The sequence below is a fragment of the Flavobacterium algoris genome (assembly GCF_048158525.1).
GTDB classification, from domain to species: domain Bacteria; phylum Bacteroidota; class Bacteroidia; order Flavobacteriales; family Flavobacteriaceae; genus Flavobacterium; species Flavobacterium algoris.
In genome coordinates, this window is sequence record NZ_JBLNKT010000009.1 from 1 (window position 1) to 115,343 (window position 115,343).

Consider the following 115,343-nt stretch of genomic DNA (forward strand, 5'->3'; position numbering starts at 1 on the left):
TTCTCTAACAATTTGAAGCTTTAAAGACATACTGTAATCGCGTTGGGTGCGTTTTACATAATTTATGTTTTCTTCCATAACGATCTTTTTTGTGTATCGCTATTTCAGGACGGGACAAACGCTTACTGCAATAGGTGCACCTTTAAACATTATAAAAAAGGCGCCAATAACTGAAAATGACTTGAAACGTTGGAGTCATTTAGATATCGTAAAGGATACGATTCCCGGAATGAGTGTTGATAGAGCGTATTCTGAATTATTGAAAAATAAAAAAGGGGTAAAGGTTATCGTTGGGATTGTAGATTCAGGAGTTGATATTGAGCATCAAGATTTAAAATCGGTGGTTTGGACCAATACAAAAGAAATTGCTGGTAACGGAATTGATGATGATAAAAATGGATATGTTGATGATATTCACGGTTGGAATTTCCTTGGAGATATTACCAAAGAAAATTATGAATTCGAACGAATTATTAAAAACAAAAACATAGTTGATGAAGTAACGTATCAAGCTGCAAAAGCGGCAAATGATACTAAAATTGTCGATGCCGCTAAAGGGAAAGTACGGTTGGAGCAAATGTTGGTAACTCTAAACGAAGGAGATGCTAGATTGATCAAGCATTTTGGAAAGCCAGTTTATACAGTTGAAGAAGTTAAAGCAATTGTATCACAAGAACCGGAAATGCAAAAAAGTAAGGCTGCTATGGAGCAAATGCTTTCTTATGGCATGCCTTTAACGGACTTAAAAGCAGCTGTTCAAAAACAATTAGATGGCTTCAATGCGCTTTTACAAGGAGATAACCTAAAAACAGATTACAGAAAAGTTGTTGGAGATAATCCGGAAGATATCACGGATACAAAATATGGTAACAACAATGTTATGGGTCCAGACAAGAATGGAATTCTTCATGGAACTCACGTTGCCGGAATTGTTGCTCAAGTTAGAAACAATCAATTAGGTGGTGACGGAATTGCAAATAATGTTGAAATCCTAACCGTTCGTGCGGTTCCAGATGGGGATGAATACGATAAAGATATTGCTCTTGGGATTCGTTATGCAGTCGATAATGGCGCTAAAGTAATTAACGGAAGTTTTGGAAAAACCTTTTCACCACATAAACAATGGGTTTATGATGCAATCAAATATGCAGAGAAAAAAGACGTATTAATTGTTCATGCTGCCGGAAATGATGCAAAAAACCTCGATACCGAAAATAATTTTCCTAACGATTCTGATGATAAAGTAACTGAGTTTGCTGATAATGTAATCACAATTGGTGCGTTAAATTTTGAATATGGAAATAAAGTAGTGGCACGATTTTCAAATTTTGGAAAAACCAATGTTGACGTTTTTGCACCGGGTGTAAAAATTTATGCGACCACACCAAATGACTCTTATAAATATTTACAAGGGACGTCAATGGCTTCGCCAAATGTTGCCGGAGTTGCAGCAATAATCCGTTCGTATTACCCAAAATTATCTGCACAACAGGTAAAACACATTTTGATGGATTCAGGAGTAGCGATTACAACAGATGTTATTGTTGGTGGAAAACCTGCTGACACGCGATCTTTTACTACTTTATCTAAATCTGGAAAAATAGTAAATGCTTACAATGCTTTATTGATGGCTGAAAAAATGTCTAAAAAATAATAGTTTCAATTTCAAAATAAAAATGGAAGGGCAGATTGTCCTTCCATTTTTATTTTGAACAAGATAAAAATACGCTTTAATATTCATTTCTTTGCTTTCGAACAAATCTTAAGGGAGTGTTAATCCATTTAAATTCTGGGACAAAAAAACATAATTTAGGCCCCACATTTAATTTAAAAAATTTATAAATGAATCATATTAAACCAATCTACTATTCTGCCGTTGCTTTTTTTGCATTAGTGGGATGTAGTGCTCAAAAACAAGTTTCCAAAACTATTGCGCCTACAACAGTAAGTGCTCCGTTAATTATTAAGAAAGTTGCCCCTATAAGTGAAACTGATTTAAAACGTTGGAGTCATTTAGATTTGGTGAAAGATACGATTCCCGGGATGAGCGTTGATAAAGCGTATGCCGAATTATTGAAAGATAAAAAAGGAGTAAAAGTTATCGTGGGGATTGTAGACTCAGGAGTTGATATTGATCATGAAGATTTAAAATCAGTGATCTGGACCAATACCAAAGAAATTCCCGGGAATGGAATTGACGATGATAAAAATGGATTTATTGACGACATTCACGGCTGGAACTTCCTTGGAGACTCAGGTTTTGAAAATCTGGAAATGACTCGTATGCTGAAAAAAGCAGATGATGGATCAGTAACTTATAAAAATGCTAAAGCAGATTATGAAAAGAAATATAATGAAGCTTTGGAAGGGAAACAACAAGTAGATTTTCTTTTGAATACCAATAAAATGATTCAAACCTATTTAAAGAAAGACGATTATACACTGGAAGAATTGAATGCAATTGTGAGTACTGATGAAGCGTTGAATAAAAGTAAAATGATTATGACGCGCGTTATTGGGCAGTCAGGGCCGAAATTTGCCGCCGATATCGAAGAATACAAAAAGTATATTTATGACCAATTGAATTATAATTTAAACAAAGAATTTAATGGCCGAAAAGTGGTTGGCGATAATCCGGATGATATAAACGATACCAAATACGGAAATAATGTTGTTTACGGACCGGATAAAGAAGAAGCTTTGCATGGAACTCATGTTGCCGGAATTATTGCCCAAGTGAGAAATAACAATATTGGCGGTGACGGAATTGCTAATAATGTTGAAATTATGGCCGTAAGAGCCGTTCCTAATGGGGATGAATACGATAAAGATATTGCTTTAGCGATTCGTTACGCAGTTGATAATGGGGCTAAAGTAATTAACGGAAGTTTTGGAAAAAACTATTCTCCACACAAGCAATGGGTTTTTGATGCTATAAAATATGCTGAAAAGAAAGATGTTTTGTTCGTACACGCATCAGGAAATGAGGGAAATGATATTGATTTAGAAAAAAACATCAGTTTTCCAAATGATTCTGAAGACAACAAAATAGAGTTTGCTAAAAACGTACTTACTGTTGGAGCCTTGAACAATGTATATGGAGAAGCGGTAGTCGCGCCATTTTCTAATTATGGAAAAATCAATGTAGATGTATACGCTCCGGGAATGGAAATTTACGCATCAGTGCCAAACAATAAATACAAATACGAACAAGGAACTTCAATGGCTTCACCAAATGCGGCTGGTGTTGCAGCATTAGTTCGCTCGTATTATCCTAAATTATCTGCCGTTCAGGTGAAACAAATCTTGATGGATTCAGGAACACCACTTCCTGAAACGATAGAATTGGGAGAAACTCAAGAGAAAAAATTAAATGCTGAAACTTCAAAATCAGGGAAAATGATCAATGCTTATAATGCTTTTATTCTAGCTGAAAGAATGTCTAAAAATTAAATTCAAATAGGTATTAATCTAATGGGAGAGCTTTTGCTCTTCCATTTTTTATTATAAAAAATGATGCAAAAACTCCTTTTACTATCTTTTATCACACTTAATTGTAGTGCTCTATTTGCACAAAGGTCCACGTATTGGCAACAACATGTTGATTATAAAATGGATGTCACGATGGATGTGAAAAATTACCAATACAAAGGAAAGCAGGAATTGGTTTACACCAATAATTCTGCTGATACTTTAAGAAAAGTATATTACCATTTATTCAATAATGCTTTCCAACCCGGAAGTGAAATGGATGCCAGAATCCAAAGTATCAAAGATCCAGATGCCAGAATGGTCAACAAAATAAAAGTTGACGGCAAAGATGTCAAAGAAAGTCGAATCAAAACCTTGAAGCCTAACGAAATTGGGTATTTGAAAATTACTAATTTCAAGCAAGATGGAATTGTCGCTTTCGCAAAAACGGTAGGAACGATTCTCGAAGTGACTTTGGCAAAGCCAATTTTACCGAATTCAAAAACTACTTTTACGTTGGATTTTGATGGTCAGGTTCCAGTTCAAATTCGTCGTTCCGGAAGAAATAATATGGAAGGAATAGCATTGTCAATGGCGCAATGGTATCCGAAAATAGCCGAATTCGATTTTGAAGGCTGGCATCCAGATCCTTATATCGCCAGAGAATTTCAAGGTGTTTGGGGAAATTTTGATGTAAATATTACCATTGACAAGGATTATATTTTGGGAGGTTCCGGTTATTTGCAAAACCAAAACCAAATTGGACACGGATACGAAGATGCCGGAGTTACGGTGGTTTATCCAAAGAAAACAAAAACATTGACGTGGCATTTTATAGCGCCAATGGTTCATGATTTTACTTGGGCTGCTGATAAAAATTATATCCATGATGTGGTCAAAGGACCTAATAATGTTGATTTGCATTTCTTGTATAAAAATAATCCAAAGACGATGGAAAATTGGAAACAATTAGAGCCATTAATGGTCAATGTAATGGATTTTTATAACAAACACATTGGAGATTATCCATACAAACAATACTCCTTTATTCAAGGTGGCGATGGCGGAATGGAATATGCCATGTGTACGTTGATGTTAGGTGACGGAACTTTAAAAGGAATTTTAGGGACAGCAACGCATGAGTTGGGACATTCTTGGTTTCAACATGTCTTGGCTTCAAATGAATCAAAACATCCTTGGATGGATGAAGGTTTTACAACCTACGTAGAGGATTTGGCATTAAATGAAATGGCAGTCAAAAAAGACGAAAATCCATTCAAAGGAAATTATAAGGCGTATTATTCCTTAGTGGATTCTGGGAAAGAACAACCGCAAACCACTCATGGCGATCGTTATGATGAAAACCGTCCTTATAGTATTTCGTCTTATGTAAAAGGTAGTATTTTCTTGTCGCAATTGGGTTACGTGATTGGACAGGATAATTTAGCGAAAACAATAAAAAAATACTACCAAGATTTCAAGTTCAAACATCCTACGCCAAATGATATCAAGAGAACAGCTGAACGTGTTTCAGGAGCAAATCTAGATTGGTATTTGGTGGATTGGACCGAAACGACGAACACGATTGACTATGGAATTAAGGAAGTAAAAGAGAATGCCGACAAAACTGTTGTAACACTAGAAAGAATAGGCAGAATGCCGATGCCAATCGATTTGACGGCAGAATATACGGATGGAACGACTGAAAGTTTTTATATTCCGTTGCGCATGATGAGTTTCGAAAAAGAAAATCCGAATCCTTCAGTAAAAAGAACAGTTTTGAATGATTGGGCTTGGGCGAATCCAACTTTTGAGTTTACAATTGCTAAACCGAAAACAGCCATCAAGAAAATCACCATTGACCCAAGCGGATTAATGGCTGATGTGAAACAAGCGAATAATACTTATGAAATAAAGTAATTTTTCATTAAACCAAAAAGAGTCTAGCTTAAACTAGACTCTTTTTGGTTTTAAGTAATAAATTTTATTTTTCGGGGCTCAAATTTTTCAACATATCCACAGTCATGCTTTCCAAATCAAATTTGTGTTTCCAATTCCAGTCTTTTCTGGCTTCAGCATCATCAATACTTGCCGGCCAGCTATCGGCTATTTTTTGACGAAAGTCAGGTTTGTAAGTAACGGTAAATTCAGGAATGTGTTTTTTGATTTCGGCAGCAATTTCCGTAGGTGTAAAACTCATTGCGGCCAGATTATAAGAAGAATGAATTTTTATTTGTTCTACTGGCGCTTGCATAATTTGTATCGTTGCAGCAATCGCGTCGTCCATATACATCATCGGCATTTTAGTTTCGGAGGATAAAAAGCATTCGTATGTTTTGTCCGAAAGTGCTTTATGGAAAATATCCACCGCATAATCCGTAGTTCCGCCACCAGGAGGCGTAGACCAGCTAATTAAACCGGGATAACGAATGCTTCGCACATCAACACCAAAAATATTGTGGTAGTATTCACACCATCTTTCGCCCGCTTGTTTGCTGATTCCATAAACCGTAGAAGGTTCCATAATGGTATATTGCGGTGTGTTTTCTTTGGGTGTTGTTGGTCCAAAAACAGCAATACTGGAAGGCCAGAATATCTTTTTTATTTTTTTGGCTTTCGCCAAATTCAAAACGTGAAACAAGGAATTCATATTTAGGTCCCAAGCAAAAGCTGGATTTTTCTCCGCTGTTGCCGATAATAGTGCCGCCATTAAATAGATTTCATCAATTTTATGAATCTCTACAAGATGCTCAATTTGATTAAAATCCAGCGCATTTATCACTTCGAAAGGACCTGAATTGACTACGTCATTATTCAGTTTTCGAATATCAGAAGCTATTACGTTTTCTGTTCCATATATTTTTCGCAACTTATGGGTAAGTTCCGTTCCAATTTGTCCACAAGCGCCGATAATCAATATTTTAGTACTCATTTTGTTTGTTTTGAAATACAAAGATAACGTTTTCGTAAATAACACAAATTTGATTAAAAAAGTTATAAATTTACTAAAATAGTGTTTAAAATGGGTGTAAAATTCTTAATTTTTGTTTTTTTAAATATAAAAAGAGCTTCAAGAATATTAGATTGTTATTCCTATGCCGTAATTCGTAATTGTAAATTTACTTTGTAACTTTGTACTTTAATTCAAATTCAAATGATAAACAAAATAATGGTCTTCTTTTCTCTGATTTTCATCTTGTTTTCGTGTCAAGATGATAGTCAAAAACGGATTGCCGAAAATAAGAAAGAGATCAAAAAAAAAGAAGTCATATTTAAAAACATAGAAAAAGGCTGGGTTTTTTATGATACACCTATAACTGAGGCTTCTGAAAAAAGTATCGCTACCTGGAATGAATTACGAATGTTTTTGGCTGAATTAGCTCAAAAGCCTAAAAAAACCATTGGTGCTTTTCAACAAAAATCGAAAGCCCTTTCTAAAAAAGCAATGGCTTTGAACGATAATGTTCCTTATAATTTTAGTAAACCTCAGATAAAAAGTAGAATTTCGACGGTAATCACTAAGGTCCGAATGTTGGATTTATTCATTCATCTGGATAATATTCCCGATAAAAAAGTGACGCAGTTAGTTGCTGAAATTAATTTGGAATTGGTTTCCTTACAAAGACAGATGGATAAAATCGTAGAAAAAAGTAAAATTCCAGTCGAAGAAGGAGAATCCGACTTATTGAAAATGATGGATGCTTCAAGAGCAATTCCTAATACGCCAGTACCTAATACACCAATCGACCCAAATCTACCCCGCGTTGAGTAAAAAAGCCTTATATACTATTTACGAGAATGCACCAAAAACGCAGCAAATTGTTGCTCGTTTATTGGAGAATAATCAAGTAAAAATGCACTTTTCCGGATTACTCGGATCAGCGCTTTCCTTTGTAATTCGTTCGATTTTCAAGAAATCGGAACTTCCTTTTTTGGTTATTTTAAACAATAAAGAAGAAGCCGCTTATTATTTGAACGACCTCGAACAGATGGTTGGCGACGAAGATGTTTTGTTTTATCCCGGTTCATATCGTCGTCCGTACCAAATTGAAGAAACCGATAATGCGAATGTTTTGCTTCGCGCCGAAGTCCTCAACAGAATCAATTCCCGTAAAAAACCGGCAGTTATTGTCACGTATCCCGAAGCATTATTCGAGAAAGTGGTAACCCGAAAAGAATTGGATAAAAACACCTTGAAAGTTGCTGTTGGTGACAAGATTTCGATCGATTTTATCAACGAAGTTTTGTTCGAATACGAGTTCAAAAGAGTAGATTTCATTACGGAACCAGGAGAATTTTCCGTTCGTGGAGGAATTGTCGATGTATTTTCGTTTTCGAATGATAATCCGTACCGAATTGAGTTTTTTGGAGACGAAGTAGAAAGCATCCGTAGTTTTGATGTAGCGACGCAATTGTCGATTTTGCAACAAAAGAAAATTACGATAATTCCAAATGTAGAGAACAAAGTTTTTCAGGAAAACCGAGAAAGTTTCTTGGATTATATCTCGGAGAAAACGGTTATTTTCATTCAGAATACCGAGGATTTTTTATCCCAATTAGACAAACAATTTGGCAAAGCCGAAGAAGCTTTCGCAAAATTATCGCAGGAAATAAAACGATCTACACCTGAAGAATTGTTCTTGAATCAAGCGGAGTTTATAAAAAGAGCGTTGGATTTCTCGATTGTGGAATTGAGTTCGAAGGCTATTTTTAGAACAACCAAAAAATTCGAATTTCACATTCAGCCGCAACCGTCGTTCAACAAACAGTTTGATTTGTTGTTGAATAATCTGAATGAAAATCATTTTAACGGCTACAAAAATTATTTGTTTTGTTCCAATGATGCTCAAGCCAAACGATTTCATGATATTTTCGAAACCTTGGATGAGGCCAATTCTGAAAACATCAGAAAACAATACCATACCGTTGTTTTGCCTTTGTACCAAGGATTTATAGACGAGGAAAACCAAATAACTTGTTATACAGACCATCAGATTTTTGAACGCTATCATAAATTTAGCATCAAAAATGGCTATTCGAAAAAACAGAATATCACTTTAAAAGAACTCACAACATTGTCCGTTGGGGATTACGTGACGCACATTGATCACGGAATTGGACGCTTTGGAGGTTTGCAAAAAATACAAGTCGAAGGCAAAACACAAGAAGCTATCAAACTCGTTTATGCCGATAATGATATTGTGTATGTGAGTATTCATTCACTGCACAAAATTTCAAAATACAACGGAAAAGACGGAACGCCACCCAAAATTTACAAATTGGGTTCGAATGCCTGGAAGATTTTAAAACAAAAAACCAAGGCGCGCGTCAAACATATTGCATTCAATTTGATTCAATTGTATGCCAAGCGGCGACTGGAAAAAGGATTCCAGTTTGCGCCCGACAGTTATTTGCAAAATGAATTGGAAAGTTCGTTTATTTACGAAGATACACCGGATCAAACTAAATCGACGGCAGAAGTAAAAGCCGACATGGAAAGTGATCGTCCAATGGATCGATTGGTTTGTGGGGATGTGGGTTTTGGTAAAACCGAAGTTGCCATTCGTGCCGCTTTCAAAGCAGTCGATAACAGCAAACAAGTTGCGATATTAGTTCCCACCACAATTTTGGCGTACCAACATTACCGAACTTTTACCGAACGATTGAAAGATATGCCGGTTTCTGTGGGGTATTTGAACCGTTTTAGAACGGCCAAACAAAAATCGGAAACCTTAAAATTATTAGCCGAAGGAAAACTCGATATTGTGATTGGAACACACCAATTGGTCAACAAAAATGTAGTTTTTAAAGATTTAGGATTGTTGATTGTAGATGAGGAACAAAAGTTTGGTGTCAACGTAAAAGACAAACTCAAAACTATTGCTGCCAATGTCGATACACTAACTTTGACAGCAACGCCAATTCCGAGAACGTTGCAGTTTTCGCTAATGGCAGCGCGTGATTTATCGGTGATTACAACGCCTCCGCCCAATAGATATCCTATTGAAACGAACGTAGTTGGCTTTAGTGAAGAGTTGATTCGCGATGCGATTTCGTATGAAATTCAGCGGAACGGACAGGTTTTCTTTATCAATAATCGAATAGAAAACATCAAGGAAGTGGCCGGAATGATTCAGCGTTTGGTCCCAAATGCCAAAGTTGGAATTGGTCACGGCCAAATGGAAGGAAGAAAACTGGAAGAATTGATGTTGGCTTTCATGAACGGAGAATTTGATGTTTTAGTTGCCACCACAATCATCGAAAGTGGTTTGGACGTTCCTAATGCCAATACTATTTTTATCAATAATGCCAATAATTTCGGATTGTCTGATTTGCATCAAATGCGTGGTCGGGTAGGACGTAGCAATAAGAAAGCGTTTTGCTATTTTATTTGTCCGCCATATTCTGCGATGACGGATGATGCCAGAAAAAGAATTCAGGCTTTGGAACAATTCAGTGAATTGGGAAGCGGATTTAATATTGCGATGAAAGATTTGGAGATTCGTGGTGCCGGAGATTTATTGGGTGGCGAACAAAGCGGTTTCATCAACGAAATTGGTTTTGATACCTATCAAAAAATCATGAACGAAGCTATTGACGAATTGAAAGAAAATGAATTCAAGGATTTGTATCCGGAGGAAAACAATTTGGAAACCAAAGAATACGTCAAAGACCTGCAAATCGATACGGACTTTGAGTTGTTATTCTCGGATGAATACATCAATAATGTTTCGGAACGATTGAGTTTGTACAATGAATTGGGCGGTATTAAAAACGAAGAAGAACTCATTATTTTCCAGAATAAATTGATTGACCGTTTTGGTCCTTTGCCGCCACGAGCGAAAGCATTAATGAATAGTATTCGAATCAAATGGATTGCTACCCGTATTGGAATCGAGAAACTGGTGATGAAACAAGGGAAGATGATCGGGTATTTTGTGTCGGATCAACAATCGGATTATTACCAATCGAATCGTTTTCAGTATGTTTTGCAGTTTGTGCAAAAACACAGTTCTATTTGTAAAATGAAAGAAAAACAAACGCCGGCTGGTTTAAGGCTTTTGTTGACTTTTGACAATGTGAAGAATACTAGGACTGCTTTGGAATTTATGGAGTTGTTGGGAGGAGATAAATAATTTGTAACTCAAATTAAGCTTTGTGTAAATTAGTTTTATTGTTTAATGTGTTTTATATAGTAATGTCTGTAAATGTATTAGCTGTCATTTTATAACAAGCTTGTGCATAAATAAATTATTAATATATTTACATTAAAATTAAAGGATATGTCCACAGACAAAATAGAAATAAAATTAACTTATGTTGATGATGAATACGTCGACTTAAGTAATATGTCTGTGAAAGCACTTGAATCTTTTTTAAGTGTTACAAATTCATTAAAAAATATATCCGAATCTGTTTCTGACCAGTTTACATTTACTATTAAAAATGGTTCAGCTTACGCATCGGTGAACGGATTACAAAATGATATTGGTAACATTTATTCCAAAATTGATGAAGCTTTAAAAGGAGAATCCACAGATGAAATTGTAACTTCAAACCTAAGAAATATTCAAAAGGAAATTCAAAACTCTGTTTTTAAATATCAATTTTTCTATGGGGATGAAATTTTGGACACAAGAATCAGAACAGCCAAAAAAATAACTAAAAAAAGAACAAAACAATTATTTGAAAATAGAATAGAAATAATTTCAGGTTATTTTAATCAAATTGGAGGTAACGATCCTAATTATCATTTTGATTATGGTAATGGGAACAAATTGACCATTGATTGTACAATAAATGAGACTGAAGAGTTAAAAGAATATCTTTATAAAACGATTTCAAGTTTAGTTATTAAAAAGACTTTTGAAGATGAACAAATAAAACCAGTGTTTGAACATAAATCAATCATTGAAGATGAATTAGTTTATCCATTTAAAGAGTTTTTAATAAATTATTATGAGACAAAAGATTTAATCAAAAGACTTGAATCTATTTATGATTTTATTGATAGTTTAGAAAAAAAAGAAAAATATATTGAATTATTCCTTAAAGCTTTCAAAAGCAACATTTTTAATGTTAGTGAAATAAAAACTATTTTGGTAATTTCTAAATCTTTTCAAGAAAAAAATGAAAATATTAGAAAATATAGAGATGAACTTTTAAAAGTTTATGAAAGTTTGTTAATACAATTACGCTAATGTTTGAAATAATTAACACTCTAAATGAGGAAGATATAAGTGAAAATTACTTGGCAATAGGGAGTTTAATTAATGAAAATAAAGAGCCTTTTCATGCAGCTTTAATAATAAAATATAATTCCAATTTATTACAATATCATTATACTGGTTCAGATATTGAATTAAGTGATGTGAATTTTGAATATTTCCATAAAAGAACAAAGACGATTCATAAGGATGAGATTCCAGCTTTCATAGCTTATTGTAATTCAATTAAGAAAAATGCAAATCCAATATATGGTTATTTTTATAGTGGAGAATACTATGATAATAATGGCGAACATTTTTCTGAAAAAGCAATTGGTGAGAGAATGACTTGTGTTGGTTTTTGTTTGAATGTTTTAAAAGGTTTTTTGGAAAAAGACTATTTAAATTATATTGATTGGGATTCATCAACCCAAGGTAATGATTATTTATTAAAATATGCAGAAAAGCATAATTTAGACGTTGCTACAATTCAAGAATCTCATAGAAGAATTAGTCCAATTGAAATATTAACTTCTGGCTTTTTTTATAACATTCCAATTTCTAAAATTGAGATAGACAGTAAAGTTGATGAAGTAAAAGGATATTTACTTAATTATTAAGTTTTTAAAAAAGCAAATACTGTCATTTTTTAATTTTAAGTTGTCTATTTCGTCACTTCCTCAATCAAATAAAAAACAGACTTAAAATCAATTCCATTCCTGTTTTCTAATCCAATTTCGCAGGTTTTATTGGTAGATTAATCTTTTTTGTAAATATTTCTTATATTTGATTTTTACAAATTCATTCGCAATGAAATTAAAATCAATAGACGAGTTTTATCAGGAAATTTCTGGAGACTCCAGCACGGAACCGAGCACATTATTGCCCGATGGTATCCAAAACGAAATTGGACATTTCAATGTTTTCAATATCAAAGAACTTTATGAAAGACTAAAGGATAAGTCTTTTATGCCTTATGACAGAAGAGCGTATTATAAAATAAGCTTGATACGGGGTAAAAACAGAGTGGAATATGCAGACAAAGTAATTGATATTGAAAAGAATGCTCTTTTATTTGCTACGCCAAAAATCCCGTATCATTATGTTCCACAAGACACGCAACAGTCGGGACATTTCTGTGTCTTTACCAGTGCGTTTTTAACCAAGGATAAAAGTGGAATAGAACTAGATAAACTGCCTATTTTTCAAACGGATGGGTATCCTGTTTTCCAACTCACGGATGAAGAAACAATAGAGATTGATGTATTATTCAAAAAGATACACAAAGAAATCAATTCGGATTATGTGTATAAATATGATTTGATTCGGAATTATGTTGCGGAGTTGATACACTTTGGACAAAAGCTACAGCCCGTAACGGCTTTGTATTCAAAACACAATTCGGCTGCCAGAGTTTCTTCCTTATTTATGGAATTACTCGAAAGACAATTCCCAATTGAATCCCCACGCCAAAGGTTAGAATTGAAATCGGCTAAAGATTTTGCGGTTCGTTTGGCCATTCATGTCAATCATCTCAATAAAGTTTTAAAGGAGAATTCAGGCAAAACCACCACCGAGTTAATCAGTGATCGATTGATTCATGAAGCGAAGATTTTATTGAAAGAAACCGATTGGAACATTTCGGAAATTGCCTATTCATTGGGTTTTGAAGAATTGGCGCATTTTTCTAATTTTTTCAAAAAACAAACAGCATTGACGCCATTATCTTTTAGGACTTAAATAGATCAAATGATTTTTTACATATAAGGAATGTAAGTTCATTTAAGGGGGACTATTTTGTATTCATAAATGGTTTTCTACTTTATAAATAATCCCTAAAAACACCAAATAAAAAACTGCTCAATCTGCGTGAAGAAAGAATAAATTGACACGCAGATTTTGCAGATTTAAAAAGATTTTTTAAAAGGCTGTTTTTATCTAACGAACTCGATAATTTGAATTTCGCAAACTCTGGATTGATATTTACAATTGACTAGCATTACTTCTACACTAATTTTGCTGTATTAATTTAAAACAACTATTTAAGATGGAATCAAAGAAAAACAAAATAGCATTAGTAACCGGTGGAAGTCGCGGATTAGGGAAAGATATGGCTTTGAACCTTGCCAAAAAAGGACTTGACGTCGTGTTAACCTACAACAGTAAAAAAGAAGAAGCAGAAGCTGTTGTAAAAGAAATTGAAAAATTAGGCCAGAAAGCAGCAGCCATTCAATTGGATGTTGCTGAAGTGAGTGGTTTTGATTTGTTTTTTCAAAATGTAGCGAGCGCTTTAAAAAGCACTTTTGGTGTTGAAAAAATTGATTTTTTAATTAACAATGCGGGCATTGGTGTTCACGAAAGTTTATTGTCAACAACCACAGCTCAATTTGATGATTTGGTTAATATTCAATTTAAAGGACCCTTTTTTCTAACTCAAAAAGCTTTGGAAATAATGAACGATGGCGGAGGAATTGTAAATATTTCATCGGGATTGACTCGTTTTTCATTTCCGGGATATGGTGCTTATGCAAGTATGAAAGGTGCGATGGAAACATTGACCAAATACCAAGCTAAAGAATTGGGTGAAAGAAAAATCAGAGTAAATATAGTGGCTCCGGGTGCTATAGCAACCGATTTTGGCGGCGGTGCGGTTCGCGATAACGAGCAACTGAATCAATTTCTTGCTTCAGTGACTGCATTAGGGCGAGTTGGCTTGCCGGAAGATATTGGAAGCGTAGTGGCCTTTTTGTGTACAGACGATGCAAAATGGGTGAATGCACAACGCATTGAAGTTTCAGGAGGAATGAATTTGTAATTAATTATTTGAAAAAAAAAGGGCTTGGTTTTCTGTAAACCAAGCCCTTTTTTATGCAATAAATAGTTTTATAACTTACCCAAACCTTTCATGTCAGTTGCAGTTCCTTCTTTGATGCTTATTGCAACGCCACCGCCAGGAGCGATGGATTGTTTCAAAACACTTTTTGAAGTCACTATGATTTTTTGAATCGTATAATTTTGTGGTTTTTCGTTCCAACTGGCGTCTTTAGCATCCGAATAAACTGTTGCGATGTATTTTTTACCTTTTGGAAGATAATCAAAAGCAATAGTTGCCGTTCTTGCGTTTTCATCAGTTATACCACCCACGAACCATTCGTTTTTACCTTTTGCTTTACGGGCAATAGTGATGTAATCTCCCGGCTCAGCTTCCAGGATATAGCTATTGTCCCAGTCTACTGCAACATCTTTTATAAACTGAAAAGTATCTGGAAAACGATTGTAGTTCTCCGGAATATCAGCTGCCATTTGCAACGGGCTGTACATCGTCACATAATAGGCTAGTTGTTTTACCAAAGTTGTATTGACACGTTGGTTTCCACCAGTTTTGTAATAGGTAAGATCAGTTTGAAAAATACCGGGTGTATAATCCATTGGTCCGCCCATTAAGCGGGTAAATGGTAAAATAGTGGTGTGTTCGGGAGCTAATCCTCCCATGGCTTCAAACTCTGTTCCTCGGGCTGATTCTTGTGCAACCCAGTTTGGATAGGTACGGTTTAATCCCGTAGGACGTACCGCTTCGTGGCTGTCAATCATGATTTTATAATCGGCAGCGCGCTCCGCTACGTGTATGTAATGATTGACCATCCATTGTCCGTCATGGTGTTCACCACGAGGAATAATCTTACCTACATAACCCGTTTTTACAGCATCATATCCATTGGCATTCATAAACTCAAAAGCACGGTCCAAACGACGTTCGTAGTTTGTTGCAGCTCCAGAAGTTTCGTGGTGCATTATAATCTTTACGCCTTTTGCGGTAGCGTATTCATGTACTGCTTTTACATCAAAATCAGGATAAGCAGTTGTGAAATCAAATACTTCTTCTTTCCAATTGTTAATCCAATCTTCCCAACCTACATTCCAACCTTCGATAAGGATAGCGTCAAAACCATTTTTTGCTGCAAAATCAATGTATTCTTTGGCATGTTCCGTTGTCGCTCCGTGTTTTCCATTTGGCGTAAGCTTAGTAAAATCCTGACCTAGTTTTACATTATTTTCTTTTCCGTATGCCCAAGTGCTTTTTCCGGCCACGAAATATTCCCACCAAATTCCGATGTATTTTACTGGTTTTATCCAAGAAACATCTTTGTAACGTGTAGGTTCGTTGAGGTTTAAGATTAGTTTTGAAGCCAAAATATCAGTGGCCTTATCACTTACCACAATCGTTCTCCAAGGTGTTTGTGCATCGGTTTGTATGTATCCTTTATTCCCGACAGCGTCCGGAGTAAGATGACTGCTCATTTTGAAAGTCGTCGCATCCACGTTTAAAGACATGGCGGGGTAATTAATCAATGCTGCTTCGTGAATATTGATGTATAAACCATCTGAAGATTTCATCATCGATGGGGTTTGTACGGCTAAATTTTTTATTGGCCATTGTGAATTGATTTCAACGGTAGCTTTTTTCATCAAGGAAGGAATCTCCGAAATCTTGGATGTGGTATAAGCATATTCATTTGTGTCATAATCTCCCGGAATCCAGAAAATTTTATGATCTCCTGCCAATTGAAATTCGGTATGTTCTTCTTTGATTACAAAATAATTCAAATCATTTTGTTTTGGAAATTCATATCTAAAACCCAATCCATCGTTGAATAAACGAAACCGAATTCGGATGTAGCGGTTGTTGTTTTTGACTTGCGCCAAAGTAACTAGCAGTTCGTTGTAATTATTACGAATCGTTTTTTGTTCGCCCATAACGGGATCCCAATTAACATCAACAGCTGTTTGGGTTGTGTTTGTAATAGAAAATCCATCAATGAAGGATGCTACATCTTTGGTTTCTACTCCTAAAGTACTGGATTTGATAACCGGTTTTCCCTTGTAGGTCAATTGGTAAGAAGGTACTCCGTTTTCTCTTAATTCAAATTTTAGAACAAGGTTCTTGTTAGGCGAATTGATTTCTTGTGCGAGCATCCATAACGGACTTGCACAAACGAATAGAAATAACGCATGAAGACGTATTTTTTTAAGTCTAAAGTTCATGTTTTTTATTTTTTAATTAATTAATAAAGGATGCTATTCTGGTTTAATTTAGATTAGGACCGTTTTTTTAGGAATGGACGTTAGTCCATCCTTAATAAATTGACGCAAAAGCACAAAGACCCATAGGTTCGAAGTATTTTAAAAATTTAAATAAACTATCAAATTACTTAAAAGCAAGAAAGTGATATGATAAATCTTTTGTGTCTTTGTATTTTGCGGCAATAAATAGAATAGTGTTTTGGCTAACGAATGTTACCTAAAATTAATTTTCAGCATTAGTTTTTCAATACTTTATATTCAAATGGCAACAAACTTATTTGAGTAGTTGCTGTTATTGCAACACCGGTAAATCCATCTTTCCAAACCATTTTAGATAATGAAACAGGAATCGTATAATTGACTGTTGCGTTAGTTAAGTTTGATAGCACAAAGACTTTTTCAGCAGCGGTTTCCATAGTGAATGCACTTACAGCATCACTGCTATATCCTTTGTAAGTCCCTTTTTTTAGCGCATCGCTAGAATTTCTGAAAGCAATGATTTTCTTATATTCGGCTAGCATATCTAAATCGGCAGGACTCCAGTCAATAGGGGTACGATTAAAATAATCAATTCTTTTATTGTATCCTATTTCCTGTCCGTTATAAATCATAGGTACTGAATTCATGTATGCGGCAACTACAAATGCTGCAATAGAACCTTTTTTTCCACCAAATAACTCTAACGGTGTACCATCCGAAAGGTTGACATCATGATTGGTTGTATACCTAACAATTCTATTTTCAGGATTATAATTATTAGCATATTCCGTAGCATTCGAATCTTGTAAAGTGGTTGCGGATTTATTTTCTTTGAAAACTTTTTCCAAAGTACTGAAGAAGTTAAAACCAAAAGTATAATCAAAACCAGCAGTAAATTGATTTACTTTGGTTCCTTCTGCAAGCATTAAAAGGTTCTGATTTTTTTTGATTTTTCTTAACGTGGTAATGGCTTCTGTCCAAAAATTCTCAGGGACAAAATCAGCATAATCACATCTGAAACCATCTATGTTTGCGCTGTAAACCCAATAAGACATCGCATCAATCATCGCACTTCTCATTTCAGTATTAGTAAAATCTAACTGAGCGACATCATTATAATTAGTTCCGGGAGGAATAATAATTTTTCCATTAGTATCTTTTTGATACCAATCGGGGTGAGCGGAAATCCAGGCGTTATCCCATGAAGTATGGTTCGCAACCCAGTCCAATATAACTGCCATATTTTTTTTGTGGGCTTCTTCTACCAAAACACGTAGATCTTCCAAAGTTCCAAAATCTGTATTTACAGCTTTATAATCTTTAACAGAATATGGAGATCCTAATCCACCTGCTGATCGAACTACTCCAACAGGATAAATAGGCATTAAATAAATAACATTAACCCCAAGCTCTTGAATAGAAGTTAGTTTTTCCTGAACTCCTTTTAGAGTTCCTGCCTGACTAAAAGCACGAATGTTTACTTGATAAATGACTGCATCTTCTTTTTTAGGCATTTTTTCAAACCGTGTTCCATATTGTGGATAAGCCGGAACTGGGGTTGACTCATTATCGGAAGAACTGCATGAAGCCAGTACCGAAGAAAAGATAAATACAAAAACGATGTTGATATATAATTTCATTTTTTTGATTTTTTAATAATAACCGTTATGAACTTAGAAATGGTTGCATCCCCCTTCTTTTTCAAAAAAGAGGAATGCTTTTTAACTAACTAACTAACTAAACCATTTTTGAGTTAAACGAGTATTCTGTTTATTAGATTTTTGTGATTTTATATGTAGCAGTGGCAGGATAAAGACCGGTTGTCGCATCTTTTTCTTGTATAGAAAACGTTATTTCATAAATCCCGGCTTCACTTATATAATGAGCGCCCGAATCGTCCAGATATGCTTTCCCCTCGTTATTATTTTTTGGGCCATAATTTATTGTCCAAGCATTGTTAAGTCTGAATTTTACATTTCCAGGAAGTAAATTAGCTGTAATTTTCCAAACTTTATTTACATGGTCGTAGTTCATTGGAACAGAGTGATTCCATCCATAATTCGCATCATCTGATGTTGGGGCATGCGTACCATCTCCCACAATTCCCCAAGCATAAGGAATTGAACTCCATTTTGCAGTATTAAGATTTACAGTCATTTGGTAGGAACCCGCTTTTGCGATTTGAAAATCAGTATCACTGCCGTTAACGATATTTCCGTTGGCGTCAGCTCCGTAAAATTGACTCCAGCTTCTTTCATTCATGAATTTAAATCCTAAACCTTGTGTTTCTGGAAAAGTCACATATCCCTGATAAATACCGCTATCAATGGCTTTTAGTTCTGCAGCAGTTTTTTCATTCCATCCTTGGTAACTTCCCGGCATATAGATTGCTCCAAACACTACTTTTTTAGCAAAAGGGGTTACGTTTAATTCTATAGGATTTGAATGTATTTTTCTGTCCAAAGTTGATTCTACACGAACTACTATTTTTCCTGCAACATCAACTGGAAGGCCTAATTTAATAGCCATTTTATTAAGATCACTTCCTGAGAAAGCTTTGCTTAATACATCTACTCCAACTTCAACACGAACTGCTTTGGACCAAGCTGTAGCCCCAACTGCATCTGCTGGGATATCAAATTCCAAAGCATACGTTACGGGTGCATTTACAGGAAATGTTACTGCAGGCCATGATAGCGTCAATACAGATAGATTTTCGTTTTCTGTAGAAATTACGATAGTATTTGACGAAGCCTCTATTGGCCCCGAAAAATTCACTTCTTTTAGAGAGGTAAGTATGGCGTCATTTTCACAGGATACACCAAGGAAAAGTAACGTGCAAATTACGAATAACTTGTTTATATATTTTTTCATAATAGTTCTATGTTTAGTAACCTGGGTTTTGTTTTATTCCTTTGTTTGCATCCAATGCCGCTGTTGGGATTGGGAACAATTTTCTATAATTAGCAGAAACACCTCTGAAATCATTTGCTGATAAGAATTTATCAAAACGAATCATATCTTGTCTTCTGTGTCCTTCCCAGTTTAACTCAAATCCTCTCTCATTATAAACATCGTCTAATGTAGGATTTGCAGCTAATATTCCAAGTCCGGCACGTTGTCTGACAGGATCTATGAATGGTTTTGCAGCAGCGGCATTACCTAGTCTAACATTACATTCTGCTTTCATTAATAATACATCAGCATAACGATAGATAGGAAAATCATTTGATGCTCCACCACCATCCATAGGTGTAACAGGATAAAATTTAGTATTACGAACACCCGCTTGTGGTGCAGCACCAGGATTGTCTAATGACGCTACATCAATAGAATAATTTACGCCTCCGCCTTGGTCTCCATAACGGAATTGTTTTTTACGAATGTCATTGTCATCGTATTTCGAAAAGAAATCTTTAGGCACAATAGTACCATTCCATCCGCTATAGCCAAACAAGTTTTTGGCGTCTGGTCCGTTTAGACTTCGAACTGTGAAAATATTACGGGATACTACATTTGCAGTAACAAACATGGCTAATATGGTTTCATCATCTGGGAGTACATCACCAAATAATTCATAGTATTTGTTTCCCATTGGACTGGAAGCATTAGCTGCACCAGAATGAAGGGAGAATCCTCCTCCACTCACTTTATCACATGCGGTTAAACATTTTTCCCATTCAGGAGTACCAGTATATACTCCGGCATTCAAATATACTTTAGCTAATAAAGTGTAACCGGCCCATTTGTTGAATCTTCCGTAATAGTTTCCTCCTTTGGTAGCCGAAAGAGTTTCTACATTTTCAGTTAACTCTTTTACGATGAAATTATAAACCTCCTTACGGCTTGATTGTGGAATTTGATCTACAGTTATATTATTATCCGTGTAGAAAGGAACATCTCCAAAATCATCTATCAACAAATAGTAGAAAAAGGCTCTCAATACTTTAGCTTCGGCAATTTTTGAAGGTTCAGCATTTGATTTTTCTAATTGGTTAACAGCTAAATTGGCATTGAAAATAGATTTGTACAGCCATCTCCAAGTGTTGTTTATAAAAGAATCTGTTGGCAACCAATCGTGTTTGTATAAACGAGCAAAATCTAATTCCCAGTCACCGGTTGTTCTATGAGGAATAACTTGTTCATCTGAACTAAAGCAGTTTAAGTCATACCAGCCTCTGTCTGCTCCAGCATATCCTACACCATCCCAATTCCCGCCAACTTGGGCGTAAACACTTGCCAGTGCAACATCAGCCCCTTGAGCAGACCCATAAAAGTCATCTGCTGTATATTTATCATATACTTTTTCATCAACATTGGTACAACCAACAAGTAATAAGAAACTTAAGCTTCCTATTAGCAACATATTTTTGATTTTCATTTTTCTTTTACTATTTAAATTTCACATTCAAACCAAAGGCAAAACTTCGGGTACGTGGATAAATACCATTATCGCCTCCAAAGCCATTACTACCACTCATATTTAATTCGGGATCAATTCCTGAATAGGGCGTAATCAACAGTAAATTATTTCCGGTAAGAGAAAGACGAACAGATTCAATGTATTTGATCTTTTCAAAATGAAAATTGTAGCCAACAGTTACATTTTCTAATCGTAGAAAAGAACCATCTTCAAGCCATAAATCAGAACCATATTTAGAAGTGAATAGTCCTAATGGAATGGCACTTTCTAAAATATTTGCTTTACCGATATTTTCTAAATAACTCAAGCTTGATCGCAAGCCATTATATATTTTGTTTCCTCCAGATCCTCTCCATAACATAGAGACATCTAAATTTTTATATTGGAAAGTGGGGTTAAAAGCATAGGTATAAGTTGGTAAAGCAGACCCTTTTATCAGACGATCCGGGCTTGTGTTTCCTTGGTCTATGATTCCATTTTTGTCAACATCAAGTACTGTTTCAGAATTTGCATTGTCTTTTCCGGTATGATGTAAGATGTTGAAAGTCCCAACAGGTTGTCCAGCTATCAAAAATGAACTGGGTCCCCAAGACACATTATTAGTATTTAATGGCACTCCGTTGATACTACCGCTTAAGTTTAATACTTTGTTTCTCAATAAAGATACATTCCCGGCAAGTGTAAGTGTTGTGTTTTCTGTTTTTATCAAATCATAGCCTAAGGCAACTTCCAGTCCTTTATTTAATAGACTTCCTACGTTAGCTTTTATCGTATTGTATGGAAATGGAGGTTGTGGAACAGTATAATCAAATAAAAGATTATCAGTAGTTGCTGTAAAAACATCAACAGTTCCTCTGATTCTGTTATTTAAAAGAGCAAAATCTACTCCGATGTTGGTTTGTTTTTTTGTTTCCCAACGTAAATCTGCATTAGCATTTTGAGTCACATTGAAATTGGTAATTTGTTGCCCTCCAAAATAAGTTACTCCGGATCCACCCACTAATGAAATAGAATTTTGTGGATATAGCCCTTGCTGGTTACCTGTAACACCATATCCTCCACGTAATTTTAAGTCGCTGAAAATATTTTGATTAGCCATAAAAGGCTCTTTGTCTATTTGCCAAGCCACCGAAGCTGAAGGGAAATCTCCCCATTTATTATTTACTCCAAAGACTGAAGAACCATCTCTTCTAATACTGGCTGTAAATAAATAACGGTTTAAAAACGAATAATTTATACGTCCTAAATACGAAACTAAGGTTCTGTCGTTTTTATAAGAACTAATATCTCCTGGTTGTACTCTGGACAAATCACCCAATTGTAAGGCGTTATAAGTGGCAATATCATTGATAAAACCTTTGGCTTGCGCAAAATTACCTTGATAGGTTTGGTTTTGCCATTCGTATAATGCCAAAGCGTTGATGCTGTGGTCTCCAAATACTTTTTTATACGAAAGACTAATATTCATTAATCTTTCATTCTGTCTGTTGTTACTAATGTTAGCGTACCCTTTTTGGTCCATTGCATACGCATTAGTCGATTCGGCAGGGAGATAATATCCATTTGTACTATTCGTTTTTCTCCAACTTCCAAACCAACCAGCTGTTAAACCTTTGTACAAATCTAAATCAGCTTTAAGGCTTCCAAATAAATTGTCATATTGTCCTTGATTAGTTACCGTTTGTGCTGCAGCATAAGGATTTAGGTATTGAAAAATATTTGGATCTGTAAAATAACTCCCATCAGTATTGTAAACAGGATCTGTAGGGCGCATTACATAAGCATTTGTAATTAAATTAGATGTAAATGCAGCTCTTCCGATGCTTCCAATACTATTAGTTGCATTGGTAACACCACTGTTAAGATTGAAAGTTAATTTTAATTTATCATCCATCGCCGATTGAGTGGCTTGAATTCTACCGATATATTTTTGATTACTGGTGTTGATAACAACTCCATCTTGCAAAATAGCACTTATAGAAGCTCTATAACTAAATTTATCTGTTCCTCCACCAAAAGATAACGTATGCGTTTGCGTAGCGCCACTTTTAGTAAGAATGCCATACCAATCCGTATCTGAGCCATGATTAGCCGAGGCAGGAACGCCAACTAATTGCGCTTGTTGCCACCATTGATCAGCATTCAGCATGTCTAGTTTTTTAGGAATATAATCGATAGCCATTGAGCTGGAATATTCTACAGATGTTTTTCCTGCTTTGTTTTTCTTGGTACTAACAATAATTACACCAGCAGCACCTCTAGATCCATAAACGGCAGTAGCAGAAGCATCTTTTAATATGTCCATCGAGGCGATTTCACTTGGAGGAATTTGGTTTAATAAATCCATATTTCCTTGAACACCATCCACAACAACTAAAGGATCATTTCCACCAATTAAAGAAGATATTCCACGAATTCTTACACTTGGTGCCGTACCGGGCTCACTACCCGTTTGGGTAATATTTACCCCGGCCATTTTACCGGCAATTAATTGTAATGGATTCACAACTGCACCTTGATTCATGTCTTTGGCAGCGATCGAAGAAACTGCACCTGTAACATCTTTTCTGGTAGAAGATCCATAACCAATCAATACAACTTCTTGTAATGTAGTTGTTTCTGGGAAAAGTTGAATAACGCTATTGTCTTGATTTGCAGAAACTCTTCTTTGTTTATATCCTATATATGATATCAGAAGCATGGCTTCACTGTTTTCAACGGTTATTTCAAAATTTCCGTTAGCATCAGTAATAACTCCTTTTTTTGTTTTTTCTTCAATGATGGATGCACCGGGAAGGGGCATTCCATTTTCATCAGATACTTTCCCTTTGATGGTCTTTTTTAGATAAAATTTTTCATCTGTTTTTTCAATAAGAGGTTTTTTTAAAATAATTTGAGTATCCCGAACTTTAAAATCCGTACCAGTTCCTTTGAATAGTTTATCTAAAACGATATCAATTGTTTGATCCTTTACACGGATAGAAATGATCCGATTTAAATCAATATCATTCATTTTATAAATAAATCGAAAATCTGTTTTTTGCTCAATGGCTTCGATAACCGTTTCCACGGTTGTGTTGTTTAATTCTAAACTTACTTTTGTTTTTTGGGCATAAGTATTGGCTCGAATATTAAACATAGCCACCAAAAGAAGGAGTGTAGTTAATTTCAATTTTAGGTTATTTTGGAACAATGGGAATTGCATCCCACTATTCTTTGGTTTTTTTTTCATAATTTTGTAAATAGATTGTATTTAATCAGTTAGGTTCAATCACTTATTCAATCGGAAATTGTTCGTAGCTCTTTCCGATTTTTTTATGCTTCAATAGTTAACTCGTCATTTTTCATTGGTTTTTAAGGGTTATTTAATTAGTATCTCATTGTTTTTTATAGTGTAATTAATGCCGTGAACATCATTAAAGTAACTCAGTACTTTCTCTATTGGTTCATCACCAAAACTGGCATAAAATTTCTCATTAGCCAATTTCTTGTTTTGGTTTACAATAGTAACATTGTAGTGTCTTTCCAGTTTTTTGGTTATATCGTTAAAGCTCATGTTTTTAAATGTCAATCGCCCTTCCATCCATGAAGTGTAAACATCAGTAATGACAGGTTTTGTTTCAATATGATTGTCTTTTCTATTAAAACTACCTTTATATCCGGGTTTTAGAACGGTATTTTTATTGGCATCAAATTTCTCATTTGCAGTATATAAACCTACTGAACCTTCTACTAAAACTACATCGGTTAAATTATCTTCAGGATAACTGGAAACATTAAAATGAGTTCCTAAAACACGAATGTTCAAATTATCTGCATTGACTATAAAAGGGTGTTTTTTATCTTTTGTCACATCAAAAAAAGCTTCTCCGTCCAGAAAAACCTGTCTATTTTCTCCAGCAATAAATCGTACCGGATATTTAAGTGTGGTTCCTGAGTTCAGATGTACAATTGTTCCGTCAGATAATTCCAATTCAAATCGTTTTCCGTAAGGGATTTTAATGGTATTGTAAACTACTTTTTCTAGAGGGGTTTCAGTATCGTAGGTGATTTTATTTCCATTATTGTTAGCTACAACATTTCCTTCGGAGTCGGTTACTTGAGATTTCTTGCCGGCTGAAATAATTTGTACATCACCGTTTGCTAATTGCAAAGTGATTTCATTGCTATTTATAATTGCATCATTTTTTTGTTTGAAAAAACCGTGTTGATAAGACCATCCAATAGATAACAAAACAATAATCGATGCTGCAACAGAAATGTATTTGAACAATGGAAACTTTTTGGTTTCAATTGCTGTTGATTCCGTTTCTTTCGCGCTAATTAATATTTTAGAAAATATTTTATCTGCAGTCGCTTCATCCAATTCTGGCATTTCATTTACTAGTGTTTTTATTTCTTCAACTGTTGGAAAATCAGTAGTAAGTTTGTTTTGTCTGTAATAGTCAACAACTTCATTACTTTCTTCCAAATTGCATTGGTTTAAAATAAATTTATGAAGTAATTTTTGTATTTCTGAATTTTCATTCATTTCGAATTGGGTTTTTTGGTCCTGTACTATATAATACAGTTGAAGTGGAGTTGACTACTACTCAAACGTTATAATTTTTTTAATTTTAACATAAAATAATTTTAAACAAATAGTTGTAAAGCTTGTAATCCCTTGTTATTACTGATATTTGTTGATTCTTTTATAATAAATTTTTTTTTAAAAAAAAGCCAAAAAAAATCACCCATAAAGAGTGATTGAGGCCTTAATTTTTTAATTTTATTTATAAGATGCCATCATGAGCTTTAAAAAAAAGGCGTATAGATTCCAGTGCTTTGCTCATTTGGCTTTTTACGGTATTTACAGAAATACCTAATTCATGGCTTATTTCTTCGTAGGTTTTACCTTGTTTGCGCGACATTTTGAAAATTAGTTTGCGTTTGGGAGGCAGTTGTTTAATGGCTTGTTTTTTTAGTCTTTTGCAATCAGCTTCTCGAATGGAATAATCACCTTGGTCATGAGATTTTTGACTTTTGTAGAAAATCTCCTCTTTTAGAAGTACATCATTGGCGGCTTTATTCAAAAAGTTAAAGGCTTGATTTCTGGCAATGGTGAACAAATAGGATTTAAAGGATTGCTCTAAATTCAAGTTTTCTCGATGCAACCAAACTTTCAAAAACACTTCCTGAACATTTTCTTCGGCTAATTCTTTTGACTTCAGAATACTTATACTATAGCCATAAATATCTTGGCGGTAGAAATCAAAAAGGGAACGAAATGCTTTTTCGTTGTGATTTTTGAGTTCACTAACCAATAATTGTTCGTTATAGTTTTTTGTTTCTGACATTAATTTAGATACCCTTTATTTTTTTGGGATTATAATAAGACACTCTCAATTCTAGCCTCTTAATTACCTGGTTAATTAGCAAATATATAAAAATATTATTCGCATCGATTCCTTTGAGTAAAAAACGGGTTTTAATTTACTTGCAAAAATTTATAAATAAGTAGAGTGTAGTTTAAATAAAAAACAGAATTCCGTTTAATTCAAAAATAAAATTTGTAATAAAAAAAGCTTCCAGTCTAAAAAAGGCTGGAAGCTTTAAAATATAGAATAAGAACTATTAATTTTTCAAATCCTTAATTACTTTAAAAGCGACATCTACTTCATTTTCGCTTACTAAAATGGTGAATTCATTTGAAGTCGAAATTACTTCATTGATGATAATTCCTTCCCAAGCCAAACGTTGAAAAATAAAATAGTAAATACCAGGAACAACAATGTTTTCTTTAGGTAATTTTACGGTTATCGAAGCCAGATTGTCCAGTTTTTGAATCAATTTTTCGTTGGCAAAATGTTTGTCAACCAAATGGTTTATCGTATTACTCACCACGATATTAGTTTCATTTACGCCCCTTGATGAGGTATAAAAAATATCTGGGAAAGCATTTAAATCGGTGATTAATTCAGCTTGTTTGTTTAAAACAGTATCAGATGCTGCAAAAGTATAATCGGTTAATTCAGAGCGAACTGTGATCTCTCCAATGTTTTTTATTACTTTATTAATTTTATGATTTAATCTAAAATCCAACTCTTCCGTAAGCCTTTTTAAAGACATAACAACCGCTCCTTGTTTTACTTCTTTACCAAATTCAGATTCTAATTCAGTCATTATATTCCGTGATAAGGAAGTCAAATTAATGATTCCAAGAGATAAAGCATTTAATAGAAAAGGCTTTGTTTTGATGTAATTTTCTACAATGGATGAAACAGTTTTCATAATATATTAGGTGTTTGTACTTAGTTTTTACTTAGCTAGAGTGTCAAAAATCTCTGCAAATATAGATAAAAAACAATTTGTTACAAATATAACATTAAAAAGTTTTGTTAAAAATGATAAAAAGCATCTATAAGGTGTTCAATTACAAAAGATTTGCCTTCTTTATGGATGGCAATAATGTCAAAACGGACTTCAATGTCTAAATCTCTCTTACTTACGAAAGCATCTACGGCTTTTACCAAAAGCTGTATTTTTTTTGGTTTAACAAAATCTTGAGGCAAACCAAATTCTAGGGATGAGCGGGTTTTTACTTCAACAACAGCGAGTGTGTTTTCTTTTTGGGCAAGAATGTCAATTTCGGCTTTTTGGAAAGTCCAATTCGTTTCTAGTATGGTATAGCCGTTTTTTTGCAGGTATTCTACAGCCATTTCCTCTCCAAGTTTTCCCAGTTCGTTGTGTTCAGCCATAAAAAAGTGTTCAGTGTTCAGTCGCAGTTTTAAACTTCTGCAATCAAAAAAGTATTCAGTCGCAGTATTCGGTTCGTCAACATCTGCAATCAACAATCTAAAATCAAAAAAGTATTCAGTCACAGTATTCAGTTCGTCAACATCTGCAATCAAAAATCGTTAAGCAACAATCTAAAATCAAAAAAAGTATCCAGTCACAGTATTCAGTTCGTCAATATCTGCAATCAAAAATCGTTAAGCAACAATCAAAAATCAAATTTTAAATTTTTTACTCAAAAACTACGCTACTGGAATTTTTGTCTAAGTGCAGCGTGACTTTGCTCCCTAAAATCAATGCTCGGTTATCATGAATATGTCCCGCCGGGAAATTATAAATAACAGGAATGTTGTATTTTTTAGTGACATCCTCTATGATTTCTAGCGCATTTTTCCCCCAAGGAATATCATTGTCTTTCATTTTTGACATCGAACCAACAATAATTCCCTTAATACTTTCTAAACAACCGTTGCGTTTTAAGTTCATCATCATACGATCAATGTGATATAAATACTCATCCAAATCTTCTATGAACAAGATTTTATCAGTGCAATCTATCGCTGATTTTGAGCCAAATAAACTATACAAAATGGATAAATTCCCGCCAACCAATTCACCCGAAGCATCACCCAATCGGTTCATTATATTTGGTTCAATGGTATATTTTAACGATTCCCCAAACATGGCGATTCGCAACGTTTCAACCGCTTCGGGAGTTGCTTTTGGAATACTGATGGGCATAATACCATGAATAGATTTGAAACCCATTGTATTGAGATGATTGTGTAAAACGGTGACATCGCTAAAACCAATAATCCATTTTGGATGCTCTTTAAATTTGGAAAAATCTAATAAATCAATCATTCTCACCGTACCGTAACCACCCCGAACGCACCAGATTGCTTTGATGTTTGGATTGTCCAATTGTTCCTGAAAATCGGCGGCACGTTGTTCATCCGTCCCCGCCAATTGATTGTCATCTAAACCAATACTTTTCCCAATAACCACTTCCAGTCCCCAACTGTGCAATAAATCTATAGCGGGTTTCAGGTTATCGTCTATGTTTTTTCGGGCTGTTGCCAATATGGCTATCGTGTCTCCTTTTTGTAAAATTGGTGGTGTAATCATTAGTGTGTTGGCTTGAGAATTGAAAGATTGGAAAACAAAAATAAGGAATAGGAATTTATATAATACAAAATTTCTGTTGATAAAAGTAAATCGGATAGCATGCATATTTGTTGCTTTTTCTAAAACAAAGATAGACAATTCCAAAATAATTCTAAGTTGCATCTTCAAATGACTATTTTTACAATGAGCAACGATATCCATGATTGAAAAAAAAATTATACCTATGAGAATTCTCCGTTTCATTCTGCTTTTATTTTTATTTTTTTCAGGGTTACAATCGAATGGGCAGCAAAAGAATTATGTGATTCATACCGTTGCGTTCTATAATTTCGAAAATTGTTTCGATACGATAAATGATCTTAAAACGAACGATGACGAATGGACGCCAACAGGAGCGGAACGATGGACGTCAAAAAAGTACCATCATAAACTCGAAAACTTGGCAAGGGTTTTATCTGAAATTGGTTCAGCCGAAAATTCAGATTCGCCTACATTTATAGGAGGCTCCGAAATTGAGAACAGGGAAGTTTTGGAAGATTTAATCAAGCAGCCCAAATTGATTGGCAAAGATTACGGAATCATACATTTTGATTCGCCCGATAAAAGAGGAATAGACGTGGCTTTGTTGTATCAAAAAAAGCAGTTTCAGCCTACGACTTACAGCAATATTCCTTTGTATGTTTATAAAAATAATTCAAAAACGGCAGCGATTTTAAAAACAGAATCCGATGAAAAAACAGATGATGTTTTGCAAATAAGCACACAAAACAATCGGGTGTTTACAAGAGACCAACTCTTGGTAACCGGATTTCTGGATGGAGAAGAAATAAATATAATTGTCAATCACTGGCCATCACGTTCTGGAGGAGAGAAAAAATCTAGCCCTTTTAGGGAAGCTGCAGGCGCATTAAACAGAAAAATCATAGATTCCCTGCAAAGAATAAACCCAAATGCCAAAGTCATTACTCTTGGAGATTTAAACGATGGACCTTATAATAAAAGTGTAAAAGTAGCGCTTGGCGCAAAAGCTAAAAAGACCGAAGTTTCACCATTTGGAATTTACAATCCATTCGAAGAAATGGCCAAAAACGGAATGGGAACTATAGCAAATAGAGATGCTTGGGATATTTTTGACCAAATCATGGTTTCACAATCCTTGTTAAAACCAGATTATTCTTCTTTTCGGTATTGGAAAGCAGGAATTTATAATAAATCGTTTTTAATACAAACTAGCGGCCAATATAAAGGATATCCGTTACGGCATTCTGCCACTGAGGTCGGATTTAGTGATCATTTTCCAGTCTATATTTATTTAATCAAAGAAAAAAGGTAGTTTGTCAACATTATTAGTAAAATTTATAGGTACTTATATTTCTTATAGGATTAAATGATTTTATCTGTTTTTTAATTTCATAACTTTACATTTAAAATTTAGAAAATATGGCAATAGCAAAACCTTTCAACCTTAATAAATGGATTGACGAAAACCGTCATCTGCTGAAACCGCCCGTTGGCAATAGAAATTTATACAGAGAATCCGGTGATTATATCGTGATGATTGTTGCAGGACCAAACGCCCGAAAAGACTATCATTATAATGAAACTGAAGAATTATTTTACCAACTGGAAGGCTCTATAAAAGTGATTATTCAGGAAGATGGCGAGCGCAAGGAAATGGAACTCCATGCTGGCGACATGTATCTTCATCCTGCCAAAGTTCCGCATTCTCCGGTTCGTTCTGAGGGTTCGATAGGGTTAGTGATTGAAAGAAAACGCGCCGGGAAAGGGTATACGGATGGTTTATTGTGGTTTTGTGATAATTGTAACCATAAATTACACGAAGTCTATTTTGAACTGCATAATATCGAAAAAGATTTTCTGCCTCATTTCGAGCATTTTTATAATTCAGAAGCACTGAGAACCTGCGAAAAATGTGGTGCCGTTATGGAAACTGACCCAAGGTTTGTAGCCCAAAAATAGTTTTTTATTTGAAGCTATTCCCGTCATCCGCTCTATCTTTTGTGGCTTAAAGAAAGCCACAAAAGGATGCCGCTACTACCGGGGCTAAGGCTGATTAGTGTGAATTATATATAAAATCAATATTGGAACAAATTTTAGCTTACAGTTCAAATCGTTTACCTTGTTCGGGAAAAATAAATTGTACATCTAAATCATTTTGTTTTTTTAACTGCGTTTTAATTTTCGCGTAATTTTCAACAGGAGGTTTCATATGGGTAATGATAATTTTAAAACCTTTCAAGGGATTTTTTCCTGTAAGTTCACTTAAAGCACGAAGCTCTTTCAGGAGATAATTAGGAGTTAAATGTCCAAATAAAAGAGAGTCAGGTTGCTCGTTTGGGAACGAAACCTCAATAAAAATACCTTTTAATTGCTTGTTTTTAATTAGCGGAGCAATTTCAGTCCATAGCAAACTTAATTTATTGCTTTTTTCAACAGCATCACAACCCGTATCGCCTAAATACAAAGCATAAGCTTCTCCGTTTTTAATTAAAAAAGCGGTACTTTCAAAAGGATTTACATGACTTAGCGGAAATGCTTTTACGGTCATTGTTGTACTCGTAATCCGCGTTTCTTCTTTTGGATTTAATGTTTGAAAATGGTATTTTTTTATGAGATAACCATTTCCTTCGTCTCCAAAATTGGCCCAGGTTTGACCGTTGAAATAATGTTGTTTCATCATTTCCATGCAACTATTGGTTGCGTAAACCGTCTTTGAAGAATCGGCAGGTGAATTAAGAATTAAACCAGAAACATGATCTAAATGTGCATGGGATATTAAATACCCTTTTATGTATTTTTTCAAAACAACTTCCGATGGTATTTTGAAAACTTTATTCTCTATGGCTTTTTCAATTCCTGCATGTATGGTTCCCGCATCAAGACAAATAAAATCAGTAGCGTTTGAAGGTGCCAGTAAATAGGCCGAAAGGTTTTTTTCGTCAATACCACCTTTTACTCCCAAAGGTACAACTTGGAAAGCTGTTTTTTGTCCCTTTTGTGCAAATGCACTTACTGATAGTAAAACCAAACAAATCCAGATTTTTTTTAAAATTACCATATTTTAAAATGTGTATAGATAAATTAAATTTCTGTTTGTAAAATTAGTCGGTTCTTTTGTATTGGAAGCTTTTTTTTGCAAAATCAATTGCAACTCATCAAATTGGTTTAATTTTACTTCGATTTTAACAAATTAATTCGATTAAAATTCAACTCTAAATAATATCTTTGTCAAAAATATAACAATTTTTAATAAAAAAGTTACAATGATAACAATAGCAGATCAATTCGGAATGAAAGAGGCATTGGAGCAATTGGGTGTAAAAGCCATAAATGAAGGAACATCAACAGGAATAAACCATTTTTCAAATGGAGAAATTCTGGAGAGTTATTCACCGGTTGATGGTCAATTAATAGCATCAGTAAAAACTTCAACTGCCGCCGATTACGAAAAAGTAATGCAAACCGCTACCGAAGCTTTTAAAACATTTAAATTGATGCCAGCGCCACAACGTGGTGAAATAGTACGTCAGTTTGGAGATAAATTACGTAAAAATAAAGCAGCTTTAGGCAAATTAGTTTCCTATGAAATGGGGAAATCATTACAGGAAGGATATGGAGAGGTTCAGGAAATGATTGATATCTGTGATTTCGCAGTGGGTCTTTCCCGTCAATTGCACGGATTAACCATGCACTCAGAACGTCCAGGACACAGAATGTACGAGCAATACCACCCAATGGGCGTTGTTGGAATCATTTCGGCATTCAATTTTCCAGTGGCGGTTTGGGCTTGGAATACAACACTGGCTTGGATTTGTGGAGATGTTTGCGTTTGGAAACCTTCAGAGAAAACACCACTTTGTGGAATTGCCTGTCAAAATATTATTGCCGAAGTTATCAAAGAAAATAATCTTCCAGAAGGAATTTCTTGTCTAATAAACGGAGATTACAAAGTAGGGGAAATGATGACCAATGATAGACGTGTACCATTGATTTCTGCAACGGGCTCCACTCGTATGGGGAAAATCGTAGCACAAGCAGTTGCAGGTCGTCTTGGGAAATCATTATTGGAATTAGGCGGAAACAACGCAATAATCGTAACGCCGGATGCTGATATTAAAATGACTGTTATCGGGTCTGTTTTTGGAGCAGTGGGAACGGCTGGACAACGTTGTACTTCAACACGTCGTTTAATCATTCACGAAAGTATTTATGACAAAGTAAAAGATGCCATTGTTTCGGCTTACAAACAATTACGCATCGGAAATCCATTAGACGAAAACAACCATGTTGGTCCTGTAATTGACAAGCATGCTGTGGAAATGTACAACAAAGCATTAGAAAAAGTAGTTGCCGAAGGTGGGAAAATCTTAGTGGAAGGTGGTGTTCTTTCTGGTGAAGGATATGAAAGTGGTTGTTATGTAAAACCAGCAATTGCTGAAGCTGACAATGCTTTTGAAATCGTTCAACACGAAACTTTTGCTCCAGTATTATACTTATTGAAATATTCCGGAACGGTGGAGAATGCTATTGCAATTCAAAACGGAGTAGCGCAAGGATTATCATCTGCTATTATGACTAACAATTTGCGCGAAGCTGAGCTGTTCTTATCCGTTACAGGTTCTGATTGTGGAATTGCTAACGTAAACATAGGCACTTCAGGAGCGGAAATTGGTGGCGCTTTTGGTGGAGAAAAAGAAACAGGCGGTGGACGTGAGTCTGGTTCTGATGCATGGAAGGTATACATGAGAAGACAAACGAATACCATCAATTATACCACAAGTTTGCCATTGGCACAAGGAATAAAATTTGATTTGTAATGCGCAATTCATTTTAAACAAAAAGGCAATTTGAAATTTTCAAATTGCCTTTTTTTATGATTAAAATTCGGGTATTCTTTGCTTTTAAAAAGTACTACAAATTGAAAGAAGCACCAATATTAAAAACAAACTGGTTGTTTAAATTATCAAAACTAGTAATAGTGTTGTCATATTTTGCTATTGGAATTCCAGCTTCTGTGAAAATACCAAAACCTTCCGTAAAGAAATAACGAAATCCAAGGTGTGCACCAAAATTTCTTAGGCCTAAATCAAGTCCTGGATAAATATCCATTTTTGGATCTAATTTAAGGACGTTTCCTAAATTAGCATTGAATCTCACTTTTGCATCAAATCGATCTCCAAATTTAGGTTTGTTCCCTAAATCATCATTAGAAACAGATAACAAATAAGAAGTTACAAATCCATAAGACATATTTTCACCAAGGCCAAAATCAGTTGAAAGACGAATTCCGGAACCTCCGTTTTGAATGTTTGCTCCAACATCAAATTTAGTATCTCCTTTTCCTTTGTATGCTTGTGCATTAACAAAACCAACTAACAATAATAATGATAGTGTAATAATTTTTTTCATGATTCTTGGGTATTAAAATTTTGTACAAAATTAGTTTATTTAAACTAATTCCTACCTTTTTCATTAGAGTATAAAAGGTCTAACGGTTCACTTTGCCAGAATTCTTTGGTGTCAACATCCATAATAGTCAAGGGACCTTTGAAAGCGGCACCAGTATCTAGATTCCAAATACAAGCCATTTGTACTGGAGTTGTTTTGCCAATACGGGAAACAGGCGTATGACCAATATAAATTTCATTGTATAGGGTTAATCGCTTGGGATAAAATAAATTACCGGGTTTCATGTTTTTGTCTAATGCCAACGCGGTTTCCCACAAGGTTCTGTCCCAATAAAAAAGCTTTGGAAAATATTCAAAATCGACGCCATTCATATTAGTGAAACCAGCGTGAATAAATAACCGATTTTGGTCATCAAGATAAAAATTTTCCAATGATTGCAGGAATTCAACATGTCTTTGTTTGGTTTCCGAATTAATAGTCTCATAAGCATTAACGGTTGCTTCACCTCCGTGTTTGTACCACAAAAGATTGTCTTTGCTGTCTTTAAGCCAATGCAGGAGTAATTCATCGTGGTTGCCACGAATAAAAACACAATTGTTTTTAATATTTAATTCAATCAAATAATTAATTACCTGTGGTGATTGGCTCCAGCCATCTACATAATCCCCCAGAAAGATTAAAGTGTCTTCAGTAGTTACTTTGGCCCTTTCCATAATTTGGTGCAGCGCATGTAAACCACCATGTATATCGCCTATGACGAGTGTTCTCATTTCTAGTTGTCTCAATTAATTTATATATAAAAATAGCAGAAAAGCATTTTTTGAACTCATAAAAATAGGTAAAAGAGTTAGGAAGAAAGTATTTTTAGACAATTTTTTTGATTTCAACAAAAGAACTTAAAATTAATGAAGTAAACTTCATTTTTAATCACTTGAAATATACCCACTTTTAGTGATGCCTTACTAATAATATTAAGATTAGTTTTACAAAAAAATCAATTGTTAAGATATTTCTGATTAGGATTATGCGGAAATGTGTCTAAGTCGCTTAAAATAAATTAGATGCCTAAAAATAACTCAAAGAGGGTAATTTAAATAAATAATTAAAATCAAAAGAATGAAAAAAGCATTCAAAATTATGACAGTTGCCTTTGCAATGTCAATTATGTTAACATCTTGTTTTTCTTATACTAGTGTTGTTGGTAAAGGGGCTCAAGGAAATGCACAAGTTACAAAATGGAATCACTACGTGATTGGAGGATTAGCACCAGTTGGAGTTTCAGATTCTAAACAAATGGCAGACGGCGCTGAAAATTATACGGTATTTACTCGACAGTCATTTGTAAACGGCTTAATTGCTGCTATTACATTCAGTATTTATACGCCAACAACAACAACTGTAACAAAATAATATAATAAATGGCGGTGATACTGTATCATCGCCAAATTTTTTAAACATGAAGAAAATTTTTTTTTATATATCATTGTTGATTACTATATATATAGTTTACATTATTTCAAATATTTTTATTTATCATTTTGATAAATTAAATAATTTTGGATTAGGTTTTTTAATTGGGGAATTAGTACTTTTAGTAATATTCAGTTTTTTAACTTATAAAATAAGACCAGAAAAAAAAATCAGTACTTTCAATCATAAAGCATCTTTTAAGTTATTCACGTTTTTTTAATATGGGTTTTTCAAAAGTTGTATTGTACGTATTCTATTTGAAGTCATTCATATAATTTCTCAAACTTCACAGTAGAAAAACGGTTTTATTTTATAGTTTTGGTTTTAACCCGAGCGACCAAAATTGAAAATAAAGAGGCGGATTTCCTAAAAATATTTTTTGAACTCGTTAGGCATTTCGTTAATTGGTTTTATCATTACCTCTTTGTAGTATACTTCACTTGCTTCGCTTTGTAATTGTATTTTTCCTTCAATTAGCGGATTGAATTGCGTACCATCCCAAAAGCGAGAATTTTCAAGCACCATTACCACATGGCCATTTACAATATGAAGACTTTTTCCTTCGAAACATAACAGTTCTACTTCGGTCCAACTACCCATCGGACTGTCATAATTATCTTTTCGGGTGCAATAACCGGTTCTTTCCGTGTGGGTTCCAAAGGGTAAAAAAGATTGATTTTCATCGGTAATTGAACTAATCACTCCTTCTGAAGCGAACGCTTTTATATCGATGGCAGCATTGGCAATATTCCAATAATCACCAAAATGTCCTTCCATGAATTGAAATTCTTGTGACAGCATCCACGCTCTCCAATAATCTACACCAGCCAGACCTTGTGAGTGATACAATACTCCGGCGTCCAATAATTTATCTGTTCTGGGCTCCCATTTTTTAGTTCCCCATTTTACTTTAAGTTTTAGGCGGTAATTTTTATAACTATTTTTGGTAAAAACACAACCGTAATATTCTCCGGAAACTCTTAAAACAGGAACATTATTTTCTTGGATTACAGTAAAAACACCAGCTTCATTTTTGTTATAGCCAATGGGTTCAATAGCTTTCCCTTCACTATCGACTGGAACTTGACCATTGTAATTATTTTATGTTTATAACTCAAATACGTATCCCATTGACTGAGATTTGAATCTAGAAGATTGGTCCAATCCTTATTTTTAGAAGTCTGTGCGTACAGTCCAAAGGTTGTGGAAAAAAGGTGCATGGAACAAAGGAATAATTTAATGATGGTTTTCGTTTTACGGTTAATTTTTTATAATTCATAGAGTATAGCAAATATTCTGATTCAATAAATTGATACAATTTGGAAAAATTTATTCAATTCAAATATATTGTTTAATAACAACATAAAAATGTTTTAGGATTTTCCCTCCGACAGAATTTTTTTAAGGAATTAGGACTTTAATGAAGTAAATAAGCATCTTAATTATTTGAAATTAAAGTAATTAATGTAAATTTGAGGGCTAAAATCATTATTTCAGTGCTGCAAAAAAATCACTGTTTTTGGTGATAGTTTGATAAAATATTTTAGGTTATTTTTACAAAAACTTAAAACACATATAAGATGAATGCAGTTCTCGCTTTGTTGTTTCTTTTGACCAGTTTTGTATGTCAAGTGATAAATGATATTATAGTTTGGTTTGCGGCATTGTTGTCGTAATACAATCGAAAGGAATCAATTAGTTCACTTTAATTTTTAACTACACATTCTATTTCACCTTCCTCAGAATTTCCGAGCCATCTAGTATGGCTTTTAGATTTGTCTTTTTTTGTAAAAGATAAAATTTCAAAATAAATATGAAAATATACCTGCAGATACTATTTTACTTTCTTCTAATTAGTTGTAATTCAAGTAAAAAAACGGCTAACGTAAAAATTCCCAATCAAAATTTCGAAGTTAAATTAGACAGTGCAAATTGGTATGACACTTCAAGAAAAAGATTAATTCCGGTTGCATTTTATTTGCTACAGACAAACGAAAAAATTATAAATCAAAAAGTGGTACTTGTCAGTCATGGTTATGCAGAAAACACCCCTGGAGCAAATAAAGGCTATTCTTATTTGACGAAAAATTTAGCTTCAAAAGGATATTTTGTAGTTAGTATTCAACATGAATTACCAACAGATGATTTGATTCCTAAAATAGGAATTCCTCAAGTTGTACGGCGACCAAATTGGGAAAGAGGAGCGGAGAATATTTTATTTGTTCTTAATGAATTGAAAAAGACAAATCCCGATTTAGACTATAAACATTTAATCCTAATTGGACATTCGAACGGTGGTGATATGTCTGTTTTATTTGCTCATAAATACCCTGATTTAGTAGATAAAATAATTTCGTTAGACAATCGCAGAATGGAATTGCCCAGAACTTCTCAGCCTAAAATTTATTCATTACGATCCAGTGATCAACCTGCTGACGAAGGCGTTTTGCCAACTGTTGCAGAGCAGGAAAAATTTGGTATAACAATCATTAAACTTCCTAATACGATTCATAATGTCATGAGTGATAGAGGAAATAAAAGACAGAAAAGAGAAATTAATGGATATGTTATGCGTTTTTTATTGGAATAAAATAGCCGAATAATTATGATAACTAAATGTCACTGCACATCATATTTCATTTTTCTCAAAATCCGTAACGCTTCTTTAAACGACAAATACACTTGTGTAAAAGGTTTTAAAAGTAGTTTGGCATCAATCAGTTTTTGTTTGGCTTCATCAAAACCGTTGAGGTAACAAATCATGAAGGTCGAGGGTAAATTTTCTAAATATTTGCGTTCCCTTTCGGATAACGAAAGCCCTTTTTGGAGCTTATTCAGCAAAGTAATATTGGCATTGTAAATATGAAATAATAGTTTTTTATTGAATTCCGGCGGCTGAAAAAGCATTTCTCTTTCAATTTTGTAATAGCCGTTATCATGAAAATGAATGGTTTGTTTTTCTAAAGGATAGTAACTCGTTTTATCATTCAAACCCAATGGAACATACTCGATAATCGTAAAAGTATCTTCATCATAAATGATTTCGACAACATCCTGAGCCGAGTAAAATAGCTTAATTTGTTCGTTTATCAGTTCAATGTCTACGCGTGATAAATAGGTTTTATCACGGGATTTTTTGGCGATTCCAGCCCAGCAAATGACAAATAATTCCTTGAACACTTTATATTTTGGCGCCATGTCTTTGTGCCTGAAATTCATGAAATCGATCACGCCATCCAGCGTATATTCGATGCTGTTTCTTGAATTGTTTTCGATGCCAATAACCGTTTCCGTGTTCTGGTAATTTTTTTCGATTTCACCTTCGACTGGCATCGTATTACTGCCGCGTCGTATAAAAACGCTGTTCGCAGAAATAGTATGAATCCCTTTTTTGAAATGGGACGTTTTGCTTTTTGGTTTGATGGTTACTAAACCGATCACTTTGTCCTTTGGCAGATTTGGGAAAGGGACATTTTCGTATTGAATTTTTGGAGGATTTTCAAGATACGCGTTCACTAAATTCTGAATTCGGCTATCGTCAAAAAAATCATCACCAACAATAGTATTGTCTTGGTCTTCAACTCCCACAACGATATAGGAATTATTCGTGGGATTTGAATTGGATAAAGCGCAAATGTGTTTCAAAAATTTAGCTTTTCCCTCTCGGGTATGTAAATTCAACTGACGCTTTTTATCATAAAAACTGCTCTCATCATTGTGAGCGAGAAGGTTTTTAATTAAAATTCGTTTGTTGATCATTACTATTAGATTTTTTAGACAGTTGGATTTTTAGACAGTCTAAATAATCTAAAATCCAACAATCTAAAATTTAATTTTAAATATTTCTTTTTAAAATAGTTGCTGAAGCCTGTGCAGTTGGAAATACAATCAAATCAGCAATATTCACATGATAGGGTCTTGAAACTACAAAATGAATAATATCAGCAATATCTTCTGGTTGTAATGCTTCGATACCTTTATAAACATTGGCCGCTCGGTCATTATCACCTTTGAAACGTACTTCGCTAAACTCCGTTTCCACCATCCCGGGATGAATGGCACCAACCCTGATTCCATAAGGATTCAAGTCCATGCGCATGGCTTGGTTCAGGGCATCAACGGCATGTTTTGAAGCACAATATACGTTTCCGTTTGGATACACTTCTTTTCCGGCAATAGAACCAATGTTGATAATATGACCTGATTTTTGTTCAATCATTCGCGGAATTATAGCTTTCGAAACATACAAAAGCCCTTTTACATTGATGTCAATCATCGCATCCCAATCATCTAAATCTCCATTTTGGATAGCATCCAACCCGTGTGCATTTCCGGCATTATTAATCAAAACGTCAATTTTAGAAAATGCTTCCGGCAAGGAATTGATATTTTCAAAAACGGCCTTTTTATCCCGAACATCAAATGATAACGTATGGATTTCAGTGAATTCAGAAAGCTCTTTCGCAAGTGCTGTCAATCGGTCTTCACGGCGTCCACAAAGAATAATTTTATAATTATTTTTGGCTAATATTTGTGCTGTTGCTTTACCAATTCCGCTGGTTGCACCAGTTACTAAGGCTATTTTACTCATGGTTTTTTTATATTTTTCAATCATCTCTTTTCTGTTTTTTACAATCTGCGACCTGATTATGGAACATTTTTCCCCATACTTTCTGCCCAAATGGCAAACCAATCTTCTTGTTCTAATTCTAATTCGACGGCTTTCATCAATGCCTGAATTCTTGCGACATTAACCGTTCCAGCAATAGGAATGACTTGGGCTGGATGTTTTAAGATCCAGGAAAGTAAAATCGTATCAGAACCCAAATGGTATTTTGAAACCAATGTTGCCAATAATTTTTTTAGTCGATGCGTTTGTGGAATATCTTCTCTGAAAACGCATCCTAAAGGATTCCATGACATAGGACGAATGTTGTTCGTTTGCATATAATCAAAGCTTCCGTCAAGCATAGGCTCGAAGTTGGTAGCCGAAAATTGCACTTGGTTGTAACTGATTTCCGTTTTCTGACGGATCAATTCTGTTTGCGAAGAAGTAAAATTAGAAAGTCCAAAATCAATAATTTTCCCATCTGATTTTAGTTTCAAAACTGCTTCAGCAATTTCATCCGCCTGCATCAAAGGACTTGGTCTGTGCAATAAAAACACATCCAAATAATCTGTGTGTAAATTTTTTAAGGAATTTTCAACGGACCAAATAATATGGTTTTTCGAATAATCATAATGTTTTATGGCGTTTTTACGGTTTTCCGTCACCATTTGGATACCACATTTGGATATCAGTTGTATTTTTTCTCTGGCTATTTTGCTGGAAGCAAACGCTTTTCCAAAATCAGATTCAGTAGTATAACCACCGTATATGTCAGCATGATCAAAGGTGGTGATTTTGTTTTCTAGACATACCTTAATCATGTTTTCCATTTCTTTGGTATTTAGATTTTTATCCCAAATTCCCCAATTCATGACACCAGCAACGATAGGTGATAATTTTGTTTTACTCATGGTTTTTATTTTTTATTGAAATGTGTAATTCTTCGAATTCAAAGCATATTTTTCAAAGTTCTTAAAAATATGAAAATTCTATCATAATTCGTCCTTAAAATTAAGGGTTTGGTCGAAGTTTTAACCATTTTTTAACATCTTACGTCTAAAAAAAAATTCAATTTGCACCATCAAAACGACGACATTAAATACAAGGTTTTAAAAATAATAAAATGGAAGAAAATACAGCTACTTTAGACATTAGAGCAATCAACGAAAAAATTGAAAGAGAGAGTGCTTTTATAGACCTTCTCACAATGGAAATGAACAAGGTTATTGTGGGTCAAAAGCACATGGTGGAGCGTTTATTAATTGGGCTTTTGGGTCAGGGACACATTTTGTTAGAAGGAGTTCCTGGATTAGCAAAGACATTAGCAATAAATACTCTTTCACAAGCTGTTCAAGGATCTTTTAGCAGAATACAATTTACTCCTGATTTATTGCCTGCCGATGTTGTTGGGACAATGATTTACAACATCAAACAAAATGAATTTTCGATAAAAAAAGGACCTATTTTTGCTAATTTCGTCCTCGCTGATGAGATCAACCGTGCACCAGCCAAAGTGCAATCGGCATTATTAGAAGCGATGCAGGAAAAGCAAGTGACTATTGGTGATACTACTTTTAAATTGGACAGACCGTTTCTAGTTTTAGCTACGCAAAATCCAATTGAACAAGAAGGAACGTATCAATTACCAGAAGCGCAGGTCGATCGTTTCATGTTGAAAACGGTTATTGATTATCCTAAAATGGAAGACGAGCGTTTAGTTATTCGTCAGAACCTAAAAGGAAGCTACGAAAAAGTAAATGCGGTAGTTTCGGTAGAACAAATTTTACGCGCTCAAGAAGCGGTTCGTGAAGTTTACATGGATGAAAAAATAGAGAAATACATACTGGATATCATTTTTGCCACACGGTACCCAGAGAAATATAAATTGGCTGATTTGAAACCATTAATCAGTTTTGGAGCTTCGCCGCGTGGAAGTATCAATTTGGCGAATGCCGCAAAATGTTACGCCTTTATCAAACGTCGCGGGTATGTAATTCCAGAAGATGTTCGTGCTGTAGTTCATGATGTATTGCGTCACAGAATAGGAATTACCTATGAAGCTGAAGCCGAAAATATTACTTCGGTTGATATCATTAACAAAATAATAAACGAAGTAGAAGTACCTTAAAAATTAGTTTTCAGTTTTCAGTCTCGGTTTACAGACTGTGTCTTGTCAACTGCGACTGAAAACTGCGACTGAGAACTAAAAAAAATGGATACAAAAGAGCTTTTAAAAAAAGTACGAAAAATAGAAATCAAAACCCGAAGATTGAGCGATCACATCTTTTCGGGAGAATATCACACCTCTTTCAAAGGACGTGGAATGACGTTCAGCGAAGTGCGTCAATACCAGTTTGGGGATGATATTCGTGCGATTGATTGGAATGTAACCGCACGGTATAACGAAGCACATGTAAAGGTTTTTGAGGAAGAGCGCGAATTGACCATGATGTTAATGGTTGATATTTCGGGTTCAGAAAGTTTTGGTTCTAAAAACCAATTCAAGAAGGATATTGTGACGGAGATTGCCGCAACAATGGCTTTTTCGGCGACGCAAAACAACGACAAAATAGGTTTGATTTTATTTTCGGATGAAATCGAATTGTATATTCCGCCCAAAAAAGGAAGGTCGCATGTGTTGCGTATCATCAGAGAATTGATAGAATTTCAACCTAGAAGTCGTAAAACAGATATTGCCCAAGCCTTAAAATTTTTATCGGGAACCCAGAAAAAGAAAGGAATCGTGTTTGTAATTTCTGATTTCATGTCGGAAGATTACGAACAAACATTGAAAATAGCTTCCAAGAAACACGATATAACGGGCATTCGCGTGTATGACATTCGAGAAGAAAAAATGCCAAATTTAGGTATGGTTTCCATGCTCGATGCTGAAACCGGAGCAATAGAATTGATTGATACTAGTTCAAAATCAGTGCGAATGAATTATGAAAAACAGTATTACGATAAAGTAAACTATTTTAAAGAAACATTCAGTAAATCAGGTTCTGGTGTTGTAAATACTAGAGTTGACGAAAGTTATGTCACTAAATTATTAGGCTATTTTAAATCGAGATGATGATTTCAGATTGAAGATTAACGATTTTTGATTTCAGATTTTGTTGAAGTGGAAAATTGATTTTAGATGGGAGAAATAAAAATATAAAGTGAGTAAGTGAATAAACAAGAATTAGAAAATAGATTGATAGATTTTGCCGCGACGATAATAATAGTTGCAAGTAAATTTGAAAAAAATTATGCTGGAAATCATTTGGCTGGACAAATAATTAGATCTGGAACTTCCTCCGCTTTAAATTATGGAGAAGCGCAAAGCGCAGAAAGCAGTAAAGATTTTATTCATAAAATGGGTATATGTTTAAAAGAATTAAGAGAAAGTTTTGTTTGTTTAAAAATTATTGAAAAATCAAATTTAATGGCAGATTTAAATAATTTAGCGATTGCAAAAACAGAGGCCAATGAGTTAATTTCTATTTTCGTATCAAGTATTAAAACAGCTAAAACAAATCTGAAATAATTTAGATTTTTGATGCAAAACGAATAGAAGTTTCGGGAATAAATCTGAAATCAAAAATCGTTAATCTGAAATAAAAAATCAAAAAGGGTTCAATAATAAAAGATGAAAAAACAATTATACTTATTTTTTTTACTGCTTTCTACGGCTGTTTTTGCACAACAAAAACAAGTAGTCACAAGTATTGACACAATTAAAAATAAAATTGGTGCTGAATTTAAACTGTCGATAAAAACTACGGTTGACACATCGTCTAAAGTGATTTTTCCAAAACTAAAAAACTTTGGCGCTTTAGAGGTAATTCAGTCCTATCCCATAGATACTATCAAAACGGACGGCCGTTATGAATTGGTAAAAAAATACGGTTTAACCCAATTTGATTCCGGTAGATATGTTATTCCGAGTATAAAGATTTTTATCAACAGTAAGCCGTTTATGACGGATTCTCTTTTGGTAGAAGTGGCGAATGTTAAAGTAGATACTTTAAAACAAAAAATGTTCGATATCAAGGGCATTGCCCAAGCGGATAATTCGATAGGAGATTGGTGGAAATATCTTTTGATAATCGGATTGATTGTTGGAATTGCAGTTTTGATTTATTGGTACATTAAAAAACACCAAGAGAAAAAATTACAAGAGGAAATTCATAAAACACCAATAGAAAAAGCGACCAGTTTGCTGGATACTTTAGATAAAAAAGAACTTTGGCAAAAAGGAGAAGTTAAAGCTTATTATAGTGAATTAACGGATATCGCCAGAAATTATATTGAGGAAGCAATAGAAATTCCAGCAATGGAAAGCACTACATCAGAGCTGATTCAAGGACTTAGGGCAGCTTCTGTCAAAAAGAAAATGACACTTTCGCAAGAAATAATCGAAAATCTCGAACGTGTTTTAAAACAAGCCGATTTAGTGAAATTTGCGAAATCAAAACCATTGGATTTTGAAATTACAGAAGACCGAAATAAGATTCAAAAAGCAATTTTGACATTAGATAACTCTATTCCTGTGGAGGTTCCAGCAGAAGAAGATGTTTTATTGAATGAGGCACAAAGACAAAAACAGATACAAATTCAATTACTAAAAAAGAGAAAGAAGCGTATTGTAACTGCAGTTGTTTCCGTTGTGGTTTTATTGGTAGCAACCCTCACTTTTTTAATTGTTCTGAAAGGATTTGATTCTGTAAAAGACAACATTCTAGGCAATCCTACTAAAGAATTATTGGAGGGCGAATGGGTGAAAAGTGATTACGGAAATCCGGGTGTTATTATAGAAACGCCAAAAGTGCTGAAGCGAGTTGATTTGACTAAAACGCTGCCTAAAGACGGAATGGCGTTGATTAAAGAAATGGAATCTTTTGTTTATGGAAGTGTTTCGGATCATTTCTATCTGATGGTTTCTACTTTAAAATACAAGAAAGAGACCGAAATAGATTTAAAAAAATCAATGGACGGTGCATTGCAATCACTAGAAGCTCAAGGAGCACAAAACATGATTGTGAAACAAGAAGATTTTGAAACCAAAGAGGGAATTAAAGGTATTAAAGCCTATGGAACATTTCAAAAAATAGATGGAGACAAACAAAGCAGTGTAAAAATGTATTATGAGGCATTGTTGTTTAGCCAAGAAGGGGGATTACAACAAATTTTACTCTTCCATGAAGAAGGAGACACGTATGGAAATAATATATCAGAACGCGTTTTGAGTTCTGTCGAATTAAAACGAGCAAGTAAATAATGGATAAAATAACTTTTTTAAACCCAGAATTTTTTTGGTTGTTTCTTCTGATTCCAGTTGCTGTTGCCTGGTTATTTTGGAAAAAGAACCAACAATCAGCAACCTTAAAAATAAGTTCATTAGAAGGATTTAAAGGCACAACGTCGTATTTGACAAAGCTAAAGCCTATATTGAATGTGTTTCGAGTATTGGCTTTGTCTTCTTTAATTGTGGCAATGGCAAGACCAAGAACGGTTGATGTAAGCAATAAAACTAAAACTACGAAAGGAATCGACATTGTCATGGCGGTGGACGTTTCGGGAAGTATGCTGGCCAAAGATTTGAAGCCCGATAGGATGCAGGCACTCAAAAAATTAGCGTCCGATTTTGTTGAAGAACGACCAAACGATAGAATAGGATTGGTGGTTTATGCTTCTGAAGCGTATACAAAAACGCCTGTAACAAGCGATAAAGCAGTTATTTTGGATGCTATTCGAAGTATAAAATACGATACCGTTCTAAAAGACGGAACAGGAATAGGAATGGGATTGGCTACTGCTGTAAATAGATTGAAAGACAGTAAAGCCAAAAGCAAAGTGATTATTTTGATGACCGACGGGGTGAACAACGCTGGATTTATTGAGCCAGACACCGCCTCGGATATCGCCAAACAATACGGAATTAAAGTATATACTATAGGAATAGGAACAAACGGAATGGCACTATTTCCATACGCAGTTGCACCAAACGGACAATTTCTTTTTCAAATGATGAAAGTGGAAATTGATGAGCAAATGATGAAAAAAATTGCAAACAATACCGGTGGGAAATATTTTAGAGCGACGAGTAATAGCAAGTTAGCCGAAATTTATGCAACAATAAACAAGTTGGAAACGACAGAAATCGAAGAACTGAAATTCTATGATTATGATGAAAAATTCAGGCTATTTGTATGGTTTTCAGGTTTTTTGCTGTTACTTGAGGTAGGATTGCGAAATACAATTTTTAAAAGCTTTATATAATGAGAGTCGCAAAGTAAAAGCTGCGACTAAAAGATAAAAAATGGAATTAGACGAAAAAAAATATTTATACCTGCTACTTATACTACCTATCGTAGTGTTGGTTTTTCTAGTTAATTTATATTGGAAAAGAAAGAAACAACGCGAATTTGGGGATTTAGAGATGGTAAAAAAACTAAGCCCGGAAAGCTCTGTTTTTAAACCAGTTTTAAAATTAGTATTGTTATTATTGGCATTACTTGGGCTGATTCTTGGATTGGTAAATCCAAAGATTGGTACCAAAATGGAAACCGTAAAACGAGAAGGAATTGACATTGTTTTTGCAATGGATGTCTCCAAAAGTATGCTGGCCGAGGATGTTGCACCCAATCGTTTGGACAAAAGCAAGCAAATCGTTTCGCAAATTATCAATCAGTTGGGAAGTGACAGAATAGGAATTGTGGCTTACGCCGGAAGTGCTTTTCCAGTATTGCCAATCACAACGGATTATGGAGTAGCAAAAATGTTTTTGCAAAGCATGAATACTGGAATGGTTTCTTCTCAGGGAACATCGCTGGATGAAGCCATAAAATTATCATCCACTTATTTTGATGATAAAAGTAAAACAAGCAAATTATTGATTCTGATTTCAGATGGTGAAGATCATTCTGAAGGTGCCGAAAGTGCTGCTGAAGAAGCCAATAAATTAGGAATGAAAATTATTACGATTGGGGTTGGAACCGAAAAAGGAGGAACGATTCCGTTGAAAAGAAACGGAATTGTAGAAAGTTTTCAAAGAGACAATAACAATGAAGTTGTAATAACTAAATTGAATCGTGCAGGATTAGAAGCTATTGCAAAAGCTACAAAAGGCGGTTATGTCAACGGGAACAATACCAAAGAAGTGCTGGAATATATCAAGAATGCTTTGGATAAAATCCAAAAAACAGAATTTGAAGCCACTGAAATGGCTGATTTTCAATCCCAATTCCAATGGTTTTTAGGTTTTGCTTTTGTTTTCTTGTTTCTGGATATTTTCCTTTTGGAAAGAAAAACTAGTTGGGTAAACAAATTGAATTTATTTAACGAGAATAAATAAAATATAAAGAGCAATGTATTGGGAATATGCTCCTTTATTGGAACTAAAACAAAAAATATACTTTGATGCTTACATTTAAAAAATAAAATGAAGAACTTAATTTTACATCTTTTATTACTCATTTCTTTTGTTGTAAATGCACAACAGAAAGACAGAATATTGCCTAAAGCAAATGAGGAATATGCTGAAAATAATTTTGTGGATGCTGAAGCTAATTATAGAATTTCGGATTCAAAATTCCCGAATAAAACGATTGCTCCGTACAATTTAGGGAATGCTATTTATAAGCAAAACCAAGTTGAAGAAGCAAAATTCGCTTATGCAAAAGCATTAAAAAATGCTAAAACAAGACCGGATAAACATCAAGCCTTTCATAATTTAGGTAATGTTTTCATGAAAGAAAAGGATTATACACAAGCGGTAGAAGCCTATAAAAATGCATTAAGAAATGATCCTACAGATGAAGAAACCCGTTATAATTATGCTTTGGCAAAGAAAAAACTAAAAGAAAATCCGCCAAAGGATGACAATAAGAAAAACGACAAGAAGAGCGATAAGGATAAAGATAAGAAAAAGGACGATAAGAAAAAAGAAGGCGACAAAGATAAAAAAGACGATAAAAATAAAGACAAGAAAGACGACAAAGGAGATAAGGATAAAGACAATAAAGGTCCTAAACCGGATGATAAAGGAGAACCAAAACCAGCGCCAGGCGGAATCTCTAAACAACGTTTAGAAAATCTTTTGGATGCGGTAAATAAGGAAGAAAAGAAAGTTCAGGATAAAGTGAATGCCCAAAAAGTAAAAGGAAAACCAATGAAAACGGAAAAAGATTGGTAATTCAATTAGATAATTTGAAAATGAAAAGATTTATAGCAGTACTAGTTTTAATGGTGTGTAGCTCACTTAGCGCTCAAGTACAATTTGAGGCGAGAGTAAGTAAAGCCACGCTAGGCTTAAACGAAAGACTTCGTATCGATTTTATAATGAATGTTGACGGGGATAACTTTAATCAACCGTCTTTTGATGGCTTTAGGATTATTGCAGGGCCAAGTCAGCAAGTGAGTCAATCATGGGTAAATGGTAAGAGTTCTTTTGAGAAAATATATTCTTATTTTCTTCTGCCAAATCAAAAAGGATCGTTAGTTATAAAGCAAGCCGCCATAGAGTACAACGGGCAAATTTATAAAACATCGCCCATAAGAATTAATGTTACCGCGGCAACGGAACAGCCTAGAGATCCAAACGATACAAGTGTTTCAGCAGATGATAATATTTATCTTGTTGCGGATATTTCTAAAACAAATCCGTATATCAACGAACCGATTACAGTTGTTTATAAACTGTATTTCAGTTATAATATTGGAATCACTAATTGGCGGGAACTCAACAAACCAAAATACAATGATTTCTGGAGTCAGAACATCGATATCAAACAGCTTGTTGCCGAAGAAGGGATGTTTAAAGGGCAAAAATACCGTTATGTGGTATTGAGAAAAACAGTTTTATATCCACAAAAATCAGGAAAATTGGCAATAGAGCCTTTGTCATTAGATATTGATGTGCAATTGCCTACAAACCGCCATGATATGTTTGGACGTGTAATTGTCACTGACGGCAGTAAAAGGGTTTCAGCGGGTACAAAAACGATTGCTGTCAAAGCACTTCCTGAAGCAGGAAAACCGGAAGATTTTTCTGGAGCTGTAGGTAATTTTGATTTTAAAGTAACACCAACAAAGACTGATTTAAAAAACGGAGAAAGCCTTGATTTAGTTGTAAGTGTAACCGGTAAAGGGAATATGAAATTGTTTAGTTTACCAAAACCAGTAGTGCCAAATGCTTTGGAAATGTATGATGCCGTTCATAACGAACAAGTAAATACGCCGCTTTCAGGGATGTCAGGAAAAATTTCGGATAGTTATACCATTATCCCGCAATACAAAGGGAATTATCCAATAAAACCATTACAGTTTTCTTATTTTGATTTGGGTTCAGGAACGTACAAGACTATTAATTCAAAAGAAATAATGATTAATGTACTGGATGGTCCTTTAGCTTCGGATGCAACTACTGCTTCAAATTCAGGTGAGAATAAGAATAAAATAGCAAACGTAGAACAATTCAAATTCATCAAGTTGAAAAGCAATCTTTTGAACAGGAATAAAAAAGATTTCTTTGGGTCTAATTTATTTTATGGATTACTATTTTTCCCGTTTCTATTATTGCCTTTAATCGTATTATTCAAAAAGAAAAAAGAAGCTATTGATGGCGATATTACCGGAAACAGAATCCGAATGAATAATAGATTGGCAAAGAAATATTTATCGGAAGCCAAAAAGCAAATCAACAACAAAGAACTGTTTTATATTGCACTTGAAAAAGCGATGCATAATTTCCTGAAAGCTAAATTACATATTGAGACTTCAGAAATGAGCAAAGATAATATTCAGGAATTCTTGTTGTCTAGAAATGCTAATCCAGAAGCGGTGAATGATTTTATCGCACTTACGGAGAACTGTGAAGTAGCCAGATATGCACCATCATCAAGTGTTACGATACAACAGGATTTTGATAAAGCGGTAGCGATAATCTCCGAATTAGAAAAACAGATTACTTAAATAACTATTTAAAACAAACACTAAGACACAACGCAGATTGAACTAATTATTGAGTAACTAACTTAGCGTCTTTGTGCCTTCCTGGCGAAAAAAATGAAGTAGTGCCTTTGGCTAAATAAAAATAGAAATGAAAAATATAGTATACATACTCTTACTTTCCACCCAAGTTTTCTTTGCTCAAAATGGCTTTGAAAAAGGAAATTCTTTTTACGAAAAAGGAAAATATGAGGAAGCGGTTACAGCTTACGAAAGTGTCTTGAAAGACAACAAATATTCGTCTGAATTGTATTTTAATTTAGGAAATGCCTATTATAAATTAAATAAAGTAGCGCCTTCCATTTATAATTATGAAAAAGCATTGGTGCTCAATCCAAATGATAGCGAAAGTATCAACAACTTAAAATTCGCTCAAAAAAGAACTATTGATGAAATTAAAGTAATTCCAAAAGTTGGTTTTGGGAAACTAGTCAGAGATTTCACGGGAATTTATCATTACAATACCTGGGCTTGGATTTCAGTGAGTCTTGCAGCCGCATTTTTATTATTTTTTATTGGATATTATTTTTCACAGATTACGGTCTCCAAGCGGATTTTCTTTTTTGGAATGTTTGTGCTTATTTTCTTTATTCTTATTAGTGTTTCGTCAGCAATTTTCGAAAAAAGCCATTTTGATAATGAGAAACCGGCTATTATTTTTGCTGAAATTACTGAAGTAAAAAGTGAGCCGCAAAAAGCGGGTTCCGCTATTTTTGTACTGCACGAAGGAACAAAAATTTTTGTAAAGGAAACATTAGAAAATTGGAAAAAAGTGCAATTAACTGATGGAACTGAAGGCTGGATTGAGAGTAGCGCTATAAAGGAAGTGAAATAATAGTATTCAGTGTTCAGTCGCGGTATTCCGTTTTGAAGACTTAAATTGAAGGTCGTATTAGTAGCTTTAGCATGTATTTATAGAGCGCTTATCGATGCTGTTAACGGAGAACTGCGACTGAATCCTATTTATTACTCTTCTTCATTCCATCGTACCATTTCTCTAACGAAGGATACATAAACTGAGCAGTTTTCTGGATGGGATTGTAAAACAGAGATTTGTCTAAGGTCTCTTTTTTGGCTATAAAATTGTGATAATTTATTTTTTCGAAAACAGCGAATACAATACCTAGTATCAAAACAGTTTTCAATACCCTAAAAAAACCACCTCCTAATTTATTTAACCAACCTAAAAAGGCTAAATCAGCTATTCCGGTAAGGAATTTACCCAATAATGATATTCCAATCACAACGAGGATAAAAGTAAGCACAAAAGCAATCACTTGAATAGTATAGGGATTCCAATGAACAAAACCTGCCAACATTCCTTTTATAAGTGAGGAAAATTTTATAGCAAAATAAATCCCTACTATTAGTGAAATTAAAGAAGCTAATTCTACAAAAAGCCCATTTCTAACACCTTTATACAAAGCAAAAGCAAGCAATGCGCCCAAAACAATATCTAAAAAACTCATAATTATAGTTTATAAAATAAAAAGTGCAAATATAAAAGAATTGTTCGGTATCAATTGCCAAATTTCAAGTTCTTATCTTTGTCAAAATAATTCGATTACTATTTTTGAAAATCTACAATCAAAAGTCGTTAATCTACAATCAAAAATAAAAATGTCAAGAGACACACAACTTAAAGAACGCTGGGAACAGCTTGTAAATATACTTTCTAATCAATTTTCTCAAGGAGAGGATTTAGATCTCGATGCTATTATTTATCTAATTGGAGTACAAGAACTCGGAAAAGTGCATAGCGAATACAAGAAAGACGAAAAACTAAACCTGATGCACATCGCGATTTGCAGGTTATTAGAGCCTTATGGCTTCTATGAATTTGAGTTTTTTGATGAAGAAGGATGGCCGCATTACAAAGTAAAAGAGGAACTCCCGCCTCTAAAATCGGGTGAACAATCGGTTTTGATGAAAGAAGCCATTGTAAATTATTTTATTGAAAGAGAACTTATTTCGTAGTTAACAGTCGCAGTCTCAGTTTTTAGAATAAATCTACTGAAAACTGAGACTGGAAACTGAAAACTTTTCCCTAAATTTGCACTCTCAATTATTGGATGAAAATGATAGACAAGATAAAAGAATATATTGGTGAAGCACAAGCTTTCTCAACGCAAAATACAGCAGATTTAGAAGCATTCCGAATTAAATTTCTTGGAAGTAAAGGGCTTTTGAAAGATCTTTTTGCTGAGTTCAAAAATGTTCCTAATGAACAAAAGAAAGAATTTGGACAAGTAATCAATTTGCTTAAAACTTCTGCTGAAGAAAAAGTAAAAACGATACAGGAAGCTTTAGAAAGTAAAGAAGAAATCAAAGGCTTTTATGGGGATTTGACGCGTTCGGCTGAACCAATAACTATTGGCTCTCGTCACCCTATTTCATTGGTAAAAAACCAAATTATTGACATCTTTTCAAACATTGGATTCAACGTTTCCGAAGGTCCGGAAATCGAAGATGACTGGCATAATTTCACCGCATTAAACTTACCGGAATACCATCCGGCGCGTGACATGCAAGACACGTTTTTCATACAAACGAATCCTGATATTTTATTGCGCACGCATACATCATCCGTCCAGGTGCGTTACATGGAAGAGAACAAACCGCCAATTCGTACTATTTCTCCGGGAAGAGTTTTTCGTAATGAGGCCGTTTCGTCCCGTTCTCACTGTATTTTTCACCAAGTGGAAGGTCTGTACATTGACAAAGACGTTTCTTTTGCCGACTTAAAACAAACACTTTTATATTTCACCAAAGAAATGTTCGGAAAATCAAAAATCCGTTTGCGTCCGTCCTATTTCCCTTTTACCGAGCCAAGCGCTGAGGTTGATATTTATTGGGGCCTGAAAACAGAAACTGATTATAGAATCACCAAAGGAACCGGTTGGTTAGAAATCATGGGTTGCGGAATGGTAGATCCAAACGTTTTGAAAAACTGTGGCATCAATCCCGACGAATACAACGGTTTTGCATTCGGAATGGGAATCGAAAGAATCGCCATGTTGTTGTATCAAATCGGTGATATCCGTATGTTTTATGAAAACGACGTTCGTTTCTTGGAACAATTCAAATCAAGCATATAGTCATTGCGAGGAACGAAGCAATCTCAAGTTATTTTGTGCTTTTAGGAGCTATTTCCAGCTGTACACTATATCTTTTTCTGTCTAAAGAAGCCAGAAAAAGGATGCCGTTTCCATCTGGGCTAGGGCATTTGGTTCTGAAGAAATCGTTAATCTTATATCTAAAATCAAAAATATGAAATCTGATATTATCATCCCCGAAGTAGAAAACGTATTCCTGGCAGCAGTTCAGGAATGGAGCGACGATTTCATGGAAAAAGTATGGTATGCCTATTTAATAAACGATAGTGATTACCTTATCGAAAGCGTGATGGTCGTTTCCAAAGCTTTTGGAACCATAGACGGCGAAATAAAAAAAACCTCTCTTTTGCGTCACGCTTTTGTAGAAGTTCCGCCCGTTTCCGTGATCAAAATAGAAATGATAGAAAAAAGTGTTGTGGCACTTAACAATGAATTTATGTTGACTTATTTCATTGGAGATAAGTTACACGACAAAAAATTTGTTTTCAAAGCGCATTCCATCCATGAGGATTTTGTTGAAGAAGTACCTATTTTATTCGTTGACGGCGTTATTGTGAGGTAATTCTATTTCGATTTCAAGCCGAATTAAAAAATAATTATAATAGCAAAGGCACTATCTTTATGTAGATTAGTGCCTTTGTTTTTTTAGACTTGAAGAAATTTTTCTATTTTTATAATGTAAGTACTAATCTAATTTATCCGTCAAAGCTTTAAAAACAGTTTTAGCGTCTTTTCCTCCGTACAGAATTTCATAAACGGCATCTATAATCGGAGTTTTGGCTCCGTACCCTTGATTGAGCTTATACGCGCTTTTTGCGGCATAATACCCTTCGGCAACCATGCTCATTTCCATCATGGCGCTTTTTACCGTGTAGCCTTTACCAATCATATTCCCGAACATTCTGTTTCTGGAGAACACAGAATAACCGGTAACCAATAAATCGCCTAAATACGCCGAATCATTAATATTACGTTTCATTTTATGGACTTTTTTGATGAATTTTTTCATCTCCCGAATCCCATTGCTCATCAACACCGACTGAAAATTGTCACCATAGCCTAAACCGTGTGCCATTCCGGCTGCAATTGCATAAATGTTTTTTAGCATGGCAGCGTATTCAGTTCCTATAATATCATCTGTAATCTTAGTTTTGATATAATTTCCAGATAAATTTTTAGCCACAATTTTAGCCTTTTTATCATCGCCACAGGCAATAGTCAGATACGACAATCGTTCCATAGCTACTTCTTCTGCATGACAAGGACCGGTAATTACGCCAATATTATAATAAGGGATTTCATATTTTACATGGAAATGTTCGCCTACTATCAAACTCGTTTCGGGAACGATACCTTTAATCGCCGAAAAAATGATTTTATCTTTCAACGAAACGGTTAATTTTTCTAATTCAGTGTCTAAAAAAGCTGATGGGATAGCAAAAATAATATAATCAGCATAAGCAACAGCCTCATTTAAATCACTGGTGAGTTTCAGTTTTTTGACATCAAATTCAACAGAGCTTAGATAATTTGGATTGTGTTTGTAGGTTTTAATGTGTTCTATAGCAGCTTCATTACGCATATACCACGAGATCTCCGAAAGATTTACACATAGCATCTTTGCAATCGCTGTTGCCCAACTTCCTCCGCCAATTACTGCAAATTTTATGTTTTCGGTCATTTTTTTATTAGATTTAATCAAAAGTACTTAAAAAAGTAGTGATTATACAAATAAAATTGGAACAAGAAATTGGCTTCCTAAGAGTTTTCAAAAGGACACTATTACTAACAAAAAAACAATTTAATTTTTGTTTTTGTTTTTTAACACAATATACATATTCAATTTGCGTTATAAGTGATTATAAATTAATCATTTAACAGTTGTAATGCATATTGAGTTAGTTAGTTTTGTTTTAGTATTTTAAAAGGCGTCTCCATTATTAAAATGAGGGCGCCTTTTTATTTATGCTGAAGTCAATCAGCATCATCATTATTTGAATTAATAACTCATTTCAACAATTGACTTCAGTTTTTCTAAAGTAATGTTTTGTTTTTCGCCCAATGCTATCCAACCTCTTTCTTCAAAGCGATTGACAATAAAATCAGCCGTATGATCAAAGGCATTGGTATAATCGGATAATTTGGTTTGCATTCCCATAGTATGGTAAAATTCTACCGTTTTATTGATGGCTTCATTAGCAATCTCATCTTCACTTCCGGTTAAATTAAAAATACGCTTCCCGTATTGTGCCAATTTTCCTTTTTTGGTTTCAAACATTACTCGGAATAAATTTGGTCCTACAACTGCCAAAGTTCTGGCATGATCAATTTCATACAAAGCCGTTAGCTCATGTCCAATCATGTGTGTGGCCCAATCAGAGGGAACTCCTTTTTGAATCAACCCGTTTAAAGCCATAGTACAACTCCACATAAAATTAGAAGCCAAAGCATAATCAGTAGGTTTTTCGACAACTTCAGGGCCAACTTGTATTAAAGTTTGCAGAATACTTTCGGCTATTCGATCTTGAAGGTATCCGTCATGTGGATAGGTTAGATATTGCTCCAAAACATGGACATAAGCATCGACGACACCATTTTGTAATTGTCTTTTTGGTAAAGAGGCGATTACCGTTGGATCACAAATGGAGAATTTTGGAAACATGGCTGAACCTCCAAAGTCTAATTTTTCCTGAGTGGCCTCAATCGTAATGACCGCACCAGAATTCATTTCGGTTCCCGTTGCAGGTAATGTTAAAACGGTTGCAAAAGGGACTACTTTTGAACCTTCTTTAAACAAGATTCTTTTTTTAAGAATATCAATTGGGTTTCCATCAAAGTGTACCGCTGCTGATATGAATTTTACTCCGTCAATTACTGATCCACCGCCTACAGCAAGAATAAAATCAATGTTTTGTTCCTTAATAATCGCAACGGCTTTCAATAATGTTTCAAAACGCGGATTGGGTTCTATTCCGCCAAATTCTACAATATCAAAACCTTTTAGGTTGTTGATTACTTGCTCGTGAATTCCATTTTTGAAAATACTTCCGCCACCATATGCCAAAAGAATTTTTGCTCCTTGTGGAACTAAAGTAGAAAGTTTTTCAATTTGACCTTTTCCAAAAATTAAATTAGTTGGGTTGTATAATTCGAAATTTAACATGTTTTATTTTTTTGAATTCAATTGGTTTAATAATTTTTCTGCAACTAGTTTGGACGAAGCCGGGTTTTGACCTGTAATCAATAAGCCATCTTCAACAGCATAAGACTGCCAGTCGCCTATTTTTGAATAAGTTGCGCCATTGGCCTGCAAAGCATCTTCTAATAAAAACGGAACTACATCAGTCAGGCCTACTGCAGCTTCTTCGGTATTAGAAAAACCGGTTACTTTTTTACCTTTCACTAAAAATTCGCCATTTATTTTTACGTCTTTCAATACCGCTGGTGAATGACAAACAAAAGCAACGGGTTTGTTATTAGTATAAAATGCTTCAATCAAAGCGCTTGAGTTTTTATCGGTCGCTAAATCCCATAACGGTCCGTGTCCTCCTGGATAGAAAACAGCATCGTAATCAGACTCTTTTACATCGGCTAATTTGTGCGTGTTTTTCAGTTTAGCCAATAGTTCCGTATCGGCATCAAATCTTTTAGTGTCTGCAGTTGCGGCTGATGGATCTTCACTTTTTGGATCAATTGGTGGCTGTCCTCCTAGTGGAGTGGCAATATCAATGACAACACCTTTATCTAATAATTCGTAATAGGGAGCCGCTAATTCTTCTGTCCAAAATCCTGTTTTCTCTCCTGTGTTACCTAATTTATCGTGACTGGTAACAACAAATAATACTTTTTTCATACCTTTTTTATTTTGTGCTGTTGCAGTGATGCAAGTTGCGGTTAATGCTATAATAAAAAACAATGCTGTTTTCTTCATTTCTAATTTACTTTATGCAAATTTAGTCTGAATATGTTATTAGTAAAAATAATTTAAATTATGTTTGTGATAAATATATTTATAGCATGGTCAATCTGGAATGGTACAGAACTTTTAAATCGGTTTACAAAAACGGAAATTTTTCATTAGCTGCCAAGGAATTATTTATTAGCCAACCTGCGGTAAGCCAACAAATATCAATGTTGGAAGCGCATGTAGGCTATAAACTTTTCAATAGAAAGTCAAAAGGCGTGGAACCAACTGAATATGCTAAGTTACTCAATAATCTGATTATAGAGGCTTTAGACCGATTGGAAAATGTGGAGAATGGTTTTCGTGCCAAAGCGTTTGATGCGAATAGATTAATTTCAATTGGAATTTCGAAACACTTGATGAGCAGTCTGGGAAGTTGTTTGATTTCTAAATTTGAATTTATTGATTTTAGTTTTCATGAAAATGATTCACTTTTTGAATTGGTAGATTCTAAAAAACTCGACTTTGCGGTAGTTACCAAACAATATGACACGTTTGACACCATTCAGAAGAAAGTGGGAGAAATCAAGCAAGTAATTGTTGGTTCTAACACTATTGATACTTCCGAATTGAAATTAAATATTAAAAAAAAGGATTTAGATGCTATCGAACATTGGTTAAATGACCAAAAATGGTTCAGTCACAATGCGCAAATTCCACATATCAAATTATTTTGGCTGTATGTTTTTAATAAAAAAAGACCTTCGATGATTCCCAATTACATCATTCCATCCGAATACGAAATGCTGGAAATAATTTCCCAAAACACCGGAATAGCAGTCGTTTGGAATTGTAATGCTAAAAGTTTAATAGAAGAAAAAAAAATCCAATTGTTGTGGAATAGCAACGAAATGCCAAATACAGAAGTATTTCTATTGTCCGGGAAAAATGAGAATCTGAGTGCTATTTTTGAGAATATTCAATTCGAATTAAAAAAAGTTTTGAGTTAATTATTTCTTGTAAAAGTTATTATGGTCAATATATTCCCAAACTTTTGATGGTAACAAAGGCTGCACATTTTTCCCTTTTTTGATATTATCCCGAATAAATGTTGACGATATTTCAACAACCGGTGCATCAATCATGTGAATTTTTGAATGGTTCTTAAACATTAGATTCTCTGCTTCGGTTGAAAGTCGAGGATAGACATAAATTTCATGATGTGCCAGAATCGCTTCGTAGTTTTTCCATTTATGTAACGACTTGAGATTGTCTTCGCCCATGATTAAGGAGAACTCGTAACTTGGAAATTTTTCCTGTAAATGAACTAAAGTGTTCACGGTATAATTAGGTTGTGATAATTTAAATTCAATATCTGAAGGTTTTATTTTAGGAAAACCCTCTGTGGCGAGATAGACCATTTGCAAGCGATGGTAATCATCGAGCAAAGTACTTTTCTTCTTCAAAGGATTGTGTGGCGTAACCACCATCCATACTTGGTCTAAATTGGCATGCTCCGCCATGTGATTGGCAATAATGAGATGCCCAACATGAATGGGGTTGAAAGTTCCGAAATAAAGACCTATTTTCATTTACCAGGGTTTTAGGTTTTTGATTTTAGATGTTGATTATAACTTAAAGCCAACACCTAAAACCTAAAGCCAATATTTTATTTCACAAAATTCTTTACCAATTGATATGCTTCTTCAAGAGCAATATCTAAATCGTAGTTTTTTATAATAACATCAAATTGTGGTGCTGTTGCTAATTCTACAGAGGCTTTTGCAATACGCATATTGATTTTGTCCTCACTTTCAGTAGAACGTTCTTTGAGTCTTCTTTTTAGTTCATCTACACTTGGCGGCTTTACAAAAACGGCTAAAGTTTCTTCCGGAAATTTATGTTTGATACGCAATCCGCCAGATACATCAATGTCGAAAATCACATTTTTTCCTTTTGCCCAAATGCGTTCTACTTCACTTTTTAAAGTTCCATAAAAATTATCGCGATAGACTTCTTCCCATTCTACAAAATCTTCGTTTTTGATGTGCATTTTAAATTCTTCCAGTGACATAAAGTAATAATCTTTTCCATTTACTTCTTCGCCACGTGCTTCACGTGTTGCTGCGGAAATAGAAAATTCAAGATTCAAATCTTCTTTGCTTAATAAATGCCTAACTATGGTAGTTTTCCCAGATCCTGATGGTGCCGAAAAAACAATTAATTTTCCTCCTGTACTCATTTTATGCTGAATTTATTTCAGTATCTATTTATGTTTTTCCTGCAAGGTTTTTTAAACCTTGTGGGTCTAATTTATTGTAGAAACTTACAAGGTTTTTTAACCTTGTAGGTTGGGACTTATTATAGAACGTTCAATACCTGTTCTTTGATTTTTTCCAATTCGTCTTTCATCTGAACGACTAATTTTTGCATTTGTGCGTGATTGGATTTAGAACCCATCGTGTTAATTTCACGTCCCATTTCCTGGGTGATGAAACCTAGCTTTCTACCATTGGCTTCGGTACCGTTTATCGTTTCAAGGAAATAATCAAGGTGATTGGTTAAACGCACTTTTTCTTCGGTGATGTCCAATTTCTCTAAGTAATAAATCAGTTCCTGCTCAAAACGATTTTCGTCAACATTGACTTTTAGTTCTGAAATTGCAGTTTGCAAACGGTCTTTTATTGCCTGAACACGTTCTGGATCCAGTGCCAAAGCTTCGGTCATGTATTGGCGAATATTACCAATTCGCAATTGAAATTCTTTTTCAAGTGACATTCCTTCATCTCTTCTAAAGGTCAAGATGTTTTGTAACGCTTCTTCGATAACGGTTTGGATTTGTACCCAGTCGTTTTCATCAATTTCATCGCGTTCTATTTTCATGGTATCCGGCATGCGAATGGCCATTTTCATTAGTTCCGTTTCATCAGCATCGGCATAGACTTCTCTCAACTGGTTGATGTATGCTTTTATGATTGGCACATTGACTTTCGTCGAAGTTTGTTCTGCTGTACTTTCGATAAAAATGGAAAAATCCACTTTTCCTCTTTCCAGTTTTAGGGCAATTTGGTTGCGTAAACCCAATTCCATTTCGCGGTACAGCGAAGGCATTCTCACATTCAAATCCAAACCTTTACTGTTTAAGGATTTTACTTCTACCGTGATTTTTTTGGTTGGTAATTGCAAAGTGGCTTTACCAAAACCCGTCATTGATTGTATCATATAATTTTCTAAAAGAGGTCAAAGATAAGGAAAACCCACCGAACCCCCAAAGAGGTGAATTACGGATGGTTTTGTTCTAATTTTGATGGTTTTGGTTAGGCCAAAGCTCTCATTACTTGCAACATGTTTTGCTGTGTATTGCCTATATAAATTTTGTCGTTGATGATAAAAACAGGACGACTTAAGAACGTATAATGCTCCAAAATGTATTTCTTGTAATCTTCTTCGGTTAACGATTTATTCTTCAAATCCATTGATTTGTACAACTGTGCTTTTTTGCTGAAAAGTGCTTCATAGCTTCCGGAAAGTTCGCGCATTTGCTCCAATTTCTGCACAGTAATTGGGTCTTGTTTGATGTCGTGAAACTTCAAGTTATGATCTTTCGGTAATGATTTTATAATTTTTCTGCAGGTATCGCAAGAAGCGAGATAATAAATTGTGTTCATATAAATAGCGATTTATTTGTGCAAAGAAAAATCATTTGAGATGGAAAATGATTAATTTTATCAAAAAAATAAAAAATGGATCAAACATTAGATGTCAATACCACAACCAGAAATATGGTTTCAAAATTTCTAACCGGATATACTTTAGAGCAACTCAATACAATTCCAGTTGGGTATAGTAACAATTTGATTTGGAATATTGGCCATATTATTGTGACACAGCAATTGTTAGTTTACAAACTTTCGGGTTTACCTATGCTGATTTCGGAGGAATTAGTCGAAAAATATAGAAACGGAACTAAACCGGAATCTATCACCACGCAGGCGGAGGTAGAAGAAATAAAGTCATTATTGTTTAAAACAATTTATCAAACCAAAGCCGATTTTGATAATAAAACTTTTAAGAATTATAATGAATATCCTACGTCAACCGGTTTTACCTTAAGAAGTGTTGAAGATGCATTGGTCTTTAATAATTTTCACGAAGGACTCCACATCGGTATTATGATGAACCTTAAAAAGTTTATTTAATAAATCATGTGTTTTAACTGCCATTATAATACACGTAAATAACAATCCTTTTATTTGAAAAACTTAAAAAGGATTGTTACAGTAAGCGAAATTAAAGACTCTTAAATAGTTATTAAATAGGCGTTCACTTCCTTGTAAGATAATAGCAATTCTTTTGGCCCATCCGCATAGGATGCCGCTTCATAGGAATTGTAATAGAGAAGCAATCCTTTATCGGTATAGAAAATATTTTGTGGCAGATAAAATTTCTCGTCCTCAAACATTAACCCAGTTGCGTTTATAGATTTGTTTTCCGGGATTTTATATTTGGCTCTGAATTTTTTTTCGGCGAAAGCCATAAAAGCATTCTTGTTTTTAAACAATTGATTGTTCGGAATATATTTTCCGGTTTCTGGATTAAAAATTAACGAACGCAATCCTTCATAGCCATGAGCGCCACCGGTAAAGGTGTAATGCTTGATTTCGATGTTCAAAATACTATCCGATTGGTATTTTACACTTCCTTCAATTTTGCCTTCCCAACCAAAAGTATCTTTCGGAAATTCTTTCTGGAGTTTTTCATAGGAATCAATAAACGAAGCTAATAATCCATTATAATTAGTGGAAGTATATGGCTTTTCGCCAAAATAAATAATCTCCTTCAATACTGAAAACACTTTTTTATTGATGCTGTCCGCAACAACGGGAACATCTTTTGCAACCGGAATTTTTACAGTTATCTGAGGACAATTTTCCTTGCAGGGCAAAGTCGTTTTTTTCTGAAAAGATTGCTCTTCAAAAGCTAATTCGTTAGAACAACGCGCCACAGAAAAAAGTAATACCGAAAAAAGGATAAAGTGTTTCATTTCAAAATTGTTAATTATATACAAAGGTATCAACTTGTGGCTTGGTTAGAATAAATTAAAAGGTAAATTTGTAAAACAATTCAGCATTTAAAGATTAAACGATAGGAAATCACAGGATTCAAAATCACAAAATAAGAAGAATGTTGATGCCGGATTCCATTAAAAAACAAATATTATCTAGATATGAAATTTAATACTAAAGTTATTCACGGTGGTCAACACCATGATCCAAGTACAGGAGCGGTTATGCCGCCGGTATATCAAACGTCAACATTTGTGCAAACAAGTCCCGGACACCCGATAAATCCGGATTATGAATACAGTAGAGCCGCAAATCCTACCAGATCAGCGCTCGAAAATGCATTGGCAAGTATTGAAAACGGAACACGAGGATTGGCTTTTTCGTCCGGATTAGCAGCCACGGATTGTATTTTACGTTCTTTCAAAGCAGGTGACGAAATCATTGCAATGGACGATTTATATGGCGGTACGTATAGAATGTTTACCCGTATTTATAAAGATTCAGGCATAAAATTCCATTTTGTGGATATGAATGACATGGAGAAATTCAAGTCATTAATCAATGAAAACACAAAATTGGTTTGGGTAGAAACTCCTACCAATCCATTGATGAAATTAGCCGACATTCAGGAGATTGCTAAAATCACCAAAGAGAAGAAGATCCTTTTTGCAGTTGACAACACTTTTGCAACACCCTATTTGCAAAAGCCTTTAGACTTAGGGGCTGATATTGTCATGCATTCGGCAACTAAATATCTTGGTGGACATTCTGATGTTATTGCAGGAGCATTGATTGTAAAAGACGAAGCTTTAGGAGAACAATTGCATTTTCAACAATTTGCGACTGGAGCGACACTTGGGCCAATGGACAGTTTCTTAGTTTTGAGAGGAATTAAAACGTTGCATTTGCGTGTAGAAAGACATTGCGAAAACGGGGGAAAAGTAGTGGAGTTCTTAAGCAACCATCCAAAAATTAAAAGGGTTTATTATCCAGGATTACCAAGCCATCCATATCATGAAATTGCTAAAAAACAAATGAGTGGTTTTGGAGGTATGGTTTCCTTCACTTTTGTTTCGGGTAAAAAAGAGGATGCGATTGACTTTCTTGAAAAGCTAAAAGTTTTCACTTTGGCCGAATCCTTAGGCGGAGTAGAATCCTTGGCAAATCACCCGGCTTTGATGACACATGCATCGATTCCCGAAGATAAACGTGCAGCAATTGGAATAACTGATGATTTGGTTCGATTGAGCGTTGGTATTGAAGACGCCGAAGATTTAATCGAAGATTTGAAACAAGCATTAGCGTAAATATATTTGAAAACAAAACCCCAATTCAAAAAATTCAGAATTGGGGTTTTTGTTTTTTATAAAGGATTGTAATTGCTATTGTAAGTAATAAATATAACCTACATTGAACCAAACCAACCAATCGTTAGCTTTGTTTTCTTTGTAAAGTGCCGGATTTGGATTTAAACCATCTACCCAATTAGAGAAATAATATTGAAACCTTAAATCAATCATTAAATCTCGTAAAGGAGTTAGTTTATAACGGGTTCCCACACTTGACACAACTGACCAAACCGATCCTCCTTCTGTAGAAAAGCCATAAGGGCGACCATCAGTAGGGGTTAAGTATTTAGGGAAAGTGGTTAACGGTGTTCCTAAAGGTCCCATTGTTGAATAAGCTTTGGCATTGTAATAACTGAATTGTCCTCCAAGACTTATGAATGGACCTAAACTACCTATTCGGGAGGTAAAATCCCGAATGCTTAATGGAAAATATTCCAGTTGCATTCCTATATTAGTTACAGCGGTACTTCCTCGCATGGCTCGTAATTGATCTGCACCAAGGGAAGTTTTACTTGGATCTACCCATTCTCCAAAATGTTTCAATTCGGTTTTGTTATACGAAAGTTCCGATCTTAATTTAAAATGGTCGTTAAAATAAGTTTCGGGAGTATAACAGTTACATTCGGCTTTATAAGAAAAATTTAGATAATGAATAATCCCAATTCCAATTCCCGTATTCCCGGAGTTTGTGTTTAAATCGTGACGTTCTCCGTAATCAGATTGAAAGGCTACAGGACCAACTATAACTCCTACTTCATGCGAAAAACCAAATTGCGCATTTGTATTATTTGAAAAGCCAAATAAAATAAATAAAGTGAGTATAGTTTGTTTGATCATCAGATGTAAATTTCAAATCTTGACAAATATATAAAAACATCAAGCATTAATTAAAAGAAACCAAAAATTAAATATAAGTAATCAAATTCTTGTTTTGTTACGAAAACTACAACGTTTTCGTAACAAATAGGAGTTCAAAAGTAGATTTCTTTATAATTGCTTAATAAAAAGATAATTCTGTTGACAAAGTTAAAAAAAAAGCTGCAATATTCGTTTAAGATGTATCTTTGTAGACACTAACGAAAACGTTTTCTTAAACGTTAATAATCTAATTATTATGTCACAAAGTATTACTACTTTTATCGAAGCGGTTGCTAAAAAAAACCCTAACGAGCCTGAATTCATGCAGGCAGTTTTAGAAGTTGCTGAAACAGTAATTCCTTTTATCGAAGAAAATAAAAAATACCTGAACAAAATGCTTTTGGAAAGAATGGTCGAGTCGGATCGAATCATTACGTTTCGTGTAACTTGGATTGATGACAAAGGAGAAATTCAAGTGAATAGAGGATATCGTATTCAGATGAATTCAGCAATTGGACCATATAAAGGAGGACTTCGTTTTCATCCTTCAGTAAATCTTAGTATTTTGAAGTTTTTGGCTTTCGAACAAACTTTCAAAAATAGCTTAACTACATTGCCTATGGGTGGTGGAAAAGGAGGAGCTGATTTTGATCCAAAAGGGAAATCAGATAATGAAGTGATGCGTTTTTGTCAAAGTTTTATGACTGAATTGTGTAAACATATTGGTGCTGATACGGATGTTCCTGCTGGAGATATAGGTGTTGGTGGAAGAGAAGTAGGATATATGTTTGGCCAATATAAAAGAATCAGAAATGAATTTACTGGTGTTTTAACCGGGAAAGGAATTTCTTTTGGAGGTTCATTGATTAGACCAGAAGCTACAGGTTATGGAGCAGTTTATTTTGCACAAAGCATGTTAGCTACAAAAGGAGATAGTTTTACAGGGAAAACTGTTGTTGTTTCCGGTTCAGGAAATGTAGCGCAATATGCTACTGAAAAAGCAACGCAATTAGGTGGGAAAGTAGTGACCATGTCAGATTCTGCAGGGTATATCTACGATGCTGATGGAATAGATGCGGAGAAACTTGCTCATGTAATGGTAATCAAAAATGAGTTAAGAGGTAGAATTAGTGATTATGTAACTAAATATCCAAACGCAAAATATGTTGCAGGAAAACGTCCTTGGGATGTAAAATGTGATATTGCATTGCCATGTGCTACTCAAAATGAATTGAATGAAGACGAAGCAAAAGCTTTGGTGGCACACGGATGTATCTGTGTTGCTGAAGGAGCTAACATGCCTACAATGCCAGATGCAGTGATTGTTTTTCAAAAAGAAAAATTATTATTTGCTCCGGGAAAAGCATCTAATGCTGGTGGAGTGGCAACTTCAGGTCTGGAAATGTCTCAAAATTCACTAAGATTAAGTTGGAGTTCTGAAGAAGTAGACGAAAGATTGAAAGGTATTATGTTGAATATTCATGCTTCTTGTGTAAAATATGGTTCTGATGCTAACGGTTATGTTGATTATGTAAAAGGAGCCAATATAGCAGGATTTGTAAAAGTAGCCGATGCTATGCTAGCTCAAGGAGTGGTATAAATCAGGTTTAATTATAATTTAAAATGCCTTCTACCGATATTAAGGATAGAAGGTGTTTTTTTTGTGTAACAAAATTCTAATACTTTCGTTTGTTCTATATTTGTAAACCAATATTCCTGCAAATAATGAAAAAGAGCGTTTTATGTTTTTTGCTTTTACTTTTTATCCAAATGGGTTTTGCCCAAAGTAATCTGTTGTGGCAAGGATATTTCTCTTACAATGAAATTAAAGATGTATCAGAATCTACAACCGCAGTTTTTGCCGCTTCAGAAAATGCCTTATTTTCTAAAAATATAGCAACAAGCCAAATTAAAACCACCAATACTATTGACGGACTTTCCGGAGAAACCATTTCGGCATTATACCATAGTGCAACATTCAATAAAACAATTGTAGGATACGAAAACGGATTGATAATAGTCATCAATGAAGCTGATGGAAGGATGCTCAATGTGGTCGACATTATCAATAAACAACTTCCTTCAAACATAAAAAAAATCAATCACTTCATGGAATTTGAAGGCATTGCATATGTTTCCTGTGATTTTGGAATTGTTCAATTCAATTTGGCTACCATGCAATTTGGTGACACCTACTTTATTGGTACAAATGGCGCTGAAATAATAGTGAACCAAACAACATTATTTAATGGATTTATTTATGCGGCTACAAATAACGGTGTAAAAAGAGCCGATATCAGCAATAAAAACTTAGTTGATTTTAGCCAGTGGGAAACAATTGCTGCTGGAAATTGGTCTGGTGTGGCAACCTTAGGTTCAGATTTGTTTGCTGTTAATACTTCAGGATATATTCATAAATACGATGCGAGTGCTAACCTGTTTATGGGATATTTAGCGCTTTCATCATCAGTTTTGGATATGAGAGCAACTGCGGGTTATTTGATACTAACAACTTTAAACAGTATTTATATTTACAACAGTCAGATGGTTTTGGTGCGCCAAATAAACACAAACCAAATTACAGCAAGCACTCCAAGTTTTAATTGTGCTACAATAATAGGCGATAGTATTTTTATTGGAACAAAAGAGGATGGATTGATTACCACTTCCATTTCTTCAGTTACGACTTTCGAAAATACGACTCCAATTGGTCCTTCACGCAATAATATATTTGCGCTTCAAGCTACATCAAATTCGCTTTGGACCGTTTATGGAGATTATACAGTTGATTACAATCCGTATGATTTAGATAGTTATGGCGTGAGTAAATTTAGCGCAACAGGATGGTTGAATATTCCGTATGAGAAAGTTTTAGGTGCTAAATCTATGACCAGAATCACGGTTAATCCCAGTAATGAAAACGAAGTGTATGTGAGTTCTTTTTTTTCAGGATTGTTGAAAATTGAAAATGATGAACCAAAAATTTTATACAATCAAACCAATAGTGGTTTAGAATCATTAACATTTGTGGGTCCAAATTATATTGATGTTCGAATAAACGGAGCTGCATTTGATAAATCCGGGAATCTTTGGGTGACCAATAGCAGAATAAAAAACGGATTAAAAGTATTGAAATCTACCGGTCAATGGCAAAGTTACCCGATGGATAATATTCTTGATTTAGCGATTGACAATAGTTTTGGAAGAATAGCAATCGATAAAAACGGAACGAAATGGCTAACCACCAATAGAGATGGTATTATTGGTTTTAACGAAAGTAATAATAAATTTAAAAAAATAACAACAGGTACTGACACTGGGAATCTGCCTATTGCTGACGTAAGAGCCGTTGCTGTAGATACCAGAAACCAACTTTGGATAGGAACCGCAAAAGGACTGCGAATTTTATCAAATGTTGGAAGTTTCTTGTCTGAAGATAAATTAACGACCAATTCCATAATTATTTTAGAAGATAACTTGGCACAAGAATTATTATACGAACAATTTATTACTGATATTGTTGTAGATGGGGCAAATAACAAATGGATTGGTACAGCAGATTCAGGTATTTTTTTAGTGTCGCCAAACGGTCAAGAAACCAAATATCATTTTACGACCACCAATTCACCTTTGCCCAGTAATGTTATAAATGACATTGATATAAATAGCGTAACAGGTGAAGTTTTTATCGCTACCGCCAAAGGGTTGGTTTCTTTCAAAGGAGTTTCGACTGCTGCCAATGATGATTTAAGCAATGCATATGTGTACCCAAATCCTGTACGACCTGAATATCAAGGAACTGTTAAAATTGCCGGGTTGCTCGATAAAGCGAATATAAAAATCACCGATATTGAAGGAAACCTAGTTTATGAAACGACTTCTGAAGGGGGAACTATAGAATGGGATACCACTGCTTTTGGGAAATACAAAGTCGCTTCAGGGGTGTATATGATTTTTATTTCGGCACAAGACGGAGTGAAAACTAAAGTTAAAAAAGTAATGATAATAAGGTAATTTAGAGGAATGAATTTTTCAATCTTTAATTTTTCAATCTTTAAATTAAAATTGTGCTCGTAAAAACCAAAGCCATCGTGATTTCGGCATTAAAATTCCAGGAAAAAAGCTTGATTGTGAAATGCTTCACCTTGTCACATGGTTTGAAATCTTATTTTGTTCGGGATGCTTTTTCTTCGAGAAAGTCCAATCAGAAAATTGCTTATTTTCAACCGTTGACCATTCTCGAAATTGAAGCGGTTCATAAGAACAAGGGTACTTTAGAAAATTTCAAGGAAATAAAAATCGATTCTCCTTTTCATTCCATTCATTCGGATATTTATAAAAGTACGATCGTGATGTTCATTTCGGAAATGCTGCACCATTCCATTCACGAAGAAGAAAAAAACGAACAGCTGTTTACTTTTTTAGAAACGGCCTTGCATTGGTTGGATAATCACGATGAAATTGCTAATTTTCATTTGATTTTATTATTGGAAATCACAAAATATTTGGGCTTTTACCCCGATATTTCTGATATTGATATGCCTTTTTTCGAAATGAACGAAGGTGTTTTTACACCCTTTCATGCCATTAGTTCGCTCACCGAACATGAAAGTAATTTGTTTAAAAAACTAATCGATTTGAAATTTGATACCAATCAAAAAACATTCCATGTGATTGAAAGACAGATTGTTTTAAGAATATTAATCGATTATTACAGTTTTCACTTGGACGGCTTTAAAAAACCAAAATCTCTGGACGTTTTGAAAGAGGTGTTTTCTTGATATTTAGTTTAAATCTTATGGTGTTCTAAAATTGATTTAGATTAATAATTTTTAATTTTCACTGTATTTAAATCAATTGAATTGGCTGCAAATATTTTTTTGTTGATTTTAATTTTATAGTTATTGGTGCTTTTAAAAGAAGCTATAATTTTTAAAATTTGATAATAATTAATTACTATATTTGATCTAATAAGTATTTATTTTGTCTTTAATCTACTAAAAATCAAAATTTTGACTAGTTCAAATCTTTTTTAAGTAAACTTGTTGATATGTTGTAAGGCACATTTTAAACGCCATATCTTAAGGATAATTTGTTACAGCAGAAGTCCCAGTTTTTTTGAATTCACTTACAAAGTATAATTATATCTTTAAATTTAAAATAGATCAAATGAAATCAAAATTAAAAAAAGTAGGAACATTATTGTTAGCAATTGCTTTCTCCAGTGAAGTGTCCGCACAAACAAAGGATGCTTCGAAGGATCCTAATATTGAAAGCAACATTAGAGGATTTCTTAAAGTGCTAAATTCGGGAACAGGCAAGCCGTTAGAGCAGTTGTCTCCTATCGAAGCGAGAAAAGTACTTGTAGATGCACAAGCGTCTATCAAGGTTGATATGTCTGGTATAACTGTTACAGATAAGATAATTGTCGAGGATGGACAAAGCATTAAAATAAATATCGTGAAGCCAGAAAATGCAAAAGGCATATTGCCAGTATTTATGTTTTTTCATGGCGGGGGTTGGGTGCTTGGAGATTTTCCTACTCATCAACGAATGGTTAGAGACTTAGTGGTAGCATCTGGTGCGGCAGCAGTGTTTGTTAATTACACTCCCTCTCCCGAAGCGCATTATCCTGTTGCCATCACCCAAGCTTATAATGCTACAAAATGGGTAGCGGAACACGGGAAAGAAATTGGGGTTGATGGTAAACGCCTAGCAGTTGCGGGAAACAGTGTTGGAGGAAACATGGCTACTGCTGTTGCATTAATGGCTAAAGATAAAAAAGGACCAGAGATTAAATTACAAGTTTTATTTTGGCCGGTAACTAATGCTAATTTTGAAACAGAGTCTTATAATTTGTTTGGTAAAGACCGATTCCTGACTAAGAATTTAATGATGTGGATGTGGGATAATTATACAACAGATCCTAAACAGCGTAAAGAAATTTATGCATCCCCTTTGCTAGCTACTACCAGCCAGTTGAAAGGATTGCCAACTGCATTAATACAAACTGCGGAAAATGATATTCTAAGAGACGAAGGAGAAGCGTATGCTCGTAAATTGGATGAAGCAGGAGTAAAAGTCACAGCAACTCGATACAATGGAATGATTCACGATTGGGGACTTTTGAATGCAATAAGTACGATTCCCGGTACAAAATCAGCTTTATTACAAGCTGCTGCGGAATTAAAAAATGCGCTTAAATAGTTTAGCTTTTACACGAATAACTCAATGTGTGTTTTCTAAAAAGCATCCTGAATCTTAAATTCCGGGTGCTTTTTTTATTTGTTCTAGAGTATTTTTAGGGCTAGTTTGTGGATTATTTTTTGTTTTAGATTAAAAAATATTTGCAGCTATTTACTTCGTTTGTGGTATTTGTTTCAGTTTTTATTCCTTTGATACACCATAGAGGATTCTGTTAAGCTTTACCGCAAAAATTCGTCCTGCATTACTCATTACTCATAACTATTGATTACTTTCGCAATTCGATTTAGAAAAGGATACAATGAGCACAAAATTTACTGAATACAAAGGACTTGACTTACCAACTGTGGCGTCAGAAGTTCTGGATTTTTGGAAGAAAGAAAATATATTTGAGAAAAGCGTAACCACTCGTGAAGGGAACATACCATTCGTGTTTTTTGAAGGCCCGCCTTCGGCAAATGGATTACCGGGAATTCACCACGTGATGGCGCGTGCGATTAAAGATATTTTTTGCAGATATAAAACTCAAAAAGGGTTTCAAGTAAAGCGTAAAGCGGGCTGGGATACACATGGTTTGCCTGTGGAATTGGGTACTGAAAAAGAATTAGGGATTACCAAAGAAGATATTGGAAAGACTATTTCCATCGAAGAATACAACGAAGCGTGTAAAAAAACCGTGATGCGTTATACGGACGTATGGAATGATTTGACTGAAAAAATGGGGTATTGGGTTGATATGGAAGATCCATATGTGACCTACAAATCCAAATATATGGAAACGGTTTGGTGGATTTTGAAACAAATCTACAATAAGGATTTGATGTACAAAGGCTACACCATTCAGCCGTATTCTCCAAAAGCAGGAACCGGATTGAGTTCACATGAAGTAAACCAACCGGGAAGTTATAGAGATGTTACGGATACGACTGTTGTGGCACAATTTAAAGTGATTGACGCACACAAAGAATTGTTGTTTTCTAAGTTTTACGATTACATCACTTCAAAAAAATTACAGCATTACAAGTTAGAAGCTTTGGATTTAGAGGAAATCTTTATCTTAGCCTGGACCACAACGCCTTGGACATTGCCAAGTAATACGGCTTTGACTGTAGGTCCAAAAATTGAATATGCTTTAGTAAAAACATTCAATCAATATACGTTCCGTCCTGCAACATTGATTTTGGCTAAGAATTTAGTTGGAAAACAATTTGGGAAAGGTTTCTTCGAAAGTGCTGATCCTGCTGATTTTGAAAACTTCAAGGAAGGCGATAAGAAAATTCCGTATCAGGTTTTGGCGGAATGTAAGGGAGCTGATTTAGTTGACATTCGATACGAACAATTGTTGCCCTTTGTGTTACCGTACCAAAATGCTGAAAATGCTTTTAGAGTAATTTCAGGGGATTTTGTAACTACCGAAGATGGAACGGGAATTGTGCATACATCGCCTACTTTTGGTGCTGATGATGCCAAGGTAGCTAAAGAAGCTACGCCAGAGATCCCGCCAATGTTAGTTCTGGACGAAAATGGGACTCCCGTTCCGTTAGTGGATTTACAAGGAAAATTTACCTCACATGTGGGGGAATATGCTGGTAAATACGTGAAAAATGAATATTATAACGACGGTGAAGCGCCAGAACGTTCTGTAGATGTGGAAATCGCCATTCGATTAAAAGAAGAAAATAGAGCGTTTAAAGTGGAGAAATATGTTCACAGCTACCCGCATTGCTGGAGAACGGACAAACCTATTTTATATTATCCTTTGGATTCCTGGTTTATAAAAATATCAGAAGTTAAAGACCGAATGTTTGACTTGAACGAAACCATCAACTGGAAGCCAAAAGCTACCGGAGAAGGACGTTTTGGAAATTGGTTGAAAAACGCCAATGACTGGAATTTATCGCGATCCAGATTCTGGGGAATTCCATTGCCAATCTGGAGAACTGAAGAAGGGACAGAAGAAATCTTAATAGGTTCTGTTGAAGAATTATACAACGAAATTGAAAAATCAATCGCTGCAGGTTTTCAAAAAGAAAATCCTTTCAAGGGGTTCGAAATTGGAAATATGGCAGAATCAAATTACGATTTAGTGGATTTACATAAAAATGTAGTCGATGAAATTACTTTAGTTTCTGCATCCGGAAAACCGATGACGCGTGAAGCGGATTTGATTGACGTTTGGTTTGATTCGGGTTCCATGCCGTATGCGCAATGGCATTATCCTTTTGAAAACAAAGATAAAATTGACGAGAATAAAGATTTTCCTGCAGATTTCATCGCTGAAGGAGTCGATCAAACACGCGGTTGGTTTTATACGTTGCACGCCATTGGAACATTAGTTTTTGATAAAGTAGCGTATAAAAATGTGGTTTCTAACGGATTGGTTTTAGACAAAAACGGACAAAAAATGTCCAAACGTTTAGGAAATGCCGCAGATCCATTCGAAACTTTAAAAGAATATGGTCCAGATGCCACGCGTTGGTATATGATTTCGAATGCGAATCCTTGGGATAATTTAAAATTTGATTTAGAAGGAATCGCTGAGGTTCGCAGAAAATTCTTTGGAACATTATACAACACGTATTCGTTCTTTAGTTTGTACGCCAATATTGATGGATTTAAATACGAGGAAGCCGAGATTCCATTAAACGAAAGACCAGAAATTGATCAATGGATTATCTCGGAATTAAATACCTTGATAAAAGACGTTGACAGTTATTATACCGATTACGAACCAACAAAAGCGGCTCGTGCAATTTCTGAATTTGTACAGGAAAACTTGAGTAACTGGTACGTTCGTTTGTGTAGAAGACGCTTCTGGAAAGGGGAATATGCACAGGACAAAATCGCGGCTTATCAAACCTTATATACCTGTCTGTTAACCATAAGTAAGCTGGGTGCACCTATCGCTCCGTTCTTTATGGACAAACTTTACAGAGATTTAACTTTAGCAACACAGTCGGAAAAATACGACAGTGTACATTTGGCGGAGTTTCCAGTTTCGGTTGAAAACTATGTTAATAAAATGTTAGAGAGCAAAATGCAAAAGGCACAAACCATTTCATCATTGGTTTTATCACTCCGAAAAAAGGAAATGATAAAGGTGCGTCAACCCTTGCAAAAGGTAATGATACCAGTACTTGACGAGAATCAGAGAGCTGAAATTGAAGCTATTTCTGACCTTATAAAAGCAGAAGTAAACGTAAAAGAAATCATACTTTTGGATGATACTTCGGGTGTTTTGGTGAAACAAATTAAACCGAATTTTAAAGCGCTTGGACCGCGTTTTGGAAAAGATATGGGCTTGATTTCTAAGGAAATACAAGGATTTTCTAAAGAGCAAATCAGTCAATTGGACAAGGAAGGAAGCCTGGATGTTGTAATTGCAGGAAATAACGTAACTTTAACATTAGAAGATGTAGAAATTACGTCACAAGATATTGAAGGCTGGCTGGTAGCCAATTCAAACGGAATAACGGTTGCGCTTGACATTACAATTTCTCGAGTATTAAAACAAGAAGGAATTGCCAGAGAATTAGTAAACAGAATTCAGAATATCCGTAAAGATTCAGGATTTGAAGTTACTGATAAAATTAAAGTTCAACTGAAAAGAAATGGACTTTTAGAAGAGGCGATTCTTAAAAATGAAGCGTATATAAAATCAGAAACATTAACCAGCGATTTGGTTTTTGTAGATGAAATAGAAAACGGTACGGAAATTGAATTTGACGAAATAAAAACAATGATATTAATTTCAAAATAATATAAAAATGGTAGACGAAATAGCAAGATACTCTGACGCAGATTTAGCAGAGTTCAAAGAGATAATCCTTAAAAAAATTCAAAAAGCACAAGCAGATTTAGATTTGATAAAAAGTGCTTATATGAATGATTTGAATAATGGGACTGACGATACTTCGCCTACATTTAAAGCCTTTGAAGAGGGAAGCGAAACAATGTCCAAAGAAGCAAACTCACAACTGGCGATTCGTCAGGAAAAGTTTATTCGTGATTTGAAGAATGCACTTTTCCGTGTAGAAAATAAAACTTACGGAATTTGCAAAGTAACAGGCAAATTAATTGGGAAGGAAAGATTGAAAATCGTTCCTCACGCTACAATGAGTATCGAAGCAAAAAACTTGCAACGATAAACCTCTTGTTAAACAATATTTAACGCTCCATTGGGAGCGTTTTTTTTGATTAAATTGTTACTTTTGCGCTATTAAAATTTATAAAATGTCATTACGAAAAGCATATCTCCTTATTTTTATCATATTACTTGTTGATCAAGTTTCAAAAATATACATCAAAACTAATTTTATTTTAGGCGAAGAAGTTGAAGTGCTCAAATGGTTCAAAATTCTTTTTATCGAAAATGAAGGGATGGCTTGGGGAACTAAAATCCCAGGAGCGTATGGAAAATTATTCCTGACACTTTTTAGATTGGTTGCCGTTGGTGGAATTGGGTATTGGTTGTGGGATTCTGTTGAAAGAAAACACAGCTCAAATTACTTAATTGTTGCCATTGCATTAATTCTTGCAGGTGCTTTTGGGAACATCATTGATTCTGTTTTCTACGGAGTGATTTTTGACGACAGTCATCAGCAATTGGCTACTCTATTTGCAGACAAACCTTATGGAACTTGGTTTCATGGTCAAGTTGTCGATTTGTTTTATTTTCCTTTTTGGCATGGAATTTTACCAAATTGGATACCGTTTTGGGGCGGAAAAGAATTTACTTTTTTCAACGCTATTTTCAATGTTGCCGACATGGCGATTTCTACAGGAGTAGGAATCTTGATTTTTTTCAATAAGAAGGCATTTCATCATAAAACCGCATAAATTTTTAAATCACTACTTCACAAAATAAAAAAGACCTATTTCATAATTTGAATAGGTCTTTTTCTTTTTATTGGATTTATTTGTTTTGTCCTGGAGCATAACGTTTAGCGCTTCGGTCTCCATTCATTTTTTTGGCTTGTCCTGGTGGAATTCTTTTAGTCTTATAATAGGTTCTGTTCGAGTTTGTTCCTACTCTAACAGCACAGTTAGATAGTGAAAGGGCAAATACAGCAATTAAAATAATTGTTGTAAATCTTGAGTGCTGAATTTTTTTCATAGCTTTAATTGGGCTTTGTTTACGAAAGTACGCTTTCAAAATTAAAAAGAGTGAATTAAATTCGGTGTCACACAATAATCCAGATTCACGTCACCTTCAAAAATATCTGTAATCAATTCTTCAGGGTCAAAGAAAGAAAGACCAATTTTGATTACATCCGGTTTGCAATCCGATAAGAATTTGTCATAAAATCCTTTACCGTAACCCACTCGATTTCCTTTTTTGTCGAAAGCCAAAAGCGGTACAAAAACTACATCAATTTTATGCGCTGGAACTTCAATTCCATCAACAGGTTCGGGGATATTGTATTCGTTTTTCTTGATTTTAGTGTTGTCAGTCAACAGGAAATGAGTCATGTTTCTGGTGTCAAAATCAGCTTTAGAAATAATAATTTCCTTGTCTTTTCCGGATAATAAGTGCAGAATAAATTCAGTGTTGACTTCCCTGAGTTCCGTAATAGAAAGAAAAATATGGAAATAGGTTTTCTCCCAAATTGGAAGTAGCAGTACTTTATTGGCAATAGCCAAACTCATTTCTTCCAATTCATTTTTAGAAAGTGAATTTCGCAAGGCTTTGTATTTTATTCGTAGTTCTTTTTTATTCTTCATCTTCTTCGTTAGTATTCGACATGTGATAAATAGCATCGCCTTCGTAAACAATGGGCGAATGATTGGCATTGATTACATAACCGTCATTTGGAGCTTTTACTTTTCGTTCAAATTTCCCAAAAGGATCTGTTATGGTGGCAAGAATGGTTCCTTTTTTTACAAATTTCCCAATCGTATCGTAATCGTGCAATAATCCGGAACATTTGGCTCGTATCCAACCTGATTTTTCAATATAAATGGTGGGTGTTTTTTGTTTAGTAACAAAATGTTTTGGATCTAACATATCCAGGTGGGCTAATAATCGCTTTACTCCATTTACGCCTTCATCAGCAACTTCGTTATTGATGTCAAGGGATTTTCCGCCTTCAAAAAGCAACATTTTGACATTCAATTTTTCACTGGAACTCCTGAAAGATCCCGAAATATTTTTAGAATATAAAGTAAATGGTGCATTGAATACATCGGCCAGTATTTTTAATGCTTCGTTGTTTTGGGTAAGACGAATTTGAGGTGCATTGAAACGACTGGCGCCACCTGCGTGAAAATCGACAGCATATTGTACAATTGGCATAATCTCCGTTAAAATATGAAATGCGAATCTACTGGCTAGAGAACCAGTTTTACTTCCTGGAAAAACCCGATTTAAATCTCTGCCATCAGGAAATTCTCGGGCTTTATTTACAAATCCATATACATTAATTATAGGAATACAGATAATTGTGCCTCTTTTTGGTTTGTTTATTTTTTTGCTGATAAGTTGCCGTACAATTTCGACGCCATTAATTTCGTCGCCATGAATTCCAGCTGAAAAAAGGACTACAGGACCGTCAATTTTGGATCTTCTTATTATGACTGGAATATTTAGTTTTGTTGTAGTATGAAGTCGTGCAATTTCCACATTGATGGTTTTACTTTCGCCGGGAATAATGCTTTCGCCAAAAATGACTATTGGTGCGGAATTATTTTTTATCATAAGTTCTTGAAAATATAAAAATAAGGATAATAACGAATTAGAAAGTAAAATTCTGATAAAACTTTCATCAGAAAGATTTCAAGGGTATTGATTTGTATTTCGGGATTTTTGAGATTAACTTTGTTACATGAATCCAACAAGTTTAGCCCTACAAATACAGACTTTGCCCGATAATCCCGGTGTATATCAATATTATGATAAGGAAGGGAAGATTTTGTATGTAGGCAAAGCCAAAAATTTAAAAAAAAGGGTTTCTTCCTATTTTAATAAAATTCATGATACGGCCAAAACAAATGTATTAGTTAAAAAAATTGTGACCATAAAACACATTGTGGTCCCTACGGAAACCGATGCGCTTTTATTGGAAAATAACCTTATAAAAACCTTGCAGCCCCGTTACAATGTACTGTTACGAGATGATAAAAGTTACCCGTGGTTGTGTATTAAAAAAGAACCTTTTTCACGCATATTTGCTACTAGAAGAATGGTTAAAGATGGGTCGGAATATTTTGGTCCTTATACTAGTTTCAAAACGGTGAATACTATTTTAGAACTGATTAAAGAGTTGTATCCACTGCGAACTTGCAACTACGATTTGAGTAAAAGCAATATTGATAGCGGGAAATTCAAGGTTTGCCTCGAATATCATATTGGGAATTGTATGGGACCTTGTGAAGGTTTTGAAACTTTAGAAAATTATCAAAAGCAGGTTGATGCAATTCGCGAAATCTTGAAAGGGAATTTCAAGGAAAGCATGAAAGATTTCAAACGGGTTATGACGAATCTGGCCGCGGACATGCATTTTGAAGAAGCGCAAAAAATCAAAGAGAAAATAGAGGTTCTTGAAAATTACCAATCGCGTTCTACGATTGTAAATCCAAAGATTACCAACATCGATGTGTTTTCGATAGTTTCGGATGAAAGTGCGGCTTATGTGAACTTTTTACAAATTTCTCACGGCTCGATTATTCGTTCGCATACGATGGAAATCAAAAAGAAACTGGACGAACCTGATGAGGAATTACTGGAATTGGCGATTATCGAATTGAGAGAGCGTTTTCAATTGTTGTCTCGAGAGGTTATCGTTCCGTTTCATGTTGACTTAGGTGAAAACATAAAAATTACGGTCCCGCAATTGGGAGATAAAAAGCAAATTTTGGATTTATCCATTCGAAATGCTAAGTTTTACCGAATCGAGCAATTAAAACAACTGCAAATTGTAGATCCCGATCGGCACACGAAAAGGATTATGGCGCAAATGCAAAAAGATTTACGATTGCCGGTGGAGCCAAGACATATCGAATGTTTTGATAACTCGAATATTCAAGGAACGAATCCCGTTGCGGCTTGTGTGGTTTTCAAAGATGGAAAACCAAGTAAAAAGGATTACCGCCATTTTAATATAAAAACGGTCGAAGGACCGGATGATTTTGCATCTATGACCGAAGTAGTTTACAGAAGATATAAAAGATTACTGGACGAAAATGAACCTTTGCCAAATTTAATAATTATTGATGGAGGGAAAGGACAATTGTCATCGGCACTAAAAAGTATTGATGAATTGGGTTTGCGAGGGAAGATTGCTATAATTGGTATTGCCAAAAGACTGGAAGAGCTTTTTTATCCAGGAGATTCTATTCCGTTATATTTAGATAAAAAATCAGAAACCTTGAAAGTAATCCAGCAATTGCGTAACGAAGCACACCGTTTTGGTATTACGCATCACAGAGATAAAAGGAGTAAAGCGGCACTAAATTCGTCGATAGAAAGTATTCCTGGTATTGGAGAAAAAACGATGCTGACTTTGATTCAGCACTTTAAAAGTGTTAAAAGATTGAAATTAGCTTCAGAAAAAGAAATTTCTGACGTTATAGGTGTGTCAAAAGCCAAAAAAATTACCGAATTTTACAAGGCATCAAATGAATGATTAATTTAGATTGTTGAATTTTAGGCAAATGATAATTGATATCGTCAAATTCGATTGCACACCAAATTGCTACTTATGAAGAAAATTGCGCTGTTATTCATTGTTTTTTGTACTAGTTTAACTGTGTTTTCGCAAGAGCAACGCAGACCAAAAATAGGGTTGGTCTTAAGCGGTGGTGGAGCAAAAGGATTTGCTCATATTGGCGTTTTGAAAGTGCTTGAAGAAGCAGGTGTGAAAATTGATTACATTGGTGGAACCAGTATGGGAGCAGTTATTGGCGGACTTTATGCTTCGGGATATAATGCAAGCCAGATTGATTCTATTTTTCAATCAACTAATTTTGATGAATTATTAAACGACTTCATTCCCAGATCTTCTAAAAATTTTTATGAAAAACGAAACGACGAATTATACGCGTTAGTCTTACCTTTTAATAACCTAAAAATAGGTATTCCCGAAGCGTTGTCTAAAGGAATGTACAATTATAACCTATTGAGTAGAATTACCAGAAATGTTAGACACATTAAGGATTTTAATAAATTACCAATTCCTTTCTTATGTATTGGTACCAATATAGAAACAGGAGAACAAGTTTTGTTGAATAAAGGGAATTTGGCTCAGGCTATGATTGCCAGTTCTGCTTTTCCATCGTTATTTTCACCGGTTGAAATTGATGGGAAACTATTGGTAGATGGTGGTGTTGCTAATAATTATCCTATTGAAGAGGTGCGAAAATTAGGAGCAGATATTATAATAGGTGTTGATGTTCAAAATGATTTATTAGATAGAACACAACTAAAAAATGCAACAAGAATTCTGGTTCAAATCACCAATCTTCAATCTATAGAAAGAATGAAGAGAAATGTTAAAGAAACGGACATCTATATTAAGCCGGATATAAAAAACTACGGTGTCATTTCATTTGATAAAGGACAAGAAATCATTAGAAAAGGAGAAGAAGCGACATTCTCTGTTTTTGAAAAACTAAAACTATTAGTTGATGAATCAAATCCATATAAGAAACCAGCATTAAAAATAGTTACGGATAGTTTGCAAATTGAAAACATAAATTGCAATGAACTGGACAATTACACGCAAGATTATGTTGTTGGGAAATTAAGATTTAAGCCGGGTGTTAAAACGACATACAATGGTTTGTTGAAGGGAATAAACAACATCAATGCAACTCAAAATTTTAGTACCATATCATATTCGTTAGATGCGAATAATGGACATGATGACTTAAATATGACGTTGAAAGAAAATTCTACAAAGACCTATTTGAAATTTGGGTTGCATTATGACGGTCTGTTTAAGAGTGGTGTTTTGGTTAATCTAACCCGTAAAAAAACTCTCTTTAAAAATGATATAGCATCAGTTGATATTGTTTTAGGAGACAATATTCGATACAATTTAGATTATTATGTAGAAAATGGATTTAATTTGAGTTTTGGTTTTAAATCCCAATTCAATCAATTTAATAGAAATATAGCAAAGGAAATAAGCAACTTAAATTTAAGTGCTGTAAATTCAATTAATGTTGATTTTTCCGATTTAACGAATCAAGCCTATTTTCAATCTTTATTTGTTCAAAAATTTTTGGTTGGCGCTGGTGTGGAACTTAAATTTTTAAAAATAAAATCAGAAACCTTGGCTAATGTAGATCCAATAATTGATAGAAGTAATTATTTAAGTGTTTTTGGATATGCAAAATACGATTCGTTTGACAATAAATATTTTCCTAAAAAAGGATGGTATTTTTCAGGTGATGTTCAATCCTATTTACTTTCCTCGAATTACACGGGAGATTTTAAACCATTCTCTATTGCTAAAGCTGATTTTGGTATAGCTACAACAATTTTTAAGAATGTAACGATTAAAATTCAAACGGATGCTGGTTTCTCATTTGGAAACGAAAGCGTCTCCTTTTTTAATTTTATTTTAGGAGGTTATGGCTATACTCCTATAGATAATTTTAAGTATTTCTATGGGTATGATTTTTTAAGTGTAGCTGCCAATAGTTATATAAAATCAACAGGAACTATTGACTATGAATTTTACAAAAATAACCATTTTAACTTTTCGGCAAATTTTGCCAATATTGGAGATAAAATTTTTGAATCAGTAGATTGGGTTTCGGTTCCCAAGTATTCAGGATATGCGGTGGGGTATGGTCTGGAAACGGTAATTGGTCCTATAGAAATAAAACATTCCTGGTCTCCTGAAAACACAAAAGGATATACTTGGTTTAGTATTGGATTTTTGTTTTAATTATAATTTATTTCAATAATAATTCCGATATTTGTTATAATGAAAACAAAATGGCTAGGTTTATTAGATTATCTTCAATTCCTCATCAAGAGAAATCCTGAGTGAGTGCCTTTTTTTTGATTTAACATAGCACATTATAAAGTAATCTCAACTTTAAATTGTTACACTTTTAAACAAAAAAATTATGCCTTTATATCATAAATTGGGAAGTTTTCCCCAAAAGAGACACACACAATTCGAAAAACCAAACGGGGGTTTGTACTACGAACAACTTTTTGGAACCGAGGGTTTTCATGGCCATTCATCATTATTATATCATGTTCATAGACCAACACAAGTAAAGGAAATTCTTAATTCCTACTCTGTTGAACCAAAAATTGCTATTGGGAAAAACATAAAATCGTTACTCTTAAAAGGGTTTGAGCTAAAACCCGAAGATGATTTTCTGGATAGCCGCAAAGCCATGTTGGTAAATAAAGATTGCACTATTGGATTAGCAGCGCCAAAACAATCGTTGCGTACGTATTTCTATAAAAATGCCGATGCCGATGAAATGATTTTCATTCATAAAGGCAAAGGAAAATTGCGTACGATGATGGGGAATATTCCTTTTAAATATGGAGATTATCTGATTATTCCTCGCGGAATTATTTATCAAATCGATTTTGATACTTTAGAAAATCGATTGTTTTACGTCGAATCATTTGCGCCATTTTATACTCCAAAACGCTATAAAAACGAATCAGGCCAGCATCTGGAACATTCTCCGTTTTGCGAACGCGATTTCATTTTGCCAAACGAGTTGGAAACACATGATGAAAAAGGAGACTTCCTTATCAAAATCAAAAAAGAAGGCATGATGCATGAAATTGTATATGCCACACATCCTTTTGACGTTGTGGGTTGGGATGGTTATAATTTTCCTTATGGATTCAGTATTCATAATTTCGAACCTATAACAGGTCGCGTACATCAACCGCCGCCAGTGCATCAAACATTCGAAACAGCGACTTTTGTGGTTTGCTCTTTCGTTCCAAGATTGTACGATTACCACCCAAAAGCAATTCCCGCACCTTATAATCACAGCAACATCGATAGCGATGAGGTTTTGTATTATGTAGATGGCGATTTTATGAGCCGTAATAATATTGAGCAGGGTCATATTACGTTACATCCAAAAGGAATTCCTCACGGACCGGCACCAGGAGCAATGGAGCGCAGCATTGGTCAAACCATAACGCACGAATTAGCGGTTATGGTCGATACGTTCCGCCCATTAATGGTAACCGAAGAAGCGATGGGACTTGACGATGGACAGTATTACAAATCTTGGGTAGAATAAGTCATTGCGAGGAACGAAGCAATCGCACTTAATTATATAATAATAAGGAGCTATTTCCTGCTATCCGTTACAATCTTTTTTGAGGTAAAAAAACCTCAAAAAAGGATTTTCACTATTATCAGGGCTAGGGCTTTAGTATAAATGACAACATCTTTTTAAATTAATAAAATCCCTTTAAATCTATTGTATCAGCGTCATCTGCGTTCCAAAATTAGATTTGCCGAATCAAAAAATAAATTACAATGAGCAAAGAAGTAAAATCAGTAGAATACGGACTAGAAAAAATATTTGAAGGAGCGCAGGATTTCCTTCCTTTATTAGGAACCGATTATGTAGAATTCTACGTAGGAAATGCGAAACAATCCGCACATTATTATAAAACAGCTTTCGGATATCAATCATTGGCTTATGCAGGCTTGGAAACTGGAGTAAGAGACAGAACGTCTTATGTACTAAAACAAGATAAGATTCGCATCGTATTGACCACGCCATTAACGCAAGATTCTCCCATACACGAACATTTGAGAAAACATGGAGACGGGGTAAAAGTTGCTGCACTTTGGGTAGAAGATGCCACTAGCGCTTACGAGGAAACAATGAAACGTGGTGCGCGCTCTTTTATGGAACCTACGATTGAGAAAGATGAATTTGGAGAAGTAGTGCGTTCAGGGATTTATACGTATGGAGAAACCGTTCATATTTTTGTAGAACGCAAAAACTATAATGGCGTTTTTCTTCCGGGATATAAAGAATGGAAATCTGATTACAATCCGGAGCCAACAGGATTAAAATACATAGACCACATGGTGGGTAATGTAGGTTGGAACGAGATGAATACTTGGGTTAAGTTCTATGAAGAAGTAATGGGATTTGTGAATTTCCTTTCCTTTGATGATAAACAAATTAATACCGAATATTCGGCCTTGATGAGTAAGGTAATGTCGAATGGAAACGGAAGAATTAAATTTCCAATCAACGAACCTGCCGAGGGAAAGAAAAAATCACAAATTGAGGAATATTTAGATTTTTATGGCGGACCTGGAATTCAACATATCGCCATCGCAACGGATGATATTATCAAAACAGTATCTCAGTTGAAAGCAAGAGGAATAGAATTCTTGTCAGCTCCTCCGCATACTTATTACGAGGCGATTCCGGAACGATTGGGAGAGCATATGAAAATGATGAAAGAAGATTTAAATGAGATCGAAAAGCTAGCCATTATGGTCGATGCGGATGAGGAAGGGTATTTATTACAAATATTTACAAAACCGGTACAAGACAGGCCAACGTTGTTTTTTGAAATTATTCAAAGAATGGGAGCCAAAGGTTTTGGAGCAGGTAATTTCAAGGCCCTTTTTGAATCAATCGAAAGAGAACAGCAATTGCGAGGAACGCTATAAAAGAGTGTTATTTTTATGTTATGTTAAAAAATAATCAGTGAATAGTCTGTTTTTTTGCAAATGTTGTGTTAAACTTTATTTTTTGACTTTATAAACTAGTTTTATTAATTAGCTTTGCACTCTCAAAACAGGAAGGGGTGGTTTCCTTCCTAAATTGATATAAATTTCATAATTTATAGTTTTTTGGTTAGTTAATAGCATAAAAACTCAGTCATTATTTGACTGAGTTTTTTTGTTTTAATATATTTGGAACAAAATTTGCAGTTACGGTCAATAAATTGACAAAAAGTAATGAAAAAAATAATACTATTCATCCTATTTATAACCACAGTAAGTTTTGATTCTCAAAAAGAAGATGCTTACGATGTGGGCGAGTATTTTAAATTCCGTATCCATTATGGTATAGTAAATGCCGGATATGCTACACTTGAAGTCAAAGATGCGGTTGTTAATAATAAGAAAGCTTTCCATGTAGTAGGGAAAGGATACACAACAGGAATGTCTCGTTTTTTCTTTAAGGTTGATGACTTGTATGAAAGCTATATTGATAAGGAAACCAGAAATCCATATCAATTTGTAAGAAAAATTAATGAAGGCGGTTACACTAAAAATCAAGAAGGGTTTTTCAATCAAACTACAAATAAAATCCTTGTAAAAGATTACAAACACAAAAACGAGAAGACAATTGTCATTCCTAAAAACACACAAGACATTTTGTCTACTTTTTATTATTTGAGAAATTACCCAAGTATTGATAAAATTAAAGTAGGAGAATCAATAGCTATAGACATGTTCTTTGACGATGAATCTACAAAGTTTAAGATGAAATTTATAGGTCATGAGGATATTACAACTAAATTTGGGGTTGTTTCAACGATGGTGTTTAGACCTTTAGTACAATCAGGGCGTGTTTTTAAAGAACAAGAAAGTTTAACTGTTTGGATTTCAGATGATGATAATAAAATACCCTTGCGAATTAAAGCAAGTTTGGCTGTAGGATCAATCAAAGCTGATTTAGATGAATTTAGAGGATTGAAGAATCAGTTTAAAATAAAAAATAATAATGGACAATAATAATTCTGAAGCAATTTTAAAAGAAATTGAGCTTAAATACCAAGCAATAGACCAGAAAACCGAAACGCAACTTGAAGGATTACTTTGGTCTAAGCCAATTACTTATTGGGATTATATTCAAACAGATGCGTTATTAAATCTTCAAATTCAAAGAACTGTACTTCCCGATGAAATGGTTTTTATCATGTATCATCAAGTCAATGAATTGATATTCAAGATGATTTTATGGGAAATGCATCAAATTTCTTATTGTAAAGAGATTAAGACGGATTTTTTTACTGAAAGATTAATGAGAATCAGCCGTTATTTTGATATGCTGACAACTTCTTTCGGAATCATGGAGGACGGAATGGAAGTAGATCAATACATGAAATTTAGAAACACACTTACTCCGGCAAGTGGTTTTCAAAGCGCACAATATAGATTAATAGAGTTTTGTTCTACGGACTTAATAAATCTTGTTGATTACCGTTATAGAAGTTCAATTGATAGAGATGCTCCATTTGAGTTTACTTTCGAACATTTGTATTGGCAAGCTGCAGGAAAAGATTACCAAACAGGGAAAAAATCATTTCTTTTAGAGGAATTTGAAAGAAAATACAAAGGAATGTTTTTAAAACACATGGAGGAATACAACACCATAAACATATGGCAAAAATTCAAGCAGCTTCCTGATGTAGATCAAAAAAATCCAGAGTTAATTCAAGCGATGCGCCATTATGATCATACTGTAAATATTACTTGGGTAATGCAGCATTTAAATGTAGCGATAAAATATATTGATCAAAGCGGAAAAGGGGATGGCGAGGCTACTGGTGGAAGTGACTGGAGAAAATACATGCATCCAAAATACCAACGCAGAATATTTTTTCCTGAATTATGGACGAAGGATGAGTTGGCGAATTGGGGGGAATAAAAATAATTAGAATAAAAAAAAGATAGTTTGAAACAAGTATTAATAGTAATTATAGTGTTGTTTTCTTTAGTTTCTTGTAATAAATCTAATGATATATTAGACAAAGAAATTGTAAAACCAGCAGTTAAAAAAATAGAGTTTGGCTTTAAATACTCTGATTTTAATGTGATTCACGATACCATTAAAAAAGGAGATACTTTTGGTACGATTATCGAAAATCAAAATATTGGTACAAAGAAAGTATATGATATTATTGAAAAAGTAAGGGATACATTTGATGTTAGGATAATTAGAATCAACAAACCATATACGCTGCTTAGATCCAAAAATAAAACAAACAATTTACAAGTTTTTATTTATCAGCCGGATGCATTAACCTACTATGTTGTTGATTTACGAGATACAGCTGTGGTTGTTTATAAAAAAACAAGACCCGTCACGATTAAGACCAGAACGATAGGTGGATTGTTGAAAGGTTCTTTGTCAGAAACTCTGGAAAGTGCAAAAGTAGAAGGAGCATTGGCAAGTAAAATTTCGAAAATCTATGCTTGGTCTATTGACTTTTTTAAACTTAAAAAAGGAGATCGATTTGCCATTACTTTTACGGAAAGATATATAAATGACACTGTTTATGATGGTGTTGATAGTCTTAAAGCTGCCTTTTTTGAATACAAAGGAAAAATAATCTATGCATTTCCTTATGCTCAAAATCCATCGTCCAATAAAATTGAATATTACGACGAAGAAGGTAAGACATTAAAAAATTTCTTTCTTAAAACACCCATTAAATTTAGTAGAATTTCCTCGCGATTTTCAACTAATCGCTTTCATCCTGTACAGCAAATCTGGAAAGCCCACAAAGGAACAGATTATGCAGCACCATACGGAACGCCCATTACCACGACTGCAGCGGGAATTATTGAGCAAACTGGTTTTACAGCTGGAAACGGTAATTTTGTAAAAGTAAAGCATAATGGAACCTATTCTACTCAATATTTACACATGTCAAGAATTTTAGTTCGTCGTGGTCAACATGTGAATCAGGGACAGGTTATCGGTTTAGTGGGAAGTACAGGTCTAGCTACAGGTCCTCACGTTTGTTATCGATTTTGGAAAAATGGAGTTCAGGTAGACGCATTAAAACTCAAATTGCCTACTGGCGAGCCTATGAGCGGCAGAAATAAAGACCGATTCGTTAAAATAATAACTCCTTTGAAATGGGAATTAGATAGTGTTGCAAATTTATAGTTTGACTATTGAAACTATTTCATTCGAATTCTGAATTGTTTTATACCAATTCTGAATTTAACTATTTTGGCAATTTACCCATAAATTGTTATATAATTGTAAACACATTTACGGTTAAAACTAATTTCAGTATTTTTGTCAAAAATTAAACAAAACTACAATCCAAAAATAAATGGCTTTAAATACAATAAACCCAACCGAAACAGTAGCTTGGAAGAAACTTCAACAGCATTACAGTGAAATGCAAAAAGCTTCCATGAAAGAAATGTTTCAAGCAGATGATTCAAGAACAGAAAAGTTTAACCTGAGATGGAATGATTTTTTAATTGATTATTCAAAAAATATTATTAATCAGGAAACTCTTGATTTATTACTTGAGTTGGTAGAAGAAGCAGGACTTAAAAGTGCTATTTCAGACTATTTTGATGGTGGTATTATTAATCAGACCGAGAACAGAGCGGTATTGCATACAGCTTTAAGAGCTAAGGAATCAGCAGTTATAAATGTAGAAGGACAAAATGTGGTTCCTGAAGTTTATGAAGTAAAAAATAAAATAAAAGCATTTACTAATGAAGTAACATCTGGGCAAAGAACTGGTTTTACAGGCAAACCTTTTACGGATATTGTAAATATAGGTATTGGTGGTTCAGATCTGGGACCTGCAATGGCTGTTGAGGCATTACAGTTTTACAAAAATCACTTGAACGTTCATTTTGTATCGAATGTTGATGGAGATCATGTAAACGAAATCATTAAAAAATTAAATCCGGAAACAACGCTTTTTGTTATTGTTTCTAAAACATTTACCACACAGGAAACATTGACCAATTCTGAAACTATCAGAAAATGGTTTTTGCAATCAGCAAAACAAGAAGATGTAGCTAAACATTTTGTCGCGGTTTCCACAAATATTGCCAAAGTAACAGAATTTGGTATTAACCCTGAAAATGTATTTCCTATGTGGGACTGGGTTGGAGGTCGTTTTTCTTTATGGAGTGCTGTGGGACTTTCAATAAGTTTAGCGGTAGGATTCGAAAATTTTGACGAATTATTAGGCGGTGCAAATGAAATGGATGATCATTTCAAAACGACTGATTTTGATAAAAATATCCCTGTTATTTTAGCTTTGTTGAGTGTCTGGTACAATAATTTCTTTGGAGCAGAGAGTGAAGCCTTGATTCCGTACACGCAATATTTACAAAAATTAGCGCCTTACTTGCAACAAGGAACAATGGAAAGTAACGGAAAAAGTGTTGGACGTGATGGAAAACCGGTGAATTATGAAACTGGAACCATCATTTGGGGTGAACCAGGAACCAATTCACAGCATGCTTTCTTTCAATTGATTCACCAAGGAACTAAATTGATTCCTACTGATTTTATTGGATTTATAAAACCATTATATGGTGATGAAGATCATCATGATAAATTGATGTCAAACTTTTTTGCACAAACGGAAGCTTTGTTGCACGGAAAAACGAAAGACCAAGTTCAAGCTGAATTTGATAAACAAGGGCTTACCGCTGATAAAGCCGCTTTTCTTTTGCCGTTTAAAGTTTTTACGGGAAATAAGCCTACGAATACTATTTTGATACAAAAACTGACACCAAGAACGCTAGGTTCATTAATTGCAATGTATGAACATAAGATTTTTGTTCAAGGAGTCATTTGGAACATATTTAGTTACGATCAATGGGGAGTTGAGCTTGGAAAACAATTAGCGAATTCAATTTTAGAAGAGATAAACACTAAAAAAGTAAAAAATCACGATTCTTCAACTGCATTTTTATTAAATCATTTTCTTTCGAATAAATAAAAATTTGTTTTAATCTAGATTACACAACAAGGTTTAAAGACAATTTTCATTGAATTTTGAACTTACGGACTTCAAAAAGTCCCAATTTTTTATAAAGTCGGGGCTTTCTTATGTAAATAATTCAGTGATAGTGGGTTTTTGATAATGATTTCTATTTTTTGGCAAATTGGTTTTTGTAATATTTTTATCATATGGATATTTATAACTGTTAAAAAATAATAATTAAATTATTTTTTAACAGTTATGTTGCAATAATCACTTTAAGGCAAAAAAATGTGATTTAGAGGGATTTTCTTAACGTTTCCATAACAGTATGAGGCTTAAATGTTATAATTTTGCTAAAAATTAATAAATTAAACAAAAAACAAAAATGAAAAAAATTATTTTTATTTTGATTATTTTTTTATCAGCTGTTGGTCATGCGCAGGTTACTAGTTCTGCAATGTCTGGTTCTGTTAAAACAAGCACTGGCGAATTACTTCCAGGTGCATCAGTTGAGGTTATACATAAACCAACTGGAACAAAATATTTTTCAACTACAGGTTCTAAAGGTGGATATGCTGTACAAGGAATCAGACCAGGTGGTCCTTACACAGTTAGAGTAACTTTTATAGGTTACAAAACAACTGAAATTACTGAAATCAATGCGCCATTAGGTAATAATATTACAGTTAATGTTGTTGTAGATGAGGAATCCAATGCCCTAAAAGAAGTTGTGATTGTATCTACAAAATCAAAAGGAACTTTCAATAAAGGAAGAACTGGAGCTTCTCAACAATTTTCTAACAGAGAATTAACTGCCGTTCCTGTTACAGGAGCACGTTCAATAAACGCGGTCACTAAATATAATGCTAACGCAGGAAGTAATGGTAGTTTTGGAGGTCAAGATTCAAGATTGAATAACTTTACTATCGATGGATCTGCATTTAACAATGGTTTTGGACTTGGAACTGATTCACAAGCAGGAGGTAGAACAGGTTCTACTGCGATTTCTTTAGATGCTATTGAACAATTGCAAGTTAATATTGCACCATATGATGTACGTCAATCAGGATTTTTAGGTTCTGGAATTAATGCAGTAACTAAAAGTGGTACAAATGAAATTGAAGGTTCTGTTTATAACTCTTTTCGTAATAACAGAAAAGATTTTATTGGAACTAAAGCAGGAAACACAGTAATCGTTCCTGGAAAATTTGACGAAACAGTTTGGGGAGCTAGAATAGGAGCACCTATTATTAAAAACAAATTATTCTTCTTTGGAAATTTTGAGACAATAGAAAATACAAGCCCAGCTACAACTTGGACTTCTACAGGTTCTCCTCAGCCAAGTGCTCAGGTTTCTTTACCAACATTTGCAGAAATGCAAACATTGTCAAATTTTGTTAAAGATAAATTTAATTACACAACTGGTCCTTGGGAAAATTATGATGCTTCAAAAGTTTCAAAAAAATTCCTTGCCAGAATTGACTGGAATATCAATGACAATCATAAACTTACTGCTCGTTATGTTTTTCATAACTCAAATTCTGACGAGTTGACTTCAAACTCAAATTCATTAGGATTTGGTAACAGAAGAACTAGTAATCTTGCAATGTCATTCCAAAACAGCGGTTATGTTATTCAAGATAATACGAGATCTATTGTTGTAGAGTTAAACAGTAAATTAAGTAATTCATGGTACAATAACTTCATTGGAGGTTATGATAAACAAATTGAAGATAGAGGTTTACAAGGTGGAGGTTTGTTTCCTACAATTGATATAAAAAACGGATCAAATACGTTTATTTCATTAGGTTTAGATCCATTTACGCAAGGAAATAAACTGTCTTATTCTACACTACACTTTACGGATAATTTGACAAAAACAATAGGAAACCATTCGTTATTGTTTGGTGCTAATTTTGAGCATTTTAAATCAAGTAACTTGTTTTTCTCAGGATCTAATGGAGTATATGTTTTTAACTCTTTAACTGATTTTTACGCTGCTGCTAATCAATCTGCAAATACGGGTGGTGCTCCATCAACTACTGCTTTACCGGCACGTTTCCAATTCAGATATTCTGCTTTGCCAGGAGCTGAAGAGCCGTTACAGATTTTGAAATCTAATAAAATAGATGTGTACACTCAAGATGAAATCAAAGTGAGTGATAATTTAAGAGTTACATTAGGTCTTCGTGCTTCAGCGGTTTGGTTTGCTGATACAGCACTTGAAAATACTAAAGTTACAGCAATGACTTTTGGAAATGGTGAAAAGTTCAATACTGGTGAAATGCCAAATACACAATATTTATTTGAACCTAGAGTAGGTTTCAATTTAGATGTTGCTGGAGATGCTACAACACAAGTTCGTGGAGGTAGTGGTGTGTTTACAGGAAGAGCTCCATCAGTGTTTTTATCTAATGCAATTGGTAATAACGGTGTTCTTACTGGTTTTGTTGATGTTAGTGGCGCAGCTGTGGGAACTGGTGGATATGGTTTTACTCCTAATCCTAATGATTATTTTATTCCTGCAACACCTACGCTTCCTTCTACATTTGAATTGGCGTTTACAGCTAAAAAATTTAAATTTCCACAAGTTTGGAAAACTAATATAGCGGTTGATCAAAAACTTCCTTTTGGTTTCATAGGAACCATTGAAGGTATCTTCCAACAAAATATTAACGCTATTCATTATTACAATACTAATTTTGATGCTCCAGTTGGAAATTTTAGCGGACCAGATACAAGACCTAGATATGCTAGAGCTGATAACGGAGTTCGTATAAATGACAATGTTTCAAGTGCTGTTGTATTAACGAATACAGATAAAGGATATTTTTATTCAACAACATTCAAATTAGAGTATCCATACAAAAAAGGACTTTGGGGTTCAGTAGCTTACACACATTCAAGTGCTAATGATTTATTATCTGCAGGTTCTATTGCTTCTGGTTCATGGACTGGTGCAAGATCTGTAAATGGTAACAATGATTTACCTTTGTCATTATCTTCTAACAATACACCACATAGAATTGTTGGTATATTAGGTTATAAAATTGAATATGGAAATAATTTAGGTGCTGCAACTTCAGTAAATCTTGGATATATTGGGGAACAAGCTGGAGCTTATTCTTATGCTTACGGTGGAGATATGAATGGAGATCAAGTTAATGGAAATGATTTAATGTATGTTCCAAATAATGGAAATGAAATCCGTTTTCAATCTTTATCTGTTACAAATATTGTAAATGGAGCAAATGTTGTAACTGTTTATACTGAAGCGCAACAACAACAGGCGTTAGAAGCTTACATCAAACAAGATTCGTATCTTTCTTCAAGAAGAGGTCAGTACACACAAAGAAATGGTGGTGTTTTACCAATGTTACATAGATTAGATTTATCTGTAACTCAAGATTTTTTCATTAAAATTGCTGGTAAAAAGAATAGCTTCCAATTTAGAGCTGACGTCTTAAACTTTACCAACTTGTTGAACAAAGATTGGGGAGTAACTCAAAGAATTACAGCAACAAACGGAAATGTTTTAAGTTATAAAACGACAACTGCTAATGTGCCTTTTTATACTTTGGCAACTCAAACAGATGTAGCCGGAACAAAAACTTTAATTAAAGATACATTCCAAAAAAATGCTTCTACTTTCGATGTTTGGCAAGCACAATTTACACTTAGATACATTTTTGGTAAATAATACCTAAAAAAAATATTAAAAAATCAAAACCACGTATTAAAGCGTGGTTTTTTTATGCCTTTTTTTATTATATTTGTTAAAACAAAAACATAATTTATGTACGAATTCATTCAAAAATTTCATTCTGGTTGGGCTTATTTAGCACTTTTATTATTAGTGGTTGCAGTTGTTAATTCCTTTATTGGGATGGCTTCCAAAAAAGAATTTACTTCAAAAGATAGAAAAATTGCATTATTTGGACTTATAGGAACACATACACAATTATTAATTGGTTTGATTTTATATTTCGTTTCGCCATTAGGTTTTGCTTCATTAGGACAAATGTCAGATAAAGCATTACGATTAACTTCTCTGGAGCACCCATTAATTAATATTATTGCGATTACTTTGATTACTATAGGATGGTCAAAACATAAAAAGTTAACGAATAGTGAGTCAAAATTCAAAACTTTTTCTATTTTTTATGGTTTAGGATTGTTACTTATTTTAAGTAGAATTCCATGGTCAATGTGGTTTTAAAAAATCATTTAAAGCTCTAGAAATAGAGCTTTTTTTATCTGGGTATGGTTTTTGTAAAATAGATTAACTTAAAAAAGTATAAATGAAAAAATTAATAACATTATTTTTTTTGCTTGCAATTATAGGATTAGTTAGCAGCCAAAGTTCAATTGTTGATAAACAAAAGAACGCCATACAAAAAGATACTATTAAAAAGAACAAGCCTGGTATTGTACGTCAAGAAATTATTTCAGACACCTTGACAATCGAAAACGGAAAATTTAAAATCTATAAAAGAGAAGCGCACGCCTCTTATTATGCGGATAAGTTCAATGGAAAAAGAACGACTAGCGGTAAAAAATTTGATAATAATAAATATACAGCTGCGCATAAAAAACTGCCTTTTGGAACAAAAGTAAAAGTGACCAATGAATCCAACGGAAAATCAGTAATAGTAGAGATTACAGATAGAGGTCCATTTGTAAGATCAAGAGAAATAGATTTGTCAAAACGAGCTTTTAGAGATATCGCTTCACGTAATGACGATGGAGGAATGATAGTAACAATAGCAGTATTGAATAATTAAATCACCAGCTTTTATAAGGATTATTGCTTAAATAAGAATTATAATAACGCTTGTCATTTGTCACTTCGTTGCTTAGCCAATTTGGTTTTTCAAAAGTTTCATTTTCAGAGCCAAGTTCAATTTCAGCAATAATCAATCCTTCGTTTTGACCATGAAACACATCAATCTCATAAACATGATTGCCTAATTTAACTTCAAAACGCGTTTTATCAATCACGCCTTTTTCACATAAAAGCAACAAGTTTTTGGCTTCTTCAACTGGGATTTCCTTTTCCCACTCAAAACGAGACAAGCCAGATTCATTAGAAATTCCTTTTATAGTTAGAAATCCCTTATTTCCTTTTATGCGAAGACGAACCGTACGTTCCGGAACCGAACTTAAATAACCTTGTGCAATATGATTCTCAGTAAAAGCATCTCTTTTAAAGGAATCATCTTTAACCAAAAATTTCCGTTCGATTTCAATCATTATGACTTTAGTATTATTTAGTTTTTGGAGTTATTTCCGGTTATTAGTTTCAATTTCTCCTTCATAAAACTTTTTTCTATTTAAAAAAAGGAGCTTCTTGGGTCGCTCTTTTCTTAAAAGAAAAAATAGTTTTTTTCAATCGAAGATTTCCACTGCTACCCGGACTAATTTGATTTGTCAAATATATTGAATATTTCCACTACAATTAATTTATATCCTTCAAGAAGATTTCATTATTTCTTCCTCCCAATTAATTTATTATTCTGAGTCAAGCTGAATAGTATCGACGAAGACTTAAATCGAGTTTTTAGGCAATTTTAAGTTTTGTTAACATTTTTACAAGCGGTTATTTTATGATTAAGTTAATGAAAGTTGGCAGGTCAATTTGTATTTTTACAAAAATTGAACTAAAATAATGAAATCCCTTTTTAAAGCGAAACCAAAGAAAACTCCAGCAGAATTAATCACTAAATTTTTTGATGAAAGTCAGTCTTGGCGTTATAAAGAAGATGATTTAGAACCATTAGTTGAATTAATTAGATTGATTCGGCCTTTGAAAACTAAAAATTTAGAAATTGTTGATTTACAAGAAATCATATCTTTTTTAAAGGAAAATTATTTACTTCGAGAACAGTTTTCAATTTATATCAAAGAAATTTTAAACGATAAAAAGTTCAATAAAATCATTTCCGATGCGGCTATTTTGCAAGATGTAGATTTTATTTTTGAAGTCAAAAAAAGAATTTTCGCTAAACTGTTACCCTATCAGCCCCAAAAAAACACATTAGAATATATCCTCAATCAAGTTTTTTATCTTGCTAATGATGCAATCTGGATTAATAAAATACCATCAGACCAATTAGAAGAATTATACGTTCTTTTAGAATTTAATTCTATTTATGAAAGTACGGAGCCTAATTCGGTTTTATCGGAATTATTGTTTGGAATGTACTTAATTACACAGCGAATTAGCGGTCGTGCCATGGAAACGGATGTTATTAAAATGGTACCGGAATTTGATGATTATGAAAGTCCTTTCTCTGCTTTTGAAAAGGAATTATTTCAAATCGAAGACAAAATTAGAAATTCTGAAAATCATTATATCAAGTCGGATGATCTATCGTATGCGCAGCTTTTAGTTTTGCATAAACAATGTGAAGAATTCGTTGATAAGGCATTTCACAACAGTTCAAAATATGGAATTTCGCTTCGGGTAAACCAGAATTTATTAAAAATCAGGCAACAATTAGAACGGTTAAAATTCTTAATTCCGCTATTGCTTGTAGATAAAGAGAACGATAAAAAGAGCAACGGTATCGCATTGGCGTTACACTTAATTAAATATAATTGCTACAAAAATAATGTCCGAAAATTTATTGGTGAAAGTACCCAACTTATTTCATATGAAATAACGCAACATACGGCTAAAACAGGCGAACATTACATTACTGAAGACCGAAAGGAATATTTTAAAATGTTTCGAACTGCATTAGGAGGAGGATTTATCGTGGGCATATTATGCGTCATTAAAGTTTTACTTTCCAGGGCGGACACAAGTTTTTTTGGACACGCTTTTCTTTACAGTATGAACTATGCTTTTGGGTTTATATCTATTTACCTTTTGGGCTTTACTTTGGCTACAAAACAACCCGCCATGACCGCTTCGGCTTTGATAAAAGCTTTGGAAGAAGGTGTTATAAAACAAGGTAGAGATGCTGAAAAATATAAAGCTTTTGCCATTCTTTTTGCACGTGTTTTTCGCTCGCAGTTTATAGCATTTGTTGGGAATGTTATTATGGCTTTTCCGGTTTCATTACTTGGAATTTGGCTTATTGATTATACTTTAGATTATAATATTGCCGCTACTAAATGGGAGTCGTTGCTCATTGATATAAGTCCAATACATTCGTTGGCTATTTTTCATGCAGCCATTGCCGGAGTATTTTTGTTTTTATCCGGAATTATTTCAGGAAGTATTGCTAATAGGGATAAACACAATCAGGTTTTTTTCCGGATAACGGAACATCCCTTGCTTAAAAGAAGTTTAGGAAAAGATAGGACGCTTAAATTAGCAAAACTGTATGAGAAAAGATGGGCAGGAATTGTTTCCAATTTTTGGTTTGGTATATTCATGGGAAGTACAGCATCTATTGGTTTGTTTTTAGGGCTGAATCTGGATATTCGACATATCACTTTTGCCAGCGGAAATTTGGCTTTAGCATTATACGGAGCAAATTATGAAGTCAGTGAGTCAATGTTATTTTTTGGTGTTTTTGGAATTGGTATTATAGGTTTGGTTAACTTTATGGTAAGTTTTAGTCTGTCATTGGGATTGGCCTTTCGCTCAAGAGCCATTTCATTATTTGAGTTGCGATTTGTCACAATTTCCATTTGGAATCATTTCAAATCCCGCCCATTTAGTTTTTTCTTTCCTACAGAAAAGAAACTCAAATCAGAAGTTGTAGAAAATTATTTAAGTTCCGAAGCTAAAATTTAATCTTTAGAATAGAAAACCATTAGAAAATAGTTCTGGATATATAAGTATTGAAATATGCAGGAGGAGTCAGTGCTAAATAGAAAAATCATACACGTTGATATGGATGCATTTTATGCTTCGGTGGAGCAAATGGACAATCCATTATTACGAGGAAAGCCTATTGCTGTGGGAGGTTCTGAAAATCGTGGGGTGGTTGCGGCGGCGAGTTATGAAGCTAGGAAATTTGGTGTTCGTAGTGCCATAAGTGGTGTTATGGCTAAGAAAAATTGTCCTGAACTCATTTTTGTAAGGCCACGATTTGATAGATACAAGGAGATTTCGACTAAGATCCATAAAATTTTTCATGAGTACACGGATTTGGTGGAGCCTTTGTCGCTCGATGAGGCCTATTTAGATGTAACTAATAACAAAAAAGGGAACCCTAGTGCTACTTTATTGGCACAGGAAATAAGACAGCGTATTTTCAATGAAGTAGGTTTAACGGCATCGGCAGGAATTTCTGTCAATAAGTTTGTGGCTAAAATTGCCAGTGATTATAATAAACCTAACGGACAAAAAACGGTAAATCCTGATGAAGTCATCACATTTCTGGAAGAATTACCCATTCGAAAATTTTATGGTGTTGGAAAAGTCACCACCGAAAAAATGTACCAACTCGGAATTTTTACCGGAGTAGAATTAAAAAGTAAATCATTGGAATTTTTAGAGAAACATTTCGGAAAATCGGGGAGTTTCTATTATCATGTCGTGAGAGGGATTCATAATAGCGAAGTGAAATCAAATCGAATTACAAAATCAGTTGCAGCAGAACACACTTTTGATGTGAATCTCTCTTCTGAAATTTACATGTTAGAACAGCTTGAAACTATTGCCGGTGCCTTAGAAAGAAGATTGAAAAAATACAATGTTGCAGGAAAAACAATTACTTTAAAAATTAAATACAGCGATTTCACACAGCAAACCCGTAGCAAGACGTTGCCTTATTTTATTTCCGATAAAGCATTGATAGTTGAAGTTGTAAAAGAACTATTGTATCAAGAGCGGATGAAAGATTCCGTACGATTACTTGGAATTTCTTTAAGTAATTTAAATACCGAAGAGAAGAAATTTGTTGTTGTACAGCTAAAATTTGATTTTTGATTAATAATGGACACGTTCAACAATGGTTAAAATCAGCTATTTGCTATTTTGTTTTTATAAATAAAATTACATTTGACTTCAAAATCAAATAGCATGAGTAGTTTTAAACAATATGATGTAGCCATTGCAGAATATCACATGGGTCTAAGTGTAAAGAGACTGCCCGTTTTTTCTTGGGATTTTAATCATGAATTTATAGTAGAACTAAAAAATTCGTTTCTGGATTTAAATAAACTTAAATCAATTGCATTAAAAAACAAATGGACTAGTGATAATTTAGATTTAAAATCAAGGCTAACAGAGGAAGTAATAATCGTTACTGATGCTAACTTAAGTATTGTTTTTGCTTCTCATAATATGTTGAAAATGAATGGTTATGTTGAGGCGGAAGTTTTGGGTAAAAGTCCTAAAATGTTCCAAGGTCATGCTACTGATTTAACAACTTCAAATGAGATTCGTGATGCAATTCAACTTAAACAACCTTTTGAAAAAACGGTTATGAATTATAAAAAAAATGGAGACATCTATGCGTGCTTGATAAAAGGATTTCCGGTCTTTAATTTGAAAGGAGACTTAAGTCATTATATTGCTTTTGAGAAAGCAGCATAAAATAAGAAAACCTTTCTGATTCAGAAAGGTTTTCTTATTATTGAATATCTTACAATAGACTTAGTTTTTACTGTTTAGCTTAGAAAGTAATCGTAAAAACTCTATGTATAACCAAACTAGTGTTATCATTAATCCCATAGCGCCATACCATTCCATGTATTTTGGCATTTTTTGTTCGGCTCCTTTTTCGATTCTGTCAAAATCCAAAAATAGATTTAAAGCTGCAATAACTATCACAAAAACACTGATTCCAATGCTCATCATCGAGTTGCCATAATGAACGGGCATAAAGCTGGTAAACATAGAAAACAACCAAGATATTAGGTAGTAAGTTGCAATAGCAAGCGTAGCAGCTAGAACAACAGATTTGAACTGCTCTGTAACTTTTACAATTTTATATTTATACAATCCTAAACAAACTGCAAAAGTTACAAACGTAGCTCCAACCGCCTGAATCACAATCCCAGGATACATGGCTTCAAATATTGCCGAGATCCCACCGATAAATAATCCTTCGAACAAGGCATAGCCCGGAGCTAGATACGGAGAATATTGTGGTTTGAAAGCAGAAATCACTACTAGAATAAGTCCTACAATAGCACCGCCAATTGCCGGAACCATTGGATTTATGCCATTAAATGCCAACCACCAAATTACCATTGCAGAAGCCGTAAGAAGTAAAAATAGAATTAAACTCTTATTGATCGTTCCTGACAAAGTCATTTCTTGGTTGAAATTAATTAGAGTAGCCTGATGTACTTCGTCTTTTCTTGAAACTGCTGTTGATGAAAAAGTTTTATTATTTAAAAATGGATTTTTAGAATTGAAACTCATAGTTGGTGCGATTTTTTGTTCATCAAATATAAATTTTATTTTATAGAAGATTGTTTAATTGTTCTTAATTTTTTTGAATGAAAATTTAAATGTTTTTTAGGTAGTCTCCGGTGCTTGACTGCGGCGAGTACCTACATAAATTAAAAGATAAAACGTAGCGTTTGCTACGCGGATAACTAAAAAAGAGTATTTTAGAAAAGATTACTTTTTTACACAATTGTTGTCTAAAAAATATTTGACACAAAAAAATCCGTCCAGTTTGATAATGGGACGGATTTAATATATTCAAAAATAATTGAAATTATTCTATTTCAGAAACTCTTAAGGTATTTACCATTCCTTTATCTTTAATAGGCATTGCTGCTAAATTGATAAGGAAATCACCTTTTTGTACAAAACCTTTTTGTTTTACAATTTCGTTAATGTCAGTTACAGTATCATCTGTGCTTACATCCTTAGAGTACATGAAAGATTTTACTCCCCATAATAAATTAAGTTGTGTAAGGATTCTTTTATTAGATGTAAAAACTAAAATATGTGCATTTGGTCTCCAAGCCGAAATCTGGAAAGCAGTATAACCACTATTAGTCAAGGTACAAATTGCTTTTGCTTTGATAACATTAGCCATAGTTGCAGCATGATGACAAATTGTTTTTGTAATAAAACGTTTTGTTTTTATCTGTGGGGTATTTTGTGGTACTTGAATCAGCGGAGAATCCTCAACTGCTTCAATGATTTGAGTCATTTTTTGGATTACTTGAACCGGATAATTTCCAGTGGCAGTTTCTCCAGAAAGCATTACCGCATCTGCACCATCCATAACTGAATTGGCTACATCGTTCACCTCTGCACGTGTTGGCGTAAGGCTAGTGATCATTGTTTCCATCATTTGCGTAGCAACGATAACCGGAATACGAGCTGTTTTGGCTCTGCGAATTAATTCTTTTTGAACTAATGGCACTTCATGAGCAGGAAGTTCAACTCCTAAATCTCCACGAGCTACCATCAAAGCATCACAATACGCAACAATCTTGTCAATATTTTCTAATGCTTCAGGCATTTCTATTTTGGCAATAATTGGAATTTTATAGGCTGAATGTTCTGCAATTAATTCCTGTAAGTCTTGCAAGTCTCTTGGTGTTTTTACAAATGACAATGCAATCCAATCCACATTTTGGCCAATAGCAAAAATAGCATCAGCAATATCTTTCTCTGTCATTGCAGGAAGCGATATTTTTGTATTTGGTAAATTTACTCCTTTTTTAGATTTTAATTCACCACCTTGAATCACTCGTGCTATAACTTCTGTTTTTTTATCAGTCTCAACGATTTCGAAAATAAGTTTTCCGTCATCAAGCAAAATTCTTTCCCCTGGATTTACATCATTTGGAAAGTTTTGGTATTTCATGAATACTTTTTTTGCAGTTCCAAGAATGTCTTCGGCTGTAGTGAATGTAATTAAGTCACCATCATGAACTACAACACCTTCTTCCATAACTCCTACACGAAGTTTAGGTCCTTGTAAATCTCCTAGGATTGCAGTAGTGTAGCCAAACTCTTCATTTAGACCTCGTATGATATTGATTTTTTGTTTTACATCTTCGTAGTCAGCATGTGAAAAATTCACTCTAAACACATTTACACCTGCATCAATCATGTCTTTAATGATTTCTCTTGTACTACATGCAGGCCCAAGTGTGGCTACAATTTTAGTTTTTTTGTTTGTAAGCATTGGTATTAAAAAATTAAATTGTTTTTTGATTTGATTTGATTTGTATCTACGGTATAAAGTGTAGATATGCTATCGATTTTATTTAATATAGTCTGTATTGTTGATATGCTCGTTGTATCTTCAATATTCTCTATTTTTAAGAAATAATCTACTTTTTTAAACTCAGGAAGTAAAAAGACTTTTGTTGCCACTTCCATTGTAACATTTGAAAATAAATTTTGGCTAATTCCTTTTTTCTGTTGAACTACCTCATTTTTATTTTGAATCAAATTCCAAGTGATTGCTTTTTCATTATCATAATAATAGAATTTTGAAAAATTTGTTTCTCCTTCTTCTATATTAATCTGAATTTCATTCTTGCTTTTACTTAAATTTATTGGCAATAATTGATTAATAAAAAAAGCCAATCGATAGTCTTCTAATGAAGTATGTATCGCAATTAAATAGTAATCTATTTCGTCAAATTCTCCAAGATCTAGTTTATGAATAGCCATTTCATGAAAAAATAAGTTGTAAATATAGTATTTCTATCGACGTTCTAACCTATCTAAATAGGATGTTTTTGTTAAATTATCAACGAAAACGTTATAGGTTTAAGGAAAGGATGTTATTTTCTCTCCATTTTTTCTTGAAATGCAAAATAAGCACGTTGGGATGCTTTTTCTTCTGCCTTCTTTTTAGAAGTTGCTCTTGCTTTTGCAATTACTTTATCATCGATGCTGAGTTTAACTCCAAACAAGCGTTGTCCATCTATTGCATTGTCCTCAAAAATATCATAATGAAATATTTTTTTCTCTTTTTGACACCATTCTATAATTAAACTTTTATAACTAATTACCTTTCCTTCCAGTCTGGCAATATCTACATAAGGAATGATAACTCTTTTTTGGATGAATTTTTCGCAATAGACATATCCCCTATCTAAATAGATTGCCCCAACTAGCGATTCAAAGATGTTACCATGTATGTTTTCGCCAAAATGTTGCAATGGCACTTTACTTTCTATATACTGAACCAGATTTAAATCTTTTCCTAATTCGTTCAAATGTTCTCTGCTTACGATTTTTGAACGCATTTTTGTCAAATAACCCTCGTCTCCAGCAGGAGCTTTATTAAATAAATGGGCAGCAATTACTGAGCTTAACATGGCATCACCTAAAAATTCCAATCTTTCGTAATTGATTGGGTTTCCCAGAACATCCAATCGATTAGAGGAACGGTGTGTGAATGCTTTTTTATAGTAATCTAAATTATTAGGGGCAAATCCTAAAATTTTCTGAATAGAATTAAAAAAAATCCCGTCTTCTAGAGAACGGGATTTCGAAAATATTTTTCTAATTATACGCATATAATTTAGATATCTAATTTTTTTACTAATACACAAGCATTGTGTCCTCCAAAACCAAAGGTATTACTCATTACAACATTCATTTCTCTTTTTTGAGGAACATTGAAAGTAAAGTTTAGTTTAGGATCTATGCTTTCATCATTAGTAAAATGATTTATTGTAGGTGGTACTATTCCGTGTTTCATAGAAAGAATAGAAGAAATAGTTTCAATTGCTCCGGCAGCACCAAGTAAATGGCCTGTCATTGATTTAGTTGAGTTCAGATTCATGGTATAAGCATGTTCGCCAAAAACGTGTAATATAGCTTTAGATTCTGCCATGTCTCCAAGAGGAGTTGATGTTCCGTGCATATTCACACCATCAACATCACTAGCTTGTAAACCTGCATCTCTCAAGCAATTCAACATTACATTTTTAGCACCTAATCCTTCAGGATGTGGAGCTGTAATGTGATGTGCATCAGCTGACATTCCACCACCACCAATTTCGCAATAAATTTTTGCACCACGAGCTATAGCATGTTCGTATTCTTCAAGGACAAGAGCACCTGCTCCTTCACCTAGAATAAATCCATCTCTGTCTTTATCCATTGGTCTAGAGGCGGTTTTTGGATCATCATTTCTTGTAGATAAAGCATGCATGGCATTAAATCCACCCATTCCTGCAATAGTTACCGCAGCTTCAGAACCACCTGTTACCATAGCATCTGCATGACCCAATCTGATATAATTGAAAGCATCAATAATTGCGTTTGTAGAAGAAGCACAAGCTGAAACAGTTGTGAAATTTGGTCCTCTAAAACCATATTTTATTGAAATATGACCACCAGCTATATCGGCAATCATTTTAGGGATGAAGAAAGGATTGAATTTTGGGGTGCCGTCACCAGCAGCAAAATTAAGAACTTCTATTTGGAAAGTTTCTAATCCTCCAATTCCAGATCCCCATATTACACCCACTCTGTCTTTATCTAATTTTTCAAAATTGAAACCAGCATCAAGTACCGCTTCGTCAGATGCAACCATGGCATATTGAGCGTAACGGTCCATTTTTCTCGCTTCTTTTCTATCTAAAAAATCTTCAGCATTAAAGTTTTTCAATTCGCAAGCAAATTGAGTTTTAAATTTTGAAGCATCAAAATAAGTAATTGGCGCAGCACCACTAACACCGTTAATGAGACCATTCCAATACGCTTCAATGTTATTTCCAATAGGAGTAAGAGCGCCTAAACCTGTTACTACAACTCGTCTTAATTCCATAAATTCTTTATTTTGTTATCTTTAAACAAATAAAACCCATGCTGATACTGTATTATATAGTACAAAATAGCGATGGGTAATACAATAAATATCTTTTTGATTGAAATTCAATCTCGAATTTAATTTTAAAAAAAAATAATAACACCCGTTTACAGGATTGCAAACGGGTGTGTAATTTATTATTTTTTAGCTTCCTCGATGTAAGAGATTGCTTGACCTACAGTAGCGATGTTTTCTGCTTGATCGTCTGGAATTTGAATGTCAAATTCTTTTTCGAATTCCATAATAAGCTCAACAGTGTCTAATGAGTCAGCTCCTAAATCATTAGTGAAGCTTGCTTCTGTTACAACTTCGTTTTCGTCAACACCTAATTTGTCTACGATAATCGCTTTTACTCTTGATGCAATGTCTGACATAATCTTTAATTTTAGAATTTAATTTGTTGGCAAAAATAAAAAACTTTATTTTAAAACAACTAAATAGTTAATAAATGTGACAACTAATTTATAAAATATATTTGACAAAGCCTTCACAATGTTATTTAATTTCATTTTTTATGCCTTTTTTTGCATAATAAAAAAGGGTTTAATTATATGAAAAAAATAGTAATTTTCGCTTCTGGATCGGGGACTAATGCTGAAAACATCATCAAGTATTTCGCTGCAACAAAAATTGGAAGCGTTGAAGCGGTGTTTACAAATAACCCAAATGCTAAGGTGATTGAAAGAGCAAAAAAATATGAGATTCCAACGGAAGTTTTCTCAAAAACAGAATTATTTGAAAGTAAAATATTACAAAAAATAAATACTATTCAACCAGATTTGATTGTTCTGGCTGGATTCTTGTTAAAATTTCCTGAGAATATCATCGAAGCCTATCCTAATAAAATAATAAATATTCATCCGGCCTTGTTACCAAAGTATGGTGGAAAAGGGATGTATGGGATGCACATACACAGAGCAATTGTTGGGAATAAAGAAAGAGAAACGGGTATTACTATTCATTTTGTAAATGAAAATTATGATGAAGGAAATATTCTTTTTCAAAAAAATGTAGTTTTATCAGGAGATGAAACTCCAGAAGAAGTTGCTGAAAAAATTCATGAATTGGAGCAAAAATATTTTCCGGAAGTAATTGAAAAATTGTTAGAAAATTAGATTATTAGACTTCTTAGAAAAGCTAATATACAATTACAAAAATCTAAAATCTAAAAGGTCTCCAAGTCTAAAAATCTAAAATGGAACACGACGTACATATATATACCGATGGCGCTGCAAAAGGAAATCCAGGTCCAGGTGGTTATGGAGTTGTGATGGAATGGGTAGGAAAACCATATAAGAAAGAATTCTATGAAGGTTTTCGTCATACCACTAATAATAGAATGGAATTGCTTGCAGTAATTGTGGGTCTTGAAAAATTAAAAAATCCCAACACGAGGGTTTTAGTGGTTTCCGATTCTAAATATGTGGTGGATTCTGTAGAGAAAAAGTGGGTTTTAGGTTGGGAAAAAAAGGGATTTGTAGACAGGAAAAATTCCGATTTGTGGAAACGCTTTCTTATTGTTTATAGAAAACACAAAGTCAATTTCAAATGGATCAAAGGACACAACAACCATGTCCAAAACGAAAGATGTGATGCTTTAGCTGTTATGGCTTCGATGCAAAAGCAGCTTTCAGTCGATGCTTTCTATGAAAGTATGAATGAGTAATTAATATTTGAATCCGTTGGTTATAATTCAAATTAGATTATTTTTAACTACATAGGGTATCTTTTTTTTAATGATTTTGCCAAGATGTTTCACTAAATTATAGTAAAAGCATAGCTTTGTGTCTCGAGACGAAGGTTGAATAGGTGAAGCAAACCAAGAATTGGTTTATGTCGTTCTTCTTTTCTATGTTAATACGTGGTAAAATTTTATATTCTGTAATATTTCTAATTTTCGATTAAGTACACCAAACGGGTTATATTTGAGTAATTGCCAGTTCGCTTTTTTTATAATTATTCGAAATTAAATCTTTGTTTATTGTACTGTGGATAATGTTGGCGAGCGCTTCAATTGTTCTGATTTTTGCATACGGGCGATGATATATAATGCTCATTTCACGAACAGGAATGGGCGCGTTAAAAAAACTGACTTGTTTTTTTCTTTCGGAGGAAAGGGTGTTGTAATACAATTCAGGAATCAAAGTCAATCCGCCAAATTCGTCAATCATATTCAATAAAGTGTCAAAAGAACTGGCTTCCAATTTTAAATTTTCAACCATCTTTTCTTTTTTCTTTAAAGAACATAATTTAATGAATTGTTCTCTAAGGCAATGACCTTCTTCCAAAAGCCAGATTTTATGATTTCTAATTTCATCGGGTAAAATGTAGTTTTGCACCGGATCAATATCACCATACACCATTAAAGTTTCATAAAATAAAACGATGTCCTCGATTTCGGTGTCATTTAAAGGTGTTGCAACAATTCCCATATCGAGTTGCCCTTCTTTCAGCTGTTTTGTAATTGAGTTCGTTGTTAGTTCTGAAATTTCCAGTTTTAAATCAGGATAGTTTTCTAAAATAGGCTTTATAATTTTTGGAAGCAAAGAGTTTGCAATTGTTGGGATAATTCCAATTCTAATTTTCCCTTCAATTTTCCCATTAATCTTTTTAGCATTGTCTTTTAAAAGCTGGCTGTGAAGAACTACTTTTTTAGCATTTTCAATAGTTTCCATTCCAATTTCGGTAGTCGCAGTTGGGTTTTTCTTTCGATCAAAAATAATTATTTCAAGCTCTTCCTCTAATTTTTTGATCATCGTGCTTAATGTTGCTTGTGTGACATTGCAATATTCAGCCGCTTTTGTAAAATTTTTCAATCGATCTACAGCGATTATATATTCTAATTGTTGGATATTCATATATATAGATGTTGTCAATGACAAAGATATAAACTTTCAGTTATGTCAATATGTTTTTTGTCGATATTTTTGCATTGATAAATAAATAAAATAGTCTTATGAAACAAAAAGCATTAGTCTTATCAATAGCAATGTTGATAGCTCAGCTAACATTTGGTCAAACATTAACAACAAATTCTGGAGCTCCAGTAGGAGACAATCAAAATTCAAAAACAATAGGGCAAGATGGACAAGTCCTGCTGGAAGATATTCATTTGATTGAAAAATTAGCAGCCTTTGACCGGGAGCGTACGCCGGAAAGAGTAGTTCATGCGCGTGGAACTGGGGCTTTTGGAGAATTTGTTGCTGCCTCTGATTTTACGGATGTAACTATGGCGGATTTCCTAAATAAAGCGGGTAAAAAAACCCCTTTATTGGTTCGGTTTTCAACCGTAACACACCAAGCAGGTTCTCCAGAAACGTACCGTGATCCTCGAGGTTTTGCCGTTAAATTTTATACCGAACAGGGAAATTATGATTTAGTAGGAAACAATTTGCCTGTATTCTTTATCCGTGATGCGATGAAGTTTCCGGATATGGTTCATGCGTTTAAACCTTCTCCAGTAACAAATGGCGCATCAGATCCGAATCGAGTATTTGATTTCTTTTCAAATGTACCAGAATCAACACACATGTTGACTTGGGTATTTTCTGATTATGGAATCCCAGCAAATTTTCGCCAAATGGAAGGTAATGGAGTACATGCTTATAAATGGGTAAATGCGAAAGGCGAAGTTACCTATGTAAAATACAAATGGGTTCCGCAACAAGAAGTGCGTAATTTATCGCAAGCTGAAGCCAATGCAATTCAATCCACACAAATTGAACATGCCACTTTGGATTTGCGTAATGAAATAGAAAAAGGGAATTTCCCAAAATGGGATTTGTATGTTCAAATGTTGAAAAAAGAAGATTTTTTGGCTTTAGATTTTAATGCCGTTGATCCTACTAAAATTTGGCCTGAAAAAATTGCTAAACTGATCAAAGTGGGAACGATGACTTTGAATCAAAATCCTACAGATTATTTTCAGCAAATAGAGCAAGCGGCTTTTTCGCCAGCAATTTTGGTTCCGGGAATTGAGCCTTCTGAAGATAAATTATTACAAGGGAGGTTGTTTTCGTATTCGGATACACAACGCCATCGTTTAGGTGGGAATTTTCAACAAATTCCAGTAAACATGCCTAAAAACGGAGTGACTACTTACAATCAAAACGGATATATGTCGATGCGCCCTCAAAGTGGTGATGTAAATTATCAGCCTTCAACAAATAAACCGGAGGTAAAGGATGATGCAAAATTCAAATATTCAAAATCAGAATTTGCAAACGTAACAACAGCACAGTCAAAAATTTCGAAACCTAATGATTTTGCACAAGCAGGTGATTTGTACCGTTCTTTTTCCAAAAAAGATCAAGATGCGTTAATCTTTAATTTATCAGGTGCTTTAAAACAAGTTAAAAATAAAGTGATTGTTGCTAAAATGATTGCTCATTTTTATCAAGCGGATAGTGAATACGGAACGCGTTTAGCTAAAGAGCTTAAAATGGATCGTAAAGAAATAGAATCTTTAATGTTGCAATAGTAAAACTTAATAAAGGAGCGTTTTTTTAACGCTCCTTTATTAATAATTTAAAAATATGAAAAAAATAATTTTCACCTTATTGATTTTGATTTCGGGGCTTTTGAATGCGCAAAACACAGCTGTTTTTGAAGCGGCAAGAACGAATGATTTAAAAACGATTGAAAACTTTGTTAAGGAAGGAAATGATATAAACATATTAAATTCCTCCGGTTATAGTTTGCTTATTTTGTCCGTTTATAATAATAATTATGAGGTTGCGGCGTATTTAATTTCGCAAAAAGCAAATTTAGATATTCAGGATACTTCGGGTAATTCCGCTTTGATGGGCGCTTGTTTCAAAGGGTATTCTCCCTTAGCAGAATTATTATTGATAAACAAGGCAAGTACAGACTTAGTAAATTATAATAATGCGAATGCGTTATTTTTTGCAGCAACTTTTGGACAGGTACAATGTGTAGAAATTTTGTTGAACTATAAAATTAATACACATCAAATGGACATTTTTGGAAAAACGGCTTTGGACTATGCGGTGAACCAAGAAAATGATGCCATTATTTCCTTATTGAAATAAAGATATTTTGATTTGATTTTTAGGTTGTAATAAATAAAAGCTTCTGTTGTTTAAGATGTAAGGTGTTAAAAAGCAAGAATTTAAATTGGCAAAACTTTACGATTGCGACCCTTTGCAATTTTACAACTTATAAACTATCTTTGCGCTTTAATTCGAAACACATAAAATGAATAAATTATTGATTGTTGGAACTGTAGCTTTCGACGCAATTGAAACTCCTTTTGCAAAGACAGATAAAATCTTAGGTGGCGCAGCAACATACATAGGATTATCAGCATCTTATTTCAATTTACAATCGGCAATAGTTTCTGTAGTTGGCGATGATTTTCCACAAGAATATTTAGATTTATTAACCGCAAGAAACATAGATATTTCTGGTGTTGAAGTTGTAAAAGGCGGAAAAACGTTCTTTTGGAGCGGTCGTTACCATAATGATTTAAATTCAAGAGATACTTTAGATACTCAATTAAACGTTTTGGCAGATTTTCAGCCAAAGGTCCCTCAAAATTTCAAAAATTCGGATGTGGTAATGTTAGGAAACTTGCATCCATTAGTACAAAGCAGTGTTTTAGACCAAATGGAAACACAACCTAAATTAGTAGTTTTGGATACCATGAATTTTTGGATGGACTGTGCTTTACCGGAATTATTGGATGTGATTAAACGTGTAGATGTTATTACCATAAATGATGAAGAAGCAAGACAACTTTCGGGGGAATATTCTTTAGTGAAAGCTGCTGCAAAAATTCATACTATGGGACCAAAATATGTAGTGATTAAAAAAGGAGAACATGGTGCTTTATTGTTTCATAACAAAGATGTTTTCTTTGCTCCGGCATTACCTTTAGAAGAAGTTTTTGATCCAACAGGAGCTGGAGACACTTTTGCAGGTGGATTTGCAGGATTTATTACGCAAAGTGAGAATATTTCATTCGAAAATATGAAAAATGCTATCATCTATGGTTCTAATTTAGCTTCATTTTGTGTAGAGAAATTTGGAACAGAAAGAATGATTGGTTTAGATAAAGAAGAGGTGCTGTCAAGATTGAAACAATTCAAATCATTGACACAATTTGATATAGAATTATAATATTTCAAACCTCGGAAACGGGGTTTTTTTGTTTAATAAATTTGGTTAATGACATTCAATACAAAACAATGTGTTCTTGAACTAGTTCAATGTAAAACAACTAAAATAAGCACAGCTTTGTAGCATCATTAAGTAAATTATAAAAACGAGGGGTTTATATGATTGAAAATAATATAGATTCAGTGAGCCCAAAGGATTTAAAAGATTAGAATTTAAAAATGAAACGATTTAGCTTGTTTCTAATAAACAATAAATTGTGAAATTCTTTCTAAATAACAAACACAACAACAAACAACAACACAATGAGCGACGCTTTACAACACGAATGTGGAATAGCCTTAGTTAGACTACTTAAACCGCTTGAGTTTTACAAAGAAAAATACGGAACTGCTTTCTACGGAATACAAAAAATGTATCTCCTTATGGAAAAGCAACACAATCGCGGGCAGGATGGAGCTGGTTTTGCAAGTATTAAGATGGATGTTGAACCTGGTGAGCGATATATAAGCCGCGTGCGATCAAACCATGCGCAACCTATTCAGGATGTATTTAAACAAATAAATGAAAGAATAAATGAAGAAATGGTGGCGCATCCGGAATATGCGGATGATGTACCACAACTAAAAGCTAATATTCCTTATATAGGAGAGTTGTTTTTGGGACATGTGCGTTACGGAACTTTTGGAAAAAATAGTATCGAAAGCGTTCATCCATTTTTGCGTCAAAGCAATTGGATGCATAGAAATCTGATATTGGCCGGGAATTTCAATATGACCAATGTAAAAGAACTTTTCCAAAACTTAGTAGAACTGGGTCAGCATCCAAAGGAAATGGCTGATACGGTTACGGTTATGGAAAAAATCGGACATTTTCTGGACAAAGAAGTGATGCAATTGTATCAAGATTGTAAAGAAGAAGGTTTGTCGAAAAGAGAAGCATCTCCGGTTATTGCGGAACGATTAGATATTGCTAAAATTTTGAGACGTTCTTCTAAAAATTTAGATGGAGGTTATGCAATGGCGGGGCTTTTAGGACACGGAGATTCGTTTGTCTTTAGAGATCCTGCAGGGATACGTCCCGCTTATTTTTATCAAGATGACGAAGTAGTTGTTGTTGCTTCTGAAAGGCCGGTTATACAAACCGTTTTCAATGTACCTTTCGAAAAAGTACAAGAAATAGACCCAGGGAGTGCATTAATAATTAAGAAGAACGGAACGGTTTCTATGCAGGAAATTCTTCCTCCAACAGTTAAAAAAGCATGTTCTTTTGAACGTATTTATTTCTCGAGAGGAAGCGATGCTGAAATTTATCAAGAAAGAAAAAAATTAGGAAAATTGATTTTGCCTGCTGTTCTGGAAGCTATTGATGAAGATACGGATAATACGGTTTTCTCTTATATTCCAAATACTGCCGAAACTTCTTTCTACGGATTAGTTGAAGCAGCTCAGGATTTTCTAAATCAAAGAAAGAATAATTACATTCTTGAAAATAGAAATACCTTAACTAAGGATTCTTTACAAGAATTACTTTCGGTAAAAATCCGTACTGAGAAAGTAGCTATTAAAGATGCAAAATTAAGAACATTTATTACGGAAGACAGTAGTCGTGATGACTTGGTAGCTCACGTTTATGATGTTACTTATGGTGTTATCAAACCAACAGATAATTTGGTAATTATTGATGATAGTATCGTACGTGGAACTACCTTGAAAATGAGTATCATCAAAATGATGGATCGTTTGAATCCAAAACGAATTGTAATCGTTTCATCAGCACCACAAATTAGATATCCGGATTGTTATGGAATTGATATGGCTAAACTGGAAGGTTTAGTAGCATTTAAAGCCGCTTTGGAATTACTAAAAGAAAGAAACTTATACCACATTGTTGATGAAGTATATTTAAAATGTAAAGCACAGGAAAACTACATTGACAGTGAAGTTGTAAATTATGTAACGGCAATCTATGAGCCTTTTCAACCGCAAGAAGTTTCAAACAAAATTGCCGAAATGTTAAGCTCTCCTGAAATCAATGCTGAAGTCAAAATAATATTTCAAACCGTAGAAGATTTACATATTGCTTGTCCTAAAAACTTAGGGGATTGGTACTTCACTGGAGATTACCCTACACCTGGAGGGAATCGAGTAGTGAATCGAGCATTCATGAACTTTTATGAAGGAAAAGATGCTAGAGCATACTAGTAATAGGTGTAATTTAGTTATTAATCGGTTTTATATGTTGTTCATCTAATTTATTTGGTGACAACTAAGAACTAGTATAAATTTGAATCACCATAACATTAGTAGGTTAAGTTTATGGTAGATTTGGGGCAAAAAAGGTGGAAGAAATTCCACCTTTTTTATTGGAATAAAGTCAAGGATTTTTTAAATAATGAATAAAAAAAATAGACGAATAAACTTTAAAAAAGCCTATCCGTCTATCATTTAAACATCTATCGCCTTTCTGACTATTTGTCTAAAGCATATCTTCTTGAAACTTCTGTCCAGTTAATTACATTGAAAAAAGCTTCGATATAATCAGGTCTTCTGTTTTGATAATGTAAATAGTAAGCATGTTCCCAAACATCCATTCCTAAAATTGGAGTTCCACCACAACCTACACCCGGCATTAATGGATTGTCTTGGTTTGGAGTTCCACAAACATCCACTTTTCCACCTTTATGTACACAAAGCCAAGCCCACCCTGAACCAAACTGTGTAACACCCGCTTTAGAGAATTTTGCTTTAAATTCTTCAAAAGTTCCAAAAGCAGCTTCGATTGCAATTAATAAATCACCAGTTGGAAGTCCGCCACCGTTTGGTGTCATAACAGTCCAAAACAAGTTATGGTTGTAAAATCCACCACCATTGTTACGAACAGCAGCGTTTTTTAGGTCAAGATTAATCAGAATATTTTCAATCGTCTTGCCTTCCATATCCGTTCCTACAATAGCTGCATTAAGATTGGTAGTATAAGCATTGTGATGTTTAGAATGGTGAATTTCCATTGTACGCGCATCAATATAAGGTTCTAATGCGTCATACGCATAAGGTAATTGTGGTAATTCAAAAGCCATAATATAATTGTTTAATGATTTATAAATATTTTTATTCAAATTTATACATTTAACTTTGGAAACGGAAATTCTATTTCGTTATAATTTCATTAAATTAATTGATAGTGTGCTCTTTGAAATTGTAACAGACTTATTTTTAGGAGCTATTTCCTGCTTTCCGCTGCAAATGAAATTCACTGAACACCGATTAAAATAGAAGTATAGTGAAGTAATCTTTTTATTCGCCGAAAAGGCGTATAAAAAGGATTTTCGTTGCAAATGCAGTTCATTGAACTCCTATGAGAATGAAAGTTAGGTGAAGTAATCAGGGCTAAAAACGAATGTGATTGAAATTGCCGTTCTGTTTTAAATAAAAGTTTTAGAAGCTGAATTTCTACATTACGATTGTGCCATTGCCATACAAATGACACTAATTTTAGCGCCGGGAATTTTCAATAAAGCATGGGAACAAGCTTCAAGTGTGGCTCCGGTTGTGATAACATCATCAATTAAAAGAAAATGTTTATGATGGTCTTTTTCGGTAAAGGAAACATCAAAAATAGTTTCGATTCCTTCGGTTCTTCCCAATAAATTTTTTTTGGATTGCGTTTTTGAATACACATTCCGAATCAAAAGCGAATCATTATAATCTAAATTTAAACTGGAAGAAAGCGCTTTCCCAAAAGCTGTTACTTGATTATATCCTCTTTCTTTTAATTTTTTTGAATGTAAAGGAACTGGAATAATTTCATCTACAGATTGTAATAAATTAATATTTTGTAAGTCTTCGGCATACCATTCGCCTAAAATGGTTCCTATTTCCTGGTGCCCTTTATATTTCAAATTATGGATGAGTTCTTGGACAATTCCTTTTTTATGAAAATAAAATAATGCCGAAGTATGAAATACAGGGATTCTTCCGTAAAACTTTTTGAATGCATCATTTTCTGGATTCAAATGATGATTAGTCAACGGAATGTCGTGCCTGCAAACGGTACAAATCACATTTTCATTTACTACTAAAAAGGAACTGCAACCGGAACAGACTTTTGGGAAAAAGAGATTTATAATGCTTTCAAACATGTAATCAAGGATTTATTTATAAAAATAGACAAATCAATGCTTCAATCTTTAACAATTTTCTTTTTTTTAAGTTCACTTTTTATATTTTTGCACTATTATGGCAAAACAAGAAGATTTATTTAAGAATGTAATTTCGCACGCAAAAGAATACGGATTTATTTTTCCGTCAAGCGAAATTTACGATGGTTTAAGTGCAGTCTATGATTATGCACAAAACGGAGTAGAGTTAAAAAAGAACATACGCGAATATTGGTGGAAAGCGATGGTTCAAATGAACGATAACATTGTTGGTCTTGATGCAGCGATATTGATGCATCCTACTACTTGGAAAGCTTCAGGTCATGTAGATGCTTTTAATGATCCATTGATTGATAACAAAGATTCGAAAAGAAGATATAGAGCCGATGTTTTGATTGAAGATTATGCTGAAAAGCTAAATCAAAAAGCAATCAAAGAAATCGAAAAAGCGCGTGCTCGTTTTGGTGATGCTTTCAATGAACAGGAATTTGTTACGACAAATGCTAGAGTTGTTGAATACAAAGCCAAAGAAAGAGAAATTCTGGAAAGAATGGCTCGTTCGCTTGGTAACGAAGATTTGGAAGATG

General features: G+C 34.1%; 98 protein-coding genes (1 of these 98 running past the window's edge). 57 read left to right on the forward strand and 41 right to left on the reverse strand.

From position 1 onward, the window contains the following. Positions 1-64 precede the first annotated feature (64 nt). From ACM55I_RS06790 to ACM55I_RS06800, 3 genes are all read left to right on the forward strand, one after another. Entirely contained in the window at positions 65-1,654 is a 1,590-nt protein-coding gene (locus ACM55I_RS06790) for a S8 family peptidase (protein WP_416846000.1), read from the forward strand. Positions 1,655-1,842: 188 nt separating this feature from the next. After that, the gene (locus tag ACM55I_RS06795) at positions 1,843-3,453 is read left to right on the forward strand and encodes a S8 family peptidase (RefSeq protein WP_416846001.1); all 1,611 of its coding nucleotides are present in this window, start codon (positions 1,843-1,845) and stop codon (positions 3,451-3,453) included. 63 nt (positions 3,454-3,516) lie between these two features. Then, entirely contained in the window at positions 3,517-5,391 is a 1,875-nt protein-coding gene (locus ACM55I_RS06800; RefSeq protein ID WP_416846114.1) for a M1 family metallopeptidase, read from the forward strand. A gap of 64 nt (positions 5,392-5,455) precedes the next feature. Here the strand turns inward: ACM55I_RS06800 and ACM55I_RS06805 are convergent, their stop codons facing one another. Further along, complete coding sequence (locus ACM55I_RS06805; RefSeq protein WP_416846002.1) at positions 5,456-6,403, reverse strand: L-threonine 3-dehydrogenase; 948 nt, start codon at positions 6,401-6,403, stop codon at positions 5,456-5,458. A 222-nt stretch (positions 6,404-6,625) separates the two neighbouring features. On the opposite strand from ACM55I_RS06805, the gene ACM55I_RS06810 reads away from it, so the two are divergent. The 6 genes from ACM55I_RS06810 (at position 6,626) to ACM55I_RS06835 (ending at position 14,493) form a co-directional block, all read left to right on the forward strand. After that, positions 6,626-7,243, forward strand: a complete 618-nt coding sequence (locus ACM55I_RS06810; protein ID WP_416846004.1) for a hypothetical protein — start codon at positions 6,626-6,628, stop codon at positions 7,241-7,243. Further along, positions 7,236-10,607, forward strand: coding sequence for a transcription-repair coupling factor (gene mfd, locus ACM55I_RS06815; protein ID WP_416846006.1), 3,372 nt, complete (start codon positions 7,236-7,238; stop codon positions 10,605-10,607). The genes ACM55I_RS06810 and mfd overlap by 8 nt, the downstream gene beginning before the upstream one ends. A gap of 147 nt (positions 10,608-10,754) precedes the next feature. Further along, positions 10,755-11,672: a hypothetical protein gene (locus ACM55I_RS06820; RefSeq protein ID WP_416846008.1), complete on the forward strand. Its 918-nt coding sequence runs from the start codon at positions 10,755-10,757 to the stop codon at positions 11,670-11,672. After that, positions 11,672-12,298 carry a hypothetical protein gene (locus tag ACM55I_RS06825; RefSeq protein ID WP_416846010.1) on the forward strand — a complete coding sequence of 209 codons (627 nt, stop codon included), beginning with the start codon at positions 11,672-11,674 and terminating at the stop codon, positions 12,296-12,298. The genes ACM55I_RS06820 and ACM55I_RS06825 overlap by 1 nt, the downstream gene beginning before the upstream one ends. A 190-nt stretch (positions 12,299-12,488) precedes the next feature. Further along, entirely contained in the window at positions 12,489-13,418 is a 930-nt protein-coding gene (locus ACM55I_RS06830) for a helix-turn-helix domain-containing protein (RefSeq protein WP_416846012.1), read from the forward strand. Positions 13,419-13,725: 307 nt separating this feature from the next. Then, positions 13,726-14,493, forward strand: a complete 768-nt coding sequence (locus ACM55I_RS06835) for an SDR family NAD(P)-dependent oxidoreductase (protein WP_416846014.1) — start codon at positions 13,726-13,728, stop codon at positions 14,491-14,493. A 68-nt stretch (positions 14,494-14,561) separates the two neighbouring features. Here ACM55I_RS06835 and ACM55I_RS06840 read toward each other — a convergent pair whose 3' ends face one another. The 10 genes from ACM55I_RS06840 to ACM55I_RS06885 form a co-directional block, all read right to left on the reverse strand. Beyond that, entirely contained in the window at positions 14,562-16,721 is a 2,160-nt protein-coding gene (locus ACM55I_RS06840; protein WP_416846015.1) for a glycoside hydrolase family 97 protein, read from the reverse strand. A gap of 275 nt (positions 16,722-16,996) precedes the next feature. After that, a complete protein-coding gene (locus tag ACM55I_RS06845) occupies positions 16,997-18,379 on the reverse strand; it encodes an alpha-amylase family glycosyl hydrolase (protein ID WP_416846016.1) in 1,383 nt (460 codons plus the stop codon). A gap of 133 nt (positions 18,380-18,512) precedes the next feature. After that, positions 18,513-19,613, reverse strand: coding sequence for a SusE domain-containing protein (locus ACM55I_RS06850; protein ID WP_416846017.1), 1,101 nt, complete (start codon positions 19,611-19,613; stop codon positions 18,513-18,515). A gap of 13 nt (positions 19,614-19,626) precedes the next feature. Further along, complete coding sequence (locus ACM55I_RS06855; RefSeq protein ID WP_416846019.1) at positions 19,627-21,120, reverse strand: RagB/SusD family nutrient uptake outer membrane protein; 1,494 nt, start codon at positions 21,118-21,120, stop codon at positions 19,627-19,629. A 10-nt stretch (positions 21,121-21,130) separates the two neighbouring features. Beyond that, positions 21,131-24,394: a TonB-dependent receptor gene (locus ACM55I_RS06860; RefSeq protein WP_416846020.1), complete on the reverse strand. Its 3,264-nt coding sequence runs from the start codon at positions 24,392-24,394 to the stop codon at positions 21,131-21,133. Between the two features lie 129 nt (positions 24,395-24,523). Continuing rightward, positions 24,524-25,693 carry a FecR family protein gene (locus tag ACM55I_RS06865; RefSeq protein WP_416846022.1) on the reverse strand — a complete coding sequence of 390 codons (1,170 nt, stop codon included), beginning with the start codon at positions 25,691-25,693 and terminating at the stop codon, positions 24,524-24,526. Positions 25,694-25,934: 241 nt separating this feature from the next. Beyond that, positions 25,935-26,498: an RNA polymerase sigma factor gene (locus ACM55I_RS06870; RefSeq protein WP_416846023.1), complete on the reverse strand. Its 564-nt coding sequence runs from the start codon at positions 26,496-26,498 to the stop codon at positions 25,935-25,937. Positions 26,499-26,775: 277 nt separating this feature from the next. Next, on the reverse strand, positions 26,776-27,432 hold the full coding sequence (locus ACM55I_RS06875; protein ID WP_035669162.1) for an aspartate kinase: 657 nt from the start codon (positions 27,430-27,432) through the stop codon (positions 26,776-26,778). 107 nt (positions 27,433-27,539) lie between these two features. Beyond that, positions 27,540-27,899: a YraN family protein gene (locus ACM55I_RS06880; protein WP_416846115.1), complete on the reverse strand. Its 360-nt coding sequence runs from the start codon at positions 27,897-27,899 to the stop codon at positions 27,540-27,542. Between the two features lie 268 nt (positions 27,900-28,167). Beyond that, positions 28,168-29,169: a S66 peptidase family protein gene (locus ACM55I_RS06885; RefSeq protein ID WP_416846116.1), complete on the reverse strand. Its 1,002-nt coding sequence runs from the start codon at positions 29,167-29,169 to the stop codon at positions 28,168-28,170. 118 nt (positions 29,170-29,287) lie between these two features. Between ACM55I_RS06885 and ACM55I_RS06890 the strand changes: the two genes are divergently transcribed. Both ACM55I_RS06890 and ACM55I_RS06895 read left to right on the forward strand, forming a co-directional pair. Next, positions 29,288-30,397, forward strand: coding sequence for an endonuclease/exonuclease/phosphatase family protein (locus ACM55I_RS06890; RefSeq protein ID WP_416846025.1), 1,110 nt, complete (start codon positions 29,288-29,290; stop codon positions 30,395-30,397). A 107-nt stretch (positions 30,398-30,504) separates the two neighbouring features. Beyond that, positions 30,505-31,044, forward strand: coding sequence for a 3-hydroxyanthranilate 3,4-dioxygenase (locus ACM55I_RS06895; protein ID WP_416846026.1), 540 nt, complete (start codon positions 30,505-30,507; stop codon positions 31,042-31,044). 139 nt (positions 31,045-31,183) lie between these two features. Here the strand turns inward: ACM55I_RS06895 and ACM55I_RS06900 are convergent, their stop codons facing one another. Then, positions 31,184-32,143 (reverse strand): MBL fold metallo-hydrolase, encoded by a 960-nt coding sequence (locus tag ACM55I_RS06900; protein WP_416846027.1) that lies wholly within the window; start codon positions 32,141-32,143, stop codon positions 31,184-31,186. Positions 32,144-32,348: 205 nt separating this feature from the next. Between ACM55I_RS06900 and amaB the strand changes: the two genes are divergently transcribed. Next, on the forward strand, positions 32,349-33,902 hold the full coding sequence (amaB, locus tag ACM55I_RS06905) for an L-piperidine-6-carboxylate dehydrogenase (protein ID WP_416846028.1): 1,554 nt from the start codon (positions 32,349-32,351) through the stop codon (positions 33,900-33,902). 94 nt (positions 33,903-33,996) lie between these two features. On the opposite strand, the gene ACM55I_RS06910 is transcribed toward amaB, so the two are convergent. Beyond that, positions 33,997-34,494: a DUF6646 family protein gene (locus tag ACM55I_RS06910; protein ID WP_416846029.1), complete on the reverse strand. Its 498-nt coding sequence runs from the start codon at positions 34,492-34,494 to the stop codon at positions 33,997-33,999. A gap of 44 nt (positions 34,495-34,538) precedes the next feature. Next, positions 34,539-35,264, reverse strand: a complete 726-nt coding sequence (locus ACM55I_RS06915) for a metallophosphoesterase (protein WP_416846030.1) — start codon at positions 35,262-35,264, stop codon at positions 34,539-34,541. A gap of 346 nt (positions 35,265-35,610) precedes the next feature. Here ACM55I_RS06915 and ACM55I_RS06920 point away from each other — a divergent pair, with 346 nt between their 5' ends. Then, positions 35,611-35,904, forward strand: coding sequence for a Bor family protein (locus tag ACM55I_RS06920; protein ID WP_035674133.1), 294 nt, complete (start codon positions 35,611-35,613; stop codon positions 35,902-35,904). A 426-nt stretch (positions 35,905-36,330) separates the two neighbouring features. Here the strand turns inward: ACM55I_RS06920 and ACM55I_RS06925 are convergent, their stop codons facing one another. Beyond that, the gene (locus ACM55I_RS06925; protein WP_416846117.1) at positions 36,331-37,020 is read right to left on the reverse strand and encodes a 3-keto-disaccharide hydrolase; all 690 of its coding nucleotides are present in this window, start codon (positions 37,018-37,020) and stop codon (positions 36,331-36,333) included. 757 nt (positions 37,021-37,777) lie between these two features. On the opposite strand from ACM55I_RS06925, the gene ACM55I_RS06930 reads away from it, so the two are divergent. Continuing rightward, complete coding sequence (locus tag ACM55I_RS06930; protein WP_416846032.1) at positions 37,778-38,554, forward strand: serine aminopeptidase domain-containing protein; 777 nt, start codon at positions 37,778-37,780, stop codon at positions 38,552-38,554. Between the two features lie 29 nt (positions 38,555-38,583). On the opposite strand, the gene ACM55I_RS06935 is transcribed toward ACM55I_RS06930, so the two are convergent. From ACM55I_RS06935 to ACM55I_RS06945, 3 genes are all read right to left on the reverse strand, one after another. Further along, positions 38,584-39,723 carry an ATP-binding protein gene (locus ACM55I_RS06935; protein ID WP_416846033.1) on the reverse strand — a complete coding sequence of 380 codons (1,140 nt, stop codon included), beginning with the start codon at positions 39,721-39,723 and terminating at the stop codon, positions 38,584-38,586. Between the two features lie 76 nt (positions 39,724-39,799). Further along, positions 39,800-40,555: an SDR family NAD(P)-dependent oxidoreductase gene (locus ACM55I_RS06940; protein ID WP_039108476.1), complete on the reverse strand. Its 756-nt coding sequence runs from the start codon at positions 40,553-40,555 to the stop codon at positions 39,800-39,802. Positions 40,556-40,611: 56 nt separating this feature from the next. Then, positions 40,612-41,484, reverse strand: coding sequence for an aldo/keto reductase (locus tag ACM55I_RS06945; RefSeq protein WP_416846034.1), 873 nt, complete (start codon positions 41,482-41,484; stop codon positions 40,612-40,614). Positions 41,485-41,696: 212 nt separating this feature from the next. Here ACM55I_RS06945 and ACM55I_RS06950 point away from each other — a divergent pair, with 212 nt between their 5' ends. From ACM55I_RS06950 to ACM55I_RS06990, 9 genes are all read left to right on the forward strand, one after another. Further along, positions 41,697-42,701 (forward strand): AAA family ATPase, encoded by a 1,005-nt coding sequence (locus tag ACM55I_RS06950; protein WP_416842314.1) that lies wholly within the window; start codon positions 41,697-41,699, stop codon positions 42,699-42,701. A gap of 84 nt (positions 42,702-42,785) precedes the next feature. Beyond that, on the forward strand, positions 42,786-43,649 hold the full coding sequence (locus tag ACM55I_RS06955; RefSeq protein ID WP_416846036.1) for a DUF58 domain-containing protein: 864 nt from the start codon (positions 42,786-42,788) through the stop codon (positions 43,647-43,649). Positions 43,650-43,745: 96 nt separating this feature from the next. Next, positions 43,746-44,105, forward strand: coding sequence for a four helix bundle protein (locus ACM55I_RS06960; RefSeq protein WP_416846037.1), 360 nt, complete (start codon positions 43,746-43,748; stop codon positions 44,103-44,105). A gap of 102 nt (positions 44,106-44,207) precedes the next feature. Continuing rightward, positions 44,208-45,839, forward strand: coding sequence for a hypothetical protein (locus tag ACM55I_RS06965; RefSeq protein ID WP_416846039.1), 1,632 nt, complete (start codon positions 44,208-44,210; stop codon positions 45,837-45,839). Further along, the gene (locus ACM55I_RS06970; RefSeq protein WP_416846040.1) at positions 45,839-46,840 is read left to right on the forward strand and encodes a vWA domain-containing protein; all 1,002 of its coding nucleotides are present in this window, start codon (positions 45,839-45,841) and stop codon (positions 46,838-46,840) included. The genes ACM55I_RS06965 and ACM55I_RS06970 overlap by 1 nt, the downstream gene beginning before the upstream one ends. 40 nt (positions 46,841-46,880) lie before the next feature. Continuing rightward, positions 46,881-47,915, forward strand: coding sequence for a VWA domain-containing protein (locus ACM55I_RS06975; protein WP_416846041.1), 1,035 nt, complete (start codon positions 46,881-46,883; stop codon positions 47,913-47,915). A gap of 87 nt (positions 47,916-48,002) precedes the next feature. Then, positions 48,003-48,755, forward strand: coding sequence for a tetratricopeptide repeat protein (locus tag ACM55I_RS06980; protein WP_416846042.1), 753 nt, complete (start codon positions 48,003-48,005; stop codon positions 48,753-48,755). A 20-nt stretch (positions 48,756-48,775) separates the two neighbouring features. Beyond that, positions 48,776-50,533: a BatD family protein gene (locus ACM55I_RS06985; RefSeq protein ID WP_416846043.1), complete on the forward strand. Its 1,758-nt coding sequence runs from the start codon at positions 48,776-48,778 to the stop codon at positions 50,531-50,533. A gap of 127 nt (positions 50,534-50,660) precedes the next feature. Then, complete coding sequence (locus tag ACM55I_RS06990; RefSeq protein WP_416846045.1) at positions 50,661-51,404, forward strand: tetratricopeptide repeat protein; 744 nt, start codon at positions 50,661-50,663, stop codon at positions 51,402-51,404. Between the two features lie 124 nt (positions 51,405-51,528). Here the strand turns inward: ACM55I_RS06990 and ACM55I_RS06995 are convergent, their stop codons facing one another. After that, the gene (locus ACM55I_RS06995) at positions 51,529-52,038 is read right to left on the reverse strand and encodes a CvpA family protein (protein WP_416846046.1); all 510 of its coding nucleotides are present in this window, start codon (positions 52,036-52,038) and stop codon (positions 51,529-51,531) included. A 151-nt stretch (positions 52,039-52,189) separates the two neighbouring features. Here ACM55I_RS06995 and ACM55I_RS07000 point away from each other — a divergent pair, with 151 nt between their 5' ends. The 3 genes from ACM55I_RS07000 to ACM55I_RS07010 all read left to right on the forward strand — a co-directional run bounded on the left by ACM55I_RS07000 (position 52,190) and on the right by ACM55I_RS07010 (position 54,247). Further along, positions 52,190-52,546, forward strand: a complete 357-nt coding sequence (locus ACM55I_RS07000) for a hypothetical protein (RefSeq protein ID WP_416846047.1) — start codon at positions 52,190-52,192, stop codon at positions 52,544-52,546. 101 nt (positions 52,547-52,647) lie between these two features. Then, positions 52,648-53,667 carry a phenylalanine--tRNA ligase subunit alpha gene (gene pheS / locus ACM55I_RS07005; RefSeq protein ID WP_416846048.1) on the forward strand — a complete coding sequence of 340 codons (1,020 nt, stop codon included), beginning with the start codon at positions 52,648-52,650 and terminating at the stop codon, positions 53,665-53,667. A gap of 172 nt (positions 53,668-53,839) precedes the next feature. Further along, positions 53,840-54,247, forward strand: a complete 408-nt coding sequence (locus ACM55I_RS07010; RefSeq protein WP_416846049.1) for a hypothetical protein — start codon at positions 53,840-53,842, stop codon at positions 54,245-54,247. 123 nt (positions 54,248-54,370) lie between these two features. Here the strand turns inward: ACM55I_RS07010 and ACM55I_RS07015 are convergent, their stop codons facing one another. The 3 genes from ACM55I_RS07015 to ACM55I_RS07025 form a co-directional block, all read right to left on the reverse strand. After that, positions 54,371-55,366, reverse strand: coding sequence for an NAD(P)H-dependent glycerol-3-phosphate dehydrogenase (locus ACM55I_RS07015; RefSeq protein WP_416846050.1), 996 nt, complete (start codon positions 55,364-55,366; stop codon positions 54,371-54,373). A 318-nt stretch (positions 55,367-55,684) separates the two neighbouring features. Further along, complete coding sequence (locus ACM55I_RS07020; protein WP_416846052.1) at positions 55,685-56,848, reverse strand: iron-containing alcohol dehydrogenase; 1,164 nt, start codon at positions 56,846-56,848, stop codon at positions 55,685-55,687. A gap of 3 nt (positions 56,849-56,851) precedes the next feature. After that, entirely contained in the window at positions 56,852-57,616 is a 765-nt protein-coding gene (locus tag ACM55I_RS07025; RefSeq protein WP_416846053.1) for a type 1 glutamine amidotransferase domain-containing protein, read from the reverse strand. Positions 57,617-57,702: 86 nt separating this feature from the next. Between ACM55I_RS07025 and ACM55I_RS07030 the strand changes: the two genes are divergently transcribed. Next, complete coding sequence (locus ACM55I_RS07030; protein WP_416846054.1) at positions 57,703-58,599, forward strand: LysR family transcriptional regulator; 897 nt, start codon at positions 57,703-57,705, stop codon at positions 58,597-58,599. Here the strand turns inward: ACM55I_RS07030 and nadD are convergent, their stop codons facing one another. The 4 genes from nadD to ACM55I_RS07050 form a co-directional block, all read right to left on the reverse strand. Then, positions 58,600-59,181: a nicotinate (nicotinamide) nucleotide adenylyltransferase gene (nadD, locus tag ACM55I_RS07035; RefSeq protein ID WP_416846055.1), complete on the reverse strand. Its 582-nt coding sequence runs from the start codon at positions 59,179-59,181 to the stop codon at positions 58,600-58,602. It abuts the gene before it with no gap. A 77-nt stretch (positions 59,182-59,258) separates the two neighbouring features. Then, entirely contained in the window at positions 59,259-59,831 is a 573-nt protein-coding gene (gmk, locus tag ACM55I_RS07040) for a guanylate kinase (RefSeq protein ID WP_416846057.1), read from the reverse strand. Between the two features lie 119 nt (positions 59,832-59,950). Beyond that, on the reverse strand, positions 59,951-60,811 hold the full coding sequence (locus ACM55I_RS07045) for a YicC/YloC family endoribonuclease (RefSeq protein WP_416846058.1): 861 nt from the start codon (positions 60,809-60,811) through the stop codon (positions 59,951-59,953). A gap of 95 nt (positions 60,812-60,906) precedes the next feature. Beyond that, a complete protein-coding gene (locus tag ACM55I_RS07050; RefSeq protein WP_416846059.1) occupies positions 60,907-61,257 on the reverse strand; it encodes an arsenate reductase family protein in 351 nt (116 codons plus the stop codon). Between the two features lie 75 nt (positions 61,258-61,332). On the opposite strand from ACM55I_RS07050, the gene ACM55I_RS07055 reads away from it, so the two are divergent. Next, positions 61,333-61,788: a DinB family protein gene (locus ACM55I_RS07055; RefSeq protein ID WP_416846061.1), complete on the forward strand. Its 456-nt coding sequence runs from the start codon at positions 61,333-61,335 to the stop codon at positions 61,786-61,788. Between the two features lie 101 nt (positions 61,789-61,889). Here the strand turns inward: ACM55I_RS07055 and ACM55I_RS07060 are convergent, their stop codons facing one another. Next, positions 61,890-62,633 (reverse strand): DUF3298 and DUF4163 domain-containing protein, encoded by a 744-nt coding sequence (locus ACM55I_RS07060; RefSeq protein WP_416846062.1) that lies wholly within the window; start codon positions 62,631-62,633, stop codon positions 61,890-61,892. Positions 62,634-62,816: 183 nt separating this feature from the next. Here ACM55I_RS07060 and ACM55I_RS07065 point away from each other — a divergent pair, with 183 nt between their 5' ends. After that, entirely contained in the window at positions 62,817-63,962 is a 1,146-nt protein-coding gene (locus ACM55I_RS07065; protein ID WP_416846064.1) for a cystathionine gamma-synthase, read from the forward strand. Positions 63,963-64,037: 75 nt separating this feature from the next. Here the strand turns inward: ACM55I_RS07065 and ACM55I_RS07070 are convergent, their stop codons facing one another. Continuing rightward, positions 64,038-64,841 carry a THC0290_0291 family protein gene (locus ACM55I_RS07070; RefSeq protein WP_416846065.1) on the reverse strand — a complete coding sequence of 268 codons (804 nt, stop codon included), beginning with the start codon at positions 64,839-64,841 and terminating at the stop codon, positions 64,038-64,040. A gap of 277 nt (positions 64,842-65,118) precedes the next feature. Here ACM55I_RS07070 and gdhA point away from each other — a divergent pair, with 277 nt between their 5' ends. The 7 genes from gdhA to ACM55I_RS07105 all read left to right on the forward strand — a co-directional run bounded on the left by gdhA (position 65,119) and on the right by ACM55I_RS07105 (position 75,905). After that, entirely contained in the window at positions 65,119-66,462 is a 1,344-nt protein-coding gene (gdhA, locus tag ACM55I_RS07075) for an NADP-specific glutamate dehydrogenase (protein WP_416846066.1), read from the forward strand. A 125-nt stretch (positions 66,463-66,587) separates the two neighbouring features. Further along, positions 66,588-68,876: a type IX secretion system anionic LPS delivery protein PorZ gene (porZ, locus tag ACM55I_RS07080; RefSeq protein ID WP_416846068.1), complete on the forward strand. Its 2,289-nt coding sequence runs from the start codon at positions 66,588-66,590 to the stop codon at positions 68,874-68,876. A 53-nt stretch (positions 68,877-68,929) separates the two neighbouring features. Further along, positions 68,930-69,643, forward strand: a complete 714-nt coding sequence (gene recO, locus ACM55I_RS07085; RefSeq protein ID WP_416846069.1) for a DNA repair protein RecO — start codon at positions 68,930-68,932, stop codon at positions 69,641-69,643. Positions 69,644-70,031: 388 nt separating this feature from the next. Beyond that, a complete protein-coding gene (locus ACM55I_RS07090; RefSeq protein WP_416846070.1) occupies positions 70,032-71,069 on the forward strand; it encodes an alpha/beta hydrolase in 1,038 nt (345 codons plus the stop codon). Positions 71,070-71,367: 298 nt separating this feature from the next. Beyond that, the gene (ileS, locus tag ACM55I_RS07095) at positions 71,368-74,826 is read left to right on the forward strand and encodes an isoleucine--tRNA ligase (protein WP_416846071.1); all 3,459 of its coding nucleotides are present in this window, start codon (positions 71,368-71,370) and stop codon (positions 74,824-74,826) included. Positions 74,827-74,833: 7 nt separating this feature from the next. Continuing rightward, positions 74,834-75,214: a TraR/DksA family transcriptional regulator gene (locus ACM55I_RS07100; RefSeq protein WP_416846072.1), complete on the forward strand. Its 381-nt coding sequence runs from the start codon at positions 74,834-74,836 to the stop codon at positions 75,212-75,214. 85 nt (positions 75,215-75,299) lie between these two features. Continuing rightward, complete coding sequence (locus ACM55I_RS07105; protein ID WP_416846073.1) at positions 75,300-75,905, forward strand: lipoprotein signal peptidase; 606 nt, start codon at positions 75,300-75,302, stop codon at positions 75,903-75,905. A gap of 76 nt (positions 75,906-75,981) precedes the next feature. On the opposite strand, the gene ACM55I_RS07110 is transcribed toward ACM55I_RS07105, so the two are convergent. The 3 genes from ACM55I_RS07110 to ACM55I_RS07120 are packed head-to-tail and all read right to left on the reverse strand — an operon-like array spanning position 75,982 to position 77,763. Then, on the reverse strand, positions 75,982-76,182 hold the full coding sequence (locus tag ACM55I_RS07110; RefSeq protein ID WP_416846074.1) for a hypothetical protein: 201 nt from the start codon (positions 76,180-76,182) through the stop codon (positions 75,982-75,984). 41 nt (positions 76,183-76,223) lie between these two features. Then, positions 76,224-76,790 carry a 5-formyltetrahydrofolate cyclo-ligase gene (locus ACM55I_RS07115; RefSeq protein WP_416846075.1) on the reverse strand — a complete coding sequence of 189 codons (567 nt, stop codon included), beginning with the start codon at positions 76,788-76,790 and terminating at the stop codon, positions 76,224-76,226. Next, the gene (locus ACM55I_RS07120) at positions 76,780-77,763 is read right to left on the reverse strand and encodes a succinylglutamate desuccinylase/aspartoacylase family protein (protein ID WP_416846076.1); all 984 of its coding nucleotides are present in this window, start codon (positions 77,761-77,763) and stop codon (positions 76,780-76,782) included. Before ACM55I_RS07120 ends, ACM55I_RS07115 begins: the two co-directional genes overlap by 11 nt. A gap of 127 nt (positions 77,764-77,890) precedes the next feature. On the opposite strand from ACM55I_RS07120, the gene uvrC reads away from it, so the two are divergent. The 11 genes from uvrC (at position 77,891) to ACM55I_RS07175 (ending at position 94,529) form a co-directional block, all read left to right on the forward strand. Continuing rightward, positions 77,891-79,690, forward strand: a complete 1,800-nt coding sequence (uvrC, locus tag ACM55I_RS07125) for an excinuclease ABC subunit UvrC (RefSeq protein ID WP_416846077.1) — start codon at positions 77,891-77,893, stop codon at positions 79,688-79,690. A gap of 75 nt (positions 79,691-79,765) precedes the next feature. Further along, positions 79,766-81,961, forward strand: coding sequence for a patatin-like phospholipase family protein (locus ACM55I_RS07130; protein WP_416846078.1), 2,196 nt, complete (start codon positions 79,766-79,768; stop codon positions 81,959-81,961). A 184-nt stretch (positions 81,962-82,145) separates the two neighbouring features. Then, on the forward strand, positions 82,146-83,303 hold the full coding sequence (locus tag ACM55I_RS07135) for a homogentisate 1,2-dioxygenase (protein ID WP_416846079.1): 1,158 nt from the start codon (positions 82,146-82,148) through the stop codon (positions 83,301-83,303). A gap of 242 nt (positions 83,304-83,545) precedes the next feature. Beyond that, positions 83,546-84,706, forward strand: a complete 1,161-nt coding sequence (gene hppD, locus ACM55I_RS07140; RefSeq protein WP_416846080.1) for a 4-hydroxyphenylpyruvate dioxygenase — start codon at positions 83,546-83,548, stop codon at positions 84,704-84,706. Positions 84,707-84,997: 291 nt separating this feature from the next. Next, on the forward strand, positions 84,998-85,780 hold the full coding sequence (locus ACM55I_RS07145) for a DUF3108 domain-containing protein (RefSeq protein ID WP_416846081.1): 783 nt from the start codon (positions 84,998-85,000) through the stop codon (positions 85,778-85,780). Continuing rightward, a complete protein-coding gene (locus ACM55I_RS07150) occupies positions 85,770-86,696 on the forward strand; it encodes a tryptophan 2,3-dioxygenase family protein (protein WP_416846082.1) in 927 nt (308 codons plus the stop codon). The genes ACM55I_RS07145 and ACM55I_RS07150 overlap by 11 nt, the downstream gene beginning before the upstream one ends. A gap of 27 nt (positions 86,697-86,723) precedes the next feature. Next, positions 86,724-87,944 carry a M23 family metallopeptidase gene (locus ACM55I_RS07155; protein ID WP_416846084.1) on the forward strand — a complete coding sequence of 407 codons (1,221 nt, stop codon included), beginning with the start codon at positions 86,724-86,726 and terminating at the stop codon, positions 87,942-87,944. A 172-nt stretch (positions 87,945-88,116) separates the two neighbouring features. Then, entirely contained in the window at positions 88,117-89,760 is a 1,644-nt protein-coding gene (gene pgi / locus ACM55I_RS07160) for a glucose-6-phosphate isomerase (protein WP_416846086.1), read from the forward strand. Between the two features lie 370 nt (positions 89,761-90,130). Then, positions 90,131-93,445, forward strand: a complete 3,315-nt coding sequence (locus ACM55I_RS07165; RefSeq protein ID WP_416846087.1) for a TonB-dependent receptor — start codon at positions 90,131-90,133, stop codon at positions 93,443-93,445. A 96-nt stretch (positions 93,446-93,541) separates the two neighbouring features. Further along, the gene (locus ACM55I_RS07170; RefSeq protein WP_416846089.1) at positions 93,542-93,964 is read left to right on the forward strand and encodes a hypothetical protein; all 423 of its coding nucleotides are present in this window, start codon (positions 93,542-93,544) and stop codon (positions 93,962-93,964) included. A gap of 82 nt (positions 93,965-94,046) precedes the next feature. After that, positions 94,047-94,529 carry a septal ring lytic transglycosylase RlpA family protein gene (locus tag ACM55I_RS07175; RefSeq protein ID WP_416846090.1) on the forward strand — a complete coding sequence of 161 codons (483 nt, stop codon included), beginning with the start codon at positions 94,047-94,049 and terminating at the stop codon, positions 94,527-94,529. Between the two features lies 1 nt (position 94,530). On the opposite strand, the gene ACM55I_RS07180 is transcribed toward ACM55I_RS07175, so the two are convergent. Then, positions 94,531-94,998 carry a CYTH domain-containing protein gene (locus ACM55I_RS07180; RefSeq protein ID WP_416846092.1) on the reverse strand — a complete coding sequence of 156 codons (468 nt, stop codon included), beginning with the start codon at positions 94,996-94,998 and terminating at the stop codon, positions 94,531-94,533. A 415-nt stretch (positions 94,999-95,413) separates the two neighbouring features. On the opposite strand from ACM55I_RS07180, the gene ACM55I_RS07185 reads away from it, so the two are divergent. The 3 genes from ACM55I_RS07185 to ACM55I_RS07195 all read left to right on the forward strand — a co-directional run bounded on the left by ACM55I_RS07185 (position 95,414) and on the right by ACM55I_RS07195 (position 99,244). Then, a complete protein-coding gene (locus ACM55I_RS07185) occupies positions 95,414-97,495 on the forward strand; it encodes a recombinase (protein ID WP_416846093.1) in 2,082 nt (693 codons plus the stop codon). Positions 97,496-97,549: 54 nt separating this feature from the next. Then, complete coding sequence (gene dinB, locus ACM55I_RS07190; protein WP_416846094.1) at positions 97,550-98,635, forward strand: DNA polymerase IV; 1,086 nt, start codon at positions 97,550-97,552, stop codon at positions 98,633-98,635. Between the two features lie 93 nt (positions 98,636-98,728). Beyond that, positions 98,729-99,244, forward strand: a complete 516-nt coding sequence (locus ACM55I_RS07195; protein WP_416846095.1) for a PAS domain-containing protein — start codon at positions 98,729-98,731, stop codon at positions 99,242-99,244. 60 nt (positions 99,245-99,304) lie between these two features. Here the strand turns inward: ACM55I_RS07195 and ACM55I_RS07200 are convergent, their stop codons facing one another. From ACM55I_RS07200 to ACM55I_RS07225, 6 genes are all read right to left on the reverse strand, one after another. Beyond that, positions 99,305-100,078, reverse strand: coding sequence for a Bax inhibitor-1/YccA family protein (locus ACM55I_RS07200; protein WP_416846096.1), 774 nt, complete (start codon positions 100,076-100,078; stop codon positions 99,305-99,307). 301 nt (positions 100,079-100,379) lie between these two features. Next, positions 100,380-101,810, reverse strand: coding sequence for a pyruvate kinase (gene pyk, locus ACM55I_RS07205; RefSeq protein ID WP_416846097.1), 1,431 nt, complete (start codon positions 101,808-101,810; stop codon positions 100,380-100,382). Between the two features lie 5 nt (positions 101,811-101,815). Beyond that, positions 101,816-102,304, reverse strand: a complete 489-nt coding sequence (locus ACM55I_RS07210; protein WP_416846098.1) for an IPExxxVDY family protein — start codon at positions 102,302-102,304, stop codon at positions 101,816-101,818. Positions 102,305-102,417: 113 nt separating this feature from the next. Then, a complete protein-coding gene (gene rnc, locus ACM55I_RS07215) occupies positions 102,418-103,158 on the reverse strand; it encodes a ribonuclease III (protein WP_416846099.1) in 741 nt (246 codons plus the stop codon). A 5-nt stretch (positions 103,159-103,163) separates the two neighbouring features. Beyond that, the gene (gene fabF, locus ACM55I_RS07220; protein ID WP_039108531.1) at positions 103,164-104,417 is read right to left on the reverse strand and encodes a beta-ketoacyl-ACP synthase II; all 1,254 of its coding nucleotides are present in this window, start codon (positions 104,415-104,417) and stop codon (positions 103,164-103,166) included. A gap of 179 nt (positions 104,418-104,596) precedes the next feature. Beyond that, positions 104,597-104,833, reverse strand: a complete 237-nt coding sequence (locus ACM55I_RS07225; RefSeq protein WP_007137004.1) for an acyl carrier protein — start codon at positions 104,831-104,833, stop codon at positions 104,597-104,599. 177 nt (positions 104,834-105,010) lie between these two features. On the opposite strand from ACM55I_RS07225, the gene purN reads away from it, so the two are divergent. Together purN and rnhA are read left to right on the forward strand one after the other, a co-directional pair. Next, positions 105,011-105,574 (forward strand): phosphoribosylglycinamide formyltransferase, encoded by a 564-nt coding sequence (purN, locus tag ACM55I_RS07230; protein WP_416846100.1) that lies wholly within the window; start codon positions 105,011-105,013, stop codon positions 105,572-105,574. Positions 105,575-105,654: 80 nt separating this feature from the next. Continuing rightward, positions 105,655-106,125, forward strand: coding sequence for a ribonuclease HI (gene rnhA / locus ACM55I_RS07235; RefSeq protein ID WP_416846101.1), 471 nt, complete (start codon positions 105,655-105,657; stop codon positions 106,123-106,125). A gap of 253 nt (positions 106,126-106,378) precedes the next feature. Here rnhA and ACM55I_RS07240 read toward each other — a convergent pair whose 3' ends face one another. Further along, the gene (locus ACM55I_RS07240; RefSeq protein ID WP_416846102.1) at positions 106,379-107,317 is read right to left on the reverse strand and encodes a hydrogen peroxide-inducible genes activator; all 939 of its coding nucleotides are present in this window, start codon (positions 107,315-107,317) and stop codon (positions 106,379-106,381) included. Positions 107,318-107,415: 98 nt separating this feature from the next. Here ACM55I_RS07240 and ACM55I_RS07245 point away from each other — a divergent pair, with 98 nt between their 5' ends. The 4 genes from ACM55I_RS07245 to ACM55I_RS07260 all read left to right on the forward strand — a co-directional run bounded on the left by ACM55I_RS07245 (position 107,416) and on the right by ACM55I_RS07260 (position 112,801). Next, the gene (locus ACM55I_RS07245; protein ID WP_416846103.1) at positions 107,416-108,939 is read left to right on the forward strand and encodes a catalase; all 1,524 of its coding nucleotides are present in this window, start codon (positions 107,416-107,418) and stop codon (positions 108,937-108,939) included. A 55-nt stretch (positions 108,940-108,994) separates the two neighbouring features. Then, positions 108,995-109,510 (forward strand): ankyrin repeat domain-containing protein, encoded by a 516-nt coding sequence (locus ACM55I_RS07250; protein ID WP_416846104.1) that lies wholly within the window; start codon positions 108,995-108,997, stop codon positions 109,508-109,510. Between the two features lie 166 nt (positions 109,511-109,676). Then, a complete protein-coding gene (locus ACM55I_RS07255) occupies positions 109,677-110,600 on the forward strand; it encodes a PfkB family carbohydrate kinase (protein ID WP_416846105.1) in 924 nt (307 codons plus the stop codon). Positions 110,601-110,902: 302 nt separating this feature from the next. Next, positions 110,903-112,801, forward strand: a complete 1,899-nt coding sequence (locus tag ACM55I_RS07260) for an amidophosphoribosyltransferase (protein WP_416846106.1) — start codon at positions 110,903-110,905, stop codon at positions 112,799-112,801. 266 nt (positions 112,802-113,067) lie between these two features. Here the strand turns inward: ACM55I_RS07260 and ACM55I_RS07265 are convergent, their stop codons facing one another. Both ACM55I_RS07265 and ACM55I_RS07270 read right to left on the reverse strand, forming a co-directional pair. Beyond that, a complete protein-coding gene (locus ACM55I_RS07265) occupies positions 113,068-113,676 on the reverse strand; it encodes a superoxide dismutase (RefSeq protein WP_416846107.1) in 609 nt (202 codons plus the stop codon). A gap of 378 nt (positions 113,677-114,054) precedes the next feature. Next, a complete protein-coding gene (locus ACM55I_RS07270) occupies positions 114,055-114,738 on the reverse strand; it encodes a ComF family protein (RefSeq protein WP_416846108.1) in 684 nt (227 codons plus the stop codon). Between the two features lie 97 nt (positions 114,739-114,835). On the opposite strand from ACM55I_RS07270, the gene ACM55I_RS07275 reads away from it, so the two are divergent. After that, on the forward strand, positions 114,836-115,343 hold the 5' portion of the coding sequence (locus tag ACM55I_RS07275) for a glycine--tRNA ligase (RefSeq protein WP_416846109.1). The gene runs 1,034 nt beyond the window's last position; only the first 508 of its 1,542 coding nucleotides appear in the window; its start codon is at positions 114,836-114,838; its stop codon lies off the right edge, out of view.

Coding starts and splice junctions, on each gene's coding strand:
- ACM55I_RS06865 (WP_416846022.1), bottom strand. CDS start 25,693: ATGAATGAAAATTCAGAAATACAAAAATTACTTCATAAATTTATTTTA.
- ACM55I_RS06975 (WP_416846041.1), top strand. CDS start 46,881: ATGGAATTAGACGAAAAAAAATATTTATACCTGCTACTTATACTACCT.
- ACM55I_RS06920 (WP_035674133.1), top strand. CDS start 35,611: ATGAAAAAAGCATTCAAAATTATGACAGTTGCCTTTGCAATGTCAATT.
- ACM55I_RS07065 (WP_416846064.1), top strand. CDS start 62,817: ATGAAATTTAATACTAAAGTTATTCACGGTGGTCAACACCATGATCCA.
- ACM55I_RS07150 (WP_416846082.1), top strand. CDS start 85,770: ATGGACAATAATAATTCTGAAGCAATTTTAAAAGAAATTGAGCTTAAA.
- pyk (WP_416846097.1), bottom strand. CDS start 101,810: ATGCTTACAAACAAAAAAACTAAAATTGTAGCCACACTTGGGCCTGCA.
- ACM55I_RS07090 (WP_416846070.1), top strand. CDS start 70,032: ATGAAATCAAAATTAAAAAAAGTAGGAACATTATTGTTAGCAATTGCT.
- ACM55I_RS06805 (WP_416846002.1), bottom strand. CDS start 6,403: ATGAGTACTAAAATATTGATTATCGGCGCTTGTGGACAAATTGGAACG.
- ACM55I_RS06910 (WP_416846029.1), bottom strand. CDS start 34,494: ATGAAAAAAATTATTACACTATCATTATTATTGTTAGTTGGTTTTGTT.
- ACM55I_RS07115 (WP_416846075.1), bottom strand. CDS start 76,790: ATGAAGAATAAAAAAGAACTACGAATAAAATACAAAGCCTTGCGAAAT.
- ACM55I_RS07060 (WP_416846062.1), bottom strand. CDS start 62,633: ATGAAACACTTTATCCTTTTTTCGGTATTACTTTTTTCTGTGGCGCGT.
- nadD (WP_416846055.1), bottom strand. CDS start 59,181: ATGAAAATAGGTCTTTATTTCGGAACTTTCAACCCCATTCATGTTGGG.
- ACM55I_RS07025 (WP_416846053.1), bottom strand. CDS start 57,616: ATGAAGAAAACAGCATTGTTTTTTATTATAGCATTAACCGCAACTTGC.
- ACM55I_RS06880 (WP_416846115.1), bottom strand. CDS start 27,899: ATGGCTGAACACAACGAACTGGGAAAACTTGGAGAGGAAATGGCTGTA.
- ACM55I_RS06800 (WP_416846114.1), top strand. CDS start 3,517: ATGCAAAAACTCCTTTTACTATCTTTTATCACACTTAATTGTAGTGCT.
- ACM55I_RS07170 (WP_416846089.1), top strand. CDS start 93,542: ATGTACGAATTCATTCAAAAATTTCATTCTGGTTGGGCTTATTTAGCA.
- ACM55I_RS06995 (WP_416846046.1), bottom strand. CDS start 52,038: ATGAGTTTTTTAGATATTGTTTTGGGCGCATTGCTTGCTTTTGCTTTG.
- ACM55I_RS07185 (WP_416846093.1), top strand. CDS start 95,414: ATGAAATCCCTTTTTAAAGCGAAACCAAAGAAAACTCCAGCAGAATTA.
- ACM55I_RS07070 (WP_416846065.1), bottom strand. CDS start 64,841: ATGATCAAACAAACTATACTCACTTTATTTATTTTATTTGGCTTTTCA.
- ACM55I_RS06870 (WP_416846023.1), bottom strand. CDS start 26,498: ATGTCAGAAACAAAAAACTATAACGAACAATTATTGGTTAGTGAACTC.
- uvrC (WP_416846077.1), top strand. CDS start 77,891: ATGAATCCAACAAGTTTAGCCCTACAAATACAGACTTTGCCCGATAAT.
- ACM55I_RS07210 (WP_416846098.1), bottom strand. CDS start 102,304: ATGGCTATTCATAAACTAGATCTTGGAGAATTTGACGAAATAGATTAC.
- ACM55I_RS06900 (WP_416846027.1), bottom strand. CDS start 32,143: ATGGTAATTTTAAAAAAAATCTGGATTTGTTTGGTTTTACTATCAGTA.
- ACM55I_RS07000 (WP_416846047.1), top strand. CDS start 52,190: ATGTCAAGAGACACACAACTTAAAGAACGCTGGGAACAGCTTGTAAAT.
- ACM55I_RS07225 (WP_007137004.1), bottom strand. CDS start 104,833: ATGTCAGACATTGCATCAAGAGTAAAAGCGATTATCGTAGACAAATTA.
- ACM55I_RS07105 (WP_416846073.1), top strand. CDS start 75,300: ATGTCATTACGAAAAGCATATCTCCTTATTTTTATCATATTACTTGTT.
- ACM55I_RS06850 (WP_416846017.1), bottom strand. CDS start 19,613: ATGAAAAAATATATAAACAAGTTATTCGTAATTTGCACGTTACTTTTC.
- ACM55I_RS07245 (WP_416846103.1), top strand. CDS start 107,416: ATGAAACAAAAAGCATTAGTCTTATCAATAGCAATGTTGATAGCTCAG.
- ACM55I_RS07175 (WP_416846090.1), top strand. CDS start 94,047: ATGAAAAAATTAATAACATTATTTTTTTTGCTTGCAATTATAGGATTA.
- ACM55I_RS06860 (WP_416846020.1), bottom strand. CDS start 24,394: ATGAAAAAAAAACCAAAGAATAGTGGGATGCAATTCCCATTGTTCCAA.
- ACM55I_RS07250 (WP_416846104.1), top strand. CDS start 108,995: ATGAAAAAAATAATTTTCACCTTATTGATTTTGATTTCGGGGCTTTTG.
- rnc (WP_416846099.1), bottom strand. CDS start 103,158: ATGCGTATAATTAGAAAAATATTTTCGAAATCCCGTTCTCTAGAAGAC.
- ACM55I_RS06980 (WP_416846042.1), top strand. CDS start 48,003: ATGAAGAACTTAATTTTACATCTTTTATTACTCATTTCTTTTGTTGTA.
- ileS (WP_416846071.1), top strand. CDS start 71,368: ATGAGCACAAAATTTACTGAATACAAAGGACTTGACTTACCAACTGTG.
- ACM55I_RS06885 (WP_416846116.1), bottom strand. CDS start 29,169: ATGCATGCTATCCGATTTACTTTTATCAACAGAAATTTTGTATTATAT.
- ACM55I_RS06825 (WP_416846010.1), top strand. CDS start 11,672: ATGTTTGAAATAATTAACACTCTAAATGAGGAAGATATAAGTGAAAAT.
- ACM55I_RS06985 (WP_416846043.1), top strand. CDS start 48,776: ATGAAAAGATTTATAGCAGTACTAGTTTTAATGGTGTGTAGCTCACTT.
- ACM55I_RS07055 (WP_416846061.1), top strand. CDS start 61,333: ATGGATCAAACATTAGATGTCAATACCACAACCAGAAATATGGTTTCA.
- ACM55I_RS06965 (WP_416846039.1), top strand. CDS start 44,208: ATGAAAAAACAATTATACTTATTTTTTTTACTGCTTTCTACGGCTGTT.
- ACM55I_RS06890 (WP_416846025.1), top strand. CDS start 29,288: ATGAGAATTCTCCGTTTCATTCTGCTTTTATTTTTATTTTTTTCAGGG.
- ACM55I_RS06935 (WP_416846033.1), bottom strand. CDS start 39,723: ATGATCAACAAACGAATTTTAATTAAAAACCTTCTCGCTCACAATGAT.
- porZ (WP_416846068.1), top strand. CDS start 66,588: ATGAAAAAGAGCGTTTTATGTTTTTTGCTTTTACTTTTTATCCAAATG.
- ACM55I_RS06855 (WP_416846019.1), bottom strand. CDS start 21,120: ATGAAAATCAAAAATATGTTGCTAATAGGAAGCTTAAGTTTCTTATTA.
- ACM55I_RS07135 (WP_416846079.1), top strand. CDS start 82,146: ATGCCTTTATATCATAAATTGGGAAGTTTTCCCCAAAAGAGACACACA.
- ACM55I_RS06820 (WP_416846008.1), top strand. CDS start 10,755: ATGTCCACAGACAAAATAGAAATAAAATTAACTTATGTTGATGATGAA.
- ACM55I_RS06970 (WP_416846040.1), top strand. CDS start 45,839: ATGGATAAAATAACTTTTTTAAACCCAGAATTTTTTTGGTTGTTTCTT.
- ACM55I_RS07260 (WP_416846106.1), top strand. CDS start 110,903: ATGAGCGACGCTTTACAACACGAATGTGGAATAGCCTTAGTTAGACTA.
- ACM55I_RS07240 (WP_416846102.1), bottom strand. CDS start 107,317: ATGAATATCCAACAATTAGAATATATAATCGCTGTAGATCGATTGAAA.
- ACM55I_RS07200 (WP_416846096.1), bottom strand. CDS start 100,078: ATGAGTTTCAATTCTAAAAATCCATTTTTAAATAATAAAACTTTTTCA.
- ACM55I_RS06915 (WP_416846030.1), bottom strand. CDS start 35,264: ATGAGAACACTCGTCATAGGCGATATACATGGTGGTTTACATGCGCTG.
- ACM55I_RS06990 (WP_416846045.1), top strand. CDS start 50,661: ATGAAAAATATAGTATACATACTCTTACTTTCCACCCAAGTTTTCTTT.
- pheS (WP_416846048.1), top strand. CDS start 52,648: ATGATAGACAAGATAAAAGAATATATTGGTGAAGCACAAGCTTTCTCA.
- hppD (WP_416846080.1), top strand. CDS start 83,546: ATGAGCAAAGAAGTAAAATCAGTAGAATACGGACTAGAAAAAATATTT.
- ACM55I_RS07045 (WP_416846058.1), bottom strand. CDS start 60,811: ATGATACAATCAATGACGGGTTTTGGTAAAGCCACTTTGCAATTACCA.
- ACM55I_RS06795 (WP_416846001.1), top strand. CDS start 1,843: ATGAATCATATTAAACCAATCTACTATTCTGCCGTTGCTTTTTTTGCA.
- ACM55I_RS07050 (WP_416846059.1), bottom strand. CDS start 61,257: ATGAACACAATTTATTATCTCGCTTCTTGCGATACCTGCAGAAAAATT.
- ACM55I_RS07015 (WP_416846050.1), bottom strand. CDS start 55,366: ATGACCGAAAACATAAAATTTGCAGTAATTGGCGGAGGAAGTTGGGCA.
- ACM55I_RS06950 (WP_416842314.1), top strand. CDS start 41,697: ATGGAAGAAAATACAGCTACTTTAGACATTAGAGCAATCAACGAAAAA.
- ACM55I_RS07120 (WP_416846076.1), bottom strand. CDS start 77,763: ATGATAAAAAATAATTCCGCACCAATAGTCATTTTTGGCGAAAGCATT.
- fabF (WP_039108531.1), bottom strand. CDS start 104,417: ATGGAATTAAGACGAGTTGTAGTAACAGGTTTAGGCGCTCTTACTCCT.
- ACM55I_RS07270 (WP_416846108.1), bottom strand. CDS start 114,738: ATGTTTGAAAGCATTATAAATCTCTTTTTCCCAAAAGTCTGTTCCGGT.
- ACM55I_RS06810 (WP_416846004.1), top strand. CDS start 6,626: ATGATAAACAAAATAATGGTCTTCTTTTCTCTGATTTTCATCTTGTTT.
- ACM55I_RS07265 (WP_416846107.1), bottom strand. CDS start 113,676: ATGGCTTTTGAATTACCACAATTACCTTATGCGTATGACGCATTAGAA.
- ACM55I_RS06895 (WP_416846026.1), top strand. CDS start 30,505: ATGGCAATAGCAAAACCTTTCAACCTTAATAAATGGATTGACGAAAAC.
- ACM55I_RS07195 (WP_416846095.1), top strand. CDS start 98,729: ATGAGTAGTTTTAAACAATATGATGTAGCCATTGCAGAATATCACATG.
- ACM55I_RS07180 (WP_416846092.1), bottom strand. CDS start 94,998: ATGATTGAAATCGAACGGAAATTTTTGGTTAAAGATGATTCCTTTAAA.
- ACM55I_RS06830 (WP_416846012.1), top strand. CDS start 12,489: ATGAAATTAAAATCAATAGACGAGTTTTATCAGGAAATTTCTGGAGAC.
- ACM55I_RS06945 (WP_416846034.1), bottom strand. CDS start 41,484: ATGAGTAAAACAAAATTATCACCTATCGTTGCTGGTGTCATGAATTGG.
- ACM55I_RS07255 (WP_416846105.1), top strand. CDS start 109,677: ATGAATAAATTATTGATTGTTGGAACTGTAGCTTTCGACGCAATTGAA.
- ACM55I_RS06790 (WP_416846000.1), top strand. CDS start 65: ATGTTTTCTTCCATAACGATCTTTTTTGTGTATCGCTATTTCAGGACG.
- dinB (WP_416846094.1), top strand. CDS start 97,550: ATGCAGGAGGAGTCAGTGCTAAATAGAAAAATCATACACGTTGATATG.
- ACM55I_RS07010 (WP_416846049.1), top strand. CDS start 53,840: ATGAAATCTGATATTATCATCCCCGAAGTAGAAAACGTATTCCTGGCA.
- pgi (WP_416846086.1), top strand. CDS start 88,117: ATGGCTTTAAATACAATAAACCCAACCGAAACAGTAGCTTGGAAGAAA.
- ACM55I_RS07165 (WP_416846087.1), top strand. CDS start 90,131: ATGAAAAAAATTATTTTTATTTTGATTATTTTTTTATCAGCTGTTGGT.
- ACM55I_RS07100 (WP_416846072.1), top strand. CDS start 74,834: ATGGTAGACGAAATAGCAAGATACTCTGACGCAGATTTAGCAGAGTTC.
- rnhA (WP_416846101.1), top strand. CDS start 105,655: ATGGAACACGACGTACATATATATACCGATGGCGCTGCAAAAGGAAAT.
- ACM55I_RS07145 (WP_416846081.1), top strand. CDS start 84,998: ATGAAAAAAATAATACTATTCATCCTATTTATAACCACAGTAAGTTTT.
- ACM55I_RS06930 (WP_416846032.1), top strand. CDS start 37,778: ATGAAAATATACCTGCAGATACTATTTTACTTTCTTCTAATTAGTTGT.
- amaB (WP_416846028.1), top strand. CDS start 32,349: ATGATAACAATAGCAGATCAATTCGGAATGAAAGAGGCATTGGAGCAA.
- ACM55I_RS06875 (WP_035669162.1), bottom strand. CDS start 27,432: ATGAAAACTGTTTCATCCATTGTAGAAAATTACATCAAAACAAAGCCT.
- purN (WP_416846100.1), top strand. CDS start 105,011: ATGAAAAAAATAGTAATTTTCGCTTCTGGATCGGGGACTAATGCTGAA.
- ACM55I_RS06940 (WP_039108476.1), bottom strand. CDS start 40,555: ATGAGTAAAATAGCCTTAGTAACTGGTGCAACCAGCGGAATTGGTAAA.
- ACM55I_RS06955 (WP_416846036.1), top strand. CDS start 42,786: ATGGATACAAAAGAGCTTTTAAAAAAAGTACGAAAAATAGAAATCAAA.
- ACM55I_RS06840 (WP_416846015.1), bottom strand. CDS start 16,721: ATGAACTTTAGACTTAAAAAAATACGTCTTCATGCGTTATTTCTATTC.
- ACM55I_RS06835 (WP_416846014.1), top strand. CDS start 13,726: ATGGAATCAAAGAAAAACAAAATAGCATTAGTAACCGGTGGAAGTCGC.
- ACM55I_RS06845 (WP_416846016.1), bottom strand. CDS start 18,379: ATGAAATTATATATCAACATCGTTTTTGTATTTATCTTTTCTTCGGTA.
- gmk (WP_416846057.1), bottom strand. CDS start 59,831: ATGAGTACAGGAGGAAAATTAATTGTTTTTTCGGCACCATCAGGATCT.
- gdhA (WP_416846066.1), top strand. CDS start 65,119: ATGTCACAAAGTATTACTACTTTTATCGAAGCGGTTGCTAAAAAAAAC.
- ACM55I_RS07030 (WP_416846054.1), top strand. CDS start 57,703: ATGGTCAATCTGGAATGGTACAGAACTTTTAAATCGGTTTACAAAAAC.
- ACM55I_RS07020 (WP_416846052.1), bottom strand. CDS start 56,848: ATGTTAAATTTCGAATTATACAACCCAACTAATTTAATTTTTGGAAAA.
- ACM55I_RS07130 (WP_416846078.1), top strand. CDS start 79,766: ATGAAGAAAATTGCGCTGTTATTCATTGTTTTTTGTACTAGTTTAACT.
- ACM55I_RS07110 (WP_416846074.1), bottom strand. CDS start 76,182: ATGAAAAAAATTCAGCACTCAAGATTTACAACAATTATTTTAATTGCT.